Source organism: Bradyrhizobium sp. SZCCHNS1022 (assembly GCF_032484835.1).
Lineage (GTDB): Bacteria > Pseudomonadota > Alphaproteobacteria > Rhizobiales > Xanthobacteraceae > Bradyrhizobium.
On the sequence record NZ_JAUETT010000003.1, the window covers coordinates 1 to 115,343 of the forward strand.

Consider the following 115,343-nt stretch of genomic DNA (forward strand, 5'->3'; position numbering starts at 1 on the left):
ACCTTCGCGAGCCTCCTCGAAAACGCAAGTATCAATCGATGCTCGCGCTACCTTAACGCCTATGGGGAAGGCCGGGTATCTGCTGATACCCATGGCCCGCGTGCGAAAGAAAATGCACGCGGCGGTCACCACAGGTCTCAGCCAGATGCTCCGGCCTTCCCTGCGCGATGGCTTTAACGGCTGCTTCATGCTCTCCCCAGGGACCGGCTTTCTTGCCCCTGTAGCGACAACGCGCGTTCCGCGCGTTGCGCAGACATCAGCACCGGGATGTCAGAACCACATGACTTGACCGTGCGCATCAAGCTGTTCGTCGGCGTGGAAGACCACGCTGCAACCCGATGCGCCCACCGCATCCCGCGCTCAACGTTCGTGACGATCGCGAAGCGCCCCTCCTCGTGAGCACGGGACGAGGGAATAGGACACCAATTTCCGAAAAAACGAAAGCCAATTATTTTTCGCGCCGCATCTGGACCAGCCAAATCAGCTTGATCGCTCAGGCGATTTTCGCCCCTGCGCGCGGACGGTTTCGAGGCTTCCGCAGCCTCGCCGAGATACGCTAACCTTATCGTTGCGTCCTGATTTGCCCGACAGACGACGGCCGGGTCGAAACAGATGGCCTCAAGGGTCCCCTTCGGGCTACAGCTTGAATCCAGTTGTGGCGCTTCGGCCGCGCCAGGCCGGCATCGCCAGTGATCATTGGGGGGGGGACTGGTCATGACAAGAACGATAGCTGCGGCGCTCGCTCTGGCGCTGCCGATCTCGGCAGCGTCAGCGCAATCAAATCTTCCCGTCGAGCCGGGAGCGGCCGGTCCCAACCCGCCTCTGCAGATCACGACGACGTTCCAGGCCCGGATCGACGGCGCCGCGGACGCACGCGATGTGCCCTCCGCCACGGCCCAGGACACCGCACGCCGCGCGCTCTACACCATGGCGGCCAATGAGTGCGCCATCCTGTCCGAATATTGGCGGGCCGACTGCCGGCTGAGTTCGTTCTATGTCTCCGGACCGCTCGCGCCGTTCAGCGGCCCTGCCGCGGCGATCCCATCGATGTACGGGACAGCGATCTACGAACTTCGATTGAGATCGCCGGGGCGATAGCGTGGCGGATCTGCCCCTCCGCTCGAAAGCGAACCCGTTGCAAAATGGTATGAACGAGCGTCAGAACTGAGAGACTATTAGGGCTCGGTGCTCGGTGATGTCTGCTGTACCACCGGGAAGGGCGGGAGGCGGCCGTGGCCTAACTTCGCCTACGGGCCAAGAGCGGTCTTCCCGGGCTGCGCGATCATTGAACAGAAGCGCCGGCTGTGCGTCGTGTGAACCGGCGAATCCCATTGACTAGATATCCCGCCCTAAACACTAGAGTTATGACCCATTCTGGCGTTCCCAGGTGACGGAGTATCTCCGCGTTGCCCTGAACAGTTTGCTCCCACATGTTTTGGTTGGTATAGAACACATTGTCTCCGCCGCACTGGTCGAGCCGCCAATTGATCTCTTCTAGCAAGGCGTCGGCGCCTGACAGATGCCGAGCAAAATTCAATTCCCTTAGAGCACAAACCCGCTCGATCCGGTTGCGGACCGCTTCGTCGTAGCGGATGCCCAACTTCTCAAGCCTTGCATGGGTTGCCTCGTGGACAATAGCTGATGCGATCCATTCGACCGTTGCAGTCTGAGAAGCGACGGCACGCTCATCCAGCACGCAGGCGTTCAAGGAGTGCAAATAGCAACCGGCTCCGTGCGGAACTAGGTTCACCCAAATTCTGGTAAGGTTGTTCTTGACGCGCCGATAGTGAAGCGGAGCATTGCGTTCGATCAGCCGAAGCGCGTCTTCAATACGTTGAATGGCTGGCTTGGCGTCCGATCGAAAACTGCCGACCCAAATGCCGTCAACGAGGTGGCCTTTCGAAAACCAGAGGTCGATCCTCTCCTCGAGGGACGGTCTGGTCGCTGGAACAACCCGCGGAGACATTCTGGCCACGCTTCCTTCCTCCGCATAGCATATCCCATGCGCCTGCCTAGGAGGGCTTAAGAATTGAACTCAACGTGTATCGATTGCTCAGCGATGTCCGCCTTGGGTCAAAGGTGGCTGTGGCCGGCACGCGGATGGCACAGCCGATCTACCCCCAGCTTCGGAAATCGCTGCGCGTTTCGGCACTTTCGCTTCGGGCCATTACCGGAAATTCACAATGTTCGGGCTTCCGTGCGCGTCCGATGGCTTTCTGGTCGCGAAATGCAAACCAAATCGTTACTATTCGCCTGAGCGCTACTTCTGCGGTGGCGGCCATTAAGCAGTACCATCATGAGCCTCAAACCAGCTGTCTTGCGCGAGGCTCCGGCCGATGCGCCTTCAATGAAAAAGGCGCTCGGCCCCAAGCTTGCAAAGCAATACGCTGTAAATCCCAATGTAGCGAAATACTCGTTTGTGCTTAAATTTCCCGACGGCGTCGTCACCGGACGCGCGGTGTCTCGTGCGTTAGGAAAACTACCGACGCCACGCGGGCCAACCCTGCTCGCGGGGATGAACTTTACAGTCGAAGCAATGAGCGCCGCCAAGGCAGATGGTTGTGACGTGGTCGCCGTTCACGAGTACTTCTGGACCGACGCCAGCTACGCAGCCATTCGCCAGAGCATCTAGCCCGTAGGGCGGATTAGCGGAGCGTAATCCGCCGCTCTGGATTCAGTTGGCATCACGCATGATGTCCTGAATACAACGGCGGATTACGCCTTCGGCTAACTAATCCGCCCAACGCGCTCTCGACCTCAGGGTGAACGCCGGCAATGTCTGCTGTTGGGGCACAACCCGAGACGTGGGCTTCCGGGCACCAAAAGCCGCGTTTGACCCGAAGGCCGCTAACTCGAATGGAGGTTGATCGAAATCAGCTTTGCTCCCAATTCCATGAGCAAAATCATCGTTAACGACTGAACGTCTGATTTCGGGTTCAAAGTGGTCGTCTTTGATCCATGCGGAGTTTCGAGATGCAGACGGTCACCATCCTTGATCTGGATTGCGCCGTAGTGCGGTGAGCCATCAATCTCATATTTGACGACGTACTTGACCGGCTCGACTGACTTCTTTTTGGCCATCGCGATGGGCTCCTCGTGGTGGCTGGTTCATAGCAGGCAATTCCTGAAATGTCGTCCTTTGGACTTAAGGCGCTAACGGCCCGATCGCCAAGCGAGGTCCGCTCGCAAGGTCAACCCGGACCTGAATGTCAGGCGCCCCAAACTGCCGCTTTTGACCACAAGCTTAGAGCTCGCAACAGTCAAGGCACCAATGTACCATCGATCGTCTGGTGGGGGGCGATAGATGGATAAACTCGATGTCAAGATAGATGCCGTTTCTGCTGACATGGATATGCCGCAGCATCCTGGCGCTGCGCTCCTCGTCACCGATGATGACAAGATAATCTACCGTAAGTGTTACGGCTTCGCCGATCTGGAAGCGCTTCGGCCGATTACGACGGACACTTCATTTTATTTGGCTTCGGTCTCCAAGCAGCCCGTAGGGCGGATTAGCGGAGCGTAATCCGCCGCTCCGGATTCAGTTGGCATCATGCATGATGTCCTGAATACAACGGCGGATTACGCCTTTGGCTAATCCGCCCTACGCTCTGGCGCTGCCGATCTCGGCAGCGTCAGCGCAACCAAATCTTCCCGTCGAGTCAGGAGCGGCCGGTCCCCAACCCGCCTCTGCAGATCACGACGACGTTCCAGGCCCGGATCGACGGCGCAAGGCGCAAGCTCGCTTCTTGGGTCCCCGACTACAACGGCGAGCGGCCGCACTCCTCGCTGAAATACGAAACCCCGGTGGCTTACGCTGCCATCCTCACCGCAACGGGCGATCGGCTGCGCAATCCCGACCAGCTCTGCCGATCGCCCGTTGCTCCACCCGCGCCAGTCGGCGCACAACCCAACAGGACTCTAACTGCGGCTGGATGAAACTTCGGTGGCAGGTCAAATGGTATGAACGAGCGTCAGAACTGAGAGACTATCAGGGCTCGGTGCTCGGTGATGTCTGCTGTACCACCGAGAGGGGCGGGAGGCGGCCGTACGTAACTTCGCCTACGGGCCAACACCGGAAATGAGGAGGCGCGCCGAAGCTCCAAGCTCGTCGTTGCTAAAGCGGCTCAATCTCGCCGGGCCGCCAACTTTTTTCGAACCACGGCTGGAGCGGACCGTAGAGGCGCAGGAGCGTGTTCCATCCTTTGCCGGGGATGGTCTGCACCCAGTTGTTCTCCTTGCCGGCCGGCGCCTTGGGCCCGAAATAGACGTCCACTGACCCGTCCGCGTTGACCATCAATTTTGGGTTCTGGCTGGTTGCGGCTGGCCAACGCTGGTCGGTCTGGAGCATGGAGCGGGTCTGATTGTCGTAGAGGATGACCGACCAGAATTGCTTGACTGGAATATTGGGCGGCAAGTGCAGCTTGTAGCTTTTTACGCCGTCGAGTGGCTTGTTTTGGCTATCGACGAACGCGGCCATGTACTGCGATCCCTCGCCGACTGACTTCGAATCCATCGCTGGCGTCACGCCGGTCGCGTAGAAGAAGAATGCCGAGTAGGCATCGAGAATACGCGCGCCGTTTTCCTCGAACTTGTAGCCGCCGAAGAAGCCCGTGCGCCACGCGCTGTTTGGATAATAGTAGCTTTCCTTGATCCGCAACCGGCTACTGATTGTACGCGCGGTGGCGTCACCTACTAAGGCGGCTTCGGTCAGAATTTTCTTCATCCGTGCATCGGGCGCGAAGGGCTTACCCTTCTGGATGCCAACCGATGCGTAGAGGCCGAGTGTGACCGGGTCAACTGTATCGGTCGGCTCCTCCTGCACAACCTGATTCAGATACTCCCAAAAGGGGTAATCTCCCGGCGCCAGCGTACTAAATGCCTTGCCGGAAACATGCGCGAAATTGAGTTTCGGGGGATTGGCAGCATCTTTCAGGCGATAGATTCGCGTGTGCTTTTCGACCGAGTCGACGCCCGGCTTCGGATCGCCGTTCACCAAGAACGAGCGCCACGGAACCCAGACGCTGAACGTCGCTGGCTTCACGACAAAGTATCCGTTCGGCACCTCGCCGTTGTAGCCGGGCGGCAGGATCAGATATTTGCCGCCCTCACCCTTGTCCGGTCCGACGAGCCCGACATCGGTAACAAAATTATACCACATGTCGTTGATGAGGCCGAGCACATTGGGTGGCACTTCGAGCACCAGAGGCCCGTCGCGCAGGTCGAGCCAAAACCAAGTGTACGGCGTGTTGTTGTTTGGGGTGAGAAAAAGCGACTTCGAGTCCATCCTATCCTCGAAGATCGGCACCGTTAGATTGAACGGACCCAGTTCCGCGATTCCCTTTCTATTTGCCAATTGGCTCACTGGAGCCAGGGCCAACAGGTAGGCTTGGACGGCGTGTTGGAAGTCCAGATTGTCGTAGAGCTTTTCTACGGTCGCATCATCGGGAAAGCCGTCGAAGAACTTCAGCGTCCCGAGGCGGGTCTCCACCTTGTCCGGGATTGCAACGCCCGGCGGTATCGGCGTTTGCATTTTGTATTGCTGAGCGTTGAGCGGAATTGCCGAGAGCGCCACGAAAGACAGGGCAGAAACCACTGATGCCACCAATTTCATGATACAGCTCTTCTTGTCAGATTGAATTCATAAAACAAAACTGCGTAAATCCCATGATTGTTGGGATTTCGTGCAGGGCTACAAATCTCGCAAATTGACCAGTTAGCGTCTGCCAGCACGATTGACCGGGCCACCGCGATTTACAGTTCCGGCACCCACCACCGCTTGTCGCGCAACCGGCCGCGACCGCAGCACTACGCCCGGCCGTACGACACAATTGGCGGGATAATCAACGTACGTGCAATAAACCACAGCGCTGGCTTTCTCAGTGCTCGCGACTACGAACTCGATTATTAGCAGGGTAGTCGCCAATGCGAATGAGAGCTTCATTTTGGCCTCCTCCGTTTAGAACGACTAATTCCATTAAAATCGATCTTCGAGTTGACCCAGATCAACAGGTCGAACCTCAATGTCCGAAGTGGGTCGATTCCGTTGAAAAAGTCGGCTGTAGTTTCGTCGTGAACGCCAGCTGTTTCGAGGACGCGTTGGCTTGGTGGGGATCACGCGGGCGTCGGTGTTGGCATCGGGATCAGCTTGGCCATCTTACGAAGATTTTGAGCGGCTGCAGCCAGGGTGAACTCGTCACCTGCACCGTTCGGCCCTCTTAGCCCGTAGGGCGGATTAGCGGAGCGTAATCCGCCGCTCTGGATTCAGTTGGCATCACGCATGATGCCCTGAATACAACGGCGGATTACGCCTTCGGCTACTAATCCGCCCTACGCGCTGTACTTGAAACGCTCGTGGACTTTGCCACCCGATGTCCGACTTGGCGGTTAGCGACCAAGCTCGTGCGATGCCGCCATGTCGCGAAGGGTGGTTTGCCGACGCTTCAATCACAGGAGTTAAACCTTGCGCGTCAGCTCAGGCGAATATTCTCGTATCGCACCTGCCGGGAAGTGTTCGATCTCCCCCTCGAAATGCATCCAAGGGTGTTTTGACCGCTCGAATATCGATATGGCTGGGGCCGGGAAGTCCGGGTCGGCCAATGCGCCCACGGCTACGCCAATCATTGAGGGTAGCGCATCAGGCTTCCAATAGACTGTCGAACCGCATGTCGGACAAAAATACAGACGTACGTTGCGGCCGCTTTCGCCAACGTGAACGAACTCCGTGGCCGATCCGGAAATCTCGACAGTATCAATTGCATAGAAAGCGTTGGCGCCAAATGGTGCACCGGTTCGCCGCTGGCAAGCGAAGCAGTGGCACGCGACAACCAGTTTTGGCGGTTCTCGCAGCACCAGCCTAAGGATGCCGCAGCTGCATTGGGCATTGGCCATGGAAAGTCCTCCGTCTTTCTCGGTGGAATCAAGTCTGGAATGTGAGGCTGAGGTGCAGGCCGAGCCGCTGTCGACGGGCTGGCAGAGCGCAGAAGGTGTGACCCGCTTAAGGACAGGGTGCACAGCAAAGACTATCATAAACCTCGCGGCAGCTCGCGACCACTGAAAAGAACCGACCACCTCGACTTAACTCGCCGTAGATCGGTTGTGGGTCAAGGGCGGCTGTGGCCGGTCGGCTGATGGCGCGGCCGGTGTACCCCCCAGCTTCGGAAATAGCCCTCCGTTCCGGGACTTACGTTTCGTGCCAAGATGCGAAATGCAGAGATATGCACCTAGTTTCTGCCCAGGTTAGTATTTGGAGTTGTTGACGCGAGTTCGGCGTTGCTAAGATGCGGTGATGTCCTCGGGCCAAGTTGCATCCTCAGCTCTCGATCTCGTCTGCGGCACGCCAATGATCGCGCTCGAACGCGCGCATCCCGGCCCTGGCCGCCTGCTAGCCAAAGCCGAGTTTTTGCAACCGGGTGGAAGCGTGAAGGATCGAGCCGCTCGCGCTATCTTGCTCGCCGCAAAGGCCGACGGCCGCTTGCAGCCTAGCGCGCCGGTTGTCGAAATGACGAGCGGCAACATGGGCGCGGGCCTTGCCGTGGCATGCGCGGTGCTGGAACACCCGCTTGTCGTCACCATGTCGGCAGGCAATAGCCCGCAACGTGCCCGGATGCTTGAAGCCTTGGGGGCGGAGGTTGTTATCGTGCCGCAGATCGACGGCATGCCAGGCCAAGTGACCGGCGCGGATGTGGCCGCAGCCGCGGACGAAGCGCAGCGGCTCGCGCGGAAGCGAGGGGGGTTCTACGTCAACCAGTTCTACGCTTCCGAAGGTATGCGAGCGCATTATGAAACGACCGGCCCGGAGATATGGAAGCAATCTGGCGGTCGGGTCGATGCGTGGGTGGCCGCTGTGGGGACAGGCGCAACCTTCCTAGGGGTTGCGGCCGCGCTGCGAGAGAGCAATCCCCGGATCCTGTGCGCGGCGGTCGAGCCGACGGGCTGTCAGCCCCTCGCCGGTCTGCCTGTTGAGAAACCTCGGCATCTCCTTCAGGGAACAAGTTACGGCAGTATGCCGCCGCATTGGGACGCAAGCCTGATGGACATGTCGCTGCCGGTCACCGATGACGAAGTGAAGCACTGGAAGTACCTACTAGCGACACGGGAAGGCTTGCATGTGGGCTATTCGGCCGCTGCCAATGTCTGTGCGGCGTCTGCTTTGCTGCGGTCCGAGCGGCTGCCAGCCGATGCGGTCGTCGCCACCGTACTTTGTGACACCGGTCTGAAATACTGACGCAATTGCGGCCCTCGGCCGGTGTCACGTAACTCATCTTGATTTTTACCCTCAGCCACAGCAGCGCGTAGGGCGGATTAGTTAGCCGAAGGCGTAATCCGCCGTTGTATTCAGGACATCACATATGTTGCCAGATGAATCCGGAGCGGCGGATTACGCTCCGCTAATCCGCCCTACGGGCTCATTTTGTCCGCCTCGGGGCCAGAAGCGGCCTCTCAGCCCTCTAAGCCACCTAACTTCCGGTTGATACTGCCCGCGCACCTTGCTGAAAGTGCCCTTCAGGACGTAAAGAATTCCCCGAAAAAGCGCGTGCATGATCTTGGTTGCAAAAGAGCTCAAGGTAGGCCGCTGTGACGTCGACGCTCATAGAGTCAATCACCGCATTACAGAGCGCTCCGCTCATTAGCATGGGAGCGCTGATCGTCGCTCTCGTTATAGGATCGCTAGTGTTCGTTCCTCGGCCCCCGTTGTGTATCGCCGGAGGACTCATGCTGGGATTTGCGGCAATACCGATTGCGGCCCTCGCTGCGACGGCAGGCGCGGTTCTGGGGTTCTTGACGTCCCGCCATCTGCTGCGCTCGCGCTTCACCCAGACGGTCCAACGCCGGCCCGTGTGGCAGGCGGCGGTCGAAGCGACCAACCATGAAGGATGGCGTCTGATCGTGCTGCTGCGTTTAGCGTCGCCCATCCCTGGAACCATTACAAATTATCTGTTCGGTCTGTCGCGGATCGGTCTGATTCCGTATACGGCGGCCACCTTTTTCGGCCAAATGCCGCAGATTGTGATCTTCGTCTACATGGGCGCTGTCGGGCGATCAGCGCTAAACGACCGCGGAGACTCGGTCGTCAAGTTAGCGATTCTGATACTAGGACTCGGTCTGACCGGATTCGCCGTCGCGCGTGTCGTGCGACGGGCGAGAACCTTGCTTGCTCAGCATCGGCCCGCCTGAGTGCAGACAAAACGGCCTTGAAATCCTTCGACGTCCGCAACGGGTCAAGAAACGGCCTATCGGTCCCCCGACCGCTTACTTCCGGTCGAGGCGCGGAAGCCGACATCGCGGGCGCAGACCGGAAGGTCGCAGACGGGCCAATAGCGAAAGTCGTCGCTTCGCTTCTCACGATCCGTACCGCGCCATGCCTTGCCGGCATAGCTGCGGGCGACATCGGAAAGCTCGCGTTCGAAGGTCCCGGCGGGGGAAACAGCGGATCAAGGAAATCTGCGCGACGTCCGTACAGCTCCCGGCGCATGCCCGAGCTGTTGCGCCGTGAAGCCTGGGCGGGCTTTGCTATGTAGGCAAGGAATCCGCTACTGCTCCTTGCACGATCAAGTAGAGTTGGCATTGACATTAATCAAAAGACGTCCACCCCGTCGGAGCATTTTTTTGTTCGTGCGCGAGCGCACGCTGGCTTGAAACCTGAAAAATTCTCTTCACCTACATAGTTCGTTCTATTGTCGATCGCTGGGCGCCGCCTTCGCGGCCAGGAGGTAACTTAGGCGAGGTCCGGAGCTTGGCGCATCGATTTGCGCAAAAGGAGGACCTCATCATGAAAATCAATCGTATAGCGCCTCTTACGAGGACAGAAAGCTCCATCATCTCGGCATCTATCGCCGAGGAACACAGGTCGAGCTTCATCGGTGGAAAAATCTCTACAGGTCCGCCGGATTCCCGCTTCAACATAATCGACCAAGAGGAGTTCGGCTTTGAGACCCGAAGCGAGCAGCTTCGGACAGCCGCGCCGGCTCATGAAACCACAATCGTACCGCGGCGAGGAAACGGCTGGCGACCGTTGTTATACTGGTTGGCTGCGTTTGCCGCGATCGCAGCTCCGGTACCGGCCGTTGGTCAATCCGACGCGCAACCGGGATCGAGACTGGTCGGCACTGGCGCGGTTGGCCCCAGCGAGCAGGGCTGGTCTGTAGCACTGTCCGCCGATGGCAACACCGCCATTGTAGGGGGTAGTGTCGACAACAAGCTCACCGGCGCAGCGTGGGTCTTCACGCGCAGCGACGATGTCTGGACCCAACAGGGCAGCAAGCTGGTGGGCACCAGCGTGGTCGGACAAGCTGGACAAGGCGTCTCCGTCGCGCTGTCCGCTGACGGTGACACCGCCTTGGTCGGTGGGCCTTATGACAACTCACGCACCGGGGCGGCGTGGGTGTTCACGCGCAGCGGCGGTGCCTGGACCCAACAAGGTAGCAAGCTGATCGGAGCTGGCGCGGTTGGAAATGCCGCTCAAGGCGCCGCCATCGCGCTGTCAGCCGACGGCAACACCGCCATTGTGGGTGGGAGTCAGGACAGCTTGAGGGCCGGCGCGGCGTGGGTCTTCACGCGCAGCGGCGGTGTTTGGACCCAACAGGGTAGCAAGCTGGTTGGCACCGGCGCGGTTGGAAACGCCGCTCAAGGCGCCGCTGTCGCGCTGTCCGCCGACGGCAACACCGCCATCGTGGGTGGCCCTCTGGACGACTCCTACGCCGGGGCAGCCTGGGTCTTTGCCCGCAGCGACGGCGTCTGGAAGCAACTCGGCAGCAAGCTGGTTGGCACCGGCGCAGTCGGAAAGGCTGGACAAGGATTCTCCGTAGCGATGTCCGCCGACGGCAACACCGCAATCGTAGGAGGACTCGGCGACAACAAATACACCGGTGCAGCGTGGGTCTACAGCCGCAGCGGAGCTACGTGGAGCCAGCAGGGCAGCAAGCTGGTCGGCAGCCGCGCGGTTGGAGAAGCCAGGCAAGGCCACTCCGTAGCGATGTCCGCCGACGGCAACACCGCAATCGTAGGAGGACTCGGCGACAACAAATACACCGGTGCAGCGTGGGTCTACAGCCGCAGCGGAGCTACGTGGAGCCAGCAGGGCGATAAGCTGGTTGGCGTTGGCGCAATGGGACACGCCGAGCAGGGTTTTTCCGCTGCGCTGTCCGCCGACGGCAACACCGCCGTCGTAGGCGGCATTGCCGACAACCGGGTCACCGGTGCGGCGTGGATCCACAACCGCCGCAAAGGTACCTGGACCCAAGGACCATTCCTTGGGTACTGAGCATCATTCGGCCGCTGGCGCCTGGAATGGGTCCAGGCGCCCGGTCTTTCGCCTGGATAGAAAACCAGTGAACTCCGGAACGGCCCAAGGGCAGACCTTGCAGGAGGTCTGCCCTGGGTCAAACGCTACAGGCTAAGTTCAATCGCAGCGCGGGGCGCGGCCTCACCAACCATGATGATGGCCTCGCCCCCGTCCATGACCCCATCCATAATGATGCCCTCGACCACCGCGATGGCCCCAACTTGGGTGGCCGCCGCCGTGCCCGTAGCCCCTTACTTGGATGATTGAGCTGTCAGTATCGGTAAGTGCATGGGAGCTTGCGACCGGCATTGCCGACGCAGACAGGATCGGAGCAAGCGCAAAAGTGCAGGCTGCAAATCCTGTTAACAAAAGCCGTTTCATGACGTACTTGCTCCTTGGATCGCGTTATCGCGAAGATGAATAACGTGTCGTCACGCGGATTGTTCCATAGGTGGAACGCGAGCAGATCGCGCGATTTGTGTCGCAGATGGCTCAAAACGCGGCGATCAGGCGCCGCGCTGCGAAAGTCTGCATTACCGCGGACAGTGGACGGCGGAACAAGTGTCGCAGTCGAAAATGGCCAATGCACAAAAGACCAAAGAGCAGCTTTGGTCTGAGCGATTCCCCGATACGCTTGCATCGCGCAGGTCGCACCCGCACCGTGCCTCGCGGCGCCTCAGCCCGGCGTGAAGATGAAGTTGTTGCAGTAGTCCTTGCGCTTCCAGAACCACTCGCCGTCGCGCCGCTGATGGATGGCCACGTCGAACGCCGACAACGGCACGAGGCCCGTGGGCGAGACGAAGCTGCCGCGATACCCGAGCGCAGCGAGATAGGCGAAGACGTCGTCGATTGTCCGGCCGACCATATGCCGGGCTTCGCATTCGAAGACCAGCGCCGGCATGTCCCTTTCGAGCATCCGCCTCGCGCCATGAAAGACATTCAGCTCGCCGCCCTCGACGTCGACCTTGAGGAGAGCCACGCGCTCGTGCGGCTTGAAATAGTCGTCTAAGGCGACCACCGGGACCGTCACTCTGTCGGACCTGCCTGCCGACGACGACGGATTGAGCGAGGCGCCCGGCGCATGCCCGATCGGAATGTGGAGCTCACGCCGGCCCGACGAGGCGTCAACAGCCTTCGCTTCAACGGTCACATTGCGCAATCCGGCCGCGGCGCAGACGGCGGCCAATCGAGCCGCCAGTTCTCGCTGCGGCTCGAACGCGACGACGCGCCCCTGCTCGCCGCACCAGCGCGAAAGCCAGGAGGTGAAGCTGCCCTTGTTGGCGCCGATATCGCACACGATGTCGCCCGGCCGCAGCCGGTGCCTGATCGCGGCAAACTCCGTCTTGTGATCGCGGAAACGCGCCTTCAGGGAGCGAATGTGAAAGCGGGCTATTTCACTGACCGAGACGGCCCCCTGATCGCGGCTTCGGCTCGCCTGCGATCGACCGAGTTCTTCGCCAATTGCAATGTCGCCGTCGTGCATCCGCAAGAGTCTCCGTCCGGCCGTTTCGGCTGGTTGAGGGAGATGATCTCACCCGAGATTTGCGACCGCGGTGGGGCGGCAAAAGATGCAGACGATTGTCCCGGTGCCAGATTGCGGCGCCATTGCGCTATCACGATGACCGGAGAACGGATCGACTGGCGCCGATCGACAGCGACACGCCACGCGAACAGTCGCGCGGAGTGACGGCGACGCGCAGTCTCTCCACCGCCAGTCCGGGGCCTATTCGCATCCGCTCTCAGCGCGGTATCGCCACCACGCGCAGGTTGTTGGTGGTGCCGGCCTGCGCGAAGGGGATGCCGGCGACCACGACCAGAAGATCGCCGCCTTGCGCGAACTCCTCGGAGACCGCGATCGTGGTGGCGCGATCGACCATCTCCTCGTAGCTGCCGACATCCGGCGAGAGCACGCTGTGCGCGCCCCACAACAGGCACATGCGGCGAGAGGTGTCCTCGCTCGGGGTGATGGCCAGGATCGGCAGGCTCGGCCGCTTGCGCGCGACGCGCGAGGCCGTGGTGCCGCTCGAGGTATAGGCCACGATGGTCTTGGCGTGGATCGCGGACGCCAGATCGGCGGCGGCGGTGGCCACCGCATGCGGCGGGGTCTGCTCCTCGCCGGGCTGCGTCGCCTCGATGATCGAGCGGTACATCTTGTGGCCTTCGGTCGCCTTGATGATGCTGTCCATCATCGCGACCGCCTCGCGCGGATATTGTCCGCTCGCCGATTCCGCCGACAGCATCACCGCGTCGGCGCCGTCATAGATCGCGGTGGCGACGTCGGAGACCTCGGCACGGGTCGGCGTCGGCGCCGCCACCATCGAATCCAGCATCTGCGTCGCCACGATCACCGGCTTCACCGCGAGGCGGCAGGCGCGCACCAGCTCCTTCTGCCTGCCCGGCACGTCCTCATGCGGGATTTCCACGCCGAGATCGCCGCGCGCCACCATGATGGCGTCGCAGAGCTGGATGATGTCGTCGATCCGCTCCAGCGCCGCCGGCTTCTCGATCTTGGCCATCACGCCGGCGCGGCCGTTGATCAGGCCCCGCGCCTCGATCACGTCGGAGGGCTTCTGCACGAACGACAGCGCCACCCAATCGACGCCGAGCTTGAGGCCGAAATCGAGATCGGAGCGGTCCTTCGCCGTCAGCGGCGACAGGTCCAGGACCGTGCCCGGCAGGTTGACGCCCTTGTGATTGGAGATCGCGCCGGCGACGATCACCTTGGCCTCGATCCAATCGTCGCCGAGCCCGACGACACGGACCCGAACGCGGCCGTCATCGATCAAGAGATCGTGTCCCGGGGCGACCGCGGCGAAAATCTCCGGATGCGGCAGCGGGATCGACGATTTGTCGCCTTCGGTGCCGTTCAGGACGAAGCGAATGGTCTCGCCGGTCTCGACCGTGATCTTCTTGTCGCGCAAGGTACCGACGCGGATCTTCGGGCCCTGCAGATCCATCAGGATGCCGATCGGACGTCCGACTTCCTTCTCCAGCGCGCGGATGGCGGCATGGACCTTGGCGTGATCGGCCTGCGTGCCGTGGCTGAAATTGAGGCGGAACGTGTCGACGCCGGCCAGGAACAGAGTTTTCAGCATCTCCGGCGAGTTGCTGGCGGGGCCGACGGTCGCGACGATCTTAGCTCGACGATGACGACGCATGAATATGTTGCCCTTTCCGTCCCCCGATCAGGATCGCCCTGATATCGTTGACATTGGTCAGCGTCGGTCCTGTGACAAGGAGATCGCCGACTCGCGCGAACAACGAATAACTGTCGTGCGCGGCAATGCAAGCCAGAGCATCCATGCCACAATCACGGGCACGCGACAGCGTGTCCGGACCGATCACGGCGCCGGCGGCATCTTCGGTTCCATCGATACCGTCGCTGTCGCCGGCGAGCGCCCATATAGCCGCATGACCCGACAATGCAACCGCCAGCGCCAGCAGAAATTCGGTGTTGCGCCCGCCGCGTCCCGCAGCACCGCGCCCGATCGTGACCGTCGTTTCACCGCCCGAGAGCAGCACGGCCGGCGGCGCAACGGGATGACCATGTGCCGCGACAGAGCGGGCGATGCCGGCCATCACGGTGCCGAGCTCGCGCGCTTCGCCCTCGAGCGCATCGCCGAGAATGAGCGGCGTCAGCCCCTCCTCGCGCGCGACCTTCGCCGCGGCTTCCAGCGCAAGTTGCGGGGTTGCGACCAGGCGGACATCGGCCTCGAACTCACCCGGCTTCGGGGTCTCGTCCGCGCTCGCCAGCACAGTCTGCGCCGCGGCCGGCAACGCGATCGCATGGCGCGCAGCGACGGCGCGCGCTTCGGCCAAGCTGCTCGAATCCGGCAAGGTGGGACCGGAGGCGATCGCGGCCGGATCGTCGCCCGGAATGTCCGAGATAACCAGCGTGACGACACGCGCCGGCCGTGCGGCGCGCGCGAGCCGCCCGCCCTTGATCGCCGACAGATGCTTGCGGACGACGTTCATCTCCGCAATCGTCGCACCGCTCGCCAGCAACGCGCGATTCACCGCCTGCTTGTCCGCAAGCGTCATCGGCGGGGCGGGCGCGACCATCAGCGATGAGCCGCCGCCCGACATCAGCGCGATGACGAGATCGTCGGCCGTGAGCCCCTGCACGGCCTGCAGCATGCGCTGCGCGGCGGCCTCGCTGCGAGCGTCCGGCACCGGATGCGACGCCTCCAACACGTCGATCCGGCCGGCCGGCACGGCATGACCGTCGCGCGTGACCACCACGCCGGAGAGCGCGACATCGGGCCAAGCGGCATCGAGGCCGGCCGCCATCGCCGCCGACGCCTTGCCGGCGCCGACGACGATGCAGCGCCCCTTCGGCCTGTCGGGAAGCACGCGCATGATCGAGCGCCGCGGATCGGCGCTCGCCACGGCCGCGTCAAATATCCGCCGCAAGGCGGCGCGCGCTCGCCCGTCGGTCCATTCGGCGGTCATGGCCGGGGGATCAGACGTTGGAGCCGTGGATCGCCTCGATCACGGCATCGGTCACCTCCTTGGTGGTGGCCTTGCCGCCGACATCGGGCGTGAGAATGCCGGCCGCGCAGACCTTCTCCACGGCTGCCATCAATCGTGCCGCGGCATCCTTCTCGCCGAGATGCTCCAGCATCTGCGCACCGGTCCAGAAGGTCGCGACGGGATTGGCGATGCCCTTGCCGGTGATGTCGAAGGCCGAGCCATGGATCGGCTCGAACATCGACGGGAAGCGGCGCTGCGGATCGATGTTGGCGGTCGGCGCCACGCCGAGACTGCCGGCCAGCGCGCCCGCCAGATCGGACAGGATGTCGGCGTGCAGATTGGTCGCCACGATGGTGTCGAGGCTCTTCGGGTTCAGCGTCATGCGCACCGTCATGGCATCGACCAGCATCTTGTCCCAGGTGACATCGGGGAATTCGGCCGCCACCTCGGCGGCGATCTCGTCCCACATCACCATGCCGTGGCGCTGCGCGTTCGACTTGGTGACGACGGTGAGGAATTTTCGCGGCCGCGACTGCGCGAGCTGGAAGGCAAAGCGCATGATTCTGACGACGCCGACACGGGTGAAGATTGCAACTTCCGTACCGACCTCCTCCGGCAGGCCTTTGTGCACGCGGCCGCCGCAGCCGGCATATTCGCCTTCGGAGTTCTCGCGCACGATCACCCAGTCGAGATCGCCGACGCCGACATTGCGCAGCGGCGAGGCCACGCCGGGCAGGATCTTGGTCGGACGCACATTGGCATATTGATCGAACCCCTGGCAGATCGGCAGCCGCAGGCCCCACAGCGTGATGTGATCGGGCACGTCGGGCGCGCCGACCGCACCGAAATAGATCGCGTCGAATGTCTTCAGCTCGGTGAGGCCGTCCGCCGGCATCATCACGCCGTGCTTCTTGTAATAGTCCGAGCCCCAGTCGAAAGTCTTGACGTTGAAGCTGATGTCGCCGCTGCGCTTGGCCAGCGCCTCCAGGACACGGACGCCGGCCGAGATCACCTCGGGCCCGATCCCGTCAGCGGGAATGGCGGCGATAGAATAGTTGCGCATGAGAAAACTCCGTTGACGAGGGATCAGTGGGTTTGCGGGGCCGGCTCGGCCTTCGCACGCTGTGAACGGGACAGCAGCAAGGTGAGCACTGCGGAGATGACGAGCAGCCCCGCGACGAAATAAAGCCCGCCATCGAAGCTGCCGGTCCGATCCTTGATCCAACCGATCACCGCCGGGCCGACGAAGCCGCCAAGATTGCCGATCGAATTGATGGTGGCAATCCCGGCCGCCGCCGCCGAGCCTGACAGGAACATCGTGGGCATGCTCCACAGTGGCGGCTTCGAGGAGGAAATGCCGACGTTGACCAGTGTGAGGGCGGCCAGCACGGCAATCACGCCGGTTGCGAGGCCGGCAAACGCAAGACCCGCGGCTGACAACAGGCAGGCCAGCACCACGTGCCAGGTGCGCTCGCCGGTGCGGTCGGAATGCCGCGCCCACAGGATCATGACGACGACTGCAACGGTCGCTGGCACCGCATTGAGGAAGCCGACCGCGAACGAAGACAGGCCGAACTGCTTGATGATCTGCGGCGCCCACACCCCGAGCGTATAGAGCCCGGCCGAGGTGCCGAAATAGACCAGTGACAGCGCCAGCACCCGGATGTCGGCGAGACCGCGCCAGATGCTGTGGCTGGCGACCGCCGCCTTGCCGGTCCTCTCGGCATTCATCGCCTGCACCAGCCAGTTGCGCTCCTCATCGGCCAGCCAGCGCGCCTGCTCCGGCCGGTCGGTCATATAGCCGAGCACGACGAATCCGAGCAGCACCGCCGGCAAGGCTTCGACCAGGAACAGCCACTGCCACCCCTTCAGGCCGAGCAAACCGTGCATCTGCAGCAAGGCGCCGGAGACCGGCGAGCCCAGCACGGTCGAGAGCGGCGCCGCCGCCATGAACAGCGCCGTGACGGCGGCGCGCTGCCGCGCCGGAAACCAGTAGGACAGGTAGAGGATGATGCCGGGGAAGAACCCGGCCTCGGCGACGCCGAGCAGGAAACGCAGCGCATAGAAGCTGACGGCCCCCTGCACGAACGCCATCGCGCCGGACACGAGGCCCCAGGAGATCATGACCCGCGCGATCCAGATCCGCGCCCCGAATCTGTCGAGCGCGAGGTTGGACGGCACCTCGAACAGGAAATAGCCCCAAAAGAAGATGCCGGCGCCGAAACCGAACACGGAGGGCGACAGGCCGAGATCCTTGTTCATGGTCAGCGCCGCGAAGCCGATATTGACGCGGTCGATGAAGGCCACGAAGTACAGCAGCATGATGAAGGGGACGATGCGCAAGGCGACCTTGCGCAACACACGCGTTTCGAGCTCCGCCGCCATCGTCACCTCCCTGCCCGGTCTTGTTGGTTGTCGGGCAACGCTATGCGGCCGGCGCGCGGCGGGTTCAATGGACCACCATTTATACAAAAAATCGATATAATCCGCGCGCCTCGTCACAGGGATCGCCTCACAGGATCTGCCCCCATGGAATTGCACCAGCTCCGCTGCTTCGTCGCCGCCGCCGAGGAGCTGCATTTCGGCAAGGCCGCGCAACGCCTGCAGATGCTGCCCTCGGCGCTCGGCCGCCACATCAAGCTGCTGGAAGAGGACCTGGCGACACAGCTGTTCGCCCGGACGACGCGCGCGGTCTCGCTCACCGAGCAAGGCGCGGCCCTGCTGCGCGACGCCCGGGCGATCCTGTCCCGGATCGAGGCGGTGGAGGAGAGCTTCCGCCGCCGCACGCGCACCGCCACGGCGCGGCGGCTGCGGGTCGGCGCGATCGACAGTGCGGCAGCCGGATTGCTGCCGGCGCTGCTGCACGATTTTCGTCGCCGGCATCCCGGCATCGCGGTGCAGCTTTCGGAAGAGAAGACGATCCGGCTGCTGCCGAAGATTCTGTCCGGCGCACTCGACCTCGCATTCGTGCGGCCGCCGGAGCGGACCGACAAGCGGCTCGAATTCCGTCCCCTGCTCGATGAGAGCGCGGTGGTGGCGCTGCCGCAGCGGCATGCACTGGCCAGGCGCAAGCTGATTTCGCTCGCGGAGCTAGCCGACCAGCCGCTGATCGTGCCGGACCGCCGCTCGCGGCCGCACAGCCACGACCTCACGATGAAGCTGTTCGAGCAGGCCGGCCTCACGCCGCGCGTGGCCCAGCTCGCCGACGAGAAGCAGACGATCGTCAATCTGGTCGCAGCCCGTCTTGGCATTGCAATCGTGCCGCGCTGGACCTCGAGGCTCGCGATCTCGGGCGTGCGCTTCGTCCCGCTCAAGCTGAAACGTGACAGTGCGGTCGGCCGGTTGCCGCTCGCTGCGGTCTGGCTGCGCGGCTCGCGCGATCCGGCGCGCGAGGCCATGCTCGCCGTCCTCGACGCCAGACTCGGCGCTTACGCGCGAGGGGCATGAGCCGATCCCCACGCCGGCTCAGCTTTGGTCCCTCTGAAGCAGAGGAACCCTTGAACGTCCTTGCGGTTGGCTGTCGAAGCGGCCGGCCGGCGCGGCCCGCAGGAATGCATCGCGTGGACAGCAAGAGCGACAGCCCTACCTTCAACCCGGCCTCGGAGGTCGCCGGCCTGTCTGACCAACAACGGCGCGAGATCCAGTCCCAGAGCCGGCCGAGCGCCGCGCTGATCCACGAGACCATACGCGCCGAAGGCGTGAGCGAGCTCGAGCGGCGCTGGTGGGCGATCCTGATTTCCGCCTTCGCGCCGCTGGGCTACACGGCCGGCTTCCTGGTGGTAGTGCTGGGACGGCAGCAGCTCTTCACAGAGAACACCTTGACGCCGATCCTGCCGCTGCTGCACCACCGCGATCTCGCCACCTTGCTTCGCGTCCTGCGGCTGTGGTCGCTGGTGCTCGTGGCCAATGTCGTCGGCACCTGGGCCGTCGCCTCCGTATTGGCCCACACCGAGATCTTCGAGCCGCGGATCGTCGATGCCTTCCTCGAGCTCAGCCATCGCACCATCGAGGGCAGCTTCGCCTCGACATTCGTGCGGGCGGTGTTCGCCGGCTGGATCATCGCGCTGATGATGTGGTTGTTGCCGGCGCTCAGGGGCGCGGGAGCACATATCATCGTGGCGATGACCTATCTGGTCGCGCTCGGCGAGTTCTCGCATATCATCGCCGACTCGGTGGATTGCGCGTTCCTGATCCAGAGCGGCAAGGCGTCGCTGCAGGACTATGTCGGGACCTTTTTCGTGCCGACGCTGCTCGGCAATGTCGTCGGCGGCACCACCCTGGTCGCGCTGCTCAACTATGGCCAGGTCGCCGCCGAGCTCGAAGGCGGCGGTGCACCATAACGTCACCGGCGCGCCCGGCTCCGGCGTGGAGCGGAACCCGCCTGCGTGCCCAGGAACTGCACCGCCGGATTGCGGGAATGTGATCGGCGATCATCGATTTGCGTGAACTACGCCGACATCCGCCGACACTCAACGATGAAGACGTCGAGGGATACGTCGCGCCGGTCGACGACCCCTGCCCTGCGCCTGGTACCGCGGACTAATCAGCGACGAGGGCGCAACGAGCGCATGCCGTCTTGACGCAACCGGTTGCCCGGTTGGGTGAAAGCTGTCAGTCTACAAGCGGTTGGTGTGCTCGTATGGCCGGAGCAGTAATGTCGCTTCTGGGGTCGGCGCAACAAGAGGTAACAGCGTCCTCCGACCTACTGTTTCGACGGCGCGACGGCGCCGCTCGAACCGGTCGGCGGCTTGCAGCGGTCGCATTTCTCGACATCGTTGGCTACACCACCCTGATGGCGAGCGATGAGACTCGCACTCACCGCCGCTGGATGAAGATCCTTAACGAGATCGTGCAGCCTCGCACGACGGAGTATCATGGCCGGATCGTCAAGTTCACCGGAGATGGCATCCTCGCCGAGTTTACCTGCGCGCTCGACGCGGTGGAATGGGCGCAGGACATTCAGCGAATGGTGCCGTCTGCCCAGGTCGAGGACGGCGAAACATCCCCGACGATCGCGCTGCGGATTGCCATCAATCTCGGCGATATTATTGCAACCGAATTCGACATCTTCGGACATGGCGTCAATGTCGCGGCGCGACTGCAGGAGCACGCGGAGCCAGGCGGCGTGCTGCTGTCGGAATCGGTATACGACGTCGTGCGCGGCGCCCTCGGAAAACTCGTGCGAGAGCTCGGCTACTTCCAGCTCAAGAATGTCGATAAGCCGGTCCGGGCCTATTCCTTGAGCGCCGACGTTCCGGTCGCGGTGGCGCCAAGCGCCGCGCATCGCGAGCGACTGCCCTCCATCGCCGTGCTCCCGCTGCAGAATTTGGGCGGCGATCCGGCCGACGATTATTTTGCGGACGGGATCGTCGAAGACATCATTGTCTCCCTCGCCGGACTACGTGAGCTCTTCGTCATCTCGCGCGCATCGACGATCAAGTACCGCGATCGCTCGCCCGATCCGGCCGAGGTTGGGCGCGCGCTCGGCGCACGGTACGTCGTGTTCGGCACGGTGCGCAGATCCAGTCGCCTGGCGCGAGTATCGACACAGGCATGCGATTCCGAGACCGGCGAGATCCTTTGGGCCGATGCCGTCGAGGTCGCCCCGGGCGAACTGTTCGACCTTCAAGACGAGATCGTTCGAAAGATCGTCACAGGCATTGCGCCCAATGTTCGAAAGTCAGAGCTGCGCGAAGCCCTGAGGAAACGACCCGACAGTTTTACCGCCTATGATCACACCTTGAGGGCGATTCAGCTCATCAACAGTCTCGACAAGCACATCTTTCTGCAGGCCCGCGACTTTCTGAACAGGGCGATGGCGGAGGACCCGAACTTCGCCATGCCGGTGGCATGGGCAGCGCGTTGGCACAGCCTCTATGTGGGTCAGGGCTGGTCTGCCAACCCGAGCGAAGATGCCGTCCGCGCCGTCGAGTTCGCGTCCAGGGCGATCGAGCTCGACGGTCAGAACGCACTTGCACTGGCGACCTTCGGTCATCTCAAGTCGTTTCTGTTTCACGAGTATGACGGCGCTCTGATCTATTTCGATCGTGCGCTCTCGGCCTGCCCCAATCATTCGCTTGCCTGGCTGCTTTCCAGCGCCACCTTGAGCTACATCGGGGATACCGAGCAGGCGGTCAGCAGAGCCGAACACGCCCTCCGCCTGTCGCCTTTCGACCAGAGCCTTTTCAGCTACTACATGTTTCTCAACCTCGCCTACTACGCCAAGGGCGACTATGAGCGCGCGGTGAAATGGGGACGGATGTCCGCAGGCGAGAACGCTCTCTACACGGCAAACCATAGGATCTTGATTGCAGGCCTCGCGGCACTGGGACGTTTCAACGAAGCCCGGGACGTCGCTGCCAAGATGATGAAGCTCGAGCCCGAATTTCGACTGGAAGCCTATGAGCGGACCCGGCAGCCGTTTCGGCATCCGGAGATCCGAGACCGGTACATGAAGCATTTGAGGTTGGCCGGCCTTCCGGAATAGACGCGGAAGCATTCCGGCCTGGGGGCAGTGTCTGTTATTGCCAAAGGGAGGATTGCCATGAGTGGTTTTGGTCTGGCGGACGGAGCAGATGGTGCTGACGGGGCAGATGGCGCAGACGGCGCCGATGGTGCAGCAACCTCGGGAGTAGTCGCCGGCCGCATTTCGCCATTGATCCGGCCGATCGGCATCTCTCCAGCCCTGGAAAAACGTACCAACGAGGATTGGTTCAGGGGTACGCGATGGCCGCCGTTCGATGTTTCGGCAGGCTTTCCCAGGACCACATGCAACAGCTTTCCCGATGGTGCATGGAGCTCATACCACTTCTCGATCGTGGTGCTCGGTGAGTTCGTGAAGGTGCAGGGCTGGGACACGATCGATCTGCAGGCCGTGGCACCTATACCCACGGGCGCCGGCCTAAAGGCAGAACTCGACGAACTGCAGGAACTGGTGGACTACCGAGCCGGCGTCATGGCCGAGGCGCTTGCTCAGATGAACAAGATCGATCTCTATTTCAGCGGCCTTTTGATGTTCAACAGGTCATCGCATCCCGCCACTTACCGTCTCGTCCAGAGCGCGCTCCGCGTCGCCCAGTTTGTGGCCATGCATTACAAGTTCAATCCGGGGCGACAACCCGGTTCAACGTCGCCGATGCCCCCGCGGCCGCGCGCTTCGCAGCTCTCACTCGCACTGATGCCGCCGATCGACGTACCAGGGCATGCGTCATACCCGAGCGGCCATTCCACCGAAGCTAACATGCTTGCAAGCATACTTGCGCAGGTGATGCCGCAGGCTGCTTCGACACCGATCGATGCCGCCGATCCCGAGAGCACGCCGCTGCGGCGTGTCGCGCAAAGGATCGCGCGCAACCGTGAAGTGCTCGGCCTCCATTATCCTTCCGACAGCAAGGCCGGGAAGCACCTGGGCGAGACCGCGGCCACGCTTCTGCTTCCATGCCCGACCGTGACCAAGCTCGTCGCGGCGGCAAAGAGCGAATGGAGCTGAGGATGATTAGACAGTTGATCGTCATGCAGTCCGAAGGGGCTGGCGACATCAGCGACGGACCTCGCCTCCCGACAGCGGGTTTGACCGCCATAGAGGCCCGTCTGCGCGCGTTGCTCGCGGAAGACGATGCGGGCCGATGGCGTGTGCTCAGCGTCCCGGACGAGAGCTGGCGCGTCCGTCTGACACAAAGGCTGCCCGAGCCTCCGCCTCCATTGAATGAACTGGTCGTCTCGATCGAATGCACCGACAGCGCCGATGTGGAGTTGTTCCGCCGCGCAGTCGATCATGCGAACGCCCGTGCGAGGGCGCAAGACAAGACCCAGCCGTTCAAGGCGGTCGGCGCCGACATTGCGCTTTCCCAGTCCGAGTTCTTTTGCCCCACCAATCCGGACCAGCTCTTGTTCGGCGACCGGGATATTGCGAGACGGCTGACGGGTGCCGACGCACTCGGTGAGCAAGGGCTGACCGGACGCGGTGTCAATGTCGTCGTCATCGACCAGGGCTTTGATGCGAGGTTGGTCAAGAATTTCGGCGGCGGCCTTGCCAACGGCGACGTTGAGCCCGGCAGCACGAGGCGAGGTCACGGACCGATGATGGTTCGCAACATCGCCGATGCGGCTCCCGACGCGATGTTCTACGACGTCCCACTGCTCCCAGCCCGCATTGGCGACGTCACGGGCTTCATCAGCACCGCCCTTCATGTATTCTATCTTCTCGATGCCTTGATTGCTTACCTGCGGCAGCTTCCTGTGCCGCAGTGGAAAGGCCCCTGGGTCTTGGTCAATGCGTGGTCGATCTTTGATCGTTCAAGCGAGCACCCGCGCGGCGACTACACCGAACGGCGCGATCATCCCCTCAACGCAATCGTAGGGACCATCGGGGCGGCAGCCGACATCGTTTTCGCCGCCGGCAATTGCGGCCAGTTCTGTCCCGATCGCCGCTGCGGGAAAGCCGACGTGGGACCAGGCAGCAGCATCTTCGGCGCCAATTCGCACCCGGACGTCCTGACCGTAGGAGCGGTCAGAACCGACGCGCGTTGGGCAGGCCGTTCGTCGCAAGGTCCGGGCCAACCACAGCTCTCGAGACACAAGCCAGATCTATGCGCACCCAGCTATTTCCGGGAGGTCGGCGCCGATGCCTTCGCCGGTAATGTCGACGGCGCCTTCCTGAGCAACGACGGCCCACCCTACCTTGCGAGCACGGGAACGTCGGCTGCATGCGGACTCGCGGCGGGCATAGTCGCGGCCATCCGCAGCGGATGCGATCAGACATCGGTGTCACCCGGCCAATTGCGACAGCTCCTGAACGATCACGCCCGCAAGGTGGAGGGCCCGAGTTGGAATGGGCAGCTCGGCCACGGCATCATCAATGTCGAGGATGCGCTTGCAGCGTTGAGCGATACAAGCGCATGAGCAGAGCAGACACGCGTTCGCTTGCGCGCAGGACGAGTCCGACGCGGTTTCACGGCCAGTCGGCGAAATCGAGCGACGGCCGCAGCCGGCCGCTCCGGGCGCGCGCCGCGACGCTGCGCCGCCACGCCCCGGGCGCCTCGCCGGTGTGCCTGGTGAAGAAGCGGCTGAAATAGGCGGTGTCCTTGAAGCCGAGCGCAAAGGCGATCTGTTTCACGGTTGCGCTGCTGGTCTCCAGTCGGCGCGCCGCCTCCTGCACGATGCGCTGCTGGATCAGCTCACTCGGCGAGCGCTGCAAGGCGCGGCTGCACAGCGCATGCAGCCGGTCCGGCGTGACGCCCAACAGCTGCGCATAATCGGCGACGCGCAACTGCTGATGATGCCGCTCCTCCACCAGCCTGCGGAAACGGCGCAGAACGTCGGCGCTGTTGCCTGGCGCAGCGCCATCGGCCTCATCGGCAAACAGCCGCCAGAAGCGCAGCACGCAGAGCGAGAGCTCAGCCGACAGGATCGCAGCGCTCGCGCTGCGCGCGGGAGCGGCGAGCTCGGCGGCGATCGAGGCGATCGAGCGTCCAACCGCTGCAGCCAGATCGGCGTCGACCGGAAAGGCAAGGATGCCGGCCACGCCGGCCAGGTCGAGATAGGCGGTTTCCGCCGATGGCGGCAAATAGCGATGCCAGCTGTCCGCGCGCAACCGCAACAGATGCGCACGCGCTCCCGCCGAAATCTCGAGCCGCTCCGCCGATCCGGCCGGCAACCAGATCAGCGCCGGTCCGAACCAATCGCTGACCTCGCCATTCTCGTGTGCCGCTGCCCTGCCCGAAGCGAGCGACAACAGGTGGATCGAAGGCTGCGCGGCCCGCGAAGTCAGTGCCCATTGCCGCTCGGCTAAATGGGAGGCGATCGCTTCGGCGGCGACGGGATGGACAACCTCGGGGGCGAGCGGCGGCCGCTCCCGGCGGCCCGGGCCGGGCTCCGCAAGGGGCAACCGGGCGCCGGATAAGTGCAATTTTTTGCCGGATCGGTCCATTGCGGGAGGGAACCCCACAGTGCTTGCTTGGTCAAGACCCGGCGGCCGCGACGACAATGCGGACAAGGAGACCGGGAAAGGGAAACGCACATCGGCACGCGGCAAGCCCGCCTGCCCAAGGGAGGAGGCTCGACATGGTTTCGGCACAGCGTCGGACATGGCTGCGCATGGCCAGCCTGACAGCATTGGCCGCGGCACTGGGGACGTTCGCATCCCCTGCCGCCGCGCAGGACAAGATCCGCATCGGCTACACGATCTCGAAGACCGGGCCCTATGCCGGCGGCGCCGGGATCACGACCTTGCCCAACTACCAGCTCTGGGTGAAGGACGTGAACGCGGCGGGCGGCATCAAGCTCGGCGACAAGCGGCTTCCGGTCGAGATCGTCGAATATGACGACCGCAGCTCATCCGAAGAGGCCGTGAAGGCGATCGAGCGCCTGGCCAATCAGGACAAGGTCGATTTCATCCTGCCGCCCTGGGGCACCGGCCTCAATCTCGCGGTCGGCCCGACCTTGAACCGGCTCGGCTATCCGCACCTCGCGGTCACCTCGGTGACCGACAAGGCGCCGGAGCTTGCCAAGCGCTGGTCCAATGCCACCTTCTGGCTCGGGACCTCGGCGCAGATCTCGCAAGGCCTGGCCGACCTGCTCGGCAAGCTGAAGAGCGAGGGCAAGATCGAGGGCACCGTCGCGATGGTCAGCGTGGCCGACCAGTTCGGCATCGAGCTCGCCGCCGCCGGCCGCAACGCCTTCAAGAAGGCCGGCTTGAAGATCGCCTATGACAAGACCTATCCGCTCGGCTCGCAGGACATCCAGCCGCTGCTCAAGGATGCGATCGCTTCCAACGCCGACACCTTCGTCGCCTTCAGCTATCCGCCGGATACGCTGGCGCTGACCGAGCAGGCGCAGCTCCTGAAGTTCAACCCGAAGGTCTTCTATGTCGGCGTCGGCACCGCGTTTCCGCTGTTCAAGGACAAGTTCGCCGGCAACGCCGACGGCGTCATCGGGATCGGTGGCTGGGACGCGGATTCACCGCTGCTGAAGGACTACCTCGCCCGCCACAAGGCCGCGACCGGCCAGGAGCCGGACCGCTGGGCCAGCCCGATCACCTATGCGAGCCTTCAGGTGCTGCAGCAAGCGATCGAAAAGGTCGGCAAGGTCGATCGCGCGGCGGTCGCCAAGGAAATCCGCACCGGCACCTTCGACACGATCATCGGCAAGATCAAACTGAAGGACGGGCTGCTGCAGGAGGTCTGGGCCGTCGGCCAATGGCAGAACGGCGAGTTCTATGGGCTCGCGCCGGCGACGCTGGCCGGCGCCCGCGCCGCCGTGGTTCCGAAGCCCGCGTGGAAGTAAGAGGCGGCTAGGCAGGCGGCCACCGGCCGCCTGCTCCGCCGGCGATGAGGCGCCGCCATGTTGCTGTTCGACATTCTCCTGCCCGGCCTTGTGCTTGGCGGCATGTATGCGCTCATCGCGCTCGGGCTGACGCTGCAATATGGCGTGGCGCGCATCATGAACCTCTCCTATGGCGAGGCGCTGGTGGCCGCGAGCTTTGTAGCGTTCGCGCTCTACAGCGGGCTGTCGCTGAGCCCGCTGCTCGCGCTGCTGCTCGCCGTGCCTGTCGCAGCGGTGCTGAACTGGCTGCTCTACCGGCTGCTGCTGGTGCGGCTGATCCGCCGCAACAAGGACGCCGGCGCCCAGGAGATCGACAGCATCCTCGTCACTTTCGGCGTGCTGTTCGTGATCCAGGGCCTGATGCTGGTCGCGTTCGGCGGCCAATATTACAGCTACAGCTATCTCTCGATCCCGGTCGTCATTCTCGGCTCGACACTGGCGGTGAACCGGCTGGTGGCGCTGGCGTTCGCGGCCGTGATCGGCACCGCCGTCTATCTCGCGCTCACGCGCACGCGGCTCGGCACGGCGATGCGCGCGGTTGCGGTCGATGCCAGAGCGGCCAGCCTGGTCGGCATCGACGTCGCTGCGCTCGCAGGACTCGCCTTCGCCTTCGGCGGCGGACTGGTCGCTGCCGGCGGCGTGCTGGTCAGCATGTTCCTGACCTTCAACGCCGCCATGGGCGTCGTCTTCACCATGAAGGCGCTGGTGGTCGTGATCATGGGCGGCGTCGGCAACGTCATGGGCGCCTTGATCGCGGGCCTGCTGCTCGGCATCGTCGAGACCGCGGTGGCGCGTCTGGTCGATCCGGGTCTCACTCTGGCTGCCACCTATGCGCTGTTCCTCGCCGTGCTGCTGGTGCGGCCGACCGGCCTGTTCGGAAAGGCCGCGCGATGACCGGCCGCAACGCGATCCTCATTGTCGTCGGCCTGCTGACCGGCGCTGCGATCCTCGCCTTCCCGCTCTATGCCAACGGCTATTATCTCGCACTCGGCATCAGCATCCTCTATTTCACGGTGCTTGCGACCGCCTGGGCGATGTTCTCCGGCCCGACCCGCTACATCTCGCTTGCCACTGCTGCATTCTTCGGCATCGGCGCCTACAGCGCGGCTGTTACAGCGGACACCCTGTCCTGGCCGCTGCAGCTCGTGGTCGCAGCCGCCGCCGGCGCGGTGGTCGCCGCGGTCACCGGGCTGTCGACCCTGCGCCTGTCCGGCATCTACTTCGTGATCTTCTCCTTCGGCCTCGCCGAGCTGATCCGGCAGCTCGTGATCTGGTATGAGGTCAACATCTCCAAATCGGTGGGGCGCTATCTGTTCAGCGACATCACCCAGGAGATGCTGTACTGGCAGCTCCTCGCACTTGCCGCCGCCGTCCTGCTCACCGGTTATCTGCTCAGCCGCTCGCGCTATGGACTGGCGATGCGCGCGATCGGGGCGGACGAGACCGCGGCGCGGCACGCCGGCATCAACGCGACGCGCGTGAAGCTCGGGGTCTTCGTAATAAGCGCCGTGTTCATGTCGGTGACCGGCGCGATGATGGCGCCGCGCTGGACCTATATCGATCCGGCGATCGCCTTCAACCCGATGATCTCGTTCCAGGTCGTGATCATGGCCCTGCTCGGCGGCGCCGGCCATCTGCTCGGCCCGCTGCTCGGCGTCGTGCCGCTGGTGCTGCTGTTCGAGGTGCTGACCGCCACACTGCCGAACCATTTCAGCATCGTGGTCGGCCTGATCTTCATCGCGATCGTGATGGCGCTGCCGCAAGGCGTGATCGGGCTGATCGCGCCGCTGCTGCCGCGCTCGCATCCCAAACCGAAAACGGCGCCCCCGATCGTCGATGGCGAGCTGCTTGCGGTCGAGGCCGTGAGCAAATCCTTCGGCGGCCTGCGCGCCGTCGACGCCGTGAGCCTCACCGTCCGGCCGGGCGACATCCTCGGCGTGATCGGTCCGAACGGATCGGGCAAGACCACCCTGCTCAACATGCTCTCGGGCGCGCTGGCCCCCACCGCCGGCACGATCCGGCTCGGTGGTACGGTCATCACCGGCCTGCCCGCGCATAAAATCGCGCGGCTCGGTCTGGCCCGCACCTTCCAGCTCGTGCGGGTGATGCCGGAGCTCTCGATCGCGGAGAATGTTGCCGCGGCCGCGCTGTTCCGTGCCGGTGCAAGCGCGGGCGGCGTGACGGAGATCCACGATCTGCTGCAGCTGGTCGGGCTCGACCGGCCCTCGGACACGCCCGCGGGCGAGCTGACCTATATCGATCAGAAGCGGCTGGAGCTCGCCCGCGCACTCGCACTGAACCCACGGGTCCTCTTGCTCGACGAATGGCTGGCCGGGCTCAATCCAAGCGAACTCGAGACCGGCATCGCACTGATCGCGCGCTTGCGCGATCGCGGAGTGACGATCGTCATGGTGGAGCATGTGATGGACGCGATCCGCGCCCTCTGCAATCGCTGCCTGGTGATGAGCGCGGGCAAGGCGATTGCCAGCGGCACGCCCGCCGACGTGCTCGCCGATCGTGCCGTCATCGCGGCCTATCTGGGAGAAGCCGATGCTTGAGGTCTCGCGTCTGTCGCATTCCTACGGCAAGCATCAGGCGCTCGCCGATATCGCCCTTCGGATCGAGCGTGGCGAAATCGTCGCCATTCTCGGCGCCAACGGCGCCGGCAAGTCGACCTTGCTTCAGGCCATCACCGGGCTGATCAAGCCTGCCGCAGGCTCAGCCATCCAGTTCGACGGCGCGGACATCGCAGGCCTGCCGCCGTATGTGATCGTCGAGCGCGGCATTGCGCTGGTGCCGGAGGGACGCGGCGTGTTCGGCGAGCTGACGGTGGCCGAAAACCTGCAGCTCGGCGCCTTCCCGGCGCGCGCCCGCGAGGGCGAAGCGCAGCGGCGCGCGCATGTCATGCAGTTGTTTCCGCGGCTGGCCGAACGCATGGGCCAGGTGGTGCGGACCATGAGCGGCGGCGAGCAGCAGATGGTCGCAATCGGCCGCGCCCTGATGTCCAATCCGGCGCTCTTGCTGCTCGATGAGCCGTCGCTCGGGCTGTCGCCGCTGCTGAGCCGCGAGGTGTTTCGCGCGCTGGAGCGCATCCGCGCCGACGGTGTCGCCATTCTCCTGGTCGAGCAGAATGCCCGCGCGAGCCTCGACATCGCCGATCGGGTCTATCTGATCGAATCCGGCCGCAACGCCGGACACGGCCCGGCGAACGACATGAAGAACAATCCCGACGTCCAGCGCGCCTATCTCGGCGGAGCGCGCACGGCGTCCGCTGCCCCCCTTTGAATCATGAAACGATGGAGAGACCGATGAATGCGATCAACCTTCTGATCGGCGGCAAGGATCAGGCCGCAGCCAACCAGCGCACCTATCAGCGCCTCAATCCGATCAGCGGTGAGATCGCGAGCATCGTCGCGGCGGCCTCGGTCGAGGACGCGGTGCGCGCAGCCGATGCCGCAGCCGCCGCCTTTCCGGCCTGGTCGCAGCTTGGACCCGGCGAGCGCCGCAAGCGCCTCAGTGCCGCCGCCGACGCGCTGGCCCGCCATGCCGCCGAGTTCACCGCACTGATGATGGCAGAGACCGGCGCGACCGCCGGCTGGGCCGGCTTCAACGTGCATCTCGCCGAAGCCATGCTGCGCGAAGCCGCCGCCATGACCACGCAAATCGCGGGCGAAGTGATCCCGACCGATGTGCCGGACAACCTCGCGCTCGCCTTCCGGCAACCGGTCGGCGTGGTGCTCGGCATCGCACCATGGAACGCGCCGGTCATTCTCGGCGTGCGCTCGGTGGCAATGCCGCTCGCCTGCGGCAACACCGTCGTGCTCAAGGCCTCCGAGATGAGCCCGGGCGTGCACCGCCTGATCGGCAGCTGCCTGGCGGAGGCCGGCCTCGGCGATGGCGTGGTCAATGTCGTCACCAACGCGCCGGAAGATGCGGAAGCCGTGGTCGAGGCGCTGATCGCGCACCCCGCGGTGCGCCGGGTCAACTTCACCGGCTCGACCCGCGTCGGCCGGCTGATTGCGGTTGCCTGCGCCAAGCATCTGAAACGTGCGCTGCTCGAGCTCGGCGGCAAGGCGCCGCTCGTCATTCTTGATGATGCCGATCTCGATGCCGCGGTGGATGCGGCCGCCTTCGGCGCCTTCATGAACCAGGGCCAGATCTGCATGTCGACCGAGCGCATCGTGGTCGACGACAAGGTAGCGGATGCGTTCGTCGCGAAGTTCGCGGCCAAGGCCAACAGCCTGCCCTACGGCGATCCCCGCACGGGCAATGTCGTACTCGGCTCGCTGGTGTCAGGCGCGGCCTGCGACCGGGTCGGTGCGCTGATCGATGACGCGCTCGCCAAGGGCGCGACGCTGGCCGCCGGCGGCCGCGGCACCGGAACGATCATGCCGGCGACCATCGTCGATCACGTCACGCCGGCGATGCGTATCTATGGCGAAGAGAGCTTCGGCCCCGTCGTCACGGTGGTGCGCGTCAGCGGTGTCGACGAAGCCGTACGCGTCGCCAACGACACCGAATACGGGCTCTCCTCCGCCGTGTTCGGCCGCGACATCGCCCGCGCGCTGGGCGTGGCCAAGCGGATCGAGGCAGGCATCTGCCACATCAATGCGCCGACGGTACATGACGAACCGCAGGTTCCGTTCGGCGGCGTCAAGGCGTCGGGTTATGGCCGCTTCGGCGGCAAGGCTGCGATCGACGAATTCACCGAACTGCGCTGGATCACGGTGCAGACCGGCCCCCGGCATTATCCGTTTTGAGAATGAGATCATGATGCGATTGGAAGGAATCGGATCATGATCCCATCATTGATTGAGCATGATCTCCGCGCAAACGCCTATGGCGTTTGTCGCGAGGGAAAAACGGTTCCACTTTTCCGGATCATGCTCTAAGGCGGCAGCGGTGTCTCGGCGATGTCGAGCAGCGCGCCGAGACCGTGGCGCAGGCTGCGCATCCGCACCTGCTCCGAGGACAGGCCGAACGCCAGCAGCGAGCGGCCCGTCGCCTCATAGACATGGCCGAACGGGAACGACGGCAGCGTCGCGTCCGGCTGGTTGGTGTCGATCAGGCCGAGCCAGTTGCGCCCCTCCGGCACCTCCGGCAGCGTGAAGTTCACGACGTCATAATGGGCGTTGTAGATCAGCAGAAGCGTCGCGTCCGAGCCGCGGCGCTTGACGCCGGTCTCCTGCGCCCGGCCGTCGAGCAGCATGCCGAAGCAGCGCGCATTGCCGTCGGTCCACTGCTCCACCGTCATCTCCTCGCCTGATGGCGACAGCCAGGTGACGTCCTTGACGCCGAGCTCCTCGTTGAGCGAACCGACCAGGAAGCGGCTGCGATAGAGGATCGGAAACGCCTTGCGCATCGCGATCAGCTTGCGGGTGAACTCGCGCAAGCTGCGTCCCTGCGGCGTGATCGCCATCCAGTCGAGCCAGGTGGTCGCGTTGTCCTGGGCATAGGCATTGTTGCTGCCGTGCTGGGTGTGGCCGAACTCGTCGCCGGCGAGCAGCATCGGCGTGCCGTGCGCCAGCAGAAGCGTCGCCAGCAGATTGCGCTTCTGCCGCTCGCGCAGTTCGATGATCCCGGGATCGTCGGTCGGCCCCTCGGCACCGCAATTCCAAGAATGATTGTTATCGTGGCCGTCGCGATTGTCCTCCCCATTCGCCTCATTGTGCTTGTCGTTGTAGGAGACGAGGTCGTTCAAGTTGAAGCCGTCATGGGCGGTGATGAAGTTCACGCTCGCCCACGGCCGGCGGCCGCGCTTATTGAAGAGATCGCCCGAGCCCGAGATGCGCTTGGCGAAATCGGCCAAGGTGCCTGGATTGCCCTTCCAGAACGCGCGCACGGTGTCGCGGAACTTATCATTCCACTCGGCCCAACCCGGCGGAAACTGCCCGACCTGATAACCGCCGGGACCGATGTCCCAGGGCTCGGCGATCAGCTTGACGCTGGAGAGCACGGGATCCTGCCGGCAGGCATCGAGGAAGCTGCCGCCCTCGTCGAAGCCGTAGGGCTCGCGCGCCAGGATGGTGGCGAGGTCGAAACGGAAGCCGTCGACCCGCATCTCGGTCGCCCAATAGCGGAGCGAATCCGCAACCAGCTGCAGCACACGCTGATGCGACAGGTTCACGGTGTTGCCGGTACCGGTGTCGTTGATGTAGTAGCGCTTGTCGTCGGGCAGCAGCCGGTAATAGCTCGCGTTGTCGATGCCCTTGAACGACAGCGTCGGCCCGAGCTCGTTGCCTTCGGCGGTGTGGTTGTAGACCACGTCGAGGATCACCTCGATGCCGTTGGCATGGAACTGGTTGACCATGGTCTTGAATTCGGTCGCGAGGGGCGTCTTCAGGTAGCGCGGCTCGGGCGCGAAGAAGCCGATCGTGTTGTAGCCCCAGTAATTGCGCAGGCCCTTCTCGACCAGATAGCTGTCGTCGATGAAGGCGTGGATCGGCAACAGCTCGGCCGAGGTGATGCCGAGCGAGCGCAGATAGGCCGGGATGTCGTGACGGGCGAGGCCGGCAAAGGTGCCGCGATCGGCGTCCGGCACCATCGGATGCAGCTTGGTGAAGCCCTTCACATGCATCTCATAAGTGACGGTGCGCTCCCACGGAATCTCCGGCTTGCGCGGCACGCCCCAGGTGAAGGCCGGATCGATCACGCGGCACTTCATCATCAAGGGCGCGCTGTCACGCTCGTCGAAGGAGAGATCCTTGTCGGGATGGTCGAGCTGATAGCCGAACAATTCCGGTCCCCAGCGCAAGCTGCCGACCAACTGCTTGGCATAGGGATCGATGACGAGCTTGTTCGGATTGAACCTGTGGCCGGCGTCGGGCTCATACGGACCGTACACCCGATAGCCATACACCGTACCGGGACGCGCAGTCGGCAGATAGCCGTGCCAGACTTCGTCAGTATATTCGGGCAGCTCGATGCGCTCGAGCTCGGTTTCGCCGCCGTCGTCGAACAGGCAGAGCTCCACCTTGGTCGCGTGCGCTGAGAAGATCGCGAAATTGACGCCGAGCCCATCCCAGGTGGCGCCGAGCGGAAACGGCCTGCCTTCGCTGATCGGGGCTCTTCTCAAGGTGAACACAGCCTGAGCCAGAGCATCGCTCGGCGCGGTCGGTTGATCCATGATCGCCCCTGCCCGGTTTGGGTCGTCGTTAAGATGATGCCTCAGCCGGCGTGGTGACCTCCGCCGCCACGCTCTCGGTCGCGGTGACCGATGCAATCACGGCGGCCGGCGGCACGTCTGCGGGCGCCGACAGCTTGCCGGTGCGCTGCGAATGCACTTCCTTGGAAATAGCAGCGAGGGAATTGCCGATCCGGCCGACCATCTCGGTCAATTCGGCCTGCGACAGCCCGAGCCGTCGTGTCACGATACGAACCTGGACCGGATCGGCGAGATCGAGCTTGTTGCGGATCGGCTGGATTTTGGGACGGCGCATCGGTTTCCTCCTGCAAGGAGCTAACCGCCGGTTGTGCGATTGGTTCCCGCCGGCTATCTGATCCCGGCACGCAGAAAGCTCTGGATGAAGGCGCGCTGGAAGACGAGGAAGGCGAGCATCAGCGGCGCCGACGTCATCAGCGCAGCGGCCGAGATCACCGACCAGTCGACGCCCTGGTCCACCGAGGCGAACACCTGCAGGCCGACCGTCAAAGGCCGCGTCTCGACCGAATTGGTCACGATCAAGGGCCACAGGAAGTTGTTCCAGTGATAGCTGACCGAGACGAGGCCATAGGCGACATAGACCGGCCGCGCCAGCGGCAGGTAGACCCTTAAGATCGTCTGCAGCGTGGTCGCGCCTTCCATGCGCGCGGCATCGTCGAGCTCTTTCGGGATCGACTTGAAGGTCTGGCGCAACAGGAAGATGCCGAACGCCGACGCCACATAGGGCAGCCCGATGCCGGTCAGGGTATCGATCAGGCCGAGCGTCTGCAGGCTGCGATAGTTCTCCATGATCAGCACGTCCGGCGTGACCATGAGCTGCACCAGGATCAGGCCGAACAGCACCTCGCTTCCGACGAAGCGCCAGCGCGCCAGCCCGAAAGCCGCCAGCGTGCAGATCACGAACTGCGCGGCCATGATGCCGAGCACCAGCACCACCGTGTTGAGGAAATAGCGGGCGAACGGCGCAGCGACCCAGGCGTGGCTAAAATTCTCCCACGTCAGCGGCGCGAGCGGATCGAAATGCGTGGCGAAGGCGGAGGGATGGATCGCGGCCCAGATCGCGTAAAGCAAGGGCAGCGCCCAGATCAGGCCGAACAGCCAGGCGGCCGCGATCATACCCGATCTGATCAGCCGCGCGGAGGATGCCGGCCCTTGCGTCATCGGTAATGGATCCTGCGATCGAGGGCAAAGACCTGCACCAGCGCGACCAGCGCCAAGGCGGCGAGCAGCACCACCGTGAGCGCGGCCGCATAGCCGGTGTCCCAGAAACTGAACGCGACCTGATAGATGTAGAACAGGAGCATCGTGCTGGCGTTGTTGGGTCCGCCGCCGGTCATCGCGATCACCTGATCGACGACGCGGAAGGCGTTGATCAGCGCGTTGACCGCGACGAATAACGTGGTGGGCATCACCAGCGGCCAGGTGATCCGGCGAAACACCAGCCAAGCGCTGGCATTCTCCATCCGTGCCGCCTCATAGAGCACCGGCGGCACCTGCTGCAGCGCCGCCAGATAGAAGATCATGAAGAAGCCGGCCTCCTTCCACACCGTCACCGCCATCAGGGCCGGCAGCGCGGTGGCGGGATCGCCGAGGAAATTGACGCTGGAGAGCCCAAGCCCGTGCAGGAACTGGTTCAGCAGGCCGTAATCCGGCGTGTAGAAGAACAGCCAGATGTTGGCGGCGGCGACCATCGGCAGGATGGTCGGGGTGAAGAAAGCGAGCCGCAATGCTGCACGGCCCGCGATGCGTTCCTTGATCCAGAGTGCCATGGCAAGCGCGAGCGCAATCGACAGTGGCACCGTGATCAGCGCGTAGATCAGATTGTTCTTCAGCGCGAGCCAGAAGATCGGATCGTCCAGCATGTGCCGGTACTGATCGAAGCCGAGAAAGGCCGGCGGCCGCTTGCCGCGGGGCGTCGCGTAGAAACTGTCGACGATGGTGAGCACCGCCGGCACGTGGGTGAAGGCGGCGAGCAGCACGACGGCCGGCAGGGCCAAGAGCCAGCCTTGCACGTGGATGTTGAAATGCGGTGTGCGGCGCTGCTGCTTCATCGACCAGACCGTAGGGCGGGCAAAGGCGCCCAGCGCCGTGCCCACCATCTTTTCTCTACGACGAGCGGTGGGCACGCTTCGCTTTGCCCACCCTACGCTCTAACGATCAGTGCTTATAGGCGGCGAGGATGCGGTCGGCCTCGGCCTGGGCCTGGTCGAACGCGGGCTTGGCCTCCTTGGCTCCGGTCAGGACTGCCTGCAGCGCATCATTGAGCGCCTTGGTGACGCGCTGATTGTCGTGGGTGGAGAGTTCGGCCACGGCATCCTTGAGCTGATCACGGGCCACCGCAGCGGCCGGGAATTCCGCGACATACTTCTTCATCGCCTCGGTCTCCCAGGCGTCGGGCCGCGTCGCGACATAGCCGGTGGCGATGCCCCAGTCCGCGGCGCGCTCGGGCGTCGACAGGAAGCGGGCAAACTCCAGCGCCGCGGCCTGCTTGGCCTTGTCCGAGGTCTTGAAGATGTAGATGTTGCCGCCGCCGGTCGGCGAGCCGCCGCGCACCTTCGACGGCATCGGCGCCACGCCGAAGGCGAACTTGGCGTTGTTGCGGACGTTGGTCAGGTTGCCGGTGGTGGTCCACATCATCGCCGTCTTGCCTTCGAAGAAGTCCTTCGGCGTCGTGCCCCAATCGATAATGCCCTTCGGCATCACCTCGTCCTTGCGGCTGAGATCGGCGAAGAACTGCGCGGCCTCGATCACCTTGGGATCGTTATAGGCAACCTTGGTGCCGTCCTGGTTGGCGAGGATGGCACCGTTCTGCGTGGTCAGGGCCTGGAACAGCCAATAGGGAAAGCCGGAGGACGGAATCTCGAGACCCCATTGCGTCACCGTGCCGGAGGCATCGCGCTTGGTCAGCTTCTTGGCCATGGCGACCATCTCGTCCCAGGTCTTGGGCGGCGTCTCGGGATCGAGGCCAGCGGCCTTGAACGCATCCTTGTTCCAGTACTGCACGATCGTGGAGCGCTGGAACGGAATGCCCCAGGTGTGACCCGACTGGCTGTTCTCCATGAAGGCCGGATAGAACGACTTGATCCAGGCGGCATCGGCCGGCGACGTCGCGATCGCGTCGTACGGTTCGATCATGTCGTCGTCGATCAAGGTGAACATGTCGGTCGAGAGCAGCACGGCCACATCAGGCGCGTTGCCGGCCTTGGCCGCGGTGATCGCCTTGACGATCGAATCCTGGTAGCTGCCAGTGTAGACCGGCTTCACCGTGATGTCCGGATGCGCCTTGTGGAAGTCCGCGGCATAGCCGTCGACGATCTTGGTGATCGGGCCGCCGACTGCAATCGGATAATAGAACGTGATCTCGGTAGCGGACGCAGATGCGGCGCCGAGAAGAGCGGCCGACAGCATGGCAGCGCTGGTGAGCCGTGCGACAAAATTCATGAAATCCCCCGGTTGGACAAAGCTCGATGAGGTGGTGAAAGCGGTTCGACAATGGGTTCAAGTGCGAGACGATCGCCCGTCGTTGCGTCGAAGACGTGGGCGGCCGAGTTCTCCCAGGCGAGGCCGACGGCCGCGCCAAGTCCCGGCACCTGATCGCCGCGCGTGCGGGCGACGAGCGGGCGTTCGCCGATCATGCAGGTGACGAGCGCTTCGGCGCCGAGATATTCGACCGCGGTGACAGGTGCATGAAAATGACCGCGGCCGTCTGACGCATCCAGGGCAATGTCCTCCGGACGCAATCCAAGCACCCGCCCTCGCCCTGTGCCGGCGAACAGCGCCGGCCCGGCAGTGCCCGCAATCACGGCCGCACCGTTCGGGCCGTCGTCGAGATCGAGGAAATTCATCTGCGCACCGCCGATGAAGCGCGCGGCGAACAATGTCGCTGGCCGCTGATAGAGATCGGCGGGCCGGCCGTTCTGCTCGATCCGACCCTGGCGCATGAGGATCACCCGATCGGCCATGCTCATGGCCTCGGTCTGGTCATGCGTCACATAGATCATGGTGATGCCGAGCCGCTGCTGCAGGGCGCGGATCTCGCGGCGCAGTTCCTGACGAAGCTGCGCATCCAGATTCGACAGCGGCTCGTCGAGCAGGCAGACCGGAGCATGAGCGATCAAGGCGCGACCGAGTGCGACGCGCTGCTGCTGGCCGCCGGACAGCTGCGTTGGCTTGCGCTTGAGCAACGGCTCCAGACCCAGCAATGCCGCGACCTCACCGAGGCGCCGGGCCCGCTCCTCCTTCGCGACGCCTCGCACCGAGAGCCCGAAGGTAATATTGTCGGCGACCGAAAGGTGCGGAAACAGCGCGTAGGACTGGAACACCATCGCGACGCCCCGCGCCGCTCCGGCGAGGCCGCGCACGTCGCGGCCATCGATCAGGATCGCTCCCGCCGTCGGCTCGTCGAGGCCGGCGATCAGCCGCAGCATGGTCGACTTGCCGCAGCCGGATGGCCCGAGCAGCACGACGAGATCGCCCTGCGCGACTGCAAAGGAAACGTCGTCGAGCGCGACGGCGTCGCCAAACGCCCTGCTCACCGCGCGCACGTCGACACTGGTCATGATGCTAGGCGTCCAAAAGCTCCGGAACATGCGGCTTATGCCGCGTGGTCCCGCTTAAGAAGCTCTGATGAAGGTTATATGACACGCGCTCCGGCTGCAATCGGCCCGCCATGCGCCGCCGAAGCCGGAGGGGAGCCCTATCGGCTAGCCGAACAAATGCGCGAGCCAGAATGCTGCACCGGCGGCGAGGCCACCGACCAGCAGCGTCTGCAGCGCCGACTTGATCTTATTGACGCCGGTGAAGTGGCCCTTGATCGCGCCGAACGCGACCAGGGCAACGCCGGTCGAGACCACGGAAATACGCAACGCCGTGGTGATGTCGTGAGCCAGCATGTAGGGGATCAAGGGAATCAATCCGCCGACGATATAGGAGCCGCCGATGGTCGCTGCGCTGATCGGCGCGCGCTTCGGATCCGGGCGTTCGAGACCGAGCTCAAAGCGCATCATGAAATCGACCCAGCGCTTGCGATCGGAGGCGATGGCATTGACGACGGAGGTCAAGGTGTCGCCCTGAAGGCCATAGTCCCGGAAGATCGCCGCGACCTCCGCGATCTCCCGCTCGCGCAGATGCTCGATCTCGGCATGTTCGCGCGCCTCTTCCGCCGCATAGTGCTCGGCATCGGTCCGGGCCGCGAGAAAGCCGCCGAGGCCCATCGCGATCGCACCCGCGACGACCTCGGCGAGGCCGGCGGTGACGATCACGTCGGTACTGACGACCGCGGCGGACAAGCCTGCGGCAAGGGCAAACGGCACCGTCAAGCCATCGGCCATGCCGATCACGACGTCACGAACGCTCTCCGATGCCGTGAAATGCTTTTCGATATGCGGCGTCGCGGGCATGCGAACCTCCAGCTCTGATTGAGCGCGGCTTTCGAGTTTGAAGTTCCTGACGAGGTTCTATTCCGCCTGCATGACAATAACTAGGACTGCGCGCCCGGCATCATCCGGAGCAGAGTGCGATCGCGCAGCACGTAGTGATGCACCAGTGCGGCGGCCGCATGCAGGCCGACGATGACCATCAATCCGTTGGCGAGCGTCTCATGCAGCTCCTTCATGTTATGCATGAAGGCGCGATCGCCGATCCAGGGCGATGGGATCTCGAACAGCCCGAATACCGGCAAGGGAAAGCCGCGCGCGAATTGGGTCACGATGCCGAGCACGGGAATGGCGAACATCAGCGCGTAAGTCAGGAGATGGACCATCTCGACGACGCGTCCGGCCCAAGCTCCGAATCGTCCACCGAGCTTGCTCGGTTCGAGCGCCGGCGGCGGATCGAAGAGACGCCAGCCGAGGCGCACGAAAGCCGTGCCAAACAGCGCAAGCCCGAGCGAGATGTGAATGAACAGGCCGACCTCATGGGAGGCGCGTGGCATGGAATCGCCGAGTTCACCGGTGAACCAGGCCGCGAGCACCAGCACGGCCACCAGCCAATGCAGCGCGATTGCGACCGCGCCATAGCCCTTGGCAGAGTTCCGCATGCGCACCGCCAATCCCCCCTTTTGCCAATGTCGATGTATGAGCCGGTGCACGCAGCGATGCAGCTCAAGCATTCCCAGCCGGATAGGCTGCCGGGATAATACGAAGCCCGCGTCGGGGGGCTGACGGCCGATGTCAGCGAATTGTCAGGATATCGGGCGCTGCCGCGAACCAATGCCCACCCCTCCCCCGGGCCGAGGGCATTTCTCGGCAGGCGCGATCTCCACCCTCGCGCCGCCAAGCTCGGAGCGGCCGATCCGAAGCTGCCAGCCATAGGCTTCGAGAACGTCTTGTACGATGGCGAGCCCCAATCCGCTGCCCGGCGCCTGCTGGTCGAGCCGGCCCCCCCGTTCCAGGACGCGAGCGATCTTTCGTTCCGGAATGCCCTGGCCGTCATCCTCGACGATGACGGCCAACGGAGCTGCGCTCGCCACGATGCGCACGGTGCTCTCGGCATGACGCGCGGCGTTCTCCAGCAGATTGCCGAGCACCTCCGCCAGATCGGTGCGGTCCATCGCGATCGTCACCTCGTCGCGCACTTGGCTCTCGAAGGCGACACGCCCACCCGCCGGCGTCCGCGCCAACGTCGCGATCAGTGAAGCCAGCAGCGGCTTCAATTCGGTCGTGGGATTACCGGTCGCGCGTGCCGTGCCGCGCAGGCGCGCCAGCGCGAGTTCACGGTCGACCTGGCGGCTCATGGCTTCGGCAACCGCCTCGATATTCTCTGCAAGCTCCGTTTGGCCGAGCTCCTTCAGGCGCGTCGCATCGGCCGCGAGCGCGGTGAGCGGCGTCTTGAAGCCATGGGCGAGATCGGCGGCGCGGCTACGCGAGCGCACCATCTCCCGCTCCTGCGCGTCGAGCAGCGCATTGACCTCCTCGACCAAAGGCGCGACTTCCGTCGGCACCGCGACCGGCAGATGTCTGCGCTTTCCGGCGCGGATCTCCGCGATGCCGCGCTGGAGCACCGCCAAGGGGCGCAGGCCGAGGCTGACCTGAACCGATGTCGCCAGCGCCAGGACCAGCGCGAGCACGGCCAGCGCAATCGACAAATCCTTGGCGAAGGCCCGGACCGCATCGGTGGAGCGCGCCAGATCCGAGGCAACGGCCGCGCGCACGCGGATGCGGCTCTCGGGATTCATCACCACGCTGCGTTCGGCGACCAGCACGCGGGCGTCGCCGGGGCCGACGATTTCGTGCTGGTGCACTTCGCTCGGTCCTGGCTGGTCGACCGGCAGGACAAGGATCGTGTCCCAGAGCGACCGTGAGCGCAGGAACTGACCGCGATCGTCGCTCACCTGCCAATACAGGCCGGACAGCGGCTCGGCGAAGCGGGGATCCGCCGGCGGCCGTGCCACGATGATGCGGCCGTCAGAGCCGACTTCGAGACCGGTCAACAATTGCCGCAGATGGACGTCCAGGTCGGCCGCAAGCGTGCGCGCGACATGGCGCTGGAACAGCACCACCAGGCCGGCGCCGGCGACACCCAGCGCGAGCAGAATGGCGACCGTGCCGGCGGTCACCAGCCGCAGCCGCAGCGAGCCCCATCTCATTCCGATGGCCCCTGGATCAGGTAGCCGAAGCCGCGCCGGGTCTCGATGATCTCGCTGCCGAGCTTCTTGCGAACGCGGCGGACCAGCACCTCGAGCGCATTGGAGTCGTGCTCATGCCCCAGCCCATAGACGTTCTCCTCGAGTTCGTGCTGGGGCACCACGCGGCCGCTCTGCCGCAACAGATACGCGACCAGACGGTATTCGAGCTGCGACAGCGCCACCGGCACACCGCGCATGGTGACTTTCATCTGGCGTTCGTCCAACGCCAGATCGCCCGAGGTCAGCACCGACGAGGCATGGCCGGAGGAGCGACGCACAATTGCCCGTAGCCGCGCAAGCAGCTCCTCGTTGCGGAACGGTTTTGGCAGATAGTCATCTGCGCCGGCATCGATGCCGTCGACGCGCTCGGCCCAGCTCGCCCGCGCCGTCAGGATCAGCACCGGCATATGCCGGCCGGCGCTGCGCCAGCGCTTGAGCACCGAAAGCCCATCCATTCCAGGCAGGCCGAGATCGAGGATGACGGCACCATAGTCTTCGGTATCTCCGCGAAACCAGGCCTCCTCGCCGTCAGCGACGGTTTCGACCAGGTAGCCGGCAGCCTGCAGCGTTCGCGTCACATCGGACGCCAGCCGCGCATCGTCCTCGACCAGCATCACACGCATCACTTTTCCACAATCCACTCGATCTCGCCGCTATGCGGATCGACATGAACCGCAAGCACGCGACCATCACGACCGATGACCCGGAATTCATAGACCCACCGGCCGCGCTCATGCTCGATGTCGATGCCGGTCACGTCGCCGCCCAACCGGCCGCGCAGCTTCGACAGAATCTGCGCCAACGGCAAGGCATCGCCGGACTCGACGGCACGGCGCATGGCGTCCCAGCGCTCGCGATCGCCGTCGCGCGGAGCGGCCGACGCCACGCTCGCAAGCGAGATCAGCGCGACAAGCAGCGCTGGACGCGTGAGACGTAAAAGACAATGCAGGCGCATGATCATCCCAGCCAGATTAGCACAATGCCAAATCCCGGCTGACAGATCGCTGACAGGGATCAAACCGCGCCCGAAACCAGTGCGGTGGCGGTCTACCTCGCCCGGCCGAAGCATCGCCGCGCTGAGGCGAGCAGCGTTAACGAGGTTCCACCACCTCGCCGTCTTCCTTGACGAAGCGGCCGACCGGCCTGTCCAGGAGATCGATGACCAGCTCCGACGGCCGGCAGAGCCGTACGCCTTTCGGCGTCACCACAATCGGCCGATTGATCAGGATCGGATGCTGCATCATGAACGCTATCAGTTCGTCGTCGGTCCATTTGGGATCGTCCAGCCCGAGCTCCTTGAACGGCGTGCCCTTCTCGCGCAGCAGGGCCCGGACCGGAATGCCCATCGCCGTGATCAGCTCGCGCAGCCGCTCCGATGACGGCGGAGTTTTCAGATATTCGATGACGGTCGGTTCGACCCCGCTCTGGCGGATCATCGCCAGCGTATTGCGCGAAGTACCGCAATTGGGGTTGTGATAGATCGTGACGGTCATTGCCGCGCCTCCATGGCCGGTTTCGACTCGGCCGCTCCGGCTTCGTACCAGGCGCGCGTCGCCTTGACGATGCGGACCACTGACAGCATCACCGGCACCTCCACCAAGACCCCCACGACGGTCGCAAGCGCCGCGCCGGACTCGAGGCCGAACAGGCTGATCGCGGCGGCCACCGCAAGTTCGAAGAAATTGCTGGCCCCGATCAGCGCAGCCGGAGCCGCAACGCACCACGCCACACCGAAACGCCGGCTCAGCCAGTAGGCCAGGCCTGCATTGAGGTAGACCTGGATGAGGATCGGCACGGCAAGGATCGCGATGACGGCCGGCTGCCTGACAATCTGCTCGCCTTGGAAGCCGAACAGGAGCACCAAGGTCGCAAGCAGCGCGACGAGAGAGAGCGGTTGTAGCGTCCGCATCGTCCGCTCGAAGGCGCCGCCGCCGGCGTGGAGCAGCATGCTTCGCCAGACCTGAGCCACCGCCACCGGCACCACGATGTACAGGACCACCGAGAGCAGCAGAGTATCCCAGGGAACGGTGATCGAGGCCACGCCGAGCAGGAGGCCCACCAGCGGGGCGAACAAAAACACCATGATGACGTCGTTCAGTGCGACCTGGCTCAGCGTGTAGTGAGGCTCGCCTTCGCAGAGATTGGACCACACAAAGACCATCGCGGTGCAAGGCGCTGCTGCAAGCAGGATCAAGCCGGCGATGTAGGAGGAGATCTGCCCTGCGGGGAGCATCGGCGCGAAGACATGGCCGATGAAGAACGATCCGAGCAGCGCCATCGAGAACGGCTTGACCGCCCAATTGATAAAGAGCGTCACGCCGACGCCGCGCCAGTGTTCGCGCACCTGGCCCAGCGCTCCGAAGTCGATCTTGAGCAGCATCGGCACGATCATGAGCCAGATCAAGACCGCGACCGGCAGATTGACCTTGGCGACCTCGGCCGCAGCGATCGCGCCGAAAAAGCCGGGCATGACGTGCCCCAGCGCGACACCTGCCACGATGCAAAGTGCGACCCAAAGAGTAAGATAACGTTCAAAAATGCTCATGATTCAAGCCACGTCGTTACGGGAAGATGTCGCTCCTTCGGAGCGGCCGATCTCGCGCAGCCTGGTTCCTAGCGCGAGCTTGTCGATGCTCCTGAGCGGCAGGCTGGCGAAGCTGCCGATCCGATTCTTCAGATAGCGGAACGCGGTCGCAAACGCCGCCTGCTTTTCCAGCTCCGTGCCTTGGACTGCGGCCGGATCCTCGATGCCCCAATGTGCCGTCATCGGCTGACCTGGCCAGACAGGACAGGCCTCGCCCGCTGCGTTGTCACAGACGGTAAAGACAAAATCCATCATCGGCGCATCAGCAGCGGCAAACTCCAGCCAGCTCTTCGAACGCAAGCCATCGGTCGGATATTCCAGGCTTTTGAGGGTGTGCAATGTCAACGGATGCACCGTCCCTTTCGGCGCGCTGCCCGCAGAAAAGACTCGGAATCGGCCGGCTCCATCCTTTCGCAGGATCGATTCCGCCAGGATCGAGCGGGCCGAGTTGCCCGTGCACAAGAACAGAACGTTGTAGACATGCTCAGCCACGGCTTCGCTCCCTTCGCTTCGGCGGACAGCAAGGTTGCAAGCTCTCGACGACAGGCGCGCAGACCTCCGGTTTTCCGCCGCAGCAGTCCTGCAGCAGAAACAGCGCGACCTTCTGGAATTCCGCGAGATTGACGCGATAGACGATCGAGCGGCTGCGCCGCTCCGATACGACCAGGGCAGCGCGCGCAAGCACCGCCAGATGGGAGGACAGGGTGTTTTGCGGCACTTCGAGCAGGCGCGCGAGCTCGCCGGCCGGCAGCCCTTCGGGTTCGTGCTGCACGAGGGTGCGAAATGCCTGCAGGCGGGTCGGCTGCGCCAGCGCAGCCAGTGCCAGGACGGCGTCTTCGTTTTCCATATATCCAGAATTATGGATATACTGATCGATGTCAAGCGCTTCCGCGCCTCTCGACCCGAAAGCAGGTTGTCTGCAAGCAGGGAATTCAGGCGCCCGGGATCACGGCGGACCTGACGTTCGCTTCAGCATCGCCGCGATGCGCGGAAGCGAACATCAAGCTCAAGACGCCATCGGGAGACCGCCCTATTCGTGCTCCGTCCCCTTGGTGTGCACGAGATAGTCGACGATCGAGGCGACATCTGCGTCTGCCACCGGTGCCTTGTAAGCGTTCCGCATCTTGTCGACGATGGCGGTCCAGGCCTTGCGCGACATCGGCGGCTGCCGCAGCACCATCCCGACCGAATGGCAGGCCAGGCAATTGTTGTTGATCGCGTCCGCGCTCGCACCGCCGGGGAACGTACGATCCCCGAACGGCAGATCGACGGTCACCGACTTGAACGCCATCCCCGGCGAGGCCGCATCGATGGACGACGTAAGGGCCAGGATGGCGACCGGTGCGACCATGGCGACGATGAAGGATTTCGACATGGCTTGTTCCTCAGACCGCGTTGATACGGATGGTTTCTATGACGTTGCGCATGAAGCCGGAGCCGTTCCAATAGCTCTCCGTCGGCTGCACCTCGCCTTTCTCACTGGTGCAGCGCGCCATGATCCGATGCTGCCCCCGCCCGGGGGTGAATGATGCTGTCCAGCGGCGGAAGCTGTATTTGCCTTCGTCCTTGCCGAGCACTGCAGGCTGCCAGGTCACGCCATCATCGGCGGAGACCTCGACGCTGCGCACGCCGGCATCACCACCGAACGCGACCCCTCGCAATTCGAGCGGCGCACCCGCGGCCGCCTGCTCGCCATCGCGACGATTGGTGACGAACGAGCGCGGCAGCATGCGGTTGATCGGAATGGACTTGTAGCCGCTCTCGCCGGGCTTCACGGCCGCAAACGGCGTGTCGGGAATGAGATAGGCCTTGGTCATCCAGAAGCCGTCATCGGGCTGCGCCAGCACCTCGATGTCGTTCAGCATCTTGACCCAATAGGTCGAGTACCAGCCGGGCACGATGAGCCGCAGCGGGAAGCCGTTGAGGAGCGGGAGCTGCTCGCCGTTCATCGCATAGGCGATCATCACCTCGCCGTCCCGGGCGTGATCGATGCTGAGCGATTTCATGAAATCCGGCGCTTCCGGCACGACCTGCTGATCGAGGCCATTGAAGCGGACCGACACCGCGCCGGCCTTGACGCGGGCACGATCAAGTACGTCCTTCAACCGGACGCCGGTCCAGCGGGCATTGCCCATCGCGCCGTTTCCCCACTGCGCGCCTGCCACCCGCGGCTGAAACAGGCCGCGCGAATTGCCCGAGCATTGGTTCACCGCGATGATCTCGTAGGGCGGCATCGCCAATAGATCGTTCAGCGACAGGTCGAGGCCAGTAGTGACCTCGCCACGAACCTTGAGGCGGAACGCCGCCGCGTCGATCTCGGTCGGGATATTGGCCCAGTGCCAGCGCACGAAGAACCTGTCGTTGGGCGTCAGCACGCCCTGATCGAACACCTCGAACGGCGTTTCGAGCAGCGGCGGCCGCGTGCGCTGCAGGATCATCCTGCCCTTTTGCGGAAATGCGGCGGTCAGGCTGCGCTCGCCGCCGCCGCCGGGCAGGCCGAGATCGACGCTCTCCTCGGCCAGGGCCGGTGCCGCAAGCAGGGCAAGCCCGGCCGCGCCGATGCCGCTCATGAACTGCCGGCGGCTCTTGAGCATCGGTGTGCGATATTGAACGGACATGGTCATTCCTCCTGAATGTCCTTTTTGGGCTTCAAGAGGGAAGACGCCGGGCATCCGAACCTATTCCATCGTCGCGGCCGATCGATCCGATCGGCCCTGCCGAACAGCATCTGCATGGCAGAACAAAAGGCGCAGTACGCAGCTTCAAAAGGGACGAGGACCCGAACGCATTCGGCGGGCGCCAGCGCGTCCCTATATTTCGAATGTTTTCGAATTAGTGTTGACATCGCTGCTCCGCGAGCGCATCGTACTCCCGCCATGAAAATCGATGACGCCGCCGCCCGACTGGAAGCCCTCGGCAACACCACCCGGCTGAAGATCTACCGGTCGCTGGTGCGCGCCGGGCAAGCCGGCATGCCGGTCGGCCGCCTGCAGGAACGGCTCAAGATCCCCGCCTCGACCCTCTCGCATCACGTCAAGACGCTGGTTGCCGTCGGACTGATCTCGCAGCAGCGCGAAGGCACAAGTCTGGTCTGTCATGCGGAATACGACACGATGCGGGGGCTGGTGGATTTCCTGGTCGCGGAATGTTGCGCCGACGAGACCGGATGTGGAAACGCCAAGACCGCGGCGTAACCTATTTGGCCATTAATTCGATTATGCTAGAATAATGGGAGAAAACAATGTCAACCAACAAGACTGTCGCAATCATCGGCGCCGGCCCCGTCGGACTCGCCGCGGCGGCGCACGTTCTGGAGCGCGGGATGACGCCGATCGTGCTGGAGGCAGGACCTGAAGCAGCACACGCGGTCCGGCAATGGCAGCACGTGCAGCTGTTCTCGCCCTGGCGCTATAACATCGACCGCGCGGCCGCGCGGTTGCTGGCCGACACTGGCTGGAATTCACCGGATCCGGACGTCTATCCGACCGGCGGCGAGCTGATCGAACATTATCTCGACCCGCTCGCGACCAAGACGAAGCTATCCGGCGTCATCCGCGCCGACAATCGCGTCACCGCGATCAGCAGGCGTGGCGTCGACAAGGCCAAGTCGCGAGGACGCGAGCGCGCGCCGTTCGAGATCAGATATCGCAACGGCAAAGGCGAGGAGACATTGCATGCCGATGCCGTGATCGACATCTCCGGCACATGGTTCTCGCCCAACCCGGCCGGCAGCAACGGCCTGCCGGCGCTCGGTGAACAGGCATTTGCCGACCGCATTGCCTACGCCATGCCGGACGTGCGCGGCAGCCGGCGCAGCCGCTATGCCGGCAAGACCGTCGCCGTGCTCGGCGCCGGTCACTCCGCGGTCGGCACGCTGATCGACCTCGTCGCACTTGCCAAGGACGTGCCGGCGACCCAGGCGATCTGGCTGTTGCGCGGCAACGACCCGGCAAGAGCCTTCGGCGGCGGCAGCAGCGACCAGCTTGCCGCGCGCGGCGAGCTCGGCCTCGCCTTTGCTGCGCTGGTGCGTTCCGGACAGATCCGGGTGGAGGCGGAATTCGGCGTAGCGCAGATCACGGAGGCCGATGGCCGTCTTCGGATCAGCACCGGCTCTTCGCCGGATCGCCACGTCATCGCAGATGAGCTGATCGTCGCAACCGGCTTCCGGCCGGACCTGTCTTTCCTGCGCGAGGTACGGCTGCAGCTCGATCCGGCCATCGAAGCGCCGGTCGCGCTGGCGCCGCTGATCGATCCCAACAAGCACTCCTGCGGCACGGTGCGCCCGCACGGTGCGCGCGAACTCGCGCAAGCCCACGAGCCCGGCTTCTATCTCGCGGGCATGAAGAGCTATGGTCGCGCGCCGACCTTCCTGATGATGACCGGCTATGAGCAGGTACGCTCGATTGCGGCCGATATCGCCGGCGACAAAGAGGCTGCGGCACGGGTCGAGCTGGAGCTGCCCGAGACCGGCGTATGTACGCGTGGCGGTGTGGAGAGCATTGCTGCCCTGCCCGGCTGCTGTGGCGGTCCGGCGCCTGCGCGCGTAGACAGTTGCTGTGCCGATGATGCGAACGCGAAGGCGGCCGGCAAATCAGGCTGCGGATGTGCGTGAAGGAGATAACGGGGAATGCAGGCCAGGAGACTGGGCGTCGTCGTCGCCCTGGGGACAGCCCAGACGCTGGCTTGGGGATCGAGCTATTATCTTCCCGCCATCCTCGCCGACCCGATCGCGCATGATCTTGGCCTGTCCCGCAACTGGTTCTTCGCGGCATTCTCCGCATCGCTCGTGATCTCCGGCCTGCTCGGTCCTCGGATCGGCCGGCAGATCGACCGCGTCGGTGGTCGCCAGGTGCTCTGCGCCTCCAATCTGGTGCTGGCCGGCGGCCTTGCTACGCTTGGCGCATCGCATTCGCTTTGGATGATGGCTCTGGCCTGGCTGCTGCTCGGCGTCGGCATGGGATTGGGGCTCTACGATGCAGCTTTCGGCGCGCTCGGCCGCATCTACGGCCGCGACGCCCGCGGCGCGATCACCGGCATCACCCTGCTCGCGGGTTTTGCCAGCACCGTCGGCTGGCCGCTGAGCTCACTCGGATTGGAGACGATCGGCTGGCGCGACACCTGCTTGGCCTGGGCACTCGCGCATCTCGTGATCGGTCTGCCGCTGAACCTGTCGCTGCCGCGCGCGGCGCAGGGCAACGTCGTCGACACCACCGCGGCGAAACCATCGATCCCAATGGATCGTACCATGATGCTGCTCGCCTTCGCGCTGGCGGCCGCCTGGACGGTGACGGCGGCGATGGCCGCGCACCTGCCCCGTATCGTGGAGGCGTTCGGCGCGACACCGGCGCAGGCCGTGTTTGCCGGCATGATGATCGGTCCGGCGCAGGTGGCCGCGCGGGTGTTCGAGGCCGGCTTCCTGAGCCGCTTTCATCCCCTCACCTCGGCGCGGCTCGCCTGCATCACGCATCCGCTCGGCGCCTGCGCCATCGGCCTGTTCGGCGGCGGCGCGGCCGCAGCGTTCGCGCTGCTGCACGGCGCCGGCAACGGCATCCTGACGATCGCGCGCGGCACCTTGCCGCTCGCGATCTTCGGGCCGGACAACTACGCCTATCGCCTCGGGCTGCTCGGCGCTCCCTCGCGGATCTGCCAGGCCATGGCGCCGCTCGCCTTCGGGCTTCTGATCGATTCGCTCGGGCGCGGCGTCGTCATCGTGTCCGCCGGGCTCAGCCTGTCGGCGCTGATCGCGCTGCTGCTGATCTCGGCCTCGTCCGCGGCCGAGCGCGTCAAGAAAGCGCCTGCCAGCGAAGCGGCTTGAGGTCGTCACATTTCGCTAGCGACAACGGCATCGCAGCCGCAACACCGATCAGGGCCAGATATTCAGGCCTCCAGGACAAGTTTCTCCGATCGTTTTTACAAATCGACGGACGCCGAATAAAGGCAGGTATTCCCGGAGATCGCACTGCGACCAACAAACAGTTCTGTCGGTTGTATTGATTGAAGACTCGCGGCCGCTGTGCCAAACAGGTACGAATATGGTTAGTCGCGTTCTCATTTCAAAAACATGGCTGGTCGAATGGTTGCTTCCAAGACAGCGCGCGGCAAGGTCGGCAGGCCTCCCCTGGAGCGGGCCGGCGAGGTCGAAGAGCGGATCCTGGACGCAGCGAAGAAGATCTTTCTCGCGCAGGGCTTTGAAGGCGCCAGCGTCGACGAAATCGCGCAACAGGCACGGGCCGGCAAGCCGACGATCTATGCGCGCTTTCCAAACAAGGCTGCCTTGTTTGCCGCGGTGATTGGCCGGCAGGCCGCACGGAATACGCAGTACGAGAACCTCGTCCCCGAGGGCCGCAGCTTTCGCGCCAAGTTGATCAGCGTCGGAACAGCCCTGATCGAGCGCGCTTTTGCCCAGGAGACCGTCGGCCTGATGCGGACCACCATCGCCGAAAGCCCGCGCTTTCCGGAGCTGACGCGCGAGATCAGCGACAAGGCGCGCAAGCGCGCGGCGTTCAACCTGACAAAGATCATGGTCGAACTCGCAAGCCTGGAAGGCCTCGCCGGCGAGGGCGCCTTCAGCCCCGACAGGATCGAGGACACCGCGCAGATATTCCTCGACATGATCCTGTTCCCGATGCTGGTGCGCTGCCTGCTCGGCGAGGATCTCCGCACGCTGAAGAAGGAGCTTCCCGAACACGTCGAGAAGCGAGTCGATTTCTTTATCGACGCGACCACCTGAGCCGGCGCGCGCTACTCGTGCACGGCGTTCGCGTGCCGCAACTCCGGAAAGATCGTCTCGTCCTGCAGGATCACGTCCGCGGTCCGCTGATAATGCGCGGTCAGCAGCTTCACCGCGAGCTCGACATCAGCGTTCAGGACAGCCGTCACGATCATGGCGTGCTCATCGCCAACCGCACGCGACGGAAACGCCTTGCGGATCGAGAGTCGGCGGTAGCGATAAAGCTGGTCGGCGAGCTGTCCGCAGAACCCGATCAAGGATTGCGAGCCGCAGTTCGAAATCAGGACCCGATGATAGATCCGGTGCAGCCGCTCCCACTCCGGATTGTCCTCGAAGTTGGTGGCATTCAGCGAACGCGGCGCGCGGCTCAGCCGGTGCTGCGCCAGCACCAGCTGTTCCTCCCATTGCGGCGTTGCCGCCGCCATTGACTCGCGCAACGCCAGCGCCTCCACCCAACACCGCGTCTTGGTCAGTTCGGCGAGTTCGGCCCGACTGATGTCCTTCACGTAGAAGCCGCGCTGCTCGCGCACCTCGACCAGTCCATCGGCCGTCAGGCGGTTGAGCGCCTCTCGGAGCGGCGTCTGCCCGGTCTGATAGGCCTCGGTCAGGAAGCGCATCTGCAGCTTGCGCGACGGCGCAAGCCGGCCGGACAGCAGGTCCTCGCGCAGCCGGTCATAGACATGGCTGGCCTGAGTCGAAGGACCCTGTCCCTCGGCCTCCGTCGATGCATCCACTTCCAATCCCCTCAGAATCTCTGGGAAGTAAATATAGACCACAGCAATGAAATCCAATAATTTATAAATTATGTTTGATATTCTGTATTTTTGTAATAAGAGACCGACAGCCGGTCTGGACGCCGGCATCAAAAACGATGCGCTGTCTCCTTCCCTGCCACCGGGATCGAGAGCGGCTGGAGGATGCGTTCATGACCCGGTTCCCGGTTACAGCTCTGCGCAGTGTCGATCTCGGCACGCCGGATCTCGCCCGTTCAGAGGCGTTTTATTGCGAGACCTGGGGCCTGGAGCGCGTCAGCATGGCCGATGGCGTCGTCTATCTGCGCGCGACCGGCAGCGATCATCACGTCGTCGCGCTGCACCGTAGCGAACGCACCGAGCTGAAGGCGGTGACCTTCCGCCTCGCGAGCAGCGACGATTTCGACGCGATCTCCCGAAATGCCATCCGCGAGGGCGCCGTGCTGCTCTCCGCACCTGGGCCAAACATGGCGCCCGACGGCGGCGTGATGATGAGCCTACACGGCCCCGAAGGCGGAGTGCTGCGCTTCGTTCATGGCGACGCGCGTCACGTGCCGAAGCCGCCACGACCGGCCCTTCCTGAGCGCCTCGCCCATGTCAACCTCAACAGCACCGACGTCGACCGCTCCGCCGCCTTCTATGAGAAGGCGCTCGGCTTCCGCCTGACGGACCGCTCCGCAGCGATGGCCTTCGTCCGTTGCAACAGCGACCACCACGCGGTCGTGATCGCCGATGCCAAGGTCAATGGCCTGAACCACGTCGCCTTTCTGATGCCGACCTGGGAAGGCGTGATGCGCGGCGCCGGACGGATGATCGACGCCGGCCATCCGATCGCCTGGGGCGTTGGGCGCCACGGCCCTGGCGACAACGTCTTCGCCTACTTCATCGATCCAGTGGGCACCGTCATCGAATACACGGCCGAGGTGCTGCAGGTCGACGACAGCTATGTCGTGCACGGTCCTGATCATTGGGTCTGGCCGCCCGGCCGCACCGATCAGTGGGGCATCGCGCCACCGAAGGCCGATCACGTGAAAGCCGCGCAGCTCGCGGTCCGCTACGCCGCCTGACCGACTGCAGTTTCTTTGTTCCACAAGCGGGTTTCGACATCCATGTCCGGCAGATCTGGCGCAAACGAATTCGAGGTCGTGGTCATCGGCTTTGGGCCGACCGGCGCAGTCGCAGCGAGCCTGCTCGGAGCACATGGGATCGCGACGCTTGCGATCGACCGTGCGCGCGAGATCTACGACAAGCCGCGCGCGATCGCGCTCGACCACGAGATCATGCGGCTGTTCGACAATCTCGGGATCGCCGACCAGGTCAGTCGCTACGTCGCCCCATTTCCCGCCTCCGAACATTTCGGCGCGCAAGGCCAATTGATCCGCCGCATCGACATGGTGCCCGAGCCCTACCCGCTCGGCTACACGCCGAGCATGGTGTTCACGCAGCCCCCGGTGGAAGAGGTGCTGCGGACCCATGTCCACACCTACCCATCAGTCACGGTCGAGCTCGGCACCACGCTGGTCGACATATGGCAGGACGCCTCGACGGTAACCCTCGTCCTCGCGCGCGAGGATGGCACCACACGCGAGGTCACGGCCGATCATGTGATCGCCTGTGACGGCGCCTCGAGCACGGTACGTCAGCGGCTCGGCATCGCATTCGAGGATCTGGAATTCGACGAGCCGTGGCTCGTCGTCGACCTCCTCGTCAACGAGGCCGCCGCGACGAAACTGCCGGCTACCGCGGCACAGTTCTGCGATCCCGCACGTCCGACGACCTACATCATCGGCCCGGGCAACCACCGCCGTTTCGAGATCATGCTGCGGCCATCCGAAGATCCGCGCGCCATGGAAGAGCCCCAGCAGGTCTGGCGGCTGCTTGCCCCCTGGCTCGCGCCGGACGAAGCCACGCTGTGGCGGGCGGCGAGCTACCGCTTCCACGCGCTGGTCGCGAGCCGCTGGCGGGAGGGGCGCGTTTTCCTGGCCGGTGATGCCGCGCATCAGCAGCCGCCCTTCATCGGCCAGGGCATGTGTCAGGGGCTGCGCGACGCCTGCAATCTGACCTGGAAACTCGTGCGCGTACTGCGTGGACAATCCGGCGAGCGGTTGCTCGACAGCTACGACATCGAGCGCAGCACTCATGTCCGTGAACTCACGACGCGCATCAAGGCGATCGGCCGCGTCATCTGCGAGCAGAACCCGGACGCAGCGTCAGTACGAGATGCCCGGATTCTCGCCGAAGGCGGCGGCGCACCGCGAACCATCACGCGCCAGGAGATCGTGCCGCCGCTCACGCAGGGCCTGCTCGCCGCCCAACCAAGCGACGCAAAGGGCACGTTGTTTCCTCAACCATGGATCCTGCGCGCCGGCGAGCGCGTGCTGCTCGATAGAGCCGCCGGCACGGGATGGCGGCTGGTGCTCGACGGAAGCGGCCCGCCCATTGCGGAGCCGACCGAGGCCCGCGCGCGCGAGGCCGGGATCAGCGTGATCCGAATCGGCGGCGATGGCTGGCACGAGGAAAGCGGGGTCGTTGCGCGCTGGTTCGAGCGACACGGCTGCAGCGCAGCTCTCGTCCGGCCCGATCACTACGTTTACGGCGTCGCCCGCGACGAGACCGAACTCGCGGCGCTACTGTCAGAGCTGAACGAACGACTGCAATAACCACAACAACAACATTCACGGGGAAAACGCCATGCCAACTTCGTCGGCCGAGACGAGCAGGAATGCAGGAGCCCGCGCCATCGCGGTTCTGATTATGCTGTTCCTGTTCCAGACGCTCAACTTCTTCGACAAGCTGGTGTTCGGCCTGTCGGCCGTACCGATGATGAAAGAGCTGGCCTTGAGCCCGAAGGATTTCGGACTGATCGGCAGCAGCTTCTTCCTGTTGTTCTCGCTGTCGGGCATGGCGGTCGGCATGTTCGTGGTCGGCCGCTTTCCGGTAAAATGGCTGCTGCTCATCATGGCAGGCATCTGGTCGGCGACGCAGATCCCGATCTTCTTCTCCAGCTCGGTCGCGGTGCTCGTCCTCTGTCGCATCATCCTCGGCGCCGGCGAGGGACCGGGGCTGCCGACCGCGCTGCATGCCTGCTACAACTGGTTTCCGGCCGACAAGCGCAGCGTGCCGAGCGCGGTCGTGCTGCAGGGCATCAGTGTCGGGCTTCTCGCCGGTGGCCCGATCCTGACAGCCGTCATCGTCAATTATGGCTGGCGCACCGGCTTCCTCGCCTGCGGCCTGCTCGGCCTGGCCTGGATGCTGGCCTGGGCCGTGATCGGCGCCGAGGGGCCGTACGCCGCAACTCATCAGCCCGATGATGCAACGTCGGCAAGCAGGCTCTTGCCTGTGCGCGTGTTGTGGGGCGATCCGACCGTGGTCGGCGTCATCATCATGTCGACCGCGTCCTACTGGATCGTCGGGATGTCCGCGACATGGCTGCCGCCCTTTCTCCAGCTCGGGCTCGGCTACAGGCAGGTCGACGTCGGCTGGATCATCTCGGGCATCTATCTGTTCCAGTCCCCGCTGCTGCTCGGCGGCTCGTGGCTGACGCAATCTCTGCAGCGCCGCGGCTTCAGCCTGCGCGCCTGTCTCGGCCACGCTTCGGGGCTTGCCCTGCTCGCGGCCGGCAGCGCGCTGCTGCTGAGCATCGTGACCTCAGGCCCTCTTCAGCTCGCCTGCGTCGCGATCGCGTTCGCGGCACCGAGCCTCACCACGATCTTCGGGCCGGTCGCTCTCGGCGCGGTTGCGCCTGCAGCCCAGCGCGGCCGCCTGATCGTCGTGATCTATTCCGCAAACGCGGCGTCCGCACTGGTGTCGAACGCGCTCACCGGATGGATCGTGGGCGAGGCTGGCAGCAACGTCCCGCTCGGCTATGCGCACGCGATGACCTTCACGGCCGGCGTGCTGATCGCCGGCGCCGTCTCGGCCTTTGCCATGATCTTCCCTGAACGCACGATCGCGCGCTTCGCGAAATCAGCGCCAGAACAAGCCTCTCCTTCCGCCGTGCCGGCGGTCTCGACCTGACCAGCCGGCTCTTCCTGCTCGAGGACATCAGATGAAATTTGCAAGCTTCACGATCGACAACACGCCGTCCTGGGGACTGGTCGAGGGCGACGGTGTCGCCGATCTCGGGGCCGTCCTGCACGACCGCTTCCCCGACCTGAAATCGGCGATCGCCGCCGACGCGCTGAAGCAGGCGGCCGCTGCTGCGCCCGGCGCGCCGCGGCATCCGCTTGCCGCGATCGGCTTTCTGCCGGTCATTCCCAATCCGGACAAGATCCTCTGCATCGGGCTCAACTACGAGACGCACCGCAAGGAGACCGGCCGCACGGAAGTCGAGAACCCGACCGTGTTCGGACGGTTTGCCAACAGCCAGACGGGACACCTCACGAACATCGTCCGCCCGCGGGTCTCGACCGACCTCGACTTCGAGGGTGAGCTCGCCGTCATCATCGGAAAGCCCGGACGTTACATCACACGCGAAGATGCGTGGCAGCACATCGCAGGCTACGCCTGCTACAATGAAGGCAGCGTGCGCGACTTCCAGCGCCATACCCATCAATTCACGCCGGGCAAGAATTTTCCCGCGACGGGCGCTTTCGGTCCGTGGCTCGTGACATCAGACGAAATCGATGATCTCGGTCCGCTCAAGCTGCAGACCCGGCTCAACGGCCAGATCGTGCAGGAGGCGACGATCAGCCAGATGATCTTCGACATTCCGCGTCAGATCGAATACTGCTCGTCGTTCACGCGGTTGGAGCCTGGCGATGTGATCGCGACGGGTACACCGGGCGGCGTCGGGTCGCGCCGCACGCCCCCGCTCTGGATGAAGCCCGGCGACATTGTCGAGGTCGAGATCGACCGCATCGGGTTGTTGTGCAACGGCATCGCGGACGAGGCGATTTAGCCTAGCGGCTGCGTTCGGCCAGACATCGACGGCGCAGGCAAGCGCTCGCGCCGTCTTCATTCTGCTCAATGCGCCATCGGCGCGGCACCGCCGAGCTTGACGTTGCGAAGGACGAGCGCCAGCGGAATCGCTGCCAGCGAGATCAGCATCAAGGTCCAGTAGACGTCGATATAGGCGAGCAGCGAAGCCTGCGCCTGCACCGTCTGCCCGATCCAGGCGATCGCCTGCTGCTGCGCCTGCAACAGCGAGCTGCCATGGGCGCTGAAATAGTTGGTCACCTGATGCAACGTGTCCTGATAGACTGGGTTCGAAGGAATGGCGGTCTCGACCAGCCGGCTCTGGTGGAACTGCTCGCGATGCGCCAGCACGTTGGCCGCAAGCGAGACGCCGATCGAGCCGCCGGTGTTGCGGGCCGCGTTGATCAGGGCCGAGGCCTGGTCGGTCTTGTCGGGAGGAATGCCGTTATAGGAGGCGGCCGTGATCGACAGAAAGAGCAAGGGCAGGCCGACACCGAGCAGCATGCGTGAGCTTGCGAAGAACCAGAACCCGACATCGGCATAGACCCGCGTCAGATCATACATCGCGAACGCCACGATCGTGGCTCCCGCCATGATCATGTATTTCGGCTGCACCCGGCCGGACAGCCGGCCGACCACGAACATCATCACCATGGTGACGAGGCCGCCCGGCGACAGCACGAGGCCGGCCCAGGTCGCGGTGTAGCCGAAATCCTGCTGCACCATCTGCGGCAGCATCTGCGTGGTGCCGAGCAGGATCGCGCCGGTCGCCAGCATCACCAGGAAGCTGGCGCCGAATTGGCGCGTGCCCACCATCCGCACATCGATCGTCGGATTGCTCCGGCTCATCTCCCAGGGGATCATCAGCACGAACGCCGCGGCGCAGATCGTCGCCGTCGCCACGATGAAGCGGGAATCGAACCAGTCGTCCTCCAGGCCGCGATCCAGCATCAGTTCGAGCGAGCCGAGGAACGTCGCGACCAGCACGAAGCCCACGACATCGAAGCTGTGCCCCTGCGCAAGCAGCTTCCGCCGCTCCGCCACGGCCGAGGCCGGCTCGTGCAGGATCAGCCCGATCAACAGCATCGCCATCAGCCCGACCGGACCATTGATCAGGAAGCACCAGTGCCAGGAGAGGTTGTCGGACAGGTAGCCGCCGAGCGTCGGCCCGACCACTGGGGCAACGACGACCGCTACTCCGAACAGCGCGAAGGCCTGGCCGCGCTTGGCCGGCGGAAACGAGTCGGCCAGAATCGACTGGGACACCGGCACCATGCCGCCGCCACCGATCCCCTGCAGGATGCGAAACAGCAGCAGCGATTGCAGATTCCAAGCGAAGCCGCACAGCACCGAGCTCAAGGTGAACAGCCCCAGGCAAATCAGGAAGAAGGTCTTGCGGCCGAAGCGCTTGGCGAGAAAGCTCGAGGCGGTGAGGATGATGGCGTTGGAGACCAGATAGGTCGTCACCACCCAGGAGGACTCGTCCTGGCTCACGCCCATGCCGCCGGCAATGTACGGCAGGGCGACGTTGGCGATGGTGGTGTCGAGCACCTCCATGAAGGTCGCAAGCGCGACCAGGATGGCAATCAGCCACGGATTCGTGGCTGGCTGCGGCGCAGCTATGAGGGTGGAAGCATCGCTCATAGCACAGCCCTCAGGCGCTCATACAGCGAGGGATGCGGATCGATCCGCACAGTCGGCACCACCGACATGCCCGGACCGAGCGCGACGTCGGCCGGCGGATTATCCATCACGATCTTGACCGGCACGCGCTGCACGATCTTCACATAATTGCCGGTGGCATTCTGCGCCGGCAGCAGCGAAAAGGCCGTGCCTGAGCCGGGCTGCACGCTGGCCACATGGCCGCGGATCTCACGCTCGGGATAGGCGTCGATCTGCAGCGTCACCGGCTGGCCGGATCGCATGTGGTCGAGCTGGGTCTCCTTGAAGTTGGCGGCGACCCACACGTCGTCCGGCACGAACATGGTCAGCGCCGTGCCTTGCGCGGCGAACTGGCCCTCGGCCGCGCCGAGGTTCACGACACGGCCGGGCTGCGCTGCGGTCACGGTCGTGTAAGACAGGTTGAGCGTGGCCTGGTCGCGCTGCGCCTCGGCCTGCGCGAGATTGGCATCCGCGCTTTCACGTTGGGCCTTGAGCGATTCGAGTTGCCGCTGGGCGACCTGAAGATTGGCCTGCGCACTGGTGAGCGCCGCCTTCTGCTGGCGCAGTTGCGAGCTATATTGCTGCTCGTTCTGCACCGTGCCCGAGCCCATCCGGGCGAGATCCTGGTAGCGTTGGGCCTGCTGCTCGGCGAAGGTGAGTCCCGCCTGCGCCTGCTCGACCTGCGCCTGCCCCGCCGTGATCTGCGCCTGCTGCACCTCGACCTGGGCATCGATGTTGCGGATCGCAGCCTGCGCGGCCTTCACCTGCGCCTCGGCCTGCGCCAGCGCGATTCTATAATCGCGATCGTCGATGCGCGCGATCACGTCGCCGGCCTTGACATGCTGGTTGTCGGTGACAGGAACCACGGCGATATAGCCTGAGACCTTCGGCGCGATGGAGAATTGCCGGGCCGCGATAAACGCGTCATCGGTGGTCTCGAAATGCGCGGCGGCGTCGTAATAGACGTAACCGGCGGCGCCCGCCGCCAGCAGCAAGGCGAGACCGACGGTTGCGCCGAGCGGGTGGCGCCGCAACAGCCCGCCGCGGGGCTTCTCCTTCGCTGGATCCTGCGGATCGGCGGGCGGCGCTTCCGGTTCCAAGGGGTGCGGAGCCCGCGCCAGATCTCCCCTCGCCTCATCGGAAGGCTGATCTCCGCGCCACTGCTTCAGCGCCCGCTCCCGGGCGGGAACGGACTGATCCGCGCCGCCCCGCGATGCGGGCGCCTCAGTGCCGGGCGCCTTTGTGGTGGTGAATGCTTGATTTGCCATAATCAGGGGTCCATATAAATAGAACGGAACCGTTTCGTTCCATACGTAAGCGGGCCGTGCTTGCGACGCAATGGCAGCGGCTGGACCTGAGACCTAAAATTTCTGTTATCGTGGGAGTTGGTGCCGCAGGCGGAATGGCGGCCCCGGTATTCAGCACCGGGATGCTACCCAGGGCAAATCGTTAACGTCATCTCGGGGCAGGCGCCGAAGCCGGTGCCCCCGGAGATATTCCGCGGCCGAAGCGTCAGAACATGCCGTTCTGATTGGCCGACTGTTCCGGGATCGGCTGCACCGAATCCCAGTGCTCTTCGATCTTGCCATCCTTCAGACGGAAGATGTCGACGATCGCATTGCCGCGGGTGCCGGGCTCGCGAATGGCGTGAACGCGGAGAATGACGAAATCGCCGTCGACCAGCACCTTCGTGATCTCGCTATGCGATTGCGGATACTTGGCCTTGAGGAATTCGATGAACTTGCGGAATCCCTCGGGGCCGTCCTCGGCGTTCGGATTATGCTGAACGTAGCTGCCGAGATATTTCGAGGCTGCCGCAAAGTCCTTGCGGTTCAGGCCCTGCTCATAGAAATCGAGCACGACCGCCTTGTTGCGCTCCTCCTGCGGCGAATAGGCCCGCTGCGCCAGCGCCGGGGCGGAAATCGTCACGACCATCGCCATCATCAGGGGGATCAGGGAGCGCCGCATTAGGTTACGTCCTTCTGCTGGAGGGATAGCGGTCATCACCATCTGCCCGCACTGCATGTCATGGATGTGTCGGCACCATCGTCAAACGCCGGCGATGCCGTCAATAGAACCGATACAGATGATGCACAGGACCGTGGCCGTGACCGACGGTGAAGCGGTCGGCAGCCGCGATGGCGTTGCTGATGAAGGCCTTGGCGTTGCGCACCGCTGTTTGGAGATCTTCTCCCTTCGCAAGCCCCGCCGCCACCGCCGAGGACAGCGAGCAGCCGGTACCATGGGTATTGCGGGTCGCCGCGCGCGGCGCGGTCAGCCTGAGGCTCGCCTGCCCTGTGAGGAGATAGTCCGTGCTCTCGGGTCCCTGGCCGTGGCCGCCCTTGATCAGCACGGCCGGACAGCCGAGCGCGAGCAACCGCCGGCCCTGGGCTTCGATCGCGGCCGCATCGGTCGCCACGGCCTCGTCCAGCAGCGCGGCCGCCTCCGGCAGGTTCGGCGTGATCAAGGTGACCAGCGGGATCAGGAGCCGCCGCAGCGCCGCGACGGCGTCTTCAGGCAGCAGCCGATCGCCCGAGGTTGCGACCATCACCGGGTCGAGCACGATATGGGCCGGCTTCCAGCGGCCCAGACTTGCGGCGATGGCCTCGATGACCGACGCCTGGGCCACCATCCCGATCTTGACCGCGGCAACGTCGAGATCGTCGAACACCGCATCGATCTGAGCGGTCACGAACTCCGGCGGCACCAGATGGACGCTGCTCACGCCGCGCGTATTCTGGGCCGTCAGCGCGGTCAGCACCGAGGCGCCGTAGACGCCGAGCGCGGCAAAGGTCTTCAGGTCGGCCTGGATGCCGGCCCCGCCTGAGGAATCCGAGCCGGCAATGGTGAGCGCAACGGGCGTGGTCATAATCCGTCCTAGCGCGGGCTCCCCGCCCTCGGCAAGCGCCGCCGTGGTCCGGATTGCGTCTCGACTCCCCTGCAAAACCCTATATTTAGGTCCGACAAGCCTTTCGGAGACAGCCTGCGATGGTTCCTTTCTTCGTCCAGATCAAGTGCAAGCTCGGCCAGTCCTACGCGGTTGCGAACGCGCTCGCCGAAGCCGAGATCGCCTCCGAGATCTATTCGACCGCGGGCGACTACGACCTGCTGGTGAAGTTCTACGTCGACAGGGACACCGACATCGGCCACTTCATCAACGAGAAGGTCCAGGTGATCCCAGGCATTCAGGACACCCACACGATCATCACCTTCAAGGCCTTCGGCACCGTCTAAGCGGCGCGATGTTCGCAGCGGCCTCTCTCGCAGCCAAGTGCGGCGTCGGACATTTGCGCATCCTGCGCTGGGCGCGCATCCTGGCAGGTTGACGCCAATCCCGTGCGACCTGCTCTTATCGCCCAAATGTACCAGAGGCTCTTGCAAAAGCGCCCGCCGTTTCCGGCGGGCGCATCCTATTGAAAAGGTATGGACTGGATTTTGGTGCTAAAAAAACCGAACCGACACGCCCGCGTGTCCCGGCCGGGTCGCTTCGCGCGCGCCTGACGGCTGCCGAAGGACCCGGCCGTTTCCGGCAACTTGGGTATGAGCGTCTTTAGGCGGGCGCACGCGCCTCCGGTCAAGCCGATTGCGCATGACGGGACAGCCGATCAAGAGATTGAGACAGAAGCGCAAATAGGCTAGCGGTCGGACGCCAGAACTCGCATCCTGCCTGGGGAAAACCTTTGCGACGGCTGGCGCCGGAGCACCGCTCGCCAATTCGTGGTTGCTCGGGATTCTTTTAAGGGGCGGCTCGGAAATCGCACGATGGACGCGGCCCATGAAACGGAAGCGAATTTCGGAACCGCCGCAGCAGCAGGACGTCGTGGAGACTGAGATCAAGACGGTATCGTCGCTAGTGCCGAGCTTCGGCTTTTCGTCCGAGGGGATGGAGACCGAGGCGAACATCGCGGCCTGGCGCGCAGCCGTCTCCACCTTTTTCGAGGTCGACGAACTGGCGGCGAACGAGCCTGGCCCGTTTCGGGCCGACGTCCGCTCTTTCGCGATGGGCTCAGTGCTGTTCGGCCTTGCGCGGGCGAGCGGCCAGCATTTTCGCCGCGATACCCACACCATTGCCCGTAGCGGCGTCGACCACGTCATCATTCAGGCCTATGTCCGTGGCGGCTATCACGGCACGGCGGGCGAGCGCCCAATCCGCGTCACCGCGGGCGACATCTGCGTCCTCGACCTCGCCCAGACGTTCGAGACCTGGGCGAGCCCGTTCGAAAACCTTACCCTGGTGATACCGCGCCCGATGTTCGACGCGCGTCTGCTGCAGATGCAAGGGCTCCATGGCCTTGTGCTGGCCGCGAATAGCCCTCTGACAGCGCTGCTCGCAAGGCATCTCGAAGCCCTGCTCGACTACGCACCGCGCATGAGCTTCGAGGAGTGCCAAGCCGTCGTCGAAGGCACCGTTTCGCTGGTGTCGGCTTGCATCAGGGGCGAAATCGAGCGCCGGGACGCCGAGCGCATCGCGCCCGAGGAAACCTCCTTGTTTCGCATCCGGCAGTACATCGAGACGCAGCTCTCGAGCGCCGATCTCAACACCGAGTCCGTCGCAGCGCATTTTGGCCTGTCGCGCGCATCGCTCTACCGCCTGTTCGCGCCGCTCGGCGGCATCGCGGAATACATCCGCAGCCGCCGCCTGCATCGGGCCTTTTTCGATCTGGTCGGTTCGCGGAATACCCGGATCAGCGAAGTGGCACGGCGCTGGCAGCTCGGGACAGACGCGCATTTCGCGCGCTCATTCAAGGCTGCGTATGGGATCACGCCCCGCGCCGCACGCGAGGCCGCGCTGCTTGGCTCACAGCAACATGCATCCGAGCAGGCCGACGCAGGACTGTCCACCCTCACGCGCTGGATGCGCGGGATAGCGCCGCCACGCGAGGAATGAGCGTCACCACCGAACCGACGCTGCTCGCTTCGGCGAATACGTCCGCGTCCTGGCCCGGCTCGTGCCGAGGCTCCTCGGCAGGCGGGCTGTCGATCGACCGCACGAACTGCAGATGGTCTTCGAGCTGGCTGATCGGCATCGGACGCCCGAGCAGATAGCCTTGCGCAAAGTTGACGCCAAGCAGCTCCAGGCGCGCGAGCTGCTCCTCGGTTTCCACACCCTCGGCGGTGATCTGCATGCCGAGCCCACGCGCCAAGGTCACCACCGAGGAAATGACGGCGACGCTTTCATCGCCCTCGCTCAGTTTGGCAACAAATGATTTGTCGATCTTGATCTTGTCGAACGGGAAGGCCGTGAGCGAGCGCAGCGACGAATAACCAGTGCCGAAATCATCGAGTGCCAGAGAGATCCCGATCCCCTTGAGCTTGTCGATGAAGTTCTCGTTCTCGGCCGCACGCTCCAGGAGCACGGATTCGGTGATCTCGATTTCGAGCCGCTCGGCAGCAAGCCCGGTCCGCGCCAGCGCCGACTGGATGACATCGAACAGTTCCGCCTGCTTGAACTGCACAGGCGAAAGATTGACGGCGACCTTGACGTCATCGGGCCACGATGTCGCATCGTCACAGACACGGCCGATGATCCACTCGCCGAGCGGCACGATCAATCCGGTCGACTCCGCCAGCGGGATGAACTGATCGGGCGGCACGAGACCCTTGACCGGATGTCGCCAGCGGACCAGCGCCTCGACGCCGCATCGCTCGCGGGTCTCGACATCGTAGAAGGGTTGATAGTACACCTCGAACTGGCATTGGGCGATGGCGTCGCGCAGGTCGCCCTCGAGCGTATTGCGCGCCTCGAATTCGGCGTGCATCACGTCGTCATAGACGGTGAAGCAGCTCCGTCCGGCCGACTTCGAACGATAGAGCGCAAGGTCCGCCTTCCTCAGCAGATCTTCGTGGCCGCGGCCATGCTCCGGCGCCAGCGCAATGCCGATGCTGGTGCCGATCTCGACCCGTTGGCCGGACAGCTGGAACGGCTCGGCAATCAGCTTGGTGATGCGCTGCGCCAGGTCGGTCGCCGCGCCCCGCTGCTCGGAACAATTGGCCTGGATCAGCGCGAACTCGTCGCCGCCAAGCCGCGCCAGCACATCGTCGGCGCGCAGTTGCGATCTGAGCCGTTGCGCGACCTGCACGAGCAGGGCGTCGCCGGCCCCGTGGCCGAGCGAATCGTTGACGTTCTTGAAGCGATCGAGGTCGCACAGGAACACCGTGAACCGACCTCCGCTCGCCGCGTTGATGCGCTCCATCTGTTCCAGGAAGAACGCCCGGTTGGCGAGGCCCGTCAGCGCGTCCGTCTGCGCCAATTCCAGCACGCGGCGGTTGGCGAGCGCCAGCTGCAAGGCATTGCGGCTGGAGAGTGCGAGATAGACGGCGAGGAAGATCGTGGTGGCGATTCCGGCGGCATAGATCGCAAGCGCACGGTTGTGGGTTGCGATCAAGCCGCCGTTGCCGGCGGGAGCTGCCTGAAACGCCCAATCCGAATCGCCGATGCGCAACGTCGTTGACCATACGTTTGGATCGGCCGGCCAGCGCTGCGGATCCACGCCCGACGATTCCAGGCCCTTCTCGGGCGGCAGCACGTTGATGGCGAGCGCCGGGCTGTTGGGGTTGTTCGCACGGATCGACTGCAGCAAGAGCGGCAGGTCGAACAGGCCGACGATGAAGCCGGTCAGATTGCGCCGTCGATCGGCGACCGTGGTCCGCGACGTGCCTTTGACATAAACCGGCACGGCAACCATGACCGCGGAGGAACGGCTGCTCGGTTGTTCCTCGAACAGGCGCGTGCGCAGCGCCGTGATCATGTCATAGTCGCGCGCCTGTTCCAGGACGAAGCGACGGTCGGGAAAGGTCCAGTAGTCGAGCCCGTAGACAATCGAGGTCTTGGGCTCGGTGGAGAAATACACCGGGAAGTACTCATCATGCTCCGGCGCAACCGCCCCATCGGGGTAGGATTTGATGCGATAAGCGGGCACGCCATCGGTGATGGCTGCGGCTTCGTATTCGCCGCGCTCCTTGCGATAGATCCGGGGGAGCCAAGCGATCCGCGTGATACCCGGATGGGCTTCGAACAGCCGGGCGCTGAAGGTCTGGTACTCGCTGCGAGTGATGTCGTCGTTCGCGGTCTCGAACCGCGTCCGCAGCGCGGTCAAGCGGCTCACATATTCGTTGAGGCCGTTCTGGATCAGAATGGCCTGCGCCTCGGCAACGCCTTCCAACTCGGCGCGCGCAAGACGGTTTTCCCAACGGCCAACCGCAACGGTGCCGACCAGCGACAGCACCGTGCCGAGACAGGCGGCTATCAGGGCCGGACGATAAAGACGGTATTTGGATGAGGCGCGCAAAGTCTCGCGCGCGCCGCCCGCACGATCATCGCCGGGCTTCTTCAGCATCCGTCCGCTGCGCACTTCCACCTGCAAATCCCGGCCCCCGTCCACACGGCTGTCCATGTTTACATGCGCTATCGGACACGCCACGGAGTTAAGGACGGTGAAAGAATGCCTGCGACTCCGCGGCGCAGCGGCGGCTTGGTTAACACGCGGCTTTCGCAGGTAGCGAAATACGTCATCATCCTTGCCCGGCCGTCTTAGCGCGGTCTTCACTCGGGCGACCTATGGTCGATGCGGACCATGCTGCAACTCATAAGACGAATGAAAATGGCGCTCTCGGGTTTGCGAACTCCCTTTTGTCTTGCCTTGCTCGGCTGCAGTCTATTCGCCGGCGTCGCAGACGCTGACGAACTGGGCGTGACCAACGACACCATCGTGTTCGGCCAGGTGGCCGCGCTCGAGGGGCCATCTGCCGCGATCGGACAGGCAACCCGGCAGGGCCTGCTCGCAGCCTTCAACGAGATCAACGACAAGGGTGGCGTGCATGGCCGCAAGCTCAAGTTGATCAGCCGCAACGACGGCTACGACCCGGACCGTTCCGTGGTCGAAACCGTGAAGCTGATCTATGAGGACAAGGTGTTCGCATTGATCGGAGCGGTCGGCACACCGACCGTGATGGCGACCGTGCCGATCGCCACCTCCAACGATGTGCCTTTCATCGGCCCGGTATCCGGCGCCGCGTCCTTGCGCGATACCGAGTTTCAGAACGTCATCAACATCCGCGCCAGCCACGCGGCAGAGGCCGAGGTCTGGATCAAATACCTGACCGAGAATCTACACCTGACCCGGATCGGCATCTTCTACCAGGATGATGCCTTCGGCCGCGATGTGCTGAATGGGGTCAAGACCTATCTGGACCGACGCGGGCTGGAGCTCGCCGCTGAAGGCACGTTCGAGCGCAACACGCGCGCGGTCGGCGTCGCGTTCAAGGTCATCAGGCGCGCTGAACCGGAGGCGGTCATCCTGGTCGGGACCTACGGCCCGTGCGCGGAATTCATCAAGATGGCGCACCGCAGCGGCTTCACCCCGACCTTCGTCGCGATATCCTTCGTCGGCGCCAACGCTCTCGCCAAGGAGCTCGGGCCCGACGGCCGCGGCGTGATCGTGTCAGAGGTCGTGCCGTTCCCATGGGACACGCAGAAGAAGCTCGTGGCCGATTATCAGATGGCGCAAAGGGCACTGGACCCGAACCAGCCGCCGGACTTCATCGCCCTCGAAGGCTACCTGACCGGACGACTGGTCGGACAAGCCCTGGAGATGGCCGGCCCCAATCCGACGCGAGCAGACCTGGTGCGGGTCATCAACGAGACCGGCCAGTTCGACATCGGCGGAACGGTCGTCGCATTCGGCGCCGCGCGCCGATCCAATCCGCCCCACGTATCGCTGACCGTCATTCAGGGCGACGGCAGCTTCCAGCTGATCGAAGGCTTCTGATTGAAGCCCGCGCTGACCGCCTGCCGTTCAGCCGGCCGGCTTCGCTGGCTTCGGCGGCCCCTCCACCGGCGGCAGTGACTTCAGATAGATCGCCATCGCGGCGCGATCTTCCGCACTGAGCTGCGAGGTGTTGCGGATCACACGCGTCATTGCGCCCCCGACGCTGTCGCCGTCGGGCAATTGTCCGCTTTCGAGGAAATAGCCGAAGTCGCTTTCGCTCCAGTCGGCCAGGCTTTTCTGAGTGATGTTCGGTACGAAGCCATGCCCTTCAGGATCCGGGCCGCCGGCAAAACGCTGCGCTGCGATGAGGCCGCCCAGCAGATTGCGCGGGCTGTGGCACTCGGCGCAATGACCGAACGTGTTGACAAGATAGGCGCCGCGATTCCACTGCGCCGAGCGTGATGGATCGGGCGTGAAGGGCTTGTCGTCGAAGAACAAGAGCTTCCAAACGCCGAGATTGCGGCGGAGGTTGAACGGAAAGGGAAGCTCGTGATCGCGCGATTTGCCGGACACCGGCGGCAGCGTCTTCATATAGGCGAAGAGATCGCGGACGTCCTCCACCTTGGCGTGCGCGTAGGACGTGTAGGGAAATGCCGGGAAATAGTGAGTGCCGGCGGGCGAGACGCCACGGAGCAGCGCATTGACAAAATCGGCTTCGCTCCAGCGCCCGATTCCGTCGGTCGGATCTGGCGAGATGTTCGGCGCATAGAAAGTGCCAAAGGGCGATGCGAGCGGCAGTCCGCCACCAAGCTTCAGCCGGTCGGGCTGGTTCGGCACCGCGTGACAGGACGTGCAACCGCCGGCGTTGAACACCTCCTGGCCATTGGCGAGATCAGGCGTGCGTGGCGCGAGTGCCAGCGACATGGCCCTTGGCAGCGTGAGCCACCAAAAGGCCATGAGCGCGGCAATACCGAGTGTACAGAGCGAAATGAGAACGCGTCGCAGCATCGCTGGTCCGTATTCAGCATGTCCTGGCAGCGTGGCCGCGAGGCGATGTCGGGGCGAGCCAGACCGGGCATCGCCCCGACACGAGAAGATAGGCAGGCCGATGCAGATGCATCCGCCCGTCCTGCAGACTGCCCATCAGCTGTTCTTGAGACGGAAGGTCTCGTGGCAGCCGCCGCATTCCTTGCCGATCGCAGGCGCGACCGCCTTCAGGCTGTCGAGGTCTTTCACCTTGGCCTTGGCTTCGGTGACGACCTTGGCGAAGCTGTCGATCTTGGCTTGGAAGCCGGCCTTGTCTTCCCAGATCTTCGGCGAGGGGCTGTAATCGCCTCCGAATTTCGCCGCCTTCAGGCTGTCCGGAAACATCGTCGGCAGCTTCTTGGCGGTCTCGTCGAGCTGCGCGAGCGCGGCATTGACCGCGGTCTGGTCGTAAGGCTTCTCGCCCTTGACCATCGCGATCATCACGCCGCCAAGATTCTTCGCATTGGCTTTCATGGTCTCCTGGTCATGCTTGACCAGATCCTGCTGTGCCATCACAGCGCCTGCTCCCAGCAGCAATGCTGCAACGGCTACCACAGTCCGCTTCATCAATTCGCTCCATTGTTGTCGCAATCCCACCCAGCCTTCCTGGGCGGGGCAAACCTGTCGTTCAACCCCAGTGCCGGCGGCTTATTCCGGAATTGAGGCGGATGTCGGGGAAGCTACCTACAGACTATGACGCCGATGTTGCTCGCGAATGGCGATCCAGATCCGCTCGGGCGTGGCCGGCATATCGACATGGTCGACCTTGCACTCGCGCCACAGCGCATCGATGATCGCGTTGACCACCGCCGGACATGATCCGATCGCACCGGCTTCACCGGCGCCCTTCACCCCCATCGGGTTGGTCTTGCACGGGACGTTATGGGTCTCGAACACAAAATGCGGCGCATCGGCCGCACGCGGCAGCGCGTAATCCATGTAGCTGCCGGTGACCAGCTGCGCGTCCGCGGCGTTGTAGACCACCTGCTCCATCAGCGCCTGACCGATGCCCTGCACCGCACCCCCGTGCACCTGGCCGGCGAGCAGCAGCGGATTCAGCGTGACACCGAAATCGTCGACGATCACGTAGTTGACGATCCTGGTGATGCCGGTTGCGGGATCGATCTCGACCTCGGCAACATGGGTGCCGTTCGGATAGGTGCCGTCCGCGCTCGCGAAGGTTGCGCTGCCGCTGAGCTTGGCGGGATCGACGCCCGGGCGCTTGGCGAGATCGGCGAAACTGATGGCGCGGTCGGTGCCAGCAACACGCACACGCCCTTCGGAAATTTCGAGATCGCCGACGCCGGCCTCGAGCGCTTCGGCCGCGACCTGCTTCAGCTTGTCGCCGAGTTCATGGGTCGCGCGCTGCACGCTGACGCCGCCCGAAGGAATCGAGGCCGAGCCGCCGGTGCCGAGGCCCGTCGCAACCTCATCGGTGTCGCCCTGATGGATGTGCACGCGCTCCGGCGGCAAGCCGAACTGCTCGGCCACGATCTGCGCATAGGCGGTCTGATGGCCCTGCCCGCTCGACTGGGTGCCGATCAGGATGGTGACGTCGCCATTGGGATCGAGGCGAACGTTGGCAGTCTCCTCGCCCATCGTGCCACAGACCTCGACATAGCTCGCAAGGCCGATGCCCCGGATCAGCTCATGCTTCTTCGCCGCCCTCGCGCGCTTGGGAAACTCCTTCCAGTCGGCGATCTCCATCGCGCGCTTGAGATGGGCGGCAAAGTCGCCGGAATCGTAGACCTTGCCGGTCGCGGTCTTGTAGGGCAGCGCGCGCGGCGGAATGAAGTTCTTCTTGCGGATCGCATCCACGCTCATATCGAGCTTGCGGGCGCAGGCATCGACCAGACGCTCGATCACATAGGCCGCCTCGGGCCGGCCGGCGCCGCGATAGGCGTCCACCGGAACGGTGTGGGTGAAGACGGTGCGGACGCGGCAGTGGAACGCCTGGATATCGTAGAGCCCCGGCAGCATGCCGGCACCGCCATGCGGGATATAGGGCGCAAAGGTCGAGAGGTAGGCACCCATGTCGCCCATCAGGTCGACATCCATTCCCAAGAACTTGCCGTCCTCGGCAAGCGCCATCTTCGCGACGGTCACGTTGTCGCGCCCCTGCGCATCGCCCATGAAATGTTCGGCGCGGTCAGCGGCCCAGCGCACCGACTTGCGCAGGTGGCGAGCGGCGACCGCGAGCAGCGCATATTCCCGATAGGGAAACAGCTTCGTGCCGAAACCGCCGCCGACATCGGGGCAGATCACGCGCATCTTCTCGACCGGGATCTTCAGCACGTTCTGGCACAGGATATCGCGCAAGCGATGGCTGCCCTGGCTGCCGGCCGTGAGCGTCAGATGGTCGCGCTTGACGTCGTATTCGCAGACGGCAGCCCGCGTCTCCATGAAGCTTGCGACCACGCGCGGATTGACGATCCTGACCTCGGCTACAGCATGAGCCTTGGCGAACGCCGCGTCCGCTGCGCTCTTGTCGCCGATCGAGACGTCGAACAGAACATTGCCCGGATGATCGGGCCAGACCTGCGGTGCGCCGGGCTTGACCGCATTGGCGACGCCGGTGACCGCCGGCAAGGTGGTCCAGTTGACCTCGATCGCCTCCAACGCATCGCGGGCGTGATCGAGCGTATCGGCAACCACGAAGGCCACGGCGTCGCCGACATGGCGCACCTCGTCCTTGGCGAGGATCGGGTAAGGCGGCGCGGTGAAGGGGTCGGTTTCCAGATTGAACAGGCAGGGCAGTCCGCCGAGATCCGCGACATCGTCGGCCGTCAGAATCAGGGCTACACCGGGCAACAGCCGCGCCTGGCTGACATTAATCGTGAACTTGGCGTGCGCATGCGGCGAGCGCAGCACCAGCGCATGCAATGCAGCCGATGGCGCGAGATCATCGGTGTAGCGGCCTTTGCCACGGATCAGTGCGTCGTCCTCCTTACGGAGAACGCTCTGACCGACGCCGAATTTGATTGGAGCTGTCATCTTGTTCCACTTCCCGTTGCGTTCCTCGCAATATTGCCAGCATATTGCAGCGGATCGCCGGGCCACGCAAACGCTTCGCGGCATCCACGATTGATGCTGCGTCGCATCCGCGTGGCGGGAGGTGCCCCTCGCCGCCACGCGCACCCGACAATCAGTGCTGGTGCATCTGCTTCATCGCCGAATCGGAGGAAGCGGCCGCTCCCTCCTGCCCGACGGGACCTTGGGCCCCGACCGCGAGGATATCGAGCAGGGTCGCAACCTTGCCCGCGCGCTCGAACTCCAGCACCAAGACCGTCTCCTGTCCCTGCACCAGCGGTGCCTTGAGCCCATTCAACATCAAGTGAATCCCGCCGGGCGCGAGGGTCACCGTCTGTCCGGGAGCAATCGCAAGGCCCTGCTCCAATGATCTCATCGTCATGACGCCATCATGCGTGACCATCTCATGAATCTCGGCCCTCTCGGCGAGGTCTGAACTGACGGCAATCAGACGGTCCGGCTCGGGACCGGCATTGGTGATGGTCAGATAGCCCGCTCCGACCTTGGCACCGGCAGGTGTCGCCCGACACCAGGCCGAGGAGATCGCTATGGCGCCCTTTGAAACTCCAGCCAAGGGGCCGGCAGCCGAGAGACGCAGCAGCGGAGCCGGATATTTCAGCGTGTGCGGGTCCTGCCCGGTCGCAGCCAGCTCGACCCACTTCGTAACCCCGGTCTCGCAATCCTGGACGGCGGGAAAGGCCAGCACGTCGCCGGGCTTGAACGTGTCGGCGATGAAGCCGGAGAACGCAAACTCGTCGTAGAAGGAATCCTCCAGGCGGCCGCCGCTCCAGGTGATTTCCTTGACACCTTCGGCGAGCTGCTGGCCGTGCATGAACGGATAGGCCCGCGCGTAGGCGCCCTTCTTCACTTCGACCGTCCAGCCCGGCTTGGGCATCGGCTTCACCGCGATCATGCCCTCCGGCACCGACACGGTCAGACGAATGGTGGCCGATCCCTCGCAGCCATGCGGCACCGCCAGCACGGCCTTGAAGGATTTTCCGATCCGCGCCTCGGGCTTGTCGAGCACGACATGGGCCGAGGCGGGTTGGCCGACGATGATGGCAAGCAGACCGACTGCTGCAGCTGTGATCGATTTCAAGACATACCTCCGATCATTGACGTAATTCGCCGTCCATGCGGACGACACCTTCGAAGCTCGACAGCAGCGCAAGGCGGTCGCGCGTCAGTTGCTGCTCGCTCGCGGCCAGTGCCGCCACGAGTTCGGCGGCGTCGGACGACGACACACCGGCGAGCCTGAGCGCCGCGGAATCCTTGATTCCGTCGCCGGCACACAGAACCAGGCGCCACCCGTTCGCGCCGTGCCTGAGCAGCGCGCGACCGCCGGTGGCGCCTTGTGTCCAATCCGCGATCGCGTGTCCGCCCGACACGACGACGGGATCGACCACAAGACGCGCCTCCGGCTTGTCGAAGGTGGCCATCAGCACGTCACGGACCGCGTCTTGATCCGCACCGGCAACAGCCGCATCGGCCCTCACCAACGAAGCCACGGCCATGAGGGCCTTCAGGATCGTCGTCCTCATAGCCTCCACCTCATGCCTGCATAGACCGCCCGACCATTGCCGGGGTTGAACAGGGTCGAGGCCGCAGTAGCGCGGTCGATGATGCTGGTCGCCGCGATGTAGGCTTTGTTGCCGAGGTTGCGGCCCTCGACATAGGCGGAAAAGTTCCTGCCGTCGTCATAGGCCGCCTTCAGGCCCCAGATCAGATAGGGCTCGGTCGTCAGCGTGTTGGCGCTGTCGACGTAATAGGCTTGCGGAATCCATTCGATATTCGGACCGACGGAGAAGCCGCTCGGATGCTTGTAGAGCAATTCCGCGCGCAGGAAATGCGGTGGCGCGCCGGGCAGCCGGTTGTTGCCCCACGTCGCATCGTTGACATAGCGGAAATCGCTGTAAGTGTAGGCCAGGTTGAGCCAGATCCTGTCGGGCTCGCCGGCATGGACCGCGAGCCCTTTGAACAGGCTGACGCCAAGCCCCGCTTCGACGCCCTGGTGCATCGTCCGGTCGGCATTGGTGACGTTGCACGTCCCGAACGACGAATAGAAGCACTGCAGCTCGTTGCGGAGATCGGCATGGTACAGCGCGAGATCCCAGGTCACGTCGGGTCGCCGGCCCCGGGTGCCGATCTCATAGGTCGTCGCCGTCTGCGCCTTGATGTCGAAGAACGGGATGGTCGGAAAGGTCGGATTGAGGAAGTTCGGCGCGACGCTTTCGCCGAAGCTGGGCGCCTCACCGCTGCGGGACACGTTGGCGAACACCTGCCAGGACGGATCGACGTCCCAGAGAACGCCCAGCTTGGGGCTAAGGATGTTGAAAGTGCTGGTGCCGGGCACGTCGCCGTTGAGCGAGAAATTGACCTGCTGCGCCCGGACCGCATGCAGGAACTGTGCGCCCGCGATAAGCGAGACGCTCGGCACCACATACCAGGCGTTCTCCGCGTAGAGTGTGTAGTTCTCCGGCTTCTGCAGCAGCGACGACAGCTGCGCACCCTTGTTGCCGCCGATATTGGCGAACTGATCGGCGTCGATGGTGCCGTTCAGGATGTTGAGGCCGACCGTGAAGCGGTTGCGGTGCCCGCCGATGATCCGGTCGTCGACCGCGCGCACGAAGCCGCCATAGTCATGGTAGCGGTAGTCGAGCCACTGATAGATGGGATGCATCAGATGGCGTTCGACCGCGAACACGCCGAAATCGATCTCGGTGTTGTCGAGCCGGATCGTCGATTTGTTGGCGATCCGAACGGTATCGATGTTGCGCTGCCAGTCGTTGACGACGTTGGCGGTCGCGGCGGTTCGCGGCGAACTGAGCGCACTGTCCTTGGTGACCTCGCCCGGAATGCGCTGCCGGACCGTGTTGGCATTCAGATAGAAGCGGGTCTCGAACTCGGGCGAGAACTGATAGCCGAAATTGGCGCTGGCGCGCTCACCGTTGCCCCAGCTGTGATCGCGATAGCCATCTTGACGCCAGGCCGATCCCGTCACGAAATAGTCGGCCGGACCGCTCGCGCCGCCGGAGGAGACCTGGCTACGCAGATAGCCGAAGGCGCCGGCATCGAGACGCGTGTCGAACCAGGATGCATCGCGTCCCGTCGGCATCACGAAGTTGATCGCGCCGCCGAGCGCATTGGCGCCGAACTGCAGGGCATTGGCGCCCTTGTAGACTTCGACATAACGGTAAGCCGTCGGATCGATTTCCTGGAAGTCGCCGTAACCGTCCGACGTGTTGATCGGGATGCCGTCCATATAGAGCTGGGTCCCGCGCAGGTGATAATTGCGCGACAGGCCCGAACCGCGGATCGCCAGACGGGTGTCGTCGCCCCATTTCGGCTGGGCGAACACGCCGGGAACGTAATCCAGCAGGTCCTTGATGGTCTGCGCCGGCGCATTCTTGTAGGCGGTGTCCGGCACGAGGGCGACAGCGCCGGGCGTCTGCTCGATCGTGCGAGTGGCCTGCTGCGTGCCCGGCACGGTCAGGCTGGCGGAAGGCTGGGCGGGTGCGGTCGCCGGCTGGGACGCAGTCGGTTGTGGCGCGCGCCCTGCATGCCGGGCCTGCTCGGTGCCGGACCTCGCGGACCTCGCCTGTTGCGGCTGCGGCGGCTCGACATTGACCGGCGGCAGCTGGGAGCTCTGTTGCGCCTGAGCCGAGGCGTAGGATGACGACGTGACAAGGCACGTCGCCGCGCAAAGCGCGGTTACGAAACGAGACATCATGGGACCTCTGGAGAACGAAAACCTGCGAACGTCGGTTACGTGTTCTCTGGTGGTCCTTGCGAGGTGCGGGGATCGTGCAGACGGTCATCGCGCGCCGGCAGCGCCGCGGCGAGAACCTGATGGGCAGCCGCGGGGACGCGCCGGATGACGCCGGCTTCCGCCTGCGGCAGCGGCGAGGCGTGAGCTGCAAACGCGCAGATGGCGCAAAAGCCGCGATGAGTGTCGGGTGATTTCGGTGCTTCGGACCCGTGGGGAATTCCGGTGTCCACACAGAGCGCTTGGGCGACGTCGAGAACCGGTGCCGACATCTGGGCCGAGACGAGGCTCGCCAGAACGACCTGCAAGGCAAAGATATAGGCGGCCGCAATGCTGACCGCCATCCTCGCGATGCCCCGGATGTGAGTTTTCTTGATCACGCCCAATCCCCGCCACGGACCTTATCGGCCGAACAGGTCAGGCGCAAGACAGCTCGTGTCGACAGCTCGTGTAGTTGTCCGGAAATTCGCGGACGATGGGATAGTCCGAGCAGGTCCCATCCGTGCGTCAAAAGGGAAAGCGGGCAGCGCGCCGACTGAATTTCACAAAACCTTCGATTACGTCAGCTTCGCAGAACCAGCGCCTTGAGCCAGCGTAGGCCGAACAGGCCGAGCATCGCAGCGGCATAGATGATGGCGCCGACTACGATCAGCACGGCCAGCACAGCCTCGTCGCGGAAGCTACCGAGACCTGCGAATTGCACCTTGGCGACACCTGCGGTGAACCACAATGCTCCGGCAAGCAGGAGTCCCGTCACGGCAAAGCCGAGCAGCGAGCGGCGGAACCTGCTATCAAACTCAAGATAGCCCTTGTGCACAGCGAAGCCGAGCACAAGCAGCAGATTGATCCAGGCGCCGATGGCGGTCGCCAAGGCGAGCCCGACTTGCGCCAAGGATCCCATCAGCAGCACCTTGAGCAGCATGTTGGCGGCAAGACCGGTCAAGGATGCCTTGACCGGGGTCGCAGTGTCCTTGCGCGCATAGAAGGTCGAGACCGCGCTGCGGATCAGCACGAACGGAATGAGGCCAACCGCGTAGGCTGCGAGCGTAGCGCCAGCCGCCGCGGCATCCCCCCGCGTGAAGGCTCCGCGCGCGAACATCGCGCGCGTGATGACATCGGGCACCGCGAGGAAGGCGGCAACGAACGGCACCGAGAACAGGAGCGTGAAATCAAAAGCGCGGCGCTGGCTCTCCATCGCCCCCTGGTGGTCATTGGCGGTGAGCCGCCGCGACATTTCCGGCAGCAGCACGGTGCCGACAGCGATCCCGATCACCCCGATCGGCAGCTGATTGAGGCGGTCGGCGTAATACAGCGCCGACAGCGCACCGGCCGGCAGAAAGGTCGCGATGATCGTATCGGCGAACATCGCAACCTGCGTGCCCATTGACCCCAAGGTCGCAGGTCCCAGGGCGCGGAAGAAGGCGCGGATGTCTTCATCGAGCTTCAGCGGCGCAAAGCGCGGCAGGCCGCCATGCCGGGCCAGATCGCCCGCCAGCAGGAAATATTGCAGAAAACCGGAGATCAACACGCCCCAGGCCGCGGCATGGCCGGCGGTCGGGAAAAACGCGACAAGCGCCAAGGTCGCCATCATCGCGAGATTGAGGAAGATGGAGGCGGCTGCGGCGCTCGCGAAGCGCTGCATCACGTTGAGCATGCCGCCGTAAAGCGTCACCAGCGTGATCAGAAGCAAATAAGGGAACGTGATGCGCGTGAGCTCGATGGCGAGTTCACGCTGGGCCGGATCTTCGGTGAAGCCGGGCGCCAGGATCGTCATCGCCTGCGGCATGAACAGCCAGGCGAGGATCAGCAGCACGACCTGCGAGGCAAACAGCAAGGTGAAGATGCGGTCGGCGAACAGGCTGGCCGAGGCCTCCCCCTTCTCGCCGTGCACATGCGCATAGGCCGGCACGAAGGCGGCGTTGAAGGCGCCCTCGGCGAAGATCGCGCGGAAATGGTTCGGCAGGCGGAAGGCGACGAAGAAGGCGTCCGCCACCGGGCCGGCACCAAGGATCGCGGCCAGCATGATGTCGCGGGCGAAACCGGTGAGGCGCGACAGCAGCGTGTAACCGCCGACGGTGAAGATGCGTCCGAGCATGCGCCGCTTCTAAAGCATCGACGGACCACTTTGAAGCGGAGAACGCGAGAGCGTCCCCTCCCCCGCTGCCGGCGGAGGGACGCCCTCGATCAGGCCGACACGGCGCCGTGCACCGCCTCGATGATCCGATCCTGCGTGGCCTCGTCGAGATAGGCGTGCATCGGCAGGCTGATCACGTCGTTCGACAGCCGCTCGCTGACCGGCAGGCCGCCGTCCGCCACCGGGAAGACCCGATACGCGGTCTGCTGATGCATCGACTTCGGATAATAGATGACCGTCGGAATACCCTGCGCCTTCAAGGCGCCCTGGAACTGATCGCGGTCGACGCCCTTCGGCAGGCGGATCGTATATTGCGCCCAGACGGAGGTGCAGCCCTCCGCCAGCTCCGGCACCTTCACGACATCGGCGAGGCCGTTGGAATAGCGCTCCGCGACCTTGTTGCGCGCCGCGATCTCGTCCTCGAAGATCTTCAGCTTCTCGAGCAGGATCGCAGCCTGGATCGTATCCAGCCGCGCCGTCAGCCCGAGCCGTACGTTGTCGTATTTGTCGCTGCCCCCACCGTGGACACGGACGCTGCGCAGCTTCTCCAGGAGCTCCGCATCGTTGGTGAAGATCGCACCACCGTCGCCGAAGGCGCCGAGCGGCTTGGCCGGATAGAAGCTCGTTGCTGTCGCAAGGCCGAAGGTGCCGATGCGACGGCCCTTGTAGCTGGCGCCAAAGCCCTGGGCGGCGTCGTCGAGCACGAACAGGCCTTCGTCCCGCGCCACCGCGGCGATCACATCGTGATCGGCGCTCTGGCCGAACAGGTCGACGGGGATCACCGCTTTCGGCTTGAGCCCGAGCAGCCTGGCGGTCGCGATGCCACGACGGAGCGAGGCCGGATCGATATTGAAGGTCTCTTCCAGCACGTCGACGAACACCGGGGTCGCGCCGGTCAGCGCGACGGCTTCGCCGGTGGCGCAGAAGGTGAAGGACGGGCACAGCACCGCATCGCCAGGACCGATGCCCTGCGCCATCAGCACCATCAGCAGCGCATCGGTGCCGCTCGAGCAGCTCACCGCATATTTGGCGCCACAGAAAGCGGCGAGCTCGGACTCGAGCTGCGCGATTTCGGCACCGCCGAGGAATTGGCAATGGGCCAGCACCCGCGCAACGGCCTCATCGATCGCCGTACCGAGCCGCTGACGTTGTGCAGCGGTGTCGATGAAGGGAATGGGCTGTTGACGCAAATGCTGGTTCATGGCTGCCGTTACGATATGAGAAACACGATTGGACTGAAGAATGCCGCGGCGACTAGCCGGCTGCACGCAGCTGCTTGCGGGCGGCGGCTTCGGCCGGACGATGGCTCGACCGCTCGAGGCATTGCGTCGCGATCTCGAGGCTCGCAACGCCTTCGTCGCCGGTGACGGCCGGCCCGGTGCCGGAGCGCACCGCGTGCAGGAATGCGAGCAGTTCGGCGCGCAACGGCTCGTCATGGCCGACCGGCAGATGGCGCATCGAGTAGCTGCCGTCCGGCTTGAAGCCGAAGCACTCGGTGACCTGGCGGGTCAACAGATCGCCCATGATGTATTTGCCGCGCGTCGCCACCGTGACGTTGCGCGCCTTGAAGGGCGTCAGCCAATTGGTGTTGATGTGGGCCAGCACGCCCGAGGCGGTGCGGAATTGCAGCAGCGCGATATCCTCGCGCTCCGCCACCGCGCTCGAGAGTTGCGGCTGCACTTCAATAATGTCGGATTCGGTGAACCATCGGATGAGGTCGATGTCGTGCACGGCAAGGTCGATCACGACCCCGACATTCGACATCCGCGGCGGAAACGGACCGACGCGGGTGATCGCGATCGACAGCAGGTCCTCGCCCGCGATCGCCTTCTTGATCGCGGCGACCGCCGGGTTGAAGCGCTCGACATGGCCGATCATCAGCGTGACGTCGGCGCGATGCGCGGCGGCGACGATGTCACGTCCCTCCTCGACGCTGGAGGCGATCGGCTTCTCAACCAAAAGATGCACCTTGCGCGCAATGCAGGCGAGCGCGATCTCGTGATGCAGATGGGTGGGCGCTGCGACGGTTACCGCATCGACACCCTCCGCGACCAGCTGGTCGAGGGTTTCGAAAGTCGCGCAATTCGCAAGATCGGTGACGCGGGCGCGGTGTGCCGGAACAGGATCGACGACGCCGACAAGATGGATATTCGGCAGGCCGGCCAGCACGCGTGCGTGATTGCTTCCCATCACGCCGGCTCCGATCACGCCGACGCGCAGCGCCTGCCTCGGTTCGGCCTTGTGGCCCGCCCCCTTCAAACTCATGTCAACGACCCCATTGATGTCCCCGATCGGCTGGCTTGCAGTGAATCCGCCGCAAATCAGCCGGGCGAAGGCTGTCTAGCACGTCGTCCCAGACGAGGCGAACGCGGAAAAACCTTTCAGGACACGATTTGATTCAAAAAGTTACATCCCGGATGCAAGAAAAACCCAGCAATGTGAAGGGGCTGCGGCAGCTCGCTCACCTGATGCGGGCAAGACCTCATCCCCCTCACCAAGGGCGCCGCGGCGGTGTCCTGCGGCGCCCGCCCCGGATCGCCTGTTCCATGCACGAGCTGTTCCATACACAGAGATGTTAGGGCCATGCGGTTGCAATGATGGCGGTGGCGGGCCATCAAGCCGCGCAACCGACTGCAGCTGAGAGCAGACTGCAGCTTGAGACGATTGATGCCTTACCCTGAGTTTGAGACCCAGCTCGGCGAATTGAATGAGCGGGGCCGGTTCCGTCAGCTCCGCGCCCGCGCAGGCATCGACTTCACCTCGAACGATTATCTCGGCCTCGCCGAATCCGAGGAGCTGCAGCGGGCCGCGACCGAGGCGATCGCGCGCGGCGTGCCGGTCGGCGCCGGCGGGTCCCGGCTCCTGCGCGGCAATCATGCCGAGCATGAGGCGCTGGAGGCCGAGGCCGCACGCCATTTCGGGGCGGAGACCGCGCTCTATTTCGGTGCCGGCTACACCGCCAACCATGCGCTCTTCTCGACGCTCCCCCAGCGCGGCGACATCGTGCTGTACGATGCGCTGGTGCATGCCAGCGTGCATGAGGGCCTGCGCCATTGCCGCGCGGCACATGAGAGCGTCCCGCATAATGATGCGAGCGCCTTCGATGCGAGGCTCACTCAGTGGCGCAAGGCTGGCGGCCGGGGACGGCCATGGATCGCAGTCGAAAGCGTCTACAGCATGGACGGCGACAGTCCCGATCTCGCCGATTTCATGGCTGTCGCCGACCGTCACGATGCGACCCTCGTCATCGACGAGGCGCATGCGACCGGCGTGCTCGGTCCGGACGGACGCGGTCTCGCCGCACGGCTCGAGGGCCGGGACAATGTCATAACGCTCCACACCTGTGGCAAGGCGCTCGGCACCTCCGGCGGCTTCGTGCTCGCGCCTCGAATCGTGCGCGACTTCCTGGTGAACCGCGCCCGGCCCTTCATCTTCGCGACCGCACCTTCGCCACTGATCGCTGCCGTCACGCGTGCCGCGCTGGCGCTGTCGCGCGAGCAGCCGGATCGCCGAGAGCGACTGGCGCAGCTCGTAGTCCATGCGGCGCGCGAGCTGAAAGCACACTGCGGCCTCGACGCATCGCCGTCCCACATCCTGCCGATCATCATCGGCCCGGACGACACGGCCGTAGCAGTCGCAGCAGCGCTGCAGGCGCAGGGCTTCGACATCCGTGCAATCCGACCGCCGACCGTGCCCGAAGGCACCGCAAGGCTGCGCATCGCGCTCACGGCCAATCTCAGCGAGGATGTGATCTCCGAGCTGTTCGACGCGACGGCGCAAGCCTTGAGGCAGCGGTCTTGACGCAGTGCCTCATCGTCACCGGCACGGATACCGGCATCGGCAAGACCGTATTCTCGGCCGGCCTCGCCGGTGCGCTTCATGGCTATTACTGGAAGCCGGTGCAATCGGGCCTCGACGGCGAGACCGATTCCGATACCGTCCGCCGCCTGTCCGGACTTGCCGCGGAACGGATCCTGCCCGAGCGCTACCGGCTGCTCACACCGGCTTCGCCGCATCTCGCCGCTGAGATCGACGGCGTCAGCATCGATCCCGACCGGCTGGAGCCGCCGGCAGCGCCCGCGCCTCTCGTGATCGAAGGCGCCGGCGGCCTGATGGTGCCGCTGACGCGCGAACTCACTTACATCGATCTGTTCGCCCACTGGCGCGCGCCTTTGGTGCTGTGCGCCCGCACCACGCTCGGCACCATCAATCATACGCTGCTGTCGATCGAGGCCATCCGCGCCCGCAACATCGGCCTGATTGGCGTCGCCTTCATCGGCGACGAGAACGCGGATTCCGAGCAGACCATCGTCGCGATGGGCCGCACCCGGCATCTCGGCCGTCTGCCCCATCTGCCGCATCTCACCACCGAGACATTGCGCACCGCCTTCGCCGCACATGTCGATGTCGGCAGCATGCTGGAGCATGTCGCATGAGATCAGCTTCACCGGTCTGGCACCCTTTCACCCAGCACGCGGTGCAGGGCGAGATCCCGACCATCGTCCGCACCGAAGGCGCGTGGCTGGAGGCTGAAGACGGACGCCGCATCTTCGATGCGATCTCGTCCTGGTGGGTGGTGACGCATGGCCATCGCTATCCGCCGATCATGGCCGCGATCAGGGCCGAGACCGAGCGGCTCGACCAGGTGATCTTCGCCGGCTTCACGCATCCTCCGGCGGAAGCGCTCGCCCGCGAGCTGGTCGCGATCACGGCGCCGGCGCTGACGCATGTGTTCTACTCCGACAGCGGCTCGACCGCGGTCGAGGTCGCGCTGAAGATGGCGCTCGGCTTCTGGCTGCATTCGGGCGAGAGCCGCCGCCGCATCCTGGCGCTCGAAGGCGCCTATCACGGCGACACCATCGGCGGCATGTCGGTGGGCGAACGCGGCGTCTTCAACGCACCTTACGAACCGCTGCTGTTCGATGTCGGCCGCCTGCCCTTTCCGCATGATGGCCGCGAGCAGCAGACGCTGGACGCGCTCGAAGCGGCCTGCCGCGACCACGCCGTCGCAGCGCTCATCGTCGAGCCGCTGATCCTCGGCGCCGGCGGCATGCTGATCTACGCACCGGCCGTGCTTGCCGAGATGGCGCGCATCTGCCGGCATCATGGCGTGCTGTTGATCGCCGACGAGGTGATGACCGGCTGGGGACGCACCGGAACGCTGTTCGCCTGCGAACGGGCCGGAATCGCGCCGGACATCGCCTGCACGTCCAAGGGACTGACCGGCGGCGTCATGCCGCTCGCCGTCACGTTGTGCAGTGATCCGATCTTTGCAGCTCATTACGACGAGGACCGGCGCAAGACGTTCTTCCACTCGTCCTCCTACACCGCCAATCCGATCGCCTGCGCCGCTGCGCTCGCGAACGTGCAGACGTGGCAGCGCGAGCCGGTGATGCAGCGGATCGCGGCGCTCGCCGCTGTCCATGCCGGGGCGCTCGATCGCTTCCGCGACGACAGGCGGTTTGCGAACATCCGCCAGCTCGGCACCATCGCCGCGCTCGATCTGGTCGTGCCCGACGCCGGCTATCTCGCCGATATCGGCCCCCGCCTCTACCGCCACTTCCTCGCGGGCGACCTTCTGGTCCGCCCGCTCGGGAACACGATCTACCTGATGCCGCCCTATTGCAGCACCGAGGCCGAGATCGGGCGCGTCTACGACGCGATCGCCGCGATCGACCTCTGAACGCGGGCGCGCGGGCGCGACACCACGGCTCACGAAACCGTGCGCGCGCGGCGGCGTAACGCCTGCGCCGCATGGACGAAACGACTGCAGTGAGATTTCACTCAGGAGCATCCCATGCTGTCGCGCGCCTCCGTTCTGTTCGCCCTCGCTTTCGGCCTTGCGCCGCTTGCCGCAGAAGCGGCCGACCGGCCGGTCGTCGTCGAGCTCTTCACGTCGCAGGGCTGCTCGTCCTGCCCGCCGGCCAACGCCTATCTCAACGACCTCGCGCGCGAGCGCCGCGACGTGTTGCCGCTCGCGTTCCACGTCACCTATTGGGACCGGCTCGGCTGGAAGGACCCGTTCTCCCTGGAAGCTGCCACCGACCGCCAGGCGCGCTATGGCAACCGCTTCGGCGACGGCTCCTACACGCCGGAGATCGTCGTCGACGGCGTCTCGGGTCACGTCGGCTCTCGCCGGGGCGAAGTCGGTGCGGCGATCGATCGCGCCAAGGCTGCGAACCAGACCGCGACAGACGTGCGTCTCAGCCGCAACTCCGGCAAGCTGCAGATCGAGATCGGCCATGGCGACGGCCGCGGCCGTGTGCTGCTGGTCGGCTTCGATCACTACCACAAGACCGCCATCCGCCGCGGCGAGAACGACGGCCGCACCTTCGAGGAGCTCAACGTGGTGCGCTCGGTGCGTCCGGTCGGCGATTGGCAGGGCGCGCCACTGCGTCTCACCGAACAGTCGCCTGAAGGCGAGGACGCCGCGGTGCTGGTCGAGGCGCCGGATGGCCGCATCGTCGGCGCGGCCAGGCTGTAAGTTCGGCATCATCTCAACACATATTGAGGCATGAGGTCTGAAGCATGAGGTCTGCCGACACCCACTGCGCTGTCGTCCCGGCCTTGCGCCTGGGTCAAGCCCGGGACGACACCGAATTTGCTGAACGATTTTTCCAAACAATAGACTACGTTCCCGCGACGCATGAGGCGCCCGAGTTGTACAGATCGCGTGCCCTCGAAAAACGAGAGGGCGCAGGGAAGGCCGGACCTCGGCTGAGGTCCGTGGCCCGCCTGCTAAAAAAATGCAGGCGGCAGGTACCACGGGTTCAGCCGGACGACCCGGCCTCCCCTGCACGATGGTTTTAACGGCTGCTTCGCGATCTCCCCGGTGCACGGGCTTTTTGGCCACCGCCGCGCGAGGCAAAGCCTCATGCGCGGGACACCAGCGTCGGGGTATCTGGACGACGCGACTTGACCGTCCGCATCGCGCTTGTTCGTCGGCCTGCAAGCGCAGACCCCAAGCCTGATGCGTCCACCGCTCCCCGCCGCTAACGCCTCGTGACGATCGGCCGAAACGCCCCTCTTCATCGCCGCGGGATGAGCGAGATCATCGTGGTGATTTGCCCGACATGGCAACGCTAGAGGCGTGCGGCAAACTGGCACGACGGGCAGTTTGGACATGAGGGGGATGCTGGGACTGCCCGTCGGGTGGGGCGTGGCGTCGAGGCCGCGAGCACGCCGGCTTGCTCCAATGACGTCGCGAAGTCCCGTCCTCTCCAATTGCGCGCCGCTCACGCCAAGCTTATATTGCTCACACGTCCATTGCAGATGGATCATTCCATGAGATCGACCACCTTGACCCTGCGTGTCGATACCAGCGTGAACGAACGGCTGGAACGTTTGGCCAAGAGCACGGGTCGTAGTCGTGCGGTTCTCGCCGCCGAAGCGATCAACGAATATCTCGACCTCAATGAATCGCAGGTGAGCGGCATCAAGCGCGCCATTGCGTCGCTCGATCGCGGCGAGGCGATCCCGCACGACGAGGTCAGGGATTGGGTTGCCTCCTGGGGGAGCGCGGGCGAGAAGCCTGCTCCCGAGCGCACGTCCAAGAACGGCTCGAAAAGCTCCCCCAAGGGTTCGTGACCCCCGTCTGGTCTCCCGAGGCGATTGCCGACCTCGTCGCTTTGCGGGCTTACATCGCGCAGGACAATCCGACCGCAGCACGACGGGTCGCGCTTCATATTATCCGGAACATCGAGACATTGCTGCCAAGTCGCCCTGAAATGGGACGGCCCGGGCGCGTTCCAGGAACCCGTGAGCTCGTGATTCCGCGAACGCCGTACATCGTGCCGTATCGGCTGGTCGACGACACGATTCAGATTCTCCGCGTCTTCCACAGTGCACGGCAATGGCCTCAGTCCTTATGAGACGGGATCGAACATAGGTCCCAGCCGATCGAGCTTGGTCGAAGAGGTCCCAGTCCTGAGTGCTATGCACTCGTGGTCGATGCAACTCGCGCGTCTCCTAAAGTTCATACAACTACAAAGGTTGTTGTTTGAGAGATTGAATGACTAACCGGGCAGCATGACATCCGCAAACATGGCTGCAATGGGCTTGAGCTTCTTGGTCATTGCGCCCCTTCTCATGATGGTGCGCGATCAGCCCGAAGCCACGGCACAGTACCGACGCCAGAAGGCGCGGTAGCCTTGCTCGACCTTGCGCGTGTAGAGCGCACCATCGCCGGCTGGCGAGCCTGCCACCATCTGCGGCAATTCGGCGCGCAGCTTGGCCAAGGCCTCCGGCTGGGCTGCGAAGTTGAGCGCGGTCGCGATGTAACCGTCGTCATCGGCCCCCACCCAGTCACCAAGGCCCACCGCGGTGACGATGCCGGCCGCGGCGCGCGAGGCCGAGCTGTTGCCGAGCTTTGCGACGACAGGCACGCCCGCCTGCAGCGATTCCCAGGTGCTGACGCCGCCATTCTGCGGGAATGGATCGAGCGAGATGTCGATATTGGCGAACTGCGCAAGGTGCTGATCGCGCGAGGAAAGACCGAGACAGGTGACGCGCTCCGCGGCGACCCCGTGGGCCACGAAGCGGCTGACCAGGCCGTCGCGCAGGAAGGAATCCTCGAGCGCACCGTGCTTGATGACGATCCTGGAGTCCGGCAGCTCCTGCATAAGCTTCGACCACACCGCCAGAGCCGGATCGGAGATCTTGTCGATCCGGTTGAACACGCCGAAGGTCACGTAGCCGTTGCGCAGCATCGGCAGCGGTGTCGGCTGCAGGCCCTGCAGCGGCTCGGTGGTGATGACGGCAGGCAGATCATGGACCTGCTCGGCGAACAGATGGCGCACCTCCGCCGGCACGGTGACCGGATCGGCGAAGAAGTAGTCGATGGTCGGCAGGCCCGTCCCGGTCCCGCTGCCCCAGGCCGTGACCTGAACCGGCGCCGGCTTGCGCGCAAACACGGTGAGGCGGTTGCCCGCTGAATGACCGGACAGATCGACCAGGATATCGACCTGGTCGGCCTCGATGCGCGCGGCAAGCTCTTCGTCCGACATCTGCCAGGCGTCGACCCAGATATCGGCCAGGGATCTGCACTGCGCCGTCATGCCGTCCTGTGTCGGCGAGCACGAATAACAGGCGAGCCGGAATTGTTGCCGGTCATGATTCCGCAGCACGGGCAGAAAGGTCAGCGCGGCCGAATGCGCCCTGAAGTCAGAGGAGACATAGCCGATGGTGAGGCGCCGTTCCGGATCCAGATCACGCAGCGGCCGAGGCCGCTGCTGAATGTGGCTGCCGATCCGCCGCCACCATTCGCGTCTCACCGCCTGGTGCTGGGCGAAGTCGCTGTCGGGCATGAAATCCAGCGCGAAGATCTTTGCGGTGATCGCATCGCCGTAGTCCGGCTTGATCTCGAGGGCCCGCTCGAAATGCCGCAGTGATGTGGCGATGTCACCCTGTTTGGCAAAACACTCGCCGAGCCAGGTCCAGGCGGCCTCGGAGACCGGGTTCTGCTCCAGCACCTTGCGCAGCGCCTCCATGGCGGGGGCGACATTGTCCTTCATCACATGGATCTGGGCCCGCCCGAGCAGCGCCACCTCCTGCAGCGGCTCGATCGCCAGCGCAGCGTCGTAATCCGCCGCCGCCGGATCGAGCCGTCCGACCTGCTGATGCAGGCGGCCGCGATGTGCCAGCACCAGAGCGACAGCTGGCTTGAGCGCGAGCGCGGCATCGAAGGCGGCCAGCGCGGCGTCGTAATGGCGCAGGTTGATGCTGACGAGCCCCTTGCCGAACAGAGCCGCGGCCTGCCGCGGATTGAGGGCGAGCGCGCGGTCGAAGCTCTCGATGGCTTCGACATTGCGGTTGAGCAGGAGTTCTGTCATGCCGCGATTGCAATAGGCGTCCGCGTAGTTCGGCCTAGCCGCGAGCGCGCGATCATGCGCCTGCAACGCCTCTTCCAGCAGGCCCATCTTCATCAGCGTGTTGCCGAGCCCGGTCAGTGCGGCCGCGAAATTGGGCCTGGCCGCGATGGCGCGCTCCTGCACGGCCCGCGCTTCCTGGTAGCGCTTGCGGCCGAACAGAGCGAGTCCAAGATTGGCCAGCGCCTCGGCGTGGCGCGGCTCGGCCGCGATCGCCTGGGTCAGCGCCTGCTCCGCGAGATCAGGCTGGCCGCTTTCCAGCGCCGAGACGCCGAGCAGATGCAGCGCATCGAAATGATCGGGCACCAGCGCCAGCGCCTGGGCACAGACCGCCTGCGCCTCGGCGTGCCGCCCGGCGCGATAGGCCGCGACCGCCTGGGGCAGCAGTGCGTCGGCCTGCTTGCGGTTCTTCTTATTGAGCCGCGCATTCTGGAAGGCGCGCGAACCGACATTGCTGGCCAAGCATGATCTCCAAAGAGGTCAACAGCTGACGCGGGGAACGCGGCGGATGCGGGTCGTCATCGGCAGTTCTCGGCGCAATAGCGCCGCCAGAAGCTGCGATAGCCCTCTTCCACCTTGCGCGTGTAGATCTCGACATTGCCGGCGGCGGAGGCCCCAACCCGCTGCGGGAGTTCAGCGCGCACCGCCGCGAGTGCGGCGGGATCGACCGCGAAACGCCGCGCGATCGCGATGTAGCCCGCATCATCCTCGGCGACCCAATCATCGAGGCCGACCGCCGTGACGATGGCGCCGGCGGCACGGGAGGCCGCGCTCATCCCGAGCTTGGCGATCACGGGCACACCGGCCTGCAACGATTCCCAGGTGCTGACGCCGCCGTTCTGCGGGAACGGATCGAGCGAGATGTCGATCTTGGCAAACTCCGCCAGATGCTGGTCGCGCGCCGAGGCGCCGAGGCAGGTGATCCGCTCCGGCGCCACGCCGTGGGCAGCGAAACGCCCGATGAGCCCGTCGCGGAGGAAGGCGTCGTCGAGCGCGGCGTTCTTGATCACGATTCTCGAGTCCGGCAGCTCCTGCAGCAACCGCGCCCAGAGGGCCAGCGCCGGGTCGGAGAGCTTGTCGATCCGGTTGAACACGCCGAAGGTCACATAGCCGTTGCGCAGCATCGGCAGCGGGCTCGGTGCCAGTCCCGGCAACGGCTCTGTCGTGATCACGGAGGGGAGATCATAGATCTGCTCGGCAAACAGCGGACGCACCGATTGCGGCATCGTGACGGGATCGCCGAAGAAGTAGTCGATGGTCGGCAGGCCCGTGCCCGTGCCGTTGCCCCAGCCCGAGACCTGAACGGGCGCCGGCTTGCGGGCGAACACTGCGAGGCGGTTGCCGACCGAATGGCCGGACAGATCGACCAGGATATCGACCTGATCGGCGTCGATGCGCGCCGCCAGTTCGTCGTCGGACATTTGCGAGGCTTCGACCCAGACATCGGCGGCCGACCGGCACAGGGCGGTCACGCTGTCCTGCTGCGCAAAGCAGGAGTAGCAGTTCACCTGGAACAGGCTGTGGTCGTGATGGCGGAGCACCGGCAGGAAGGCGAACGCCGCGGAGTGGTTGCGAAAATCCGACGACACGTAGCCGACGACGATCCGCCGGTCCGGATCGCGCTGCCGCGGCGACAGGTCGAAACGCGGAATCCTGGCCCCGATCCGCTGCCACCATTCGCGGCGCGTGGCCTGCTGAATGGCGAAATCGGCCTCAGGCAGGAAATCAAGCGTGAAGATCTTGGCGATGAGCGCATCGCTATAATCCGGCTTGATCTCGATCGCCCGGTCGAAGTGCTGGAGCGCGGTGGCGATGTCGCCCTGCTGGGCAAAGCAGGCGCCGAGCCACATCCAGGCGGCTTCGGATACCGGATTCTGCTCCAGCACCTTGCGGCAGGCTTCCATGGCCGGCGCGACGTTGTGCTTGAGCACGCCGATATGCGCCTTGCCGAGCAAGGCGGGCTCGAGGCGCGGATCGCGCGCGAGCGCCGCATCGAAATCGGCGGCCGCCTGATCCAGCCTGCCGGCCTGCAGGTGGAGGCGGCCGCGCTGGGCCACGACCACAGCCGCATCCGGCTTGACCGCGAGCGCGGCGTTGAAGGCGACGAGCGCCGCATCGAAACGGCGGAGGTTAAGGCCGACGAGCCCCTTGCCGAACAGCGCCTGCATGTGACGGGGATCGAAAGACAGCGCGCGATCGAAGCTCTGATCCGCCTCCGCGTTGCGGTCGAGCAGCAGCTGCACCACGCCGCGATTGCAATAAGCGTCGGCATAATCGGGCTTCAGGGCGATCGCCCGGTCGTGCGCCGCGATCGCCTGCTCGAACTCGGACAGCCGCCACAGCGTGTTGCCGAGCGCGGTGATCGCGGCTGCGAAGGTCGGCTTCAGCGCGACCGCGCGCTCCTGGTGCTTGCGGGCCTCCTCGAAACGGCCGAGGTTGAACAGTGCGCCGCCGAGGTTGGCCTGCGCATCCACGTCTCGCGGCTCGATCGCGACCGCGCGCGTCAGCGCCGCTTCAGCATCGGCAAAGCGTCCGGTGTCCAGTGCGGACCTGCCGAGCAGTTGCAGCGCCTCGACATGATCCGGCAGCAAGGCAAGAATGTCCCGGCAGAGCGCCTGGGTGTCGGCATGGCGGCCCTGACGATAGGCCGCTGCGGCCGTCGCCAGCAGCGCGTCGGCTTGCTTGCGATGCTTCTTCTGAAGGCGCGCGTTCTGAAAGGCGCGCGAACCGACACTGCCTGCCAAGGATCGTCTCCACCGAGGTGCGATTGCGAAAACCTAACACACATGCCTGATTCGCGCGGCCAGCCCGCAGCCGCAAGCTGCGCCGCCAACGGCCCGTAGCAGCTCAGGTGCCGGCCGCGCAGAAGCGGCGCCAGAAGGTGCGATAGCCCTCCTCGACTTTGCGCGTGTAGAGCTCGACATTGCCGGCGGCCGAACTGAGGACCTGTTGCGGCAGCGTGGCCCGCAGCTGCGCGAGCGCGGCGGGTTCGGCCGCGTGACGGCGCGCGATCGCGATGTAGCCCGCATCGTCCTCGGCCACCCAATCGCTCAAGCCCACCGCCGTCACGATCGCAGCCGCCGCGCGCGAGGCCGAGCTCGAACCGAGCTTGGCGACGACAGGCACGCCCGCCTGCAGCGACTCCCAGGTGCTCACGCCGCCATTCTGCGGGAACGGATCGAGCGAGATATCGACATCGGCGAAGGCGGCAATATGCTCATGACGGATCGAGGCGCCGAGACAGGTGATACGACTCTCGGCGATGCCATGGGCCACGAAGCGCGCGATCAGCCCGTCGCGCAGCAAGGCCTGATCGAGCGCGCCGTTCTTGATCACGATCCGCGCCTCCGGCATCTGGCGCATCAGTTCCGACCACACCACCAGCACCTGATCCGAGATCTTGTCGATCCGGTTGAACACGCCGAAGGTCACATAGCCGTTGCGCAGCATCGGCAGCGGCGTCGGCTGCGTATCAGCCACCGGATCGGTGGTGATCAGGGCCGGCAGGTCATAGACCTCCTCCGCAAACAACGGACGCGCGCTCTGCGGCACCGTCACCGGATCGGCGAAGAAATAGTCGATGGTCGGCAGCCCCGTCCCGGTCGCATTGCCCCAGGCGGTGACCTGGATCGGCGCCGGCTTGCGCGCGAACAGCGACAGCCGGTGGCCGCCCGAATGGCCCGAGAGATCGACCAGGATGTCGACCTGATCGCCCTGGATGCGGTCGGCGAGTTCATCATCCGACATCTGCGAGGCATCGACCCAGATGTCGGCCGCGGCGCGGCATTGCTCGGTGACCTGATCCTTGAGCGGCGAGCAGGAGTAGCAAGCGACCTTGAAGGCTTGGCGATCCTGATGGGTCAGTACCGGCAGGAAGGTCAGCGCCGCCGAATGGCTGCGAAAATCCGAGGAGACATAGCCGATCATGAGCCGCCGCTCCGGATCCAGGTTGGATGGGGCGAGCTGCCGGCGCGCGACGCGCGCGCCGATCCGCTCCCACCACTCCCGCCGCACCGCTTGATGCATGGCGAAGTCGGAACCGGGGAAGAAGTCGAGCGCGAAGATCTTCTTGGTGATCGCCTCCTCGAAGTCAGGCTTGATCTCGAGCGCGCGATCGAACAGCTGGATCGCACCGGCGATGTCGCCCTGCTCGGCGAGGCAGGCCCCGAGCCAGATCAGCGCCACTTCGGACGAGGCGTTCTGCTGCAACACCTTGTTGCAAGCAGCCATGGCCGGGGCGACGTCGCCGTTGAGAACGTTGACATGAGCCTTGCCGAGCAGCGCGGCCTCGAGCATCGGGTCGGCAGCCAGCGCGGCATCGAAGTCGGCCTCGGCCTGATCGAAATGCCCCATCTGCAGGTGCAGGCGGCCGCGCTGCGCCAGGATCGCCGCGTTACGGGGGCTCAGCGCCAGCGCGGCGTTGAAGGAGGTCAGCGCCTGCTCGCAGTGGCGCAGATTGACGGCGACGAGGCCGAGGCCGAACGTCGCCTGCATGTGCCTGGGGTTGAGCGAGAGCGCACGGTTGAAGCTCTCATAGGCATCCTGGTGACGCTGCATCAGCAGCTGCGTCATGCCACGGTTGCAATAGGCGTCGGCATATTCGGGCTTGGCCGCGATCGCGCGCTGGTGCGCCTCCAGCGCCTGATCGAACAGCCGCATGTTCATCAGCGTGTTGCCGAGCGTGGTGAACGCCACCGGGAAGATCGGCTTCACCGCGGTCGCCCGCTCCTGCACTTTTCGCGCTTCCTCGTAGCGCTTCTGGCTAAAGAACACGAGGCCGAGATTGATGAGCGCTTCGGCATGGCGCGGCTCGATCGCGACGGCCTGCGTCAACGCCTGCTCGGCGACATCGAGGCGACCGCAATCGAGCGCGGAGATGCCGAGCAGGTGGAGCGCCGGGAAATAGTCCGGCAGCAGCTCCAGTACCTGCCTGCAGATCGCCTGGGCCTCGGCATGGCGGCCGGCACGATAGGCCGCAACGGCTGTGGGCAGCAGCGCGTCGGCCTGCTTGCGGTTTTTCTTCTGCAGACGCGCATTCTGGAATGCGCGCGAACCAATCGTGCTTTGCAAGGATGCCCCTCCGCCAGAATCTTCTGGCGAATCTAGCACGCGGCGCCTGATTCGAGAGCGGTAACCAAGCCCCTACTCGCGCCGGTAGTCATCCTCGATGCGGATGATATCATCCTCGCCGAGATAAGAGCCGGTCTGGACCTCGATCAGCTCGAGCAAGATCTTGCCGGGATTGTCCAGCCGGTGCACCGCGCCCATCGGGATGTAGATCGATTCGTTCTCGTGCACCATCGTCACCGCTTCGTTCACGGTCACGCGTGCGGTCCCGCGCACCACGATCCAATGTTCGGAGCGATGGTAATGCTTCTGCAATGACAGGCGCTGACCGGGCTTGACCACGATGCGCTTGACCTGGTGACGCTCGCCATTGTCGACCGACTGATAGCTGCCCCAGGGACGATGCACCTTGATGTGCGCCTCGGTCACCTCCGGCGCCACGGTCTTCAGCTTCGCCACCAGCCGCTTCAAGCCGTTGGCGTCCTTCTGCCGCGAGACCAGCACGGCGTCCTGGGTGGCCACCACGACGAGATCGTCCACCCCTTCGAGCGCCACCAGCGCCTTGTCGGTCACCACGTTGCAATTGCGGGAGTCCTCGAACACCGTGCTGCCGCGCGCGGCATTGCCCTGCGCGTCCTTCTCCGACAACTCCCAAACCGCGTGCCAGGAGCCGACATCGGACCAGCCACAGGAGACGGGCACGACGGCGGCCCGCCCCGTCTTCTCCATTACGGCATAGTCGATCGAAATCGGCTTGGCCGCAGCAAACCCATCCGCATCGAGGATGATGAAGCCGAGGTCGTGCCCGGCCTTGGCGACGGAGTCCGTGACCGCCTGCACGCTCGCAGCGTCGAACTTCCTGTATTCGTCGAGCAGCAAGGCGGCGCGAAACATGAAGTTGCCGCTGTTCCAGAGATAGCCATCCCTGATGTACTGCTCGGCGGTCGGCTGATCCGGCTTCTCGACAAATTTCTTCACCGCGCGCACCTGGCCCGACACGATCTCGCCGGGGCAGATATAGCCATATTCGGTGGCGGCGCGCTCGGACGTGACACCGAAGGTGACGATCCGGCCGCTCTCGGCCGCCGCCAGGCCCTCGCGACAGGCCGCGAGAAACGCCGCAGTGTCCCGCACCACGTGATCGGCGGCGAGCGCCAGCACGATCGCTTCGCTGTCGCGCGCCCGTGCGAATGCGGCGCCGGCCGCGATCGCCGGGCCGGAGTCGCGGCGCATCGGCTCCAGCAACACGTCGGCCTCGATACCGATCTCGGCCAATTGCTCCAGCACCATGAAACGATAGGCAGCGTTGGTGATAATGATCGGCCGCTCGAACAGAGCTGCATCCGAGACCCGCAACAGCGTTTCCTGGAAGGTCGAGCGCGTGCCGAACAGCGGCAGGAACTGCTTGGGGCGTACCTCGCGCGACGCCGGCCAAAGCCGCGTGCCGGCACCGCCGCACATGATGAGAGGAATGATGCGCCTGGCCATGAAATTGCCTATCAGAAAATTTGCCCGTCAGATCCGATGATAATCACGATACCATTTGGCGAAGCGGGCAATGCCCTCTTCGATCGGCGTCGCAGGCCGGAAGCCGATGTCGCGCTCGAGGTCGGCCACATCGGCGTAGGTCGCCTCGACGTCGCCCGGCTGCATCGGAAGCATCTCCTTGATCGCCGGCCGTCCAAACTCCTTTTCCAGGAGTGATATCACGTGGGTGAGCTCTTCGGGGTGATTGTTGCCGATATTGTAAATCATCCAGGGCGCCCTGGAGCTTGCGGGATCGGGCCGGTTCCCATCCCAGTCCGGATTACCTTTCGGCGGCCGGCCGACCAGGCGGACGATCGCCTGGACCACATCGTCGACATAGGTGAAATCGCGCCGCATCCGGCCATGGTTGAACAGCCTGACCGGTTGCCCTGCCAGGATCGCCTTGGCGAAGATGAACATCGCCATGTCCGGCCGGCCCCACGGACCGTAGACCGTGAAGAAGCGCAAGCCGGTCGCCGGCAGCCCGTAGAGATGGCTGTAGGAATGCGCCATCAGCTCATTGGCCTTCTTGGTCGCGGCATACAGGCTGATCGGGTGATCGACGTTGTCCTTGACGGAGAACGGCAGCTTGGTGTTGGCGCCGTAGACCGATGAGGACGAGGCGAACAAGAGATGTTCGCAGCCATGGTGCCTGCAGCCCTCGAGGATATTGATGAAGCCTTCGAGATTGGCGTCGACATAAGCGTGCGGGTTTTCCAGCGAGTAGCGGACGCCCGCCTGCGCCGCGAGGTGAATAACGGCCGGGAAGCGATGCTGCGCGAACAGCGCCTTGATCCCAGCGCGGTCGGCCAGATCGAGCTTGACGAAGCTGAATCCGCGCTGAGTTCTGAGGATCTCGAGCCGCGCCTCCTTCAGGCGCGGATCGTAGTAGCTGTTGACGTTATCGATGCCGACAACCCGTCGGCCGTCGGCGAGCAGGCGCTGCGCGACGTGGAAACCGATGAAGCCGGCCACTCCGGTCACAAGGACGATGTCGTCTGCCATTGTCGCTCCATCACGTGCTCCGTTCCGAAGAGCACCGGCAAGTGTCTAACCAACGTGCGGCTTTCGATCTGGCCTTCGCCCGGACAACTCGCGGCGATACTGATCGAATTGTCAGAGCCACAGTCCTTACGGCCGCCACAGCTCGATCACGGCTGGCTTGGCGGAACGATCGAGCCTCATCTTGACGTCGAGGACAAGCCCGCTGCCGTCGCGCAACAGCCGCTGCACCAGCGCCCAACCGCCGCCGATATAGGCCTCATGCGCCACCGCCAGCACCACGGCATCGGCCGGGCGCAGCTTGTCGAGCGCCGTCAGCGCCACGCCATATTCGTCTTCGACCGTCCGTTCATCGGCCAACGGATCGGCGATCTGCACGTCGACGCCGAACGACTGCAATTCCCTGACGATATCGATGACCCGCGAATTCCGGATGTCGGGCACGTTCTCCTTGAACGTCATGCCGAGAATCGTCACCGTGCCGCTCTGGCCCTTGCGACGTAACAGCCCGCGGATGCATTCGCGCGCGATCCGCCGTCCCATCTCATCGTTGATGCGGCGTCCGGCCAATATCACTTCGGGATGATAGCCGGCCTTCTCGGCGCGATAGGTGAGATAATAGGGATCGACACCGATACAGTGGCCGCCGACCAGCCCCGGTGAGAACGGCAGGAAATTCCATTTGGTGGCGGCGGCCGCCAGCACATCACCGGTATCGATCTCGAGCGCCTGGAAGATCAGCGACAGCTCGTTCATGAAGGCGATGTTGAGGTCACGCTGGGTGTTCTCGATCACCTTGGCCGCTTCCGCCACCTTGATCGACGGCGCGCGATGGATGCCGGCCGTGACCACCGAGCCATAGACGCCGGCGACGATGTCGAGCGTCGCGGCGTTCTGCGCCGAGACCACCTTGGTGATGGTTTCGAAGCGATGCGTCTTGTCGCCGGGATTGATGCGTTCGGGCGAGTAGCCGACATTGAAATCCACGCCCGCTTTCAGGCCGGAGCCGCCTTCGAGGATCGGGACGCAATCCTCCTCGACTGCGCCGGGATAGACGGTTGACTCATAGACCACGATGTCGCCGCGCTTGAGCACCGCGCCGACCGTGCGCGTCGCCGCGAGCATCGCCGACAGATCCGGCCGGCTGGCTTCATCGATCGGGGTCGGCACGGTGACAATGAAGAAGTCCGCGCCACGCAGGTCGCTCGGCTCGCTGGTGAAGCTCAAGCCCGGCCGTTTGAGATCGGCGCTTTCGACCTCGCGCGTGCGATCGAAGCCGTCGCGCAGCTCCGCGACACGGCCGGCGTCGATGTCAAAGCCGGTGACCGGGCAGCCCCCGCGCGCAAAGGCTGCGGCGACCGGAAGGCCCACATAACCGAGGCCAATCACCGCAATCTTCCGGCCATGAGACATAAATTGATTTTCCAGACGTTTTCGAGGCCATTGACGCCACCCCGGCGACTGTTTAGCCACCGTAGCAACGGGACCGCAAGGGGTGCACCGCTGGAACGGTGAAAGCCTCTCGTGACGGGTCCGATAACCACACTCCGAGAGCCACGCCGAGACGAATTGGGCGTCTCACCCGGCTTGGACGGACCGAATCAGGGGCAAAGCCGGCCTGAATGCGTGCCTTTCTCATCCTTTTGCTTCGGATCGCGGTATCCCTGGCCCTGCTCTATCTTGCCCTGCGCGGGATCAATTTCGCCGCCATCCGGGAGCGACTGAGCCAGATCAGCCTCGGCTGGATCGTGCTCGCCGTTCTCATCACCTTGGTGCAGATCTTCATCGGCGCGCTCCGGTGGCGGGAGATTTCCGCGCTTTGCGGCGCGCCGCTGACCGATCTGCAGGCGTTCCGCTACAACATGATCGGCGCGTTCTTCAACCAGACCCTGCCGTCGTCGATCGGGGGCGATGCCGTGCGGTTGTGGCTGATCGGCCGCACCGGCGCCGGCTGGCGCGCGGCGAGCTATTCGATCCTCACCGACCGTGCGGTTGGGTTCATCGCGCTGGCGCTGATCATCGTCGCGAGCCTGCCTTGGAGCTATGGCATGATCGCGGACGAGAAGGGCCGCCTCGCATTGGTCCTAGTCGACATGGCGGCCCTGGCCGCCGGTGCAGGCTTCCTGATCTTCGGATATCTGCCGGGTGCCTGGATCAAGGCATGGTGGCCGACCCGGCACGTTCATGCCTGCTCCGTGATCACCAACAAGGTGATCTTCGGCAAGACGACGGGCGTGAAGGTCGCGGTGCTCTCCTTGTCGATCCACGTGCTTGCGGTCGTGATCGCCTGGTGCGCGGTGCGCTCGATCGCAGCACCTGCCGACTTCGAGCAGTTGTTCATGCTGACGCCGCCGATCATGCTGATCACGATGCTGCCGATCTCGATTGCCGGCTGGGGCGTACGCGAGGCAACGATGATGGTCGCGTTCGGCTACGCCGGGCTGGCTCCGGCCGACGGCACCGTGGTCTCGATCCTGTTCGGGGCCGTCTATTTCATCGTCGGCGGCATGGGCGGACTGGTCTGGATCTTCAGCGCGGAGAAAGGCGCGGGCGCGATGAGCATTCCGGCCGCCGCCCAGGACTGAACCGTCCGTATCGAACCGGCTAGCGCGCCGTCACCCAGGCGTCGTGCCAAGCTTCGGCCATCAGCACGTTCCACAGCCAGTAGGCATGATTGTGCCGGCCGCTGAGGTGTTCGCCGAACATGCGCGACACCCGCTTGGGCTCAAACAAGCCCTGCCGCTGCAGCCGCGCCGGCGACAAGAGATCGCCGGCCCAGGATTTGAGCGGCCCGCGTAGCCACGCATCGAGCGGAATGCTGAAACCTGTCTTGGGACGATCGATCAGCTCGGAGGGAACGTGGCGGTACAGCACCTGCCGGAGCAGCCATTTGCCGCGTCCCTCCCGCACCTTCATGCTCGGCAGAACCCGCGCAGCGAATTCGACGACATCCTTGTCCAGGAACGGCACCCGGGTCTCGAGCGCCACCGCCATTGCGGCGCGATCGACCTTCTGCAGGACATCGTCGCTGAGATAGCTCAAGGAATCGGCCAGCGTCATCCGATCGAGCGGATCGAGCGGCGCATCGATCCGCATCATCTCTTCCGCCGCCCAGCTTGCCCTCTCCTCGCCGTGCAGAACGCTCACAGCCGGCTCGCCATCGATCGAACACAGCGAGCGATACATCTCGTCGAACGAGTCGGCCGCGATGATGCGGGCGAGCTTGGCGACCTGATCGCCGGCGTGGCGCACGTTCAACCGCGCCGGCAAAAGCGGCTGCAGCAGCTTCAGGATCGTATCAGCCGGCTCCGGCGCAACGGCGCCGAGTAGCGTACCAGCCGCTCGGCGCAAGGTCACCGGCAGGCGGCCCAAGCGCGCCTGCAGCGCCCCGCCCCAGACATGCCGGTTGTATCCGCCGAACAGTTCGTCGCCAGCGTCTCCCGATAGCGCCACCGTCACATGCCGGCGTGTCATCTGAGACACCAGATGGGTCGGAATCTGGGAGGAGTCCGCGAACGGCTCGTCATACATGCGCGGCAAACCGGGGATCACGTCCATCGCGGTCTTCGCATCAACGTAGATCTCAGTATGCGCGGTGCCGAGATGGGCTGCGACCTTGCGGGCATCCTCCGCCTCGTTATAGGCACCTTCGGCAAAGCCGATGCTGAACGTGCGGACCGGCTGGCTGGCCTGGGCCTGCATCAGGGCGACGACGGTCGAGGAATCGATGCCGCCGGACAGGAACGCGCCCAGTGGCACGTCGGATAGGCATTGCCGCTTGACCGCAATGGACAACAACCGTTCGAGTTCGTCGATCGCCTCGCGCTCGTCGATCAGGCGCCGGCGCTGCGCGGCCATGACCTGATCACGCAGCGACCAATAGGCTTGCGGCTGCGGCAAGCTGCCGGACCTTGCATCGGCCGCGAAGGTAACAAAGGATGCCGGCGGCAGCTTTCGGATTCCATTCCAGATCGAAGCCGGTGTAGGCACATAGGAATAGCGCATGAAAGCGGTGAGCGCCGAACGATCCAGCACGGGCGCCCAATCCGGGTGCGCCGCGAGCGCCTTCAATTCGGAGCCGAAGACGAGATCCGCGCCGCTCCAGCCATAATAGAGCGGCTTTTCGCCAAAGCGGTCACGGGCCAAGGTCAGCGTACGCGCATCGGCATCCCAGAGCCCGAACGCGAACATCCCGATCATCCGTTGCAGCGTTGCCGGGATGCCCCATTGCCTCACGGCCGCGAGCAGCGTTTCGGTGTCCGAATGGCCGCGCCAGTTGGGCGCGGCGCCGGCTACCTCCAACTCCGCACGAATGTCGAGATGATTGTAGATCTCGCCGTTGAAGGTCACCGTGAAGCGGCCGCATGCGCTGCGCATCGGCTGCGCGCCGGCCTCGGACAGGTCGAGGATCGACAACCGCCGATGCCCGAACGCAACGCCCGCCTCTGCCTGGGTCCAGAGTCCCGAGGCATCGGGGCCGCGATGCGCCAGCGCTTCGGTCATCCGGCCGGCATAACCGGCTAACAGGTTTTCATCACCACCGCCGGGGCGGAGCAGGCCTGCTATGCCGCACATGGCGTACCACCCAAGCTGCGTGCACTGCGCCGCATCGTTCAGCCTTCCGTCGGTGGGCCGGCCAGGAACTCGTCGCGGTATCGGGCGAGAAAGTCGAGGCTCGGCCGGCTGGTGCCATAATAATACGCTGAGCTCAGCTGACTTTGCCAGCGCGACAACAGCGCCTCCGTGTCATATCCGGCCTCGAATTCCGCGGCGCGTCCGCTTGCCAACTCCACCACCTCCTTGGCGGTCTGCAGGATCTCCTCCGTCGAATTATTCCCGGGGTGTGCGCCGCTGCGGCCGAGCACAGCCGCATCGAACACGCGCCAGCGCCAGGGCGAGGATGTGAGCTGGCGCTGGGTGAGCATGGTCCCATCGCGCAAGCGAACCGGTTTCAGCGCGAACCGAACATTCTTGTTCCAGAGCTGCGCGTCTGTCGTGATCGCATTGACGATGGCGCAGGGCACCCCGAAGCTGATCGCGACATTGGTCAATCCGGAGGTCGTCCCGATGAACGCCCGCGCGTGCCGGATCAGATGGATGTCCATCAGTTCCGAGCGGAAATCGCTCAATGCATAGTCGATGGTCCGTTCCAGGGGCGGCAGCTTCGGCGAGTTCGGACCGCCGAGTTTGATGACCCAGCCGCCTTGAGCCGTGACGTACCGGATCGCATCCAAGGACGTCTCGATCGGCGCGTTCCGATGGCTCTGCCCGGTACCGTTGAACTCCAGATAATGGGCGGCGTCACGGGTATGCAGGCACACATACCAATCCTCGGGCCCCATGCCCCAAGCCTGGCGCATCTGCCGAAAGGCTGCGTCTGCAGTGCCCGCTGAGCCGTAAACGCGATCATAGGCCTCGCGCAACGGATGCCCGCGCCCCTGCCGCTCCCACTCGGCAATCGCAAGCGCGCCGGCGTCCTGCCAAGGCACGACGCGTCCATCCGGCAGACGGAAGGCATTGAAATTCAGCCCGTACCAGCGCTGCAGCGAAAGCAGCTCCTCGCCGAGCTGTTCAGACACGGTCTCTCCGATCACGACCACCTTGCCGAGCTCTTCGAACAGGCGAAAGAAGGCCGGATTGGCAATCAGCTCGGGACGCGCCACCAGCACCGCCCTGCCCGACCACCATCCGAGCTCACGCATCCGAAACAGGATGTCGAGCATTCCGAGATGGCCGATCTGGGTCGACCACTCCTCCGGAATCAACCAGAACTCGCCAAGCGAAACCCCGAGTTTCGCGAGCTGAGTCTCCAGCGCCGACGACAGCTGCGGCGGCATCTGCCCCTGCAGCTCGGATTGCGCATCCAAAGCGCGTTCATAGAGCCGCACACCGACCTCGCCGCGGCCGACATGGGTGACGCGCTGACCGGCGAAGTTGCAAAGATCGAACAGTCGCCCGGGCTCGCGGCAAAGAAAATCGAGAGGATTCGGAAGATATGTATTTGATGGGCGTGCCGCGATGTTCTGATGCGGGCGCAGCAAGGACAGATCGTTGCGGCATGCCCAGAACATGCTCTCGAGCGCCGCAGCCTCGTCGCCGACAATCATGTCAAATGCAGCCTTCAGAAACGCCAGTCTCGCCAGGGACTGCACGTGTTCCTGCTTGATCTGCGGCACGATCTCGCGGGCTTTTTCAAACTCGCCAAGCTCAAATATCGATCGAAGCAGCGCATAAGAGAGATCCGCCGAAACCGAAACGAGCCCGGCCGCGATGATCCGCTCGTACGCTTCCGCATAGGCCCCGATTCCAACGAGCACCCGGCCCGCCGATTTGCTGAAGGGACGGCAAGGTGCGCTCCAAAACCGAAAGTCGGGGCGATCGGCGAGATAAGATACGACATAGGGAAAATAGGCCTGACACAGACGCCCGCGCCCCCGAAGCTGCAAGGCATCGCATCCCACGAGGATCAGAAAGACGGCACGATGAGGTAGCAGATTGAGCAGCTTTCCGACGATCAGGAAAGCCAGATAAATCGAACGCCGGGACCGCAGGCCACCGACCGCTTTTCGGAATGCCATGCCGCTATGCCTTCCAAATCGACGAATCCATCGTGCCCGCCTCTCTTCCGACGGGCGAAGAACCGACCGTGCGCTCACTGCTCATGTCAGATGAAACGCTGGCTCCGGCTCCCAGGTTTAAAAAATCGATGCTGCCAAGAGCGGTTCGGCCGCCTCAGCCCGCAGACCAATACTGAGAATTGATCACCTTCAGTTGAAGCAACTATCATAGAGCGTGGCTCGATCAAAGCGGAAGATGTTGAGTTCGTTGCAGATGGCCAAGTAACAACCAACGTGCCGCATATCCGCGCAGATGTGTAGATGGCCATTGAATAGAGACCCAGATATCCGGCACAGGCCCAGGCATCATTGATCACAACTGGGCCACAAGAATTCGATTGCCGGTTACCTTGAGCGACCGATGGCCGGCCAAGGCAGGCGTTAGCGACTCGCTCGAGGCTGCCGCGAACTGATGTCGCCGAATGCCTGCTTGAACGCTTCGGTCTTGACGAGCTCCGCCGCAAGGCGCTTGGTAAACTTCTCGGCTCCTTTTTTATCGAGATGACCGCCTCCGTCGACGGTCGTAAGACCATCAAATGACGGCGAGATGAACTCGACATTCAACGCCTTGGCCAATTGCACCGCCTGCTGCACGCAAGCCTGGCTATGCGGCACCAGCATGAAGACCACGTGGCCGCCGACCTCCCGCAGAAAAACCCTCGCGTAGTTGACGATCTCAGGCGTCGTCTGACAATTCGGATCGCGAGCCAAAAGCATCGGCTTGTTACCGTCGGCAACATAGGCCGGATTGGCATCCAGCGTCATGTCTCCATTCGAGACATTGCGATACAGGCCCGTCGGCGCAAACTGGCCATTCTGCCAGGCCGCAACGATATCCTCGATGCGCCATCGCGTGTTGCGGCCGACGACGGTGCGATAGCCGGTTATTCGATTACGCCTGACGGCCTCGACCGGTATCTTCTCGGGTCCCAAGGTCACATTGAGATCGCTGCTGAAGAAATGCACAAACTGATCATCGACATTGATCACCCAGAGCGGGACCCGGATGTTCCAGCGATTGATCACCTGTCGGGAAAACTCGCCGCCACGGATACCGACGAAGCCCATGTTATAGATCTTCAGCCGGTCCAGCAGAGGAGCAGACTGCAATGTCCCGCGGTCGATCGCGTAATTTACGAAAGACGGCCCTAAAAACACGATATCCGAGGCCTTCACCGCGGCGACCGAAGAGCCGACATTGCTATAAAAAACATCTTGATCCTGAATTTGGGGAATTTTTCTGCCCCCGAAATCGCGATACCAGTTCGCGTCCGCGGGGCGCGCGATTTGAGAGAAGTAGTCCGGAACGGCTCCGCCGCTGGACGGCAATATAAAGCCCGAGAAAATGAACCCCACGACGAGGAACGGGCAGACCAAAATGCCCAGATATCTCCGCGCGGCACGCTTGAACGTGAAGCTTTGAGGCGTCAATTCAGCGCTTTTGATCATGAGCAACCGAGATTAAGGGCAAGGAGGACGGCCCGTCTGAGTTGTGCCCCCCGCAGAAACCTGATGTCCGTGGAACACGGGACGCGAGCTCTTGCTCGCAACTTGATTGCCCTTCGACGAAGCGATCTGCAGATCGGCCGCGCCTCATATCGTCGACCACGACGACGGTACGGCCCGATTCGCACCTGAAACCGAATCCAGACTGGGTGACATCACAGGCGCGAAGGTGGCCATGTCGGAACGGCTCGATCTCTGAACGACATGGATTGCAGCAGCAGCGATCAGACGTGGAGGAGTCAGAAGCTAATGGGTTGGAATGAGGAAGACCGACAGAGAAGACCGACAGACAAGGGTTCCGCAACGGGCTGCGCAGGCCCTCAACCTGTCCATACGTAGCTATAACAGAGCGGCTGTGAGGCGCAAGACGAGAACCTGCGGGTTTCCTCTGGAATCTTGATGACCGATATGTCCACGCGTCCAACCACAATTTCACCCCCGCGCGTGTCGGCCGACGAGAAGATTCCACCCAAACTTGGCAGACGTGCCAATCATTGATAAATCGCAGTCACATTAAGCAACGCGGGGAAACACTCACATGCTCTTCACGCAGTTTGAGTTTTTGTTCCTGTTTCTCCCTGCAACCTTGGCGGGTTATTTTCTTCTGGCCCGGTTCGTCGAGGCGCCCGTTGCGCGGCTGAGCTGGCTCGCCCTCGCCTCCCTGACCTTCTACGGCTACTGGGATGTTCACTTCGTTCCGATCATCGTGGTGTCCATCGTCTTCAACTACGCGATGGGGCTGCTGATCGCGCAGCAAAAGGGTAAGCCCCGCGGCTGGCTGTTCGCGGTCGCGATCGCCGCCAATCTCGGCGCGCTCGCCTTCTACAAATACACCAATTTCGGCATCCAGATCTTCAACGCGATTACCGCATCCAAACATCCTGCGCTTGCGATCGTGTTGCCGCTCGGCATCTCGTTTTTTACGTTCACACAGATCGCCTATCTGGCTGACGTCTATGGCGGCTATCCGCACGAAGGAAGCTTCGTGAAATACGGCCTGTTCGTCACCTATTTTCCCCACCTGATCGCCGGGCCGATCCTGCATCACCGCGAGATGATGCCCCAGTTCGGGTCCGACGAAAGCCGCAGAATATCGGCCGAGAAGATCGCGATCGGCCTCACCATCCTGACGATCGGGCTGTTCAAGAAGTCCTTCATCGCCGACAGCTTCGGCCTGATGGCCAGTCCTGTGTTCCAGGCCGCCAACTCGAATCACCTGCAGATGGCCGACGCCTGGGGTGGAGCGCTGGCGTATTCGCTGCAGATCTATTTCGATTTCTCCGGCTATTCCGACATGGCGATCGGCATCTCCACCATGTTCGGTATCAGGCTGCCGTTCAATTTCGATTCGCCCTACAAGTCGCAAAGCATCATCGAGTTCTGGCGCCGTTGGCACATCTCCCTGTCCCGCTTCTTGCGCGACTATCTCTACATTCCATTGGGAGGAAACCGCCACGGCGAGCAGCGCCGCTACTGGAATCTGTTCTTGACGATGCTGCTCGGCGGCCTCTGGCACGGCGCGGGCTTCACCTTCGTGATCTGGGGCGCGCTGCACGGACTGTTCCTGATCATCAACCATCGCTGGACCGCGCTGACGCAGAAGCGTCCCGCGCTCGAACGCTTGAGCCGTTCCTTCTGGTACCCTGTTGCAAGCCTCTGCCTCACCCAGATCGCGGTCGTCCTCGCCTGGGTGTTCTTCCGTGCCGACAATCCGAATGCCGCGATCCGGGTGATCAAGGGCATGATCGGACTGTCCAACCCGCAAAAGATCGGCCCGACGTCACTGGTCGATCACCGGGAGATGCTGATGATCTTGGCGGGCTATCTCGCCTGTCTCGCGCTCCCGAACGTGAACGCCATGTTCGCGCAGTGGAAGGTCGGTATCGAGACCTACCACAATCCCCGCCCGTGGAGCCTGCTGAACGTGAGCTGGCGCCCATCCGTCGTCTGGGCGGTGGGAACATCGCTTGGCCTCGTCGCGGCCATTTTGATGAACATCATCGCCGGGGATAACTCGCAGTTCCTGTATTTCCAGTTCTAATGCCTGGCCAGGTCGCGCGGAGCCCGAGCTAGTAGCACTCACCAATCAACATCGCAGCTCCAAGCTCGCGGTGTTGGGAGCTCATTCCGCACGCACCTTCGGAGCCATAGTATCGCAACACGCACATGATACCCACGAGACCCGCCGCCAACGCGAACACGGCGGCCCCCACCAAAATTGTCCTCAGCATTCCAGCACTCGATACAAATCGGGTTCCATAATACCGGAACCGTGGTGCAATACCAGCGGGTTCCCGACCGCAGTTGTCCCCAACCCCGAAATTACACGGATTGTGGAACCATTAGCCTCCTAGATAGTTGCCTTGCGCCTTCGCAACTTGCGGGAGAATCATACCGTTGCTGCCCTATTCCGCTGTTGTCTTGGCGCTATACGCCGTCCTGTTCCTTCCGCTGGTTGGTACGCTCGAATGGGCCGGCTGGCGCCTGGGCGCCACAGTTCCACTTTCGACCATTGCCGGGGAACAGCAGGCCGACCACAAGGTGCTGTGGCTCGGTAACTTCAAGGACTACGCCCCCTATAAGCTCGAGCGGATCAAGCTGGTCCGGCCCGAGGTGCTCCTGGTCGGAAGCTCGCGTTGCGGCCAAGCCCGTGCGCAGATGTTTCGTCCCTATAACGCGTATAATGCATGCCTGACGGCGTGGCCACTCGAGCATATCGTCGACTTCGTCGATCGGGCGACGTCGGATCGCAGGCCCCGTGTGGTGATCGTGGCGCTCGATTACTTCCTGTTCGGCGACTGGCTGGCCAGCGTCTGGCGCAAGGAGCGAACCATGGACTATCGCCAGGGCATCGACTCCTACCAGCGCAAGCTGCACGACGTAGTAGATTTCGGCGTGCGTACGAATTGGCGCTGGGACACCATCAAAGCCGCCGTTACCGGGGATGAGTACGAACCGATCGACCACAACCGACTGATCGGAACCGAGGCCATCCGTGGTCAGTTCGGCTTCCGTGACGACGGATCGATCTTCGTTGCTCCAGGCTATCGGCTGACATCCTCCGAGACTCTGGCCAAGGGCGCCGAATACGTCACATCGTCATTCCCTGGTGCTCAGCATCTGAGCGATTTGCAGTTCCGGCAACTCGCGCGCCTCTCGGAGCTGGCGCGGCAACGCGACTTTAGCGTCGTGGCCGTCCAGTACCCCTTTCTGAAGAGCGCGACTGACTTCCTCGACAATGACGAAACCTACCGGCCCTATTCAGGCCTGTGGCGCGAGTTGCGGAGCGAAGCGACGGTCCAGCGGCTATCCGAGCTTGGCATTCGTTTCTTTGATATGAGCCGTGCGCCGTTCGCGGCGGATGCCGGCAATTTCTTCGATCCGGCCCATCCATCGGAACGTGGCATGCTCCGCACCTTCCTCGCCTTGCTCGATCATAAGGATTTCCAGGAACTCTTTCCCAAGATCGACAAGAAAGCCCTCGCGGCCGACCTCGAACGGTCCGCCGGCGAACCGTTCGATCTCTATCATTGAGAATTCGCCGCCCGCATCGGGAGCGATAGGTGCGGAGCAGTCCGACAATTCACATTGCCGGCCTTGCCCGCACAGCCTGCCTGAAGGCATTTGTCTTGATCAGTTGCGCGGCGAGTTCGCGTGTAAATCGCTGCGCTCCATTCCTGTCGAGGTGACCGCCGCCGTCGACAGTCGTCAGCCCGTCGAACGAGGGCGCGATGAATTCCACTCCGAGCGCGTCGGCCAGTTCACGTGCCTGCTGCACGCAGGCCTGGCTGTGCGGCACCAGCATCAGCACGGCACGACCGCCGATCTCACTCAGAAACCGCTTGCCGTAAGCAACGATATCCGCGTTGGTATGACAGTCCGGATCGCGCGCAAGCCGCATCGGCCCGTTACCGGCGGCGAGATAGGCGGGATTGACGTCAAGGGCCATATCGCCATTGGCGACGTTGCGATAGATCCCGATCGGCGAAAAATGGCCGGTCTCGAGGGCAGCGATCGCATCCTCGACCCGCCAGCGGAGATTGCGTCCCACCACCGTCATAAAGCCGCGGATCCGGTCACGTTGGACCGCCGCGATCGGCACCTTTTGCGGCCCAAGGGTGACATTCAGGTCATCGCTGAAGAAATGCACGAACTGATCGTCCACATTAATGACCCAGAGCGGCGCGCGGATCTTCCAGCGTTCGATGATCCGGCGAGAGAATTCGCCGCCACGCAGACCGACAAAAGCAAGATTGTAAATCTTGAGCCGATCGAGCTCCGGAGACGACTGGAGGGTTTGGCGATCGATGGCGTAGCTGACGAACGATGGGCCGAGGAATACGATATCCGCATTCTTGACCGACGCCACGGAAGATCCGATATTGCTGTAGAAGATATCCTGATCCTGAATCTGGGGTACGCTGCGCCCACCGAAATTGCGATACCAGTTGGCATCGCCGTCGCGTGCGATCTGCGAAATAAAATCGTGCGCGGTACCTCCATCGTAGGACAGCCACGACGCCGTAAGCGCGATAAGCAGCGCAACGGCGGAACAGCTCCCCGCCAATGCGACCAGGTAGACGCGTAGATTGCGGCTCCTGGGCGGGAGCTCATTCAGGGTGCGAGCGGTAGTCGCCATCTTGCAGGTAGGACCTCCCGCGGCGCGCTGGTGCCGAGCGCGCTCCGCAGCCAAGCGCGACAGGGTGCTTCGATCATCGTGTATGTCACCCACGCCACTGCGGTTATGATCGCGACATACAGGCCGAGGCGCAACACAAATTCTACAACCGACGGTGTGTCCGGGTTTCCGATCATCGCGGGCCGAATGAGAAATGGATGCAGAAGATAGATCGAATAGCTGCATTCCCCGCCGACAACCACGGCCCGCGTCGCGAGAAAGCCGGCATGGCCATATCGGCTCGCCGCAACGAGAATGACCGAGAAGCAGATGACCTCGACGAGCCGCACGGAGATTTCGATCCAGACCGCGAAGTCGCCCCATCCGGGTTGGAGGAACAACGCCACCGGCACGGCTAGCAGCCCGGCCACGGCCAACCAGAACAAGACAGCGACGACGGCCTGCTCTCGTTCGCCGATCTTCCTCGTTTCCAGCTGCATATAAGCCATTGCCGCAAAGCAGCCCGCCAGAAACTGAGAGATGTGCAGATACGGTGAATAATAGGTCAGCCACTGCATCCCGCCATCGCCGAGACTCGGGGCGATCGCTCTCAGCAAAGCTGTCCCATGACTAAAGGACGCCCAGATCGCGACCGCAAAGACCAGAAGATTGAGCAGCGCAAGCAATGCGATCATCGGCGGCCGATCGACCCTCCGGAGGCCAAAGCACGCTAACGGGAATAAAAGATAGAAGAAGAGTTCGACGCTGATCGACCAGAGGTGCTGCAGCGAGGCGACCACGGCGACCATCATGGTTCCTCCGAGCGCCGGAAACCAAGCCTGGGTCATCGTCAGGATGAATCCGAGCGAGCGAAGGTCGACACCGCGCGACACCATGAAGTAGCCGACGATGCCGAGTACGACGACCGCATACATCGGATAAAGGCGCGCAAACCTCGCCACGGCAAACTCGCGCAATGCGCCGCTGAGCGGCATCGTTCGGAAGCTCGCCGCATAATTCAACCACAGCACGAACCCGCTCAGCACGAAAAACAGCGTCATGCCGACGCTGCTGATTTGCGCCACCAATTGCGACAGCCAGTCCTGCCGCAGCGACAGTGCCCCGTGCCCCACCGCCACCGTCGCCGCCGCAACAAAACGCAGGCCGGTCAATGAGCCGATGAATTGTCTTCCCCCCACTCCCACTCCGGACCCCTCGAATTGGATCTTCGCCAATCGTTCATAGCGGCATGTTTAAGGCTTCGCGCCAGGATTGTGTCGAACGCAAGACCAAGTTATGTGTTGGTCGGCACCTGCCACCATAGACGCGTCGACATTGCGAACGGAACCATTGATGGTGCGATCCGGAGGACTTCCCTTGATTTCTCAGGCTGGAGCGGAAACCGGGGATTCGCCTCATAAACGCGCTTCTCTGAACCGATCAGTTGAGGTATCGGTCCGGCCTCGCCGTCGAATCGGCGGGACTGATAGCACGCTTGCCGGCTATTATGCGTCGGAATTCGAGTAAGCCGGAGACGAAACCCTTGGACCACCTGATCGATACATCACGTGCGGACCAGGTCTGTCAGACGATCCGCGCCTCGTGCGAGCCCGACCAGACCATTGCGTTCGTCTCGGGTAATTTCAACGTCGTCCACCCCGGGCATCTGCGGCTTCTGAAGTTTGCCGCCGAGCAGGCCGACGTCCTGGTGGTCGGCGTCAATCCGGATTCCACGCCCGGCGTGACCCTGACGCAGGATATGCGGCTCGACAATGTGCGCTCGATCTCTTTCGTGCACCACGCGGTTCGCCTGGAGGATTCCGCGGCAGCCTTCATCCGCCGGCTTCAGCCGACAATCGTGGTCAAGGGGAAGGAGTTCGAGGATCGCGCCAATCCCGAGCAGGAGGCGGTGGACGCCTACGGCGGCAGGCTGCTGTTCTCCTCCGGCGAGTTGCGGTTCACCTCGCTGGCGCTTTTGGAACGCGATGCCAATATCGACATCTCCACGGTCAGGAAGCCGCTCGAATTTCCCAAGCGCCACGGCTTCGACATCTCGCAGCTGAAGGGCCTGCTCGGTAAGCTCGCCGGCATGCGGGTTGCCGTAATCGGCGACCTGATCGTCGATGAATACGTCACCTGCGATGCCGTCGGCATGTCGCAGGAAGATCCGACCATCGTGGTGACCCCGCTGATGACGCGTACCTTCGTCGGGGGCGCCGGTGCCGTCGCGGCCCATGCGCACGGCCTCGGCGCCGACGTCAGCTTTTTCACGCTGGTCGGCGAGGATGAAGCCGCACATTTTGCCCGCAGTACGCTCGAACAGCACGGCGTCAATTTCCAACATTTCACCGATCAGAGCCGTCCGACCACGCGCAAACAGCGTTTTCGCGCACTGAACAAGACGCTGCTACGGGTCAATCATCTGCGCCAGCATGCGGCCGATGCCGACATCCAGAAGCAGATGCTGACCGCCGTGGAGCGGGCGCTCAAGACCAGCGATCTGTTGCTGTTCTCCTGCTTCAATTACGGCTGCCTGCCGCAGGATTTGGTGGATGCGATCGCCGACCTGGCACGGGCGAAGGGGGTCATGATGGCGGCCGACAGCCAGGTCTCCTCGCAAACCGGCGATGTATCGCGCTTCAAGGGCATGACCCTGCTGACGCCGACCGAACGCGAGGCCCGCGTCGCACTCAACGACTTCATCTCCGGACTTGCGGTCATCAGCGAGCGGCTGGTCGAGCGCGCGCGAACCAAGAATCTCGTGATTACGCTCGGCGCGGAAGGCGCACTGATCAACACGATGGCAGACGGTACATTCACCTCCGATCGCCTGCCCGCCTTCAATCCCTCGCCCAAGGATGTCTCCGGCGCCGGCGATAGTTTCTTCATGGCCTCCTCGATGGGCTTGCGCGCCGGCGCCGATGTCTGGCAGGCTTCCTATCTCGGCTCGCTCGCGGCGGCGTTGCAGGTGTCGCGGGTCGGCAATCTGCCGCTGACCACCGCGGAGCTGGTCAGGGAAATCGACGAGACCGGCTTCAGCCAAGAGTAACGGATGCTTTGATGCGCGCGCTGCTTCTCGCGGCTGGAATTGGCAGTCGGTTGCGCCCGCTGACCGATACGACGCCGAAATGCCTGGTCCATATCCATGGTCGCCCGCTGCTGGATTACTGGCTGGACCTGGTGTTCGAGGGCGGCGTCGAACGCGCCTTGCTGAACACCCATTGGCTTGCCGATCAAGTGCGCGCCCACGTGGCGCAATCCCCTTGGCGCTCCCGCATCGACCTCGTTCATGAGGATGAATTGCTGGGGACCGGCGGCACCGTCCTCGCCAACCGAGACTGGTTTGGTCGCGAGCCGTTCCTCGTCGCCCATGCCGACAACCTGACCGACTTCGATGTGGCCGCCCTGATCGCCGCTCATCGCGGGCGACCGGCCGGGTGCATCATGACGATGCTCGCGTTCCGCACCGACGATCCGAGTTCATGCGGCATCCTGGAATTGGATCGTGAAAACAGGGTCATCGCCTTTCATGAGAAGGTCCAGAACCCGCCCGGGAACCTCGCCAACGGCGCCGTCTACATTTTCGAACCGGAGGTGATCGAGGACGTTGCGGCGCTCGGAAAGCCGATCGTCGATCTCTCCACCGAAATCATCCCGAACTATTTGGGACGAATTTTATGCGTGGAAACTGCAGGTTATCATCGGGATATCGGCAACCCGGAAAGCTTGCGCCGGGCGCATTTGGAGTTTAAGCACAAGCCGCGCCATGGTGGGGGCGCTTGAGGGCGGCTAACGTCGCTGGGGCTGATCGCGTTTTCCTGCCATAATTGATAGGGTGCGCCCGACCGAGGTCGGGAGGCGGCAGCGAGCGACGGGGAAATCGGCAAATGAAGATATTCGTGACCGGTGCATGCGGCTACAAGGGGAGCGTGCTGGTTCCCAAGCTCCTGAAAGCCGGCCATCAGGTGGTCGCCTTCGACATCATGTGGTTCGGCAACTTCCTCGATCCGCATCCCGACCTTACGGTTGTCCAAGGGGACGTTCGCAACCCCGATCAGATCGATCTCAACGGCGTTGATGCGATCATTCACCTGTCCAGCGTCGCGAACGACCCTTGCGGCGATCTCGATCCCAAGCTGACATGGGAGATCTCCTGCCTCGCCACGATGCAGCTCGCCGACCGTGCCTACCGCCACGGCATCAAGCGTTTCATCTACGCATCGTCGGGCAGCGTGTATGGCGTGAAGGAAGAAGAGCAGGTCACCGAGGATCTCGAACTGCTGCCGATCTCCGAATACAACAAGACCAAGATGTGCGGTGAGCGTATCGTGCTGTCCTACAAGGACGACATGGTCGTGCAGATCGTGCGCCCCGCCACGGTCTGCGGCTACTCCCCCCGGCAGCGCCTGGACGTCTCGGTCAATATGCTGACGATGCAGGCCTTGATGAACGGCCGCATCACCGTATTCGGCGGCGATCAGACCCGGCCCAACATCCACATCGACGATATCACCGACCTCTATCTCTTCCTGCTCGATCACCCAGAGCACACCGGCGTCTACAATGCCGGGTTCGAGAACATTTCGATCCTCGACATCGCCAGGCTCGTCACCAAGCACGTGCCGGCGGAGGTCGTGGTGACGCCGTCCAACGACCCTCGCAGCTACCGCGTCAATTCCGACCGCCTCCTGGCAACCGGCTTCCGCCCGAAAAAAACGGTGGAAGACGCGATCAAGGAGATCATCGGGATGTACTCGCAAGGTCAGCTCAAGAACGATGATCGCTGGTACAATCTCAAATGGATGGAAAAGGAAGTCGTGAAATGAACGTCCTCGCTTTCCAGACACCCGGCAAGCTGTTCGCTGACTACACCAGCCGTTTCAGCACCGTTCTGCAGGACTTCGACTGGAGCCCGGTCGAGCGTCTCGCCTATGAGCTACGCGATTGCTGGCAGACCGGCCGCCAAGTGTTCTTCTGCGGCAATGGCGGCAGCGGCGGCAACGCCAACCACCTCGCCAACGATTATCTCTATGCGCTGTCGAAGACGCCCGGTTCGGGCCTGCGCGTGCACTCGCTGGCGGCCAATCCTTCCGTCATCACCTGCCTCGCCAATGACGAAGGCTATGACCAAGTGTTCTCGCTGCAGCTCGCGGTGCTCGCGCGCAAGGGCGACGTGCTGATCACCTTCTCCGGCTCCGGGAATTCGCCGAATATTCTGAAGGCCCTGGAAGAGGCGAAGAAGCTCGGCATGACCAGCTATGCCGTGCTCGGTTTCTCCGGCGGGAAGGCCAAGGCGCTCGCCGACGTGCCGATCCACTTCGCCGTCAACGATATGCAGATCGCCGAGGACGCCCAGATGGTGATCGGCCACATGATCATGCAATGGCTGTACGCCCAGCGTGGCGACATCACCCCTGCACGTGAGGGCTGACGGACCAAACGATGGCGGGACACGAAAAGTATCTGATCCTGGGCTCGAACTCGTTCTCGGGCGCGACCTTCGTCGACTTCCTCGCGGCAGCCGGTCACGACGTGATCGCGACCAGCCGCTCCGACGAGCCGCACGACGCTTTCCTGCCGTACAAATGGCAGAAGCGGCCGGGCAGTGTGCGATTCAAGCGGATCGACCTCAACCATGATCTCGACGCGCTGAAGGCGCTGCTGGCGGCCGAGCGGCCGACCCACGTGGTGAATTTTGCAGCACAGAGCATGGTCGGCGAGAGCTGGCTCTATCCCGACCATTGGATGATGACCAACGTCGTCTCTGCGGTGCGGCTGCACGACCTGCTGCGCAACTATGACGGGCTCGAGCGCTACGTTCACGTCACCACGCCCGAGGTCTACGGCTCGACCGAGGGCTGGGTGCGCGAGGACGCGCCGTTCAACCCCTCGACCCCCTATGCGGTGTCGCGCGCCGCTGGCGACATGAGCCTGCGCACCTATTTCGCCAACTACCAGTTCCCGGTGGTGTTCACCCGCGCGGCCAATGTCTATGGCCCGGGGCAACAGCTCTACCGGATCGTGCCACGCACCATCGTGGCGGCGATGACCGGCCAGAAGCTGCGCCTCGACGGCGGCGGCAAGTCGGTGCGCGTGTTCATCCACATGACCGACGTGTCGGACGCTACCGTGAAGATCGGGCGCAAGGGCACGCTCGGCGAGACCTATCACATCTCCGGCTATGAGCTGGTCTCGATCCGCACCCTGGTCGAGATGATCCTGGCTCGCCTCGGCAAGAAGTTCGAGGACTGTGTCGAGATCGGACCGGAGCGTCCCGGCAAGGACACCGCCTACACGCTCGACAGCTTCAAGCTGCGCACCGAGCTCGGCTGGCGCGACACGTTCTCGCTTGAACAAGGCATCGACGACGTAATCGCCTGGGCACGCCGGTTCGAGGCCGATATGGCCAAGCTGCCGACCAAGTACGACCACAAACCCTGACGCCCCCGACGACCCCGCGCTTCGTTTGCGAAGCGCCACTGGAGAGCACGATGAACGTTGCAGTCCGGAGCACCGCGAGCAGTCCTGATACGGCTGCGCTGAAGGCGCAGGCCGCCAGGCTGCGCGGCAAGATCATCGAGATGTCGCACAAGGCGCAAGCCGCCCATCTCGCCTCGTCGCTGTCCTGCACCGACGTCCTGACCGCGGCCTATTGGCACGTGCTCAACATCGATCCCGCCAAGCCGAGCGATCCCTTGCGCGACCGCTTCATCCTCTCGAAGGGCCACGCCGCCGCGGCGCTGTTCGCGACCCTGGCGATGAAGGGTTACTTCCCGATCGAAGAGCTCGACACCTATTGCCAGGACGGCGGCCGGCTGGCCGAACATCCGCCCGCGAACCTGTTGCCCGGCGTCGAGGCCGCCACCGGCTCGCTCGGCCACGGCCTGCCGCTCGGCTGCGGCATGGCGCTGGCCGGCCGGATCAAGGGCGAGAGCTACCGCGTCTTCGCCCTGCTGTCCGACGGCGAGAACAACGAGGGCTCGGTGTGGGAAGCGGCGATGTTCGCCGCCGCCCAGAAGCTCGAAAACGTCTGCGTCGTCGTCGACTACAACAAGTGGCAGGCGACCGCGCGCTCCAACGAGACGCTGATGCTGGCGCCTTTGCGCGACAAATGGGCCGCCTTCGGCTGGGATGCCCATGAGATCGACGGCCACGACGTCGGCGCACTGGCGGAAGCCATGCAGAACATCCCGAACGGCTCCGGCAAGCCGGTGGCGCTGATCGCGCATACCGTGAAGGGCAAGGGCGTGTCGTTCATGGAGGACGACAACAACTGGCATTATCGCGCGCCGACTGCGGACGAGGTGGTGAAGGCGTTCAAGGAGCTTGGCCTGTCATGAGAAACGCATTCGCTGACGAACTGACCAAGCTCGGCAACGAGGACAGCCGCGTCGTCATGCTGTCGGGCGACATCGGCAACCGCCTGTTCGACAAGTTCAAGGACAAGCACCCGTCGCGTTTCTTCAACTGCGGCGTGGCCGAAGCGAACATGATGGGCGTTGCCGCCGGCATGGCGATGAACGGCCTGCGCCCGGTCGCCTACACCATCACCCCGTTCGTGACGACGCGCTGCCTGGAGCAGATCCGCACCGACGTCTGCTATCACGAAGTACCGGTGACGATCGTTGCGGTCGGCGCCGGCCTCGCCTATTCCGGCCTGGGCCCGACCCATCACGCCTGCGAGGACATCTCGTTCCTGCGCTCGATCCCGAACATGGTCGTGATCTGCCCGGGCGACGCCTTCGAAGTACGCGGCGCGCTGCGCGCGGCCATGCAGCAGGACCGCCCGGTCTATATCCGCATGGGCAAGAAGGGTGAGCCGGTCGTTCACAAGGGCCCCATTGCGGATTTCAAGATCGGCAAGGCCATCACGATCGAGGAAGGCTCCGACGTCTGCCTGCTCTCGACGGGCAACATGTTGCCCGAGGCGATCGAGGCCGCGCACAAGCTGAAGGATAAGGGCATCTCG

98 protein-coding genes (1 of these 98 running past the window's edge) are annotated in these 115,343 nt (G+C 64.0%); 44 read left to right on the top strand and 54 right to left on the bottom strand.

Features of this window, described 5'->3' with window-relative positions; genetic code table 11:
• Positions 1-714: 714 nt before the first annotated feature.
• Entirely contained in the window at positions 715-1,098 is a 384-nt protein-coding gene (locus QX071_RS19520) for a hypothetical protein (RefSeq protein WP_315704308.1), read from the top strand.
• Between the two features lie 184 nt (positions 1,099-1,282).
• Here the strand turns inward: QX071_RS19520 and QX071_RS19525 are convergent, their stop codons facing one another.
• On the bottom strand, positions 1,283-1,975 hold the full coding sequence (locus tag QX071_RS19525; RefSeq protein WP_315704309.1) for a hypothetical protein: 693 nt from the start codon (positions 1,973-1,975) through the stop codon (positions 1,283-1,285).
• 321 nt (positions 1,976-2,296) lie between these two features.
• On the opposite strand from QX071_RS19525, the gene QX071_RS19530 reads away from it, so the two are divergent.
• The gene (locus tag QX071_RS19530; protein ID WP_315704310.1) at positions 2,297-2,632 is read left to right on the top strand and encodes a hypothetical protein; all 336 of its coding nucleotides are present in this window, start codon (positions 2,297-2,299) and stop codon (positions 2,630-2,632) included.
• 215 nt (positions 2,633-2,847) lie between these two features.
• Here QX071_RS19530 and QX071_RS19535 read toward each other — a convergent pair whose 3' ends face one another.
• Positions 2,848-3,081 (bottom strand): hypothetical protein, encoded by a 234-nt coding sequence (locus QX071_RS19535; RefSeq protein WP_315704311.1) that lies wholly within the window; start codon positions 3,079-3,081, stop codon positions 2,848-2,850.
• A gap of 223 nt (positions 3,082-3,304) precedes the next feature.
• Here QX071_RS19535 and QX071_RS19540 point away from each other — a divergent pair, with 223 nt between their 5' ends.
• Positions 3,305-3,523, top strand: coding sequence for a serine hydrolase domain-containing protein (locus QX071_RS19540; protein ID WP_315704312.1), 219 nt, complete (start codon positions 3,305-3,307; stop codon positions 3,521-3,523).
• Between the two features lie 194 nt (positions 3,524-3,717).
• Positions 3,718-3,936: an integrase core domain-containing protein gene (locus QX071_RS19545; RefSeq protein WP_409997626.1), complete on the top strand. Its 219-nt coding sequence runs from the start codon at positions 3,718-3,720 to the stop codon at positions 3,934-3,936.
• 178 nt (positions 3,937-4,114) lie between these two features.
• Here the strand turns inward: QX071_RS19545 and QX071_RS19550 are convergent, their stop codons facing one another.
• Complete coding sequence (locus QX071_RS19550; protein ID WP_315704313.1) at positions 4,115-5,611, bottom strand: DUF1254 domain-containing protein; 1,497 nt, start codon at positions 5,609-5,611, stop codon at positions 4,115-4,117.
• Positions 5,612-6,453: 842 nt separating this feature from the next.
• The gene (locus QX071_RS19565) at positions 6,454-6,888 is read right to left on the bottom strand and encodes a GFA family protein (RefSeq protein WP_315704315.1); all 435 of its coding nucleotides are present in this window, start codon (positions 6,886-6,888) and stop codon (positions 6,454-6,456) included.
• A 397-nt stretch (positions 6,889-7,285) separates the two neighbouring features.
• Between QX071_RS19565 and QX071_RS19570 the strand changes: the two genes are divergently transcribed.
• From QX071_RS19570 to QX071_RS19580, 3 genes are all read left to right on the top strand, one after another.
• The gene (locus QX071_RS19570) at positions 7,286-8,224 is read left to right on the top strand and encodes a cysteine synthase family protein (RefSeq protein ID WP_315704316.1); all 939 of its coding nucleotides are present in this window, start codon (positions 7,286-7,288) and stop codon (positions 8,222-8,224) included.
• A gap of 407 nt (positions 8,225-8,631) precedes the next feature.
• Positions 8,632-9,174 carry a TVP38/TMEM64 family protein gene (locus QX071_RS19575; protein WP_315704941.1) on the top strand — a complete coding sequence of 181 codons (543 nt, stop codon included), beginning with the start codon at positions 8,632-8,634 and terminating at the stop codon, positions 9,172-9,174.
• A 595-nt stretch (positions 9,175-9,769) separates the two neighbouring features.
• A complete protein-coding gene (locus tag QX071_RS19580; RefSeq protein ID WP_315704317.1) occupies positions 9,770-11,260 on the top strand; it encodes a hypothetical protein in 1,491 nt (496 codons plus the stop codon).
• A gap of 697 nt (positions 11,261-11,957) precedes the next feature.
• Here the strand turns inward: QX071_RS19580 and QX071_RS19585 are convergent.
• The 5 genes from QX071_RS19585 to QX071_RS19605 form a co-directional block, all read right to left on the bottom strand.
• The gene (locus QX071_RS19585; protein WP_315704318.1) at positions 11,958-12,764 is read right to left on the bottom strand and encodes an FkbM family methyltransferase; all 807 of its coding nucleotides are present in this window, start codon (positions 12,762-12,764) and stop codon (positions 11,958-11,960) included.
• Positions 12,765-13,020: 256 nt separating this feature from the next.
• Positions 13,021-14,439 carry a pyruvate kinase gene (pyk, locus tag QX071_RS19590; RefSeq protein ID WP_315704319.1) on the bottom strand — a complete coding sequence of 473 codons (1,419 nt, stop codon included), beginning with the start codon at positions 14,437-14,439 and terminating at the stop codon, positions 13,021-13,023.
• Entirely contained in the window at positions 14,417-15,733 is a 1,317-nt protein-coding gene (locus QX071_RS19595) for a glycerate kinase (protein ID WP_315704320.1), read from the bottom strand. Before QX071_RS19595 ends, pyk begins: the two co-directional genes overlap by 23 nt.
• A gap of 10 nt (positions 15,734-15,743) precedes the next feature.
• The gene (locus tag QX071_RS19600; protein ID WP_315704321.1) at positions 15,744-16,817 is read right to left on the bottom strand and encodes a tartrate dehydrogenase; all 1,074 of its coding nucleotides are present in this window, start codon (positions 16,815-16,817) and stop codon (positions 15,744-15,746) included.
• 23 nt (positions 16,818-16,840) lie between these two features.
• Positions 16,841-18,139 (bottom strand): MFS transporter, encoded by a 1,299-nt coding sequence (locus QX071_RS19605; RefSeq protein WP_315704322.1) that lies wholly within the window; start codon positions 18,137-18,139, stop codon positions 16,841-16,843.
• A gap of 144 nt (positions 18,140-18,283) precedes the next feature.
• Here QX071_RS19605 and QX071_RS19610 point away from each other — a divergent pair, with 144 nt between their 5' ends.
• The 5 genes from QX071_RS19610 to QX071_RS19630 all read left to right on the top strand — a co-directional run bounded on the left by QX071_RS19610 (position 18,284) and on the right by QX071_RS19630 (position 24,655).
• Complete coding sequence (locus QX071_RS19610) at positions 18,284-19,201, top strand: LysR family transcriptional regulator (protein WP_315704323.1); 918 nt, start codon at positions 18,284-18,286, stop codon at positions 19,199-19,201.
• Between the two features lie 113 nt (positions 19,202-19,314).
• A complete protein-coding gene (locus QX071_RS19615) occupies positions 19,315-20,094 on the top strand; it encodes a formate/nitrite transporter family protein (protein ID WP_409977716.1) in 780 nt (259 codons plus the stop codon).
• 314 nt (positions 20,095-20,408) lie between these two features.
• The gene (locus tag QX071_RS19620) at positions 20,409-22,241 is read left to right on the top strand and encodes an adenylate/guanylate cyclase domain-containing protein (protein ID WP_315704324.1); all 1,833 of its coding nucleotides are present in this window, start codon (positions 20,409-20,411) and stop codon (positions 22,239-22,241) included.
• A gap of 57 nt (positions 22,242-22,298) precedes the next feature.
• Complete coding sequence (locus QX071_RS19625; protein ID WP_315704325.1) at positions 22,299-23,243, top strand: hypothetical protein; 945 nt, start codon at positions 22,299-22,301, stop codon at positions 23,241-23,243.
• Positions 23,244-23,245: 2 nt separating this feature from the next.
• Entirely contained in the window at positions 23,246-24,655 is a 1,410-nt protein-coding gene (locus QX071_RS19630) for a S8 family serine peptidase (protein ID WP_315727768.1), read from the top strand.
• Positions 24,656-24,704: 49 nt separating this feature from the next.
• Here the strand turns inward: QX071_RS19630 and QX071_RS19635 are convergent, their stop codons facing one another.
• The gene (locus QX071_RS19635; protein WP_315704327.1) at positions 24,705-25,640 is read right to left on the bottom strand and encodes a helix-turn-helix domain-containing protein; all 936 of its coding nucleotides are present in this window, start codon (positions 25,638-25,640) and stop codon (positions 24,705-24,707) included.
• 176 nt (positions 25,641-25,816) lie between these two features.
• Here QX071_RS19635 and QX071_RS19640 point away from each other — a divergent pair, with 176 nt between their 5' ends.
• The 5 genes from QX071_RS19640 to QX071_RS19660 are packed head-to-tail and all read left to right on the top strand — an operon-like array spanning position 25,817 to position 31,836.
• A complete protein-coding gene (locus QX071_RS19640; RefSeq protein ID WP_315704328.1) occupies positions 25,817-27,037 on the top strand; it encodes an amino acid ABC transporter substrate-binding protein in 1,221 nt (406 codons plus the stop codon).
• 57 nt (positions 27,038-27,094) lie between these two features.
• Positions 27,095-27,970, top strand: coding sequence for a branched-chain amino acid ABC transporter permease (locus QX071_RS19645; RefSeq protein ID WP_315704329.1), 876 nt, complete (start codon positions 27,095-27,097; stop codon positions 27,968-27,970).
• Positions 27,967-29,634 carry a branched-chain amino acid ABC transporter ATP-binding protein/permease gene (locus QX071_RS19650; RefSeq protein ID WP_315704330.1) on the top strand — a complete coding sequence of 556 codons (1,668 nt, stop codon included), beginning with the start codon at positions 27,967-27,969 and terminating at the stop codon, positions 29,632-29,634. The genes QX071_RS19645 and QX071_RS19650 overlap by 4 nt, the downstream gene beginning before the upstream one ends.
• A complete protein-coding gene (locus tag QX071_RS19655) occupies positions 29,627-30,361 on the top strand; it encodes an ABC transporter ATP-binding protein (RefSeq protein WP_315704331.1) in 735 nt (244 codons plus the stop codon). Before QX071_RS19650 ends, QX071_RS19655 begins: the two co-directional genes overlap by 8 nt.
• A gap of 23 nt (positions 30,362-30,384) precedes the next feature.
• A complete protein-coding gene (locus QX071_RS19660) occupies positions 30,385-31,836 on the top strand; it encodes an aldehyde dehydrogenase (protein ID WP_315704332.1) in 1,452 nt (483 codons plus the stop codon).
• Positions 31,837-31,964: 128 nt separating this feature from the next.
• Here QX071_RS19660 and glgX read toward each other — a convergent pair whose 3' ends face one another.
• The 17 genes from glgX to QX071_RS19745 all read right to left on the bottom strand — a co-directional run bounded on the left by glgX (position 31,965) and on the right by QX071_RS19745 (position 47,064).
• Entirely contained in the window at positions 31,965-34,202 is a 2,238-nt protein-coding gene (gene glgX / locus QX071_RS19665) for a glycogen debranching protein GlgX (RefSeq protein WP_315704333.1), read from the bottom strand.
• Positions 34,203-34,230: 28 nt separating this feature from the next.
• Positions 34,231-34,515 (bottom strand): DUF3606 domain-containing protein, encoded by a 285-nt coding sequence (locus tag QX071_RS19670; protein ID WP_315704334.1) that lies wholly within the window; start codon positions 34,513-34,515, stop codon positions 34,231-34,233.
• A 53-nt stretch (positions 34,516-34,568) separates the two neighbouring features.
• Positions 34,569-35,399 carry a carbohydrate ABC transporter permease gene (locus tag QX071_RS19675; RefSeq protein WP_315704335.1) on the bottom strand — a complete coding sequence of 277 codons (831 nt, stop codon included), beginning with the start codon at positions 35,397-35,399 and terminating at the stop codon, positions 34,569-34,571.
• Positions 35,396-36,289 carry a sugar ABC transporter permease gene (locus QX071_RS19680; protein WP_315704943.1) on the bottom strand — a complete coding sequence of 298 codons (894 nt, stop codon included), beginning with the start codon at positions 36,287-36,289 and terminating at the stop codon, positions 35,396-35,398. The genes QX071_RS19675 and QX071_RS19680 overlap by 4 nt, the downstream gene beginning before the upstream one ends.
• A 106-nt stretch (positions 36,290-36,395) precedes the next feature.
• On the bottom strand, positions 36,396-37,679 hold the full coding sequence (locus tag QX071_RS19685; RefSeq protein WP_315704336.1) for an ABC transporter substrate-binding protein: 1,284 nt from the start codon (positions 37,677-37,679) through the stop codon (positions 36,396-36,398).
• Positions 37,676-38,797, bottom strand: a complete 1,122-nt coding sequence (locus QX071_RS19690) for an ABC transporter ATP-binding protein (protein WP_315704337.1) — start codon at positions 38,795-38,797, stop codon at positions 37,676-37,678. The genes QX071_RS19685 and QX071_RS19690 overlap by 4 nt, the downstream gene beginning before the upstream one ends.
• Positions 38,798-38,941: 144 nt before the next feature.
• Positions 38,942-39,637, bottom strand: coding sequence for a VIT1/CCC1 transporter family protein (locus QX071_RS19695; RefSeq protein WP_315704338.1), 696 nt, complete (start codon positions 39,635-39,637; stop codon positions 38,942-38,944).
• An 80-nt stretch (positions 39,638-39,717) separates the two neighbouring features.
• Positions 39,718-40,281 (bottom strand): cytochrome b, encoded by a 564-nt coding sequence (locus tag QX071_RS19700; RefSeq protein ID WP_315704339.1) that lies wholly within the window; start codon positions 40,279-40,281, stop codon positions 39,718-39,720.
• Positions 40,282-40,419: 138 nt separating this feature from the next.
• On the bottom strand, positions 40,420-41,823 hold the full coding sequence (locus QX071_RS19705; RefSeq protein ID WP_315704340.1) for a HAMP domain-containing sensor histidine kinase: 1,404 nt from the start codon (positions 41,821-41,823) through the stop codon (positions 40,420-40,422).
• Positions 41,820-42,485: a response regulator transcription factor gene (locus QX071_RS19710; RefSeq protein WP_315704341.1), complete on the bottom strand. Its 666-nt coding sequence runs from the start codon at positions 42,483-42,485 to the stop codon at positions 41,820-41,822. Before QX071_RS19710 ends, QX071_RS19705 begins: the two co-directional genes overlap by 4 nt.
• Complete coding sequence (locus tag QX071_RS19715; protein WP_315704342.1) at positions 42,485-42,931, bottom strand: PepSY domain-containing protein; 447 nt, start codon at positions 42,929-42,931, stop codon at positions 42,485-42,487. Before QX071_RS19715 ends, QX071_RS19710 begins: the two co-directional genes overlap by 1 nt.
• 22 nt (positions 42,932-42,953) lie before the next feature.
• Positions 42,954-43,355: an arsenate reductase (glutaredoxin) gene (arsC, locus tag QX071_RS19720; RefSeq protein WP_315704343.1), complete on the bottom strand. Its 402-nt coding sequence runs from the start codon at positions 43,353-43,355 to the stop codon at positions 42,954-42,956.
• Entirely contained in the window at positions 43,352-44,407 is a 1,056-nt protein-coding gene (gene arsB / locus QX071_RS19725) for an ACR3 family arsenite efflux transporter (protein WP_315704344.1), read from the bottom strand. Before arsB ends, arsC begins: the two co-directional genes overlap by 4 nt.
• A gap of 3 nt (positions 44,408-44,410) precedes the next feature.
• The gene (locus QX071_RS19730) at positions 44,411-44,938 is read right to left on the bottom strand and encodes an arsenate reductase ArsC (RefSeq protein ID WP_315704345.1); all 528 of its coding nucleotides are present in this window, start codon (positions 44,936-44,938) and stop codon (positions 44,411-44,413) included.
• Positions 44,931-45,293 carry a metalloregulator ArsR/SmtB family transcription factor gene (locus QX071_RS19735; protein WP_315704346.1) on the bottom strand — a complete coding sequence of 121 codons (363 nt, stop codon included), beginning with the start codon at positions 45,291-45,293 and terminating at the stop codon, positions 44,931-44,933. The genes QX071_RS19730 and QX071_RS19735 overlap by 8 nt, the downstream gene beginning before the upstream one ends.
• A 183-nt stretch (positions 45,294-45,476) precedes the next feature.
• Complete coding sequence (locus tag QX071_RS19740) at positions 45,477-45,821, bottom strand: cytochrome c (protein ID WP_315704347.1); 345 nt, start codon at positions 45,819-45,821, stop codon at positions 45,477-45,479.
• Positions 45,822-45,831: 10 nt separating this feature from the next.
• On the bottom strand, positions 45,832-47,064 hold the full coding sequence (locus QX071_RS19745) for a molybdopterin-dependent oxidoreductase (protein WP_315704348.1): 1,233 nt from the start codon (positions 47,062-47,064) through the stop codon (positions 45,832-45,834).
• Positions 47,065-47,322: 258 nt separating this feature from the next.
• Between QX071_RS19745 and QX071_RS19750 the strand changes: the two genes are divergently transcribed.
• From QX071_RS19750 to QX071_RS19765, 4 genes are all read left to right on the top strand, one after another.
• On the top strand, positions 47,323-47,640 hold the full coding sequence (locus tag QX071_RS19750; protein ID WP_315704349.1) for a metalloregulator ArsR/SmtB family transcription factor: 318 nt from the start codon (positions 47,323-47,325) through the stop codon (positions 47,638-47,640).
• 47 nt (positions 47,641-47,687) lie between these two features.
• Entirely contained in the window at positions 47,688-49,058 is a 1,371-nt protein-coding gene (locus QX071_RS19755) for an NAD(P)-binding domain-containing protein (RefSeq protein WP_315704350.1), read from the top strand.
• 15 nt (positions 49,059-49,073) lie between these two features.
• Positions 49,074-50,261 (top strand): MFS transporter, encoded by a 1,188-nt coding sequence (locus QX071_RS19760; RefSeq protein WP_315704351.1) that lies wholly within the window; start codon positions 49,074-49,076, stop codon positions 50,259-50,261.
• Positions 50,262-50,519: 258 nt separating this feature from the next.
• The gene (locus QX071_RS19765) at positions 50,520-51,176 is read left to right on the top strand and encodes a TetR/AcrR family transcriptional regulator (RefSeq protein WP_315704352.1); all 657 of its coding nucleotides are present in this window, start codon (positions 50,520-50,522) and stop codon (positions 51,174-51,176) included.
• A gap of 11 nt (positions 51,177-51,187) precedes the next feature.
• Here the strand turns inward: QX071_RS19765 and QX071_RS19770 are convergent, their stop codons facing one another.
• Positions 51,188-51,910 carry a GntR family transcriptional regulator gene (locus QX071_RS19770; protein ID WP_315704353.1) on the bottom strand — a complete coding sequence of 241 codons (723 nt, stop codon included), beginning with the start codon at positions 51,908-51,910 and terminating at the stop codon, positions 51,188-51,190.
• Between the two features lie 191 nt (positions 51,911-52,101).
• Between QX071_RS19770 and QX071_RS19775 the strand changes: the two genes are divergently transcribed.
• From QX071_RS19775 to QX071_RS19790, 4 genes are read left to right on the top strand one after another with little or no spacing between them, the layout of a single operon-like run.
• Positions 52,102-52,995, top strand: a complete 894-nt coding sequence (locus QX071_RS19775) for a VOC family protein (protein WP_315704354.1) — start codon at positions 52,102-52,104, stop codon at positions 52,993-52,995.
• A gap of 42 nt (positions 52,996-53,037) precedes the next feature.
• Positions 53,038-54,588, top strand: coding sequence for a bifunctional 3-(3-hydroxy-phenyl)propionate/3-hydroxycinnamic acid hydroxylase (locus QX071_RS19780; protein ID WP_315704355.1), 1,551 nt, complete (start codon positions 53,038-53,040; stop codon positions 54,586-54,588).
• Positions 54,589-54,619: 31 nt separating this feature from the next.
• Positions 54,620-55,945: an MFS transporter gene (locus QX071_RS19785; protein WP_315704356.1), complete on the top strand. Its 1,326-nt coding sequence runs from the start codon at positions 54,620-54,622 to the stop codon at positions 55,943-55,945.
• Positions 55,946-55,976: 31 nt separating this feature from the next.
• The gene (locus QX071_RS19790) at positions 55,977-56,828 is read left to right on the top strand and encodes a fumarylacetoacetate hydrolase family protein (RefSeq protein ID WP_315704357.1); all 852 of its coding nucleotides are present in this window, start codon (positions 55,977-55,979) and stop codon (positions 56,826-56,828) included.
• A gap of 65 nt (positions 56,829-56,893) precedes the next feature.
• Here the strand turns inward: QX071_RS19790 and QX071_RS19795 are convergent, their stop codons facing one another.
• The 4 genes from QX071_RS19795 to thiD form a co-directional block, all read right to left on the bottom strand.
• Entirely contained in the window at positions 56,894-58,489 is a 1,596-nt protein-coding gene (locus QX071_RS19795; RefSeq protein ID WP_315704358.1) for a DHA2 family efflux MFS transporter permease subunit, read from the bottom strand.
• Positions 58,486-59,775 (bottom strand): HlyD family secretion protein, encoded by a 1,290-nt coding sequence (locus tag QX071_RS19800; protein WP_315704359.1) that lies wholly within the window; start codon positions 59,773-59,775, stop codon positions 58,486-58,488. Before QX071_RS19800 ends, QX071_RS19795 begins: the two co-directional genes overlap by 4 nt.
• A gap of 244 nt (positions 59,776-60,019) precedes the next feature.
• Complete coding sequence (locus QX071_RS19805) at positions 60,020-60,475, bottom strand: ester cyclase (protein ID WP_315704360.1); 456 nt, start codon at positions 60,473-60,475, stop codon at positions 60,020-60,022.
• A gap of 100 nt (positions 60,476-60,575) precedes the next feature.
• Entirely contained in the window at positions 60,576-61,376 is an 801-nt protein-coding gene (gene thiD, locus QX071_RS19810; RefSeq protein ID WP_315704361.1) for a bifunctional hydroxymethylpyrimidine kinase/phosphomethylpyrimidine kinase, read from the bottom strand.
• A 119-nt stretch (positions 61,377-61,495) separates the two neighbouring features.
• Here thiD and QX071_RS19815 point away from each other — a divergent pair, with 119 nt between their 5' ends.
• A complete protein-coding gene (locus tag QX071_RS19815) occupies positions 61,496-61,741 on the top strand; it encodes an Lrp/AsnC ligand binding domain-containing protein (protein WP_315704362.1) in 246 nt (81 codons plus the stop codon).
• A gap of 541 nt (positions 61,742-62,282) precedes the next feature.
• Complete coding sequence (locus tag QX071_RS19820; RefSeq protein ID WP_315704363.1) at positions 62,283-63,395, top strand: helix-turn-helix domain-containing protein; 1,113 nt, start codon at positions 62,283-62,285, stop codon at positions 63,393-63,395.
• On the opposite strand, the gene QX071_RS19825 is transcribed toward QX071_RS19820, so the two are convergent.
• Entirely contained in the window at positions 63,352-65,844 is a 2,493-nt protein-coding gene (locus QX071_RS19825) for an EAL domain-containing protein (protein WP_315704944.1), read from the bottom strand. The genes QX071_RS19820 and QX071_RS19825 overlap by 44 nt on opposite strands.
• 264 nt (positions 65,845-66,108) lie before the next feature.
• Here QX071_RS19825 and QX071_RS19830 point away from each other — a divergent pair, with 264 nt between their 5' ends.
• Positions 66,109-67,275, top strand: a complete 1,167-nt coding sequence (locus tag QX071_RS19830; protein ID WP_409977717.1) for an ABC transporter substrate-binding protein — start codon at positions 66,109-66,111, stop codon at positions 67,273-67,275.
• Positions 67,276-67,302: 27 nt separating this feature from the next.
• On the opposite strand, the gene QX071_RS19835 is transcribed toward QX071_RS19830, so the two are convergent.
• The 10 genes from QX071_RS19835 to QX071_RS19880 form a co-directional block, all read right to left on the bottom strand.
• The gene (locus QX071_RS19835) at positions 67,303-68,223 is read right to left on the bottom strand and encodes a cytochrome c (RefSeq protein WP_315704364.1); all 921 of its coding nucleotides are present in this window, start codon (positions 68,221-68,223) and stop codon (positions 67,303-67,305) included.
• A 135-nt stretch (positions 68,224-68,358) separates the two neighbouring features.
• Positions 68,359-68,808, bottom strand: a complete 450-nt coding sequence (locus QX071_RS19840) for a c-type cytochrome (protein ID WP_315704365.1) — start codon at positions 68,806-68,808, stop codon at positions 68,359-68,361.
• 117 nt (positions 68,809-68,925) lie between these two features.
• Complete coding sequence (locus QX071_RS19845; RefSeq protein ID WP_315704366.1) at positions 68,926-71,235, bottom strand: xanthine dehydrogenase family protein molybdopterin-binding subunit; 2,310 nt, start codon at positions 71,233-71,235, stop codon at positions 68,926-68,928.
• A gap of 151 nt (positions 71,236-71,386) precedes the next feature.
• Positions 71,387-72,370 (bottom strand): DUF1775 domain-containing protein, encoded by a 984-nt coding sequence (locus QX071_RS19850; RefSeq protein ID WP_315727750.1) that lies wholly within the window; start codon positions 72,368-72,370, stop codon positions 71,387-71,389.
• Between the two features lie 13 nt (positions 72,371-72,383).
• On the bottom strand, positions 72,384-72,812 hold the full coding sequence (locus QX071_RS19855) for a copper uptake system-associated protein (RefSeq protein ID WP_315704368.1): 429 nt from the start codon (positions 72,810-72,812) through the stop codon (positions 72,384-72,386).
• Positions 72,809-74,998 carry a TonB-dependent receptor family protein gene (locus QX071_RS19860; RefSeq protein ID WP_315704369.1) on the bottom strand — a complete coding sequence of 730 codons (2,190 nt, stop codon included), beginning with the start codon at positions 74,996-74,998 and terminating at the stop codon, positions 72,809-72,811. Before QX071_RS19860 ends, QX071_RS19855 begins: the two co-directional genes overlap by 4 nt.
• A 38-nt stretch (positions 74,999-75,036) precedes the next feature.
• Complete coding sequence (locus QX071_RS19865) at positions 75,037-75,417, bottom strand: hypothetical protein (RefSeq protein WP_315704370.1); 381 nt, start codon at positions 75,415-75,417, stop codon at positions 75,037-75,039.
• A 182-nt stretch (positions 75,418-75,599) separates the two neighbouring features.
• Positions 75,600-77,132 carry a murein biosynthesis integral membrane protein MurJ gene (gene murJ, locus QX071_RS19870; protein ID WP_315704371.1) on the bottom strand — a complete coding sequence of 511 codons (1,533 nt, stop codon included), beginning with the start codon at positions 77,130-77,132 and terminating at the stop codon, positions 75,600-75,602.
• 89 nt (positions 77,133-77,221) lie between these two features.
• Positions 77,222-78,373: a DegT/DnrJ/EryC1/StrS family aminotransferase gene (locus tag QX071_RS19875; RefSeq protein WP_315704372.1), complete on the bottom strand. Its 1,152-nt coding sequence runs from the start codon at positions 78,371-78,373 to the stop codon at positions 77,222-77,224.
• 52 nt (positions 78,374-78,425) lie between these two features.
• Positions 78,426-79,436: a Gfo/Idh/MocA family oxidoreductase gene (locus tag QX071_RS19880; protein WP_315704373.1), complete on the bottom strand. Its 1,011-nt coding sequence runs from the start codon at positions 79,434-79,436 to the stop codon at positions 78,426-78,428.
• Positions 79,437-79,838: 402 nt separating this feature from the next.
• Here QX071_RS19880 and QX071_RS19885 point away from each other — a divergent pair, with 402 nt between their 5' ends.
• The 6 genes from QX071_RS19885 to QX071_RS19910 all read left to right on the top strand — a co-directional run bounded on the left by QX071_RS19885 (position 79,839) and on the right by QX071_RS19910 (position 85,042).
• Complete coding sequence (locus QX071_RS19885; protein WP_315704374.1) at positions 79,839-80,972, top strand: 8-amino-7-oxononanoate synthase; 1,134 nt, start codon at positions 79,839-79,841, stop codon at positions 80,970-80,972.
• Positions 80,969-81,607 carry a dethiobiotin synthase gene (gene bioD / locus QX071_RS19890; protein ID WP_315704375.1) on the top strand — a complete coding sequence of 213 codons (639 nt, stop codon included), beginning with the start codon at positions 80,969-80,971 and terminating at the stop codon, positions 81,605-81,607. The genes QX071_RS19885 and bioD overlap by 4 nt, the downstream gene beginning before the upstream one ends.
• Positions 81,604-82,854, top strand: a complete 1,251-nt coding sequence (locus QX071_RS19895) for an adenosylmethionine--8-amino-7-oxononanoate transaminase (RefSeq protein WP_315704376.1) — start codon at positions 81,604-81,606, stop codon at positions 82,852-82,854. The genes bioD and QX071_RS19895 overlap by 4 nt, the downstream gene beginning before the upstream one ends.
• A gap of 114 nt (positions 82,855-82,968) precedes the next feature.
• The gene (locus QX071_RS19900; RefSeq protein WP_315704377.1) at positions 82,969-83,655 is read left to right on the top strand and encodes a DUF1223 domain-containing protein; all 687 of its coding nucleotides are present in this window, start codon (positions 82,969-82,971) and stop codon (positions 83,653-83,655) included.
• An 800-nt stretch (positions 83,656-84,455) separates the two neighbouring features.
• Positions 84,456-84,758: a CopG family ribbon-helix-helix protein gene (locus QX071_RS19905; protein ID WP_315704378.1), complete on the top strand. Its 303-nt coding sequence runs from the start codon at positions 84,456-84,458 to the stop codon at positions 84,756-84,758.
• Positions 84,755-85,042, top strand: coding sequence for a type II toxin-antitoxin system RelE/ParE family toxin (locus tag QX071_RS19910; protein WP_315704379.1), 288 nt, complete (start codon positions 84,755-84,757; stop codon positions 85,040-85,042). Before QX071_RS19905 ends, QX071_RS19910 begins: the two co-directional genes overlap by 4 nt.
• A 231-nt stretch (positions 85,043-85,273) precedes the next feature.
• On the opposite strand, the gene QX071_RS19915 is transcribed toward QX071_RS19910, so the two are convergent.
• The 6 genes from QX071_RS19915 to QX071_RS19940 all read right to left on the bottom strand — a co-directional run bounded on the left by QX071_RS19915 (position 85,274) and on the right by QX071_RS19940 (position 96,046).
• Complete coding sequence (locus QX071_RS19915; RefSeq protein ID WP_315704380.1) at positions 85,274-87,499, bottom strand: tetratricopeptide repeat protein; 2,226 nt, start codon at positions 87,497-87,499, stop codon at positions 85,274-85,276.
• Between the two features lie 56 nt (positions 87,500-87,555).
• The gene (locus QX071_RS19920) at positions 87,556-89,781 is read right to left on the bottom strand and encodes a tetratricopeptide repeat protein (RefSeq protein WP_315704381.1); all 2,226 of its coding nucleotides are present in this window, start codon (positions 89,779-89,781) and stop codon (positions 87,556-87,558) included.
• Between the two features lie 103 nt (positions 89,782-89,884).
• Entirely contained in the window at positions 89,885-92,107 is a 2,223-nt protein-coding gene (locus QX071_RS19925) for a tetratricopeptide repeat protein (RefSeq protein ID WP_315704382.1), read from the bottom strand.
• Positions 92,108-92,179: 72 nt separating this feature from the next.
• Complete coding sequence (locus QX071_RS19930) at positions 92,180-93,592, bottom strand: mannose-1-phosphate guanylyltransferase/mannose-6-phosphate isomerase (protein ID WP_315704383.1); 1,413 nt, start codon at positions 93,590-93,592, stop codon at positions 92,180-92,182.
• Between the two features lie 27 nt (positions 93,593-93,619).
• Positions 93,620-94,636, bottom strand: a complete 1,017-nt coding sequence (locus tag QX071_RS19935; protein ID WP_315704384.1) for an NAD-dependent epimerase — start codon at positions 94,634-94,636, stop codon at positions 93,620-93,622.
• A gap of 126 nt (positions 94,637-94,762) precedes the next feature.
• Positions 94,763-96,046, bottom strand: coding sequence for a nucleotide sugar dehydrogenase (locus QX071_RS19940; protein ID WP_315704385.1), 1,284 nt, complete (start codon positions 96,044-96,046; stop codon positions 94,763-94,765).
• 209 nt (positions 96,047-96,255) lie between these two features.
• On the opposite strand from QX071_RS19940, the gene QX071_RS19945 reads away from it, so the two are divergent.
• A complete protein-coding gene (locus QX071_RS19945; RefSeq protein WP_315704386.1) occupies positions 96,256-97,218 on the top strand; it encodes a lysylphosphatidylglycerol synthase transmembrane domain-containing protein in 963 nt (320 codons plus the stop codon).
• Positions 97,219-97,237: 19 nt separating this feature from the next.
• On the opposite strand, the gene asnB is transcribed toward QX071_RS19945, so the two are convergent.
• The 3 genes from asnB to QX071_RS19960 all read right to left on the bottom strand — a co-directional run bounded on the left by asnB (position 97,238) and on the right by QX071_RS19960 (position 102,699).
• On the bottom strand, positions 97,238-99,208 hold the full coding sequence (asnB, locus tag QX071_RS19950) for an asparagine synthase (glutamine-hydrolyzing) (protein ID WP_315704387.1): 1,971 nt from the start codon (positions 99,206-99,208) through the stop codon (positions 97,238-97,240).
• A gap of 38 nt (positions 99,209-99,246) precedes the next feature.
• Positions 99,247-101,211: a TIGR04372 family glycosyltransferase gene (locus tag QX071_RS19955; protein WP_315704388.1), complete on the bottom strand. Its 1,965-nt coding sequence runs from the start codon at positions 101,209-101,211 to the stop codon at positions 99,247-99,249.
• Positions 101,212-101,631: 420 nt separating this feature from the next.
• Positions 101,632-102,699 (bottom strand): hypothetical protein, encoded by a 1,068-nt coding sequence (locus QX071_RS19960; RefSeq protein ID WP_315704389.1) that lies wholly within the window; start codon positions 102,697-102,699, stop codon positions 101,632-101,634.
• A 595-nt stretch (positions 102,700-103,294) separates the two neighbouring features.
• Here QX071_RS19960 and QX071_RS19965 point away from each other — a divergent pair.
• Both QX071_RS19965 and QX071_RS19970 read left to right on the top strand, forming a co-directional pair.
• Positions 103,295-104,797 carry an MBOAT family protein gene (locus QX071_RS19965; protein ID WP_315704390.1) on the top strand — a complete coding sequence of 501 codons (1,503 nt, stop codon included), beginning with the start codon at positions 103,295-103,297 and terminating at the stop codon, positions 104,795-104,797.
• Positions 104,798-105,153: 356 nt separating this feature from the next.
• Positions 105,154-106,290, top strand: coding sequence for a hypothetical protein (locus QX071_RS19970; protein ID WP_315704391.1), 1,137 nt, complete (start codon positions 105,154-105,156; stop codon positions 106,288-106,290).
• 49 nt (positions 106,291-106,339) lie between these two features.
• Here QX071_RS19970 and QX071_RS19975 read toward each other — a convergent pair whose 3' ends face one another.
• Positions 106,340-107,449: a hypothetical protein gene (locus QX071_RS19975; protein ID WP_315704392.1), complete on the bottom strand. Its 1,110-nt coding sequence runs from the start codon at positions 107,447-107,449 to the stop codon at positions 106,340-106,342.
• On the bottom strand, positions 107,371-108,573 hold the full coding sequence (locus QX071_RS19980) for an acyltransferase (RefSeq protein ID WP_315704393.1): 1,203 nt from the start codon (positions 108,571-108,573) through the stop codon (positions 107,371-107,373). Before QX071_RS19980 ends, QX071_RS19975 begins: the two co-directional genes overlap by 79 nt.
• Before the next feature lie 308 nt (positions 108,574-108,881).
• Between QX071_RS19980 and QX071_RS19985 the strand changes: the two genes are divergently transcribed.
• The 7 genes from QX071_RS19985 to QX071_RS20015 form a co-directional block, all read left to right on the top strand.
• Positions 108,882-110,423 carry a PfkB family carbohydrate kinase gene (locus QX071_RS19985; RefSeq protein WP_409977718.1) on the top strand — a complete coding sequence of 514 codons (1,542 nt, stop codon included), beginning with the start codon at positions 108,882-108,884 and terminating at the stop codon, positions 110,421-110,423.
• A gap of 11 nt (positions 110,424-110,434) precedes the next feature.
• A complete protein-coding gene (locus tag QX071_RS19990) occupies positions 110,435-111,157 on the top strand; it encodes a nucleotidyltransferase family protein (RefSeq protein WP_315704395.1) in 723 nt (240 codons plus the stop codon).
• A 104-nt stretch (positions 111,158-111,261) separates the two neighbouring features.
• Entirely contained in the window at positions 111,262-112,200 is a 939-nt protein-coding gene (locus tag QX071_RS19995) for an SDR family oxidoreductase (protein WP_315704396.1), read from the top strand.
• Positions 112,197-112,805: an SIS domain-containing protein gene (locus tag QX071_RS20000; protein WP_315704397.1), complete on the top strand. Its 609-nt coding sequence runs from the start codon at positions 112,197-112,199 to the stop codon at positions 112,803-112,805. Before QX071_RS19995 ends, QX071_RS20000 begins: the two co-directional genes overlap by 4 nt.
• 11 nt (positions 112,806-112,816) lie before the next feature.
• Complete coding sequence (locus QX071_RS20005) at positions 112,817-113,815, top strand: NAD-dependent epimerase/dehydratase family protein (RefSeq protein ID WP_315704398.1); 999 nt, start codon at positions 112,817-112,819, stop codon at positions 113,813-113,815.
• A 50-nt stretch (positions 113,816-113,865) separates the two neighbouring features.
• A complete protein-coding gene (locus QX071_RS20010) occupies positions 113,866-114,714 on the top strand; it encodes a transketolase (protein ID WP_315704399.1) in 849 nt (282 codons plus the stop codon).
• On the top strand, positions 114,711-115,343 hold the 5' portion of the coding sequence (locus tag QX071_RS20015) for a transketolase family protein (protein ID WP_315704400.1). The gene runs 291 nt beyond the window's last position; 633 of the gene's 924 nt are visible here — the first part of the coding sequence; its start codon is at positions 114,711-114,713; its stop codon lies beyond the right edge, outside the window. Before QX071_RS20010 ends, QX071_RS20015 begins: the two co-directional genes overlap by 4 nt.

Coding starts and splice junctions, on each gene's coding strand:
- QX071_RS19520 (WP_315704308.1), top strand. CDS start 715: ATGACAAGAACGATAGCTGCGGCGCTCGCTCTGGCGCTGCCGATCTCG.
- QX071_RS19530 (WP_315704310.1), top strand. CDS start 2,297: ATGAGCCTCAAACCAGCTGTCTTGCGCGAGGCTCCGGCCGATGCGCCT.
- QX071_RS19535 (WP_315704311.1), bottom strand. CDS start 3,081: ATGGCCAAAAAGAAGTCAGTCGAGCCGGTCAAGTACGTCGTCAAATAT.
- QX071_RS19540 (WP_315704312.1), top strand. CDS start 3,305: ATGGATAAACTCGATGTCAAGATAGATGCCGTTTCTGCTGACATGGAT.
- QX071_RS19550 (WP_315704313.1), bottom strand. CDS start 5,611: ATGAAATTGGTGGCATCAGTGGTTTCTGCCCTGTCTTTCGTGGCGCTC.
- QX071_RS19565 (WP_315704315.1), bottom strand. CDS start 6,888: ATGGCCAATGCCCAATGCAGCTGCGGCATCCTTAGGCTGGTGCTGCGA.
- QX071_RS19570 (WP_315704316.1), top strand. CDS start 7,286: ATGTCCTCGGGCCAAGTTGCATCCTCAGCTCTCGATCTCGTCTGCGGC.
- QX071_RS19575 (WP_315704941.1), top strand. CDS start 8,632: ATGGGAGCGCTGATCGTCGCTCTCGTTATAGGATCGCTAGTGTTCGTT.
- QX071_RS19580 (WP_315704317.1), top strand. CDS start 9,770: ATGAAAATCAATCGTATAGCGCCTCTTACGAGGACAGAAAGCTCCATC.
- QX071_RS19585 (WP_315704318.1), bottom strand. CDS start 12,764: ATGCACGACGGCGACATTGCAATTGGCGAAGAACTCGGTCGATCGCAG.
- pyk (WP_315704319.1), bottom strand. CDS start 14,439: ATGCGTCGTCATCGTCGAGCTAAGATCGTCGCGACCGTCGGCCCCGCC.
- QX071_RS19595 (WP_315704320.1), bottom strand. CDS start 15,733: ATGACCGCCGAATGGACCGACGGGCGAGCGCGCGCCGCCTTGCGGCGG.
- QX071_RS19600 (WP_315704321.1), bottom strand. CDS start 16,817: ATGCGCAACTATTCTATCGCCGCCATTCCCGCTGACGGGATCGGGCCC.
- QX071_RS19605 (WP_315704322.1), bottom strand. CDS start 18,139: ATGGCGGCGGAGCTCGAAACGCGTGTGTTGCGCAAGGTCGCCTTGCGC.
- QX071_RS19610 (WP_315704323.1), top strand. CDS start 18,284: ATGGAATTGCACCAGCTCCGCTGCTTCGTCGCCGCCGCCGAGGAGCTG.
- QX071_RS19620 (WP_315704324.1), top strand. CDS start 20,409: ATGTCGCTTCTGGGGTCGGCGCAACAAGAGGTAACAGCGTCCTCCGAC.
- QX071_RS19625 (WP_315704325.1), top strand. CDS start 22,299: ATGAGTGGTTTTGGTCTGGCGGACGGAGCAGATGGTGCTGACGGGGCA.
- QX071_RS19630 (WP_315727768.1), top strand. CDS start 23,246: ATGATTAGACAGTTGATCGTCATGCAGTCCGAAGGGGCTGGCGACATC.
- QX071_RS19640 (WP_315704328.1), top strand. CDS start 25,817: ATGGTTTCGGCACAGCGTCGGACATGGCTGCGCATGGCCAGCCTGACA.
- QX071_RS19645 (WP_315704329.1), top strand. CDS start 27,095: ATGTTGCTGTTCGACATTCTCCTGCCCGGCCTTGTGCTTGGCGGCATG.
- QX071_RS19650 (WP_315704330.1), top strand. CDS start 27,967: ATGACCGGCCGCAACGCGATCCTCATTGTCGTCGGCCTGCTGACCGGC.
- QX071_RS19655 (WP_315704331.1), top strand. CDS start 29,627: ATGCTTGAGGTCTCGCGTCTGTCGCATTCCTACGGCAAGCATCAGGCG.
- QX071_RS19660 (WP_315704332.1), top strand. CDS start 30,385: ATGAATGCGATCAACCTTCTGATCGGCGGCAAGGATCAGGCCGCAGCC.
- glgX (WP_315704333.1), bottom strand. CDS start 34,202: ATGGATCAACCGACCGCGCCGAGCGATGCTCTGGCTCAGGCTGTGTTC.
- QX071_RS19670 (WP_315704334.1), bottom strand. CDS start 34,515: ATGCGCCGTCCCAAAATCCAGCCGATCCGCAACAAGCTCGATCTCGCC.
- QX071_RS19675 (WP_315704335.1), bottom strand. CDS start 35,399: ATGACGCAAGGGCCGGCATCCTCCGCGCGGCTGATCAGATCGGGTATG.
- QX071_RS19680 (WP_315704943.1), bottom strand. CDS start 36,289: ATGAAGCAGCAGCGCCGCACACCGCATTTCAACATCCACGTGCAAGGC.
- QX071_RS19685 (WP_315704336.1), bottom strand. CDS start 37,679: ATGAATTTTGTCGCACGGCTCACCAGCGCTGCCATGCTGTCGGCCGCT.
- QX071_RS19690 (WP_315704337.1), bottom strand. CDS start 38,797: ATGACCAGTGTCGACGTGCGCGCGGTGAGCAGGGCGTTTGGCGACGCC.
- QX071_RS19695 (WP_315704338.1), bottom strand. CDS start 39,637: ATGCCCGCGACGCCGCATATCGAAAAGCATTTCACGGCATCGGAGAGC.
- QX071_RS19705 (WP_315704340.1), bottom strand. CDS start 41,823: ATGAGATGGGGCTCGCTGCGGCTGCGGCTGGTGACCGCCGGCACGGTC.
- QX071_RS19710 (WP_315704341.1), bottom strand. CDS start 42,485: ATGCGTGTGATGCTGGTCGAGGACGATGCGCGGCTGGCGTCCGATGTG.
- QX071_RS19715 (WP_315704342.1), bottom strand. CDS start 42,931: ATGCTTCGGCCGGGCGAGGTAGACCGCCACCGCACTGGTTTCGGGCGC.
- arsC (WP_315704343.1), bottom strand. CDS start 43,355: ATGACCGTCACGATCTATCACAACCCCAATTGCGGTACTTCGCGCAAT.
- arsB (WP_315704344.1), bottom strand. CDS start 44,407: ATGAGCATTTTTGAACGTTATCTTACTCTTTGGGTCGCACTTTGCATC.
- QX071_RS19735 (WP_315704346.1), bottom strand. CDS start 45,293: ATGGAAAACGAAGACGCCGTCCTGGCACTGGCTGCGCTGGCGCAGCCG.
- QX071_RS19740 (WP_315704347.1), bottom strand. CDS start 45,821: ATGTCGAAATCCTTCATCGTCGCCATGGTCGCACCGGTCGCCATCCTG.
- QX071_RS19745 (WP_315704348.1), bottom strand. CDS start 47,064: ATGTCCGTTCAATATCGCACACCGATGCTCAAGAGCCGCCGGCAGTTC.
- QX071_RS19750 (WP_315704349.1), top strand. CDS start 47,323: ATGAAAATCGATGACGCCGCCGCCCGACTGGAAGCCCTCGGCAACACC.
- QX071_RS19755 (WP_315704350.1), top strand. CDS start 47,688: ATGTCAACCAACAAGACTGTCGCAATCATCGGCGCCGGCCCCGTCGGA.
- QX071_RS19760 (WP_315704351.1), top strand. CDS start 49,074: ATGCAGGCCAGGAGACTGGGCGTCGTCGTCGCCCTGGGGACAGCCCAG.
- QX071_RS19765 (WP_315704352.1), top strand. CDS start 50,520: ATGGTTGCTTCCAAGACAGCGCGCGGCAAGGTCGGCAGGCCTCCCCTG.
- QX071_RS19775 (WP_315704354.1), top strand. CDS start 52,102: ATGACCCGGTTCCCGGTTACAGCTCTGCGCAGTGTCGATCTCGGCACG.
- QX071_RS19780 (WP_315704355.1), top strand. CDS start 53,038: ATGTCCGGCAGATCTGGCGCAAACGAATTCGAGGTCGTGGTCATCGGC.
- QX071_RS19785 (WP_315704356.1), top strand. CDS start 54,620: ATGCCAACTTCGTCGGCCGAGACGAGCAGGAATGCAGGAGCCCGCGCC.
- QX071_RS19790 (WP_315704357.1), top strand. CDS start 55,977: ATGAAATTTGCAAGCTTCACGATCGACAACACGCCGTCCTGGGGACTG.
- QX071_RS19795 (WP_315704358.1), bottom strand. CDS start 58,489: ATGAGCGATGCTTCCACCCTCATAGCTGCGCCGCAGCCAGCCACGAAT.
- QX071_RS19800 (WP_315704359.1), bottom strand. CDS start 59,775: ATGGCAAATCAAGCATTCACCACCACAAAGGCGCCCGGCACTGAGGCG.
- QX071_RS19805 (WP_315704360.1), bottom strand. CDS start 60,475: ATGCGGCGCTCCCTGATCCCCCTGATGATGGCGATGGTCGTGACGATT.
- thiD (WP_315704361.1), bottom strand. CDS start 61,376: ATGACCACGCCCGTTGCGCTCACCATTGCCGGCTCGGATTCCTCAGGC.
- QX071_RS19815 (WP_315704362.1), top strand. CDS start 61,496: ATGGTTCCTTTCTTCGTCCAGATCAAGTGCAAGCTCGGCCAGTCCTAC.
- QX071_RS19820 (WP_315704363.1), top strand. CDS start 62,283: ATGAAACGGAAGCGAATTTCGGAACCGCCGCAGCAGCAGGACGTCGTG.
- QX071_RS19825 (WP_315704944.1), bottom strand. CDS start 65,844: ATGCTGAAGAAGCCCGGCGATGATCGTGCGGGCGGCGCGCGCGAGACT.
- QX071_RS19830 (WP_409977717.1), top strand. CDS start 66,109: ATGGCGCTCTCGGGTTTGCGAACTCCCTTTTGTCTTGCCTTGCTCGGC.
- QX071_RS19835 (WP_315704364.1), bottom strand. CDS start 68,223: ATGCTGCGACGCGTTCTCATTTCGCTCTGTACACTCGGTATTGCCGCG.
- QX071_RS19840 (WP_315704365.1), bottom strand. CDS start 68,808: ATGAAGCGGACTGTGGTAGCCGTTGCAGCATTGCTGCTGGGAGCAGGC.
- QX071_RS19845 (WP_315704366.1), bottom strand. CDS start 71,235: ATGACAGCTCCAATCAAATTCGGCGTCGGTCAGAGCGTTCTCCGTAAG.
- QX071_RS19855 (WP_315704368.1), bottom strand. CDS start 72,812: ATGAGGACGACGATCCTGAAGGCCCTCATGGCCGTGGCTTCGTTGGTG.
- QX071_RS19860 (WP_315704369.1), bottom strand. CDS start 74,998: ATGTCTCGTTTCGTAACCGCGCTTTGCGCGGCGACGTGCCTTGTCACG.
- murJ (WP_315704371.1), bottom strand. CDS start 77,132: ATGCTCGGACGCATCTTCACCGTCGGCGGTTACACGCTGCTGTCGCGC.
- QX071_RS19875 (WP_315704372.1), bottom strand. CDS start 78,373: ATGAACCAGCATTTGCGTCAACAGCCCATTCCCTTCATCGACACCGCT.
- QX071_RS19880 (WP_315704373.1), bottom strand. CDS start 79,436: ATGAGTTTGAAGGGGGCGGGCCACAAGGCCGAACCGAGGCAGGCGCTG.
- QX071_RS19885 (WP_315704374.1), top strand. CDS start 79,839: ATGCCTTACCCTGAGTTTGAGACCCAGCTCGGCGAATTGAATGAGCGG.
- QX071_RS19895 (WP_315704376.1), top strand. CDS start 81,604: ATGAGATCAGCTTCACCGGTCTGGCACCCTTTCACCCAGCACGCGGTG.
- QX071_RS19900 (WP_315704377.1), top strand. CDS start 82,969: ATGCTGTCGCGCGCCTCCGTTCTGTTCGCCCTCGCTTTCGGCCTTGCG.
- QX071_RS19905 (WP_315704378.1), top strand. CDS start 84,456: ATGAGATCGACCACCTTGACCCTGCGTGTCGATACCAGCGTGAACGAA.
- QX071_RS19930 (WP_315704383.1), bottom strand. CDS start 93,592: ATGGCCAGGCGCATCATTCCTCTCATCATGTGCGGCGGTGCCGGCACG.
- QX071_RS19935 (WP_315704384.1), bottom strand. CDS start 94,636: ATGGCAGACGACATCGTCCTTGTGACCGGAGTGGCCGGCTTCATCGGT.
- QX071_RS19940 (WP_315704385.1), bottom strand. CDS start 96,046: ATGTCTCATGGCCGGAAGATTGCGGTGATTGGCCTCGGTTATGTGGGC.
- QX071_RS19945 (WP_315704386.1), top strand. CDS start 96,256: ATGCGTGCCTTTCTCATCCTTTTGCTTCGGATCGCGGTATCCCTGGCC.
- asnB (WP_315704387.1), bottom strand. CDS start 99,208: ATGTGCGGCATAGCAGGCCTGCTCCGCCCCGGCGGTGGTGATGAAAAC.
- QX071_RS19955 (WP_315704388.1), bottom strand. CDS start 101,211: ATGGCATTCCGAAAAGCGGTCGGTGGCCTGCGGTCCCGGCGTTCGATT.
- QX071_RS19960 (WP_315704389.1), bottom strand. CDS start 102,699: ATGATCAAAAGCGCTGAATTGACGCCTCAAAGCTTCACGTTCAAGCGT.
- QX071_RS19965 (WP_315704390.1), top strand. CDS start 103,295: ATGCTCTTCACGCAGTTTGAGTTTTTGTTCCTGTTTCTCCCTGCAACC.
- QX071_RS19985 (WP_409977718.1), top strand. CDS start 108,882: ATGCGTCGGAATTCGAGTAAGCCGGAGACGAAACCCTTGGACCACCTG.
- QX071_RS19990 (WP_315704395.1), top strand. CDS start 110,435: ATGCGCGCGCTGCTTCTCGCGGCTGGAATTGGCAGTCGGTTGCGCCCG.
- QX071_RS19995 (WP_315704396.1), top strand. CDS start 111,262: ATGAAGATATTCGTGACCGGTGCATGCGGCTACAAGGGGAGCGTGCTG.
- QX071_RS20000 (WP_315704397.1), top strand. CDS start 112,197: ATGAACGTCCTCGCTTTCCAGACACCCGGCAAGCTGTTCGCTGACTAC.
- QX071_RS20005 (WP_315704398.1), top strand. CDS start 112,817: ATGGCGGGACACGAAAAGTATCTGATCCTGGGCTCGAACTCGTTCTCG.
- QX071_RS20010 (WP_315704399.1), top strand. CDS start 113,866: ATGAACGTTGCAGTCCGGAGCACCGCGAGCAGTCCTGATACGGCTGCG.